112 protein-coding genes, 3 tRNA genes and 1 riboswitch (2 of these 116 cut by a window edge) are annotated in these 110,381 nt (G+C 67.1%); of the genes, 57 read left to right on the plus strand and 58 right to left on the minus strand.

Going from position 1 to position 110,381, the window contains the following annotated elements; genetic code table 11:
* Both PPZ50_RS15910 and PPZ50_RS15915 read left to right on the plus strand, forming a co-directional pair.
* On the plus strand, positions 1–625 hold the 3' end of the coding sequence (locus PPZ50_RS15910) for an L-serine ammonia-lyase (protein WP_272815486.1). The gene continues 728 nt to the left of window position 1, outside the view; the window shows 625 of its 1,353 coding nt (coding positions 729–1,353); the start codon falls outside the window, past its left edge; it ends in the stop codon at positions 623–625.
* An 11-nt stretch (positions 626–636) separates the two neighbouring features.
* Entirely contained in the window at positions 637–2,622 is a 1,986-nt protein-coding gene (locus PPZ50_RS15915; protein WP_272815487.1) for a M3 family metallopeptidase, read from the plus strand.
* 302 nt (positions 2,623–2,924) lie between these two features.
* On the opposite strand, the gene PPZ50_RS15920 is transcribed toward PPZ50_RS15915, so the two are convergent.
* Positions 2,925–3,695, minus strand: a complete 771-nt coding sequence (locus tag PPZ50_RS15920; protein ID WP_272815488.1) for a bifunctional transcriptional activator/DNA repair enzyme AdaA — start codon at positions 3,693–3,695, stop codon at positions 2,925–2,927.
* 62 nt (positions 3,696–3,757) lie between these two features.
* Here PPZ50_RS15920 and ogt point away from each other — a divergent pair, with 62 nt between their 5' ends.
* Entirely contained in the window at positions 3,758–4,324 is a 567-nt protein-coding gene (gene ogt, locus PPZ50_RS15925; RefSeq protein ID WP_272815489.1) for a methylated-DNA--[protein]-cysteine S-methyltransferase, read from the plus strand.
* A gap of 244 nt (positions 4,325–4,568) precedes the next feature.
* Here the strand turns inward: ogt and PPZ50_RS15930 are convergent, their stop codons facing one another.
* Positions 4,569–5,984, minus strand: coding sequence for a mannitol dehydrogenase family protein (locus PPZ50_RS15930; RefSeq protein WP_066690938.1), 1,416 nt, complete (start codon positions 5,982–5,984; stop codon positions 4,569–4,571).
* On the minus strand, positions 5,981–7,390 hold the full coding sequence (uxaC, locus tag PPZ50_RS15935) for a glucuronate isomerase (protein WP_066690940.1): 1,410 nt from the start codon (positions 7,388–7,390) through the stop codon (positions 5,981–5,983). The genes PPZ50_RS15930 and uxaC overlap by 4 nt, the downstream gene beginning before the upstream one ends.
* A gap of 64 nt (positions 7,391–7,454) precedes the next feature.
* On the opposite strand from uxaC, the gene PPZ50_RS15940 reads away from it, so the two are divergent.
* Positions 7,455–8,948, plus strand: coding sequence for a UxaA family hydrolase (locus PPZ50_RS15940; protein ID WP_066690942.1), 1,494 nt, complete (start codon positions 7,455–7,457; stop codon positions 8,946–8,948).
* Positions 8,949–8,988: 40 nt separating this feature from the next.
* Positions 8,989–9,537, plus strand: coding sequence for a hypothetical protein (locus PPZ50_RS15945; RefSeq protein WP_126014296.1), 549 nt, complete (start codon positions 8,989–8,991; stop codon positions 9,535–9,537).
* Here the strand turns inward: PPZ50_RS15945 and PPZ50_RS15950 are convergent.
* From PPZ50_RS15950 to PPZ50_RS15960, 3 genes are all read right to left on the minus strand, one after another.
* Positions 9,521–10,045 carry a gamma carbonic anhydrase family protein gene (locus PPZ50_RS15950; RefSeq protein WP_066690948.1) on the minus strand — a complete coding sequence of 175 codons (525 nt, stop codon included), beginning with the start codon at positions 10,043–10,045 and terminating at the stop codon, positions 9,521–9,523. The genes PPZ50_RS15945 and PPZ50_RS15950 overlap by 17 nt on opposite strands.
* 13 nt (positions 10,046–10,058) lie before the next feature.
* Positions 10,059–11,219 carry a histidine-type phosphatase gene (locus tag PPZ50_RS15955; RefSeq protein ID WP_126014298.1) on the minus strand — a complete coding sequence of 387 codons (1,161 nt, stop codon included), beginning with the start codon at positions 11,217–11,219 and terminating at the stop codon, positions 10,059–10,061.
* A 267-nt stretch (positions 11,220–11,486) separates the two neighbouring features.
* Positions 11,487–14,297 (minus strand): TonB-dependent receptor, encoded by a 2,811-nt coding sequence (locus tag PPZ50_RS15960; RefSeq protein ID WP_066690498.1) that lies wholly within the window; start codon positions 14,295–14,297, stop codon positions 11,487–11,489.
* Positions 14,298–14,511: 214 nt separating this feature from the next.
* On the opposite strand from PPZ50_RS15960, the gene PPZ50_RS15965 reads away from it, so the two are divergent.
* Together PPZ50_RS15965 and PPZ50_RS15970 are read left to right on the plus strand one after the other, a co-directional pair.
* Entirely contained in the window at positions 14,512–15,267 is a 756-nt protein-coding gene (locus tag PPZ50_RS15965; protein ID WP_272815490.1) for a DeoR/GlpR family DNA-binding transcription regulator, read from the plus strand.
* On the plus strand, positions 15,264–16,076 hold the full coding sequence (locus PPZ50_RS15970; protein WP_198158547.1) for an endonuclease/exonuclease/phosphatase family protein: 813 nt from the start codon (positions 15,264–15,266) through the stop codon (positions 16,074–16,076). Before PPZ50_RS15965 ends, PPZ50_RS15970 begins: the two co-directional genes overlap by 4 nt.
* 62 nt (positions 16,077–16,138) lie before the next feature.
* On the opposite strand, the gene PPZ50_RS15975 is transcribed toward PPZ50_RS15970, so the two are convergent.
* The 3 genes from PPZ50_RS15975 to glmU all read right to left on the minus strand — a co-directional run bounded on the left by PPZ50_RS15975 (position 16,139) and on the right by glmU (position 20,890).
* A complete protein-coding gene (locus PPZ50_RS15975) occupies positions 16,139–17,407 on the minus strand; it encodes a PQQ-dependent sugar dehydrogenase (RefSeq protein ID WP_066690489.1) in 1,269 nt (422 codons plus the stop codon).
* Positions 17,408–17,677: 270 nt separating this feature from the next.
* A complete protein-coding gene (glmS, locus tag PPZ50_RS15980; protein WP_066690486.1) occupies positions 17,678–19,501 on the minus strand; it encodes a glutamine--fructose-6-phosphate transaminase (isomerizing) in 1,824 nt (607 codons plus the stop codon).
* 30 nt (positions 19,502–19,531) lie between these two features.
* Positions 19,532–20,890: a bifunctional UDP-N-acetylglucosamine diphosphorylase/glucosamine-1-phosphate N-acetyltransferase GlmU gene (gene glmU / locus PPZ50_RS15985; RefSeq protein WP_066690484.1), complete on the minus strand. Its 1,359-nt coding sequence runs from the start codon at positions 20,888–20,890 to the stop codon at positions 19,532–19,534.
* Between the two features lie 63 nt (positions 20,891–20,953).
* On the opposite strand from glmU, the gene PPZ50_RS15990 reads away from it, so the two are divergent.
* The 4 genes from PPZ50_RS15990 to wecC all read left to right on the plus strand — a co-directional run bounded on the left by PPZ50_RS15990 (position 20,954) and on the right by wecC (position 25,028).
* Positions 20,954–21,628 carry an HAD-IA family hydrolase gene (locus tag PPZ50_RS15990; protein ID WP_066690502.1) on the plus strand — a complete coding sequence of 225 codons (675 nt, stop codon included), beginning with the start codon at positions 20,954–20,956 and terminating at the stop codon, positions 21,626–21,628.
* A 25-nt stretch (positions 21,629–21,653) separates the two neighbouring features.
* Positions 21,654–22,439 carry an SDR family NAD(P)-dependent oxidoreductase gene (locus PPZ50_RS15995; protein ID WP_066690480.1) on the plus strand — a complete coding sequence of 262 codons (786 nt, stop codon included), beginning with the start codon at positions 21,654–21,656 and terminating at the stop codon, positions 22,437–22,439.
* Between the two features lie 218 nt (positions 22,440–22,657).
* Positions 22,658–23,782, plus strand: a complete 1,125-nt coding sequence (wecB, locus tag PPZ50_RS16000) for a non-hydrolyzing UDP-N-acetylglucosamine 2-epimerase (protein WP_066690477.1) — start codon at positions 22,658–22,660, stop codon at positions 23,780–23,782.
* Positions 23,775–25,028: a UDP-N-acetyl-D-mannosamine dehydrogenase gene (gene wecC / locus PPZ50_RS16005; protein ID WP_066690467.1), complete on the plus strand. Its 1,254-nt coding sequence runs from the start codon at positions 23,775–23,777 to the stop codon at positions 25,026–25,028. Before wecB ends, wecC begins: the two co-directional genes overlap by 8 nt.
* A gap of 272 nt (positions 25,029–25,300) precedes the next feature.
* On the opposite strand, the gene PPZ50_RS16010 is transcribed toward wecC, so the two are convergent.
* From PPZ50_RS16010 to PPZ50_RS16025, 4 genes are read right to left on the minus strand one after another with little or no spacing between them, the layout of a single operon-like run.
* Positions 25,301–26,305: a nucleotidyltransferase domain-containing protein gene (locus tag PPZ50_RS16010; protein WP_066690464.1), complete on the minus strand. Its 1,005-nt coding sequence runs from the start codon at positions 26,303–26,305 to the stop codon at positions 25,301–25,303.
* Positions 26,302–27,165: an HprK-related kinase A gene (locus tag PPZ50_RS16015; protein WP_066690453.1), complete on the minus strand. Its 864-nt coding sequence runs from the start codon at positions 27,163–27,165 to the stop codon at positions 26,302–26,304. Before PPZ50_RS16015 ends, PPZ50_RS16010 begins: the two co-directional genes overlap by 4 nt.
* Positions 27,162–27,446, minus strand: coding sequence for an HPr-rel-A system PqqD family peptide chaperone (locus tag PPZ50_RS16020; RefSeq protein ID WP_066690451.1), 285 nt, complete (start codon positions 27,444–27,446; stop codon positions 27,162–27,164). The genes PPZ50_RS16015 and PPZ50_RS16020 overlap by 4 nt, the downstream gene beginning before the upstream one ends.
* 7 nt (positions 27,447–27,453) lie before the next feature.
* Positions 27,454–27,849, minus strand: coding sequence for a hypothetical protein (locus tag PPZ50_RS16025; RefSeq protein WP_066690450.1), 396 nt, complete (start codon positions 27,847–27,849; stop codon positions 27,454–27,456).
* 116 nt (positions 27,850–27,965) lie between these two features.
* Between PPZ50_RS16025 and PPZ50_RS16030 the strand changes: the two genes are divergently transcribed.
* From PPZ50_RS16030 to PPZ50_RS16075, 10 genes are all read left to right on the plus strand, one after another.
* Positions 27,966–29,168 carry an ATP-binding protein gene (locus PPZ50_RS16030; RefSeq protein ID WP_066690448.1) on the plus strand — a complete coding sequence of 401 codons (1,203 nt, stop codon included), beginning with the start codon at positions 27,966–27,968 and terminating at the stop codon, positions 29,166–29,168.
* 67 nt (positions 29,169–29,235) lie between these two features.
* Positions 29,236–30,267, plus strand: a complete 1,032-nt coding sequence (locus PPZ50_RS16035) for a substrate-binding domain-containing protein (RefSeq protein ID WP_126014318.1) — start codon at positions 29,236–29,238, stop codon at positions 30,265–30,267.
* Positions 30,267–31,649: a phosphate ABC transporter permease subunit PstC gene (gene pstC / locus PPZ50_RS16040; protein ID WP_272815491.1), complete on the plus strand. Its 1,383-nt coding sequence runs from the start codon at positions 30,267–30,269 to the stop codon at positions 31,647–31,649. Before PPZ50_RS16035 ends, pstC begins: the two co-directional genes overlap by 1 nt.
* The gene (pstA, locus tag PPZ50_RS16045) at positions 31,642–32,940 is read left to right on the plus strand and encodes a phosphate ABC transporter permease PstA (protein ID WP_066690439.1); all 1,299 of its coding nucleotides are present in this window, start codon (positions 31,642–31,644) and stop codon (positions 32,938–32,940) included. Before pstC ends, pstA begins: the two co-directional genes overlap by 8 nt.
* Entirely contained in the window at positions 32,940–33,722 is a 783-nt protein-coding gene (gene pstB, locus PPZ50_RS16050; RefSeq protein WP_066690437.1) for a phosphate ABC transporter ATP-binding protein PstB, read from the plus strand. Before pstA ends, pstB begins: the two co-directional genes overlap by 1 nt.
* Before the next feature lie 10 nt (positions 33,723–33,732).
* Positions 33,733–34,434: a phosphate signaling complex protein PhoU gene (gene phoU, locus PPZ50_RS16055; protein ID WP_066690435.1), complete on the plus strand. Its 702-nt coding sequence runs from the start codon at positions 33,733–33,735 to the stop codon at positions 34,432–34,434.
* A gap of 2 nt (positions 34,435–34,436) precedes the next feature.
* On the plus strand, positions 34,437–35,129 hold the full coding sequence (phoB, locus tag PPZ50_RS16060) for a phosphate regulon transcriptional regulator PhoB (RefSeq protein WP_055761798.1): 693 nt from the start codon (positions 34,437–34,439) through the stop codon (positions 35,127–35,129).
* Positions 35,130–35,208: 79 nt separating this feature from the next.
* Complete coding sequence (locus PPZ50_RS16065) at positions 35,209–35,586, plus strand: hypothetical protein (RefSeq protein WP_066690425.1); 378 nt, start codon at positions 35,209–35,211, stop codon at positions 35,584–35,586.
* A gap of 151 nt (positions 35,587–35,737) precedes the next feature.
* A complete protein-coding gene (locus PPZ50_RS16070) occupies positions 35,738–36,208 on the plus strand; it encodes a VOC family protein (RefSeq protein ID WP_272815492.1) in 471 nt (156 codons plus the stop codon).
* A 67-nt stretch (positions 36,209–36,275) separates the two neighbouring features.
* Positions 36,276–37,301: a hypothetical protein gene (locus PPZ50_RS16075; RefSeq protein WP_272815493.1), complete on the plus strand. Its 1,026-nt coding sequence runs from the start codon at positions 36,276–36,278 to the stop codon at positions 37,299–37,301.
* A gap of 52 nt (positions 37,302–37,353) precedes the next feature.
* Here the strand turns inward: PPZ50_RS16075 and PPZ50_RS16080 are convergent, their stop codons facing one another.
* Positions 37,354–37,695: a DUF2794 domain-containing protein gene (locus PPZ50_RS16080; RefSeq protein ID WP_272815494.1), complete on the minus strand. Its 342-nt coding sequence runs from the start codon at positions 37,693–37,695 to the stop codon at positions 37,354–37,356.
* Positions 37,695–38,378, minus strand: a complete 684-nt coding sequence (gene epsC / locus PPZ50_RS16085) for a serine O-acetyltransferase EpsC (RefSeq protein WP_272815495.1) — start codon at positions 38,376–38,378, stop codon at positions 37,695–37,697. Before epsC ends, PPZ50_RS16080 begins: the two co-directional genes overlap by 1 nt.
* Before the next feature lie 279 nt (positions 38,379–38,657).
* Here epsC and PPZ50_RS16090 point away from each other — a divergent pair, with 279 nt between their 5' ends.
* Positions 38,658–39,419, plus strand: a complete 762-nt coding sequence (locus PPZ50_RS16090) for a sulfite exporter TauE/SafE family protein (protein WP_066690401.1) — start codon at positions 38,658–38,660, stop codon at positions 39,417–39,419.
* Positions 39,420–39,604: 185 nt separating this feature from the next.
* On the opposite strand, the gene PPZ50_RS16095 is transcribed toward PPZ50_RS16090, so the two are convergent.
* Together PPZ50_RS16095 and PPZ50_RS16100 are read right to left on the minus strand one after the other, a co-directional pair.
* Positions 39,605–40,126: a carboxymuconolactone decarboxylase family protein gene (locus tag PPZ50_RS16095; RefSeq protein ID WP_066690399.1), complete on the minus strand. Its 522-nt coding sequence runs from the start codon at positions 40,124–40,126 to the stop codon at positions 39,605–39,607.
* Positions 40,127–40,256: 130 nt separating this feature from the next.
* Positions 40,257–40,799 carry a peroxiredoxin gene (locus PPZ50_RS16100; RefSeq protein WP_066690393.1) on the minus strand — a complete coding sequence of 181 codons (543 nt, stop codon included), beginning with the start codon at positions 40,797–40,799 and terminating at the stop codon, positions 40,257–40,259.
* A gap of 126 nt (positions 40,800–40,925) precedes the next feature.
* Between PPZ50_RS16100 and PPZ50_RS16105 the strand changes: the two genes are divergently transcribed.
* Positions 40,926–41,825, plus strand: coding sequence for a hydrogen peroxide-inducible genes activator (locus tag PPZ50_RS16105; RefSeq protein WP_066690390.1), 900 nt, complete (start codon positions 40,926–40,928; stop codon positions 41,823–41,825).
* A gap of 106 nt (positions 41,826–41,931) precedes the next feature.
* Positions 41,932–42,603 carry a fasciclin domain-containing protein gene (locus PPZ50_RS16110; protein ID WP_066690386.1) on the plus strand — a complete coding sequence of 224 codons (672 nt, stop codon included), beginning with the start codon at positions 41,932–41,934 and terminating at the stop codon, positions 42,601–42,603.
* A gap of 324 nt (positions 42,604–42,927) precedes the next feature.
* Here PPZ50_RS16110 and PPZ50_RS16115 read toward each other — a convergent pair whose 3' ends face one another.
* Genes PPZ50_RS16115 through pgsA form a run of 3 tightly spaced genes read right to left on the minus strand, consistent with a single transcriptional unit; the run spans position 42,928 to position 44,194 of the window.
* Positions 42,928–43,374: a molybdenum cofactor biosynthesis protein MoaE gene (locus PPZ50_RS16115; protein WP_272815496.1), complete on the minus strand. Its 447-nt coding sequence runs from the start codon at positions 43,372–43,374 to the stop codon at positions 42,928–42,930.
* Positions 43,371–43,628, minus strand: coding sequence for a molybdopterin converting factor subunit 1 (moaD, locus tag PPZ50_RS16120; RefSeq protein WP_066690375.1), 258 nt, complete (start codon positions 43,626–43,628; stop codon positions 43,371–43,373). Before moaD ends, PPZ50_RS16115 begins: the two co-directional genes overlap by 4 nt.
* Positions 43,628–44,194, minus strand: a complete 567-nt coding sequence (pgsA, locus tag PPZ50_RS16125; RefSeq protein WP_066690373.1) for a CDP-diacylglycerol--glycerol-3-phosphate 3-phosphatidyltransferase — start codon at positions 44,192–44,194, stop codon at positions 43,628–43,630. The genes moaD and pgsA overlap by 1 nt, the downstream gene beginning before the upstream one ends.
* A gap of 125 nt (positions 44,195–44,319) precedes the next feature.
* On the opposite strand from pgsA, the gene PPZ50_RS16130 reads away from it, so the two are divergent.
* Positions 44,320–45,624, plus strand: coding sequence for an MFS transporter (locus PPZ50_RS16130; RefSeq protein WP_066690370.1), 1,305 nt, complete (start codon positions 44,320–44,322; stop codon positions 45,622–45,624).
* A 109-nt stretch (positions 45,625–45,733) separates the two neighbouring features.
* Here PPZ50_RS16130 and PPZ50_RS16135 read toward each other — a convergent pair whose 3' ends face one another.
* The 4 genes from PPZ50_RS16135 to PPZ50_RS16150 form a co-directional block, all read right to left on the minus strand.
* The gene (locus PPZ50_RS16135) at positions 45,734–45,886 is read right to left on the minus strand and encodes a hypothetical protein (protein WP_272815497.1); all 153 of its coding nucleotides are present in this window, start codon (positions 45,884–45,886) and stop codon (positions 45,734–45,736) included.
* A gap of 81 nt (positions 45,887–45,967) precedes the next feature.
* Entirely contained in the window at positions 45,968–46,708 is a 741-nt protein-coding gene (locus PPZ50_RS16140; protein WP_084401557.1) for a Crp/Fnr family transcriptional regulator, read from the minus strand.
* 145 nt (positions 46,709–46,853) lie between these two features.
* Positions 46,854–46,929 (minus strand) — tRNA-Ala (locus PPZ50_RS16145).
* 117 nt (positions 46,930–47,046) lie between these two features.
* Complete coding sequence (locus PPZ50_RS16150; RefSeq protein ID WP_066690367.1) at positions 47,047–47,370, minus strand: TIGR02300 family protein; 324 nt, start codon at positions 47,368–47,370, stop codon at positions 47,047–47,049.
* 99 nt (positions 47,371–47,469) lie between these two features.
* Here PPZ50_RS16150 and aroA point away from each other — a divergent pair, with 99 nt between their 5' ends.
* The 5 genes from aroA to PPZ50_RS16175 all read left to right on the plus strand — a co-directional run bounded on the left by aroA (position 47,470) and on the right by PPZ50_RS16175 (position 51,815).
* The gene (gene aroA, locus PPZ50_RS16155; protein ID WP_272815498.1) at positions 47,470–48,801 is read left to right on the plus strand and encodes a 3-phosphoshikimate 1-carboxyvinyltransferase; all 1,332 of its coding nucleotides are present in this window, start codon (positions 47,470–47,472) and stop codon (positions 48,799–48,801) included.
* Entirely contained in the window at positions 48,798–49,421 is a 624-nt protein-coding gene (gene cmk, locus PPZ50_RS16160; RefSeq protein ID WP_066690362.1) for a (d)CMP kinase, read from the plus strand. The genes aroA and cmk overlap by 4 nt, the downstream gene beginning before the upstream one ends.
* Before the next feature lie 373 nt (positions 49,422–49,794).
* The gene (gene nadC, locus PPZ50_RS16165; protein WP_272815499.1) at positions 49,795–50,637 is read left to right on the plus strand and encodes a carboxylating nicotinate-nucleotide diphosphorylase; all 843 of its coding nucleotides are present in this window, start codon (positions 49,795–49,797) and stop codon (positions 50,635–50,637) included.
* Between the two features lie 30 nt (positions 50,638–50,667).
* Entirely contained in the window at positions 50,668–51,099 is a 432-nt protein-coding gene (locus tag PPZ50_RS16170) for a hypothetical protein (RefSeq protein WP_272815500.1), read from the plus strand.
* A complete protein-coding gene (locus PPZ50_RS16175) occupies positions 51,099–51,815 on the plus strand; it encodes a ribonuclease T2 (RefSeq protein WP_272815501.1) in 717 nt (238 codons plus the stop codon). The genes PPZ50_RS16170 and PPZ50_RS16175 overlap by 1 nt, the downstream gene beginning before the upstream one ends.
* Positions 51,816–51,861: 46 nt before the next feature.
* Here the strand turns inward: PPZ50_RS16175 and PPZ50_RS16180 are convergent, their stop codons facing one another.
* Entirely contained in the window at positions 51,862–52,287 is a 426-nt protein-coding gene (locus PPZ50_RS16180) for a DUF4112 domain-containing protein (protein WP_272815502.1), read from the minus strand.
* A gap of 5 nt (positions 52,288–52,292) precedes the next feature.
* Positions 52,293–53,684, minus strand: coding sequence for an ABC transporter substrate-binding protein (locus PPZ50_RS16185; protein ID WP_272815503.1), 1,392 nt, complete (start codon positions 53,682–53,684; stop codon positions 52,293–52,295).
* Between the two features lie 422 nt (positions 53,685–54,106).
* Here PPZ50_RS16185 and PPZ50_RS16190 point away from each other — a divergent pair.
* The 3 genes from PPZ50_RS16190 (at position 54,107) to PPZ50_RS16200 (ending at position 57,381) form a co-directional block, all read left to right on the plus strand.
* A protein-coding gene (locus PPZ50_RS16190; protein WP_272815504.1) for an IS5 family transposase occupies positions 54,107–54,864 on the plus strand; the annotation gives its coding sequence in 2 pieces (ribosomal slippage) (positions 54,107–54,440 and positions 54,440–54,864; 759 coding nt in all).
* A 369-nt stretch (positions 54,865–55,233) separates the two neighbouring features.
* Positions 55,234–56,355, plus strand: a complete 1,122-nt coding sequence (locus PPZ50_RS16195; protein ID WP_272815505.1) for a tyrosine-type recombinase/integrase — start codon at positions 55,234–55,236, stop codon at positions 56,353–56,355.
* 82 nt (positions 56,356–56,437) lie between these two features.
* Positions 56,438–57,381 (plus strand): IS630 family transposase gene (locus PPZ50_RS16200; protein WP_272815506.1). Its coding sequence is split into 2 segments (ribosomal slippage): positions 56,438–56,774 and positions 56,774–57,381, totalling 945 coding nucleotides; the frame shifts between segments, so codons are not numbered across the junction.
* 121 nt (positions 57,382–57,502) lie between these two features.
* On the opposite strand, the gene PPZ50_RS16205 is transcribed toward PPZ50_RS16200, so the two are convergent.
* From PPZ50_RS16205 to PPZ50_RS16240, 8 genes are all read right to left on the minus strand, one after another.
* Positions 57,503–57,588 (minus strand) — tRNA-Leu (locus tag PPZ50_RS16205).
* Between the two features lie 37 nt (positions 57,589–57,625).
* Complete coding sequence (gene mmsB / locus PPZ50_RS16210) at positions 57,626–58,513, minus strand: 3-hydroxyisobutyrate dehydrogenase (protein ID WP_272815507.1); 888 nt, start codon at positions 58,511–58,513, stop codon at positions 57,626–57,628.
* 11 nt (positions 58,514–58,524) lie between these two features.
* Positions 58,525–59,301 carry an enoyl-CoA hydratase gene (locus PPZ50_RS16215; protein WP_272815508.1) on the minus strand — a complete coding sequence of 259 codons (777 nt, stop codon included), beginning with the start codon at positions 59,299–59,301 and terminating at the stop codon, positions 58,525–58,527.
* 121 nt (positions 59,302–59,422) lie between these two features.
* Positions 59,423–60,463 carry an enoyl-CoA hydratase/isomerase family protein gene (locus PPZ50_RS16220; RefSeq protein WP_272815509.1) on the minus strand — a complete coding sequence of 347 codons (1,041 nt, stop codon included), beginning with the start codon at positions 60,461–60,463 and terminating at the stop codon, positions 59,423–59,425.
* A complete protein-coding gene (locus PPZ50_RS16225; protein WP_272815510.1) occupies positions 60,460–61,599 on the minus strand; it encodes an acyl-CoA dehydrogenase family protein in 1,140 nt (379 codons plus the stop codon). The genes PPZ50_RS16220 and PPZ50_RS16225 overlap by 4 nt, the downstream gene beginning before the upstream one ends.
* Positions 61,596–61,991 carry a RidA family protein gene (locus tag PPZ50_RS16230; protein WP_272815511.1) on the minus strand — a complete coding sequence of 132 codons (396 nt, stop codon included), beginning with the start codon at positions 61,989–61,991 and terminating at the stop codon, positions 61,596–61,598. The genes PPZ50_RS16225 and PPZ50_RS16230 overlap by 4 nt, the downstream gene beginning before the upstream one ends.
* Positions 61,988–62,920 (minus strand): polysaccharide deacetylase family protein, encoded by a 933-nt coding sequence (locus tag PPZ50_RS16235; protein ID WP_272815512.1) that lies wholly within the window; start codon positions 62,918–62,920, stop codon positions 61,988–61,990. Before PPZ50_RS16235 ends, PPZ50_RS16230 begins: the two co-directional genes overlap by 4 nt.
* Before the next feature lie 182 nt (positions 62,921–63,102).
* Entirely contained in the window at positions 63,103–64,632 is a 1,530-nt protein-coding gene (locus PPZ50_RS16240; protein WP_272815513.1) for a CoA-acylating methylmalonate-semialdehyde dehydrogenase, read from the minus strand.
* Between the two features lie 132 nt (positions 64,633–64,764).
* On the opposite strand from PPZ50_RS16240, the gene PPZ50_RS16245 reads away from it, so the two are divergent.
* Positions 64,765–65,043: a DUF2798 domain-containing protein gene (locus PPZ50_RS16245; RefSeq protein WP_066691389.1), complete on the plus strand. Its 279-nt coding sequence runs from the start codon at positions 64,765–64,767 to the stop codon at positions 65,041–65,043.
* Positions 65,044–65,065: 22 nt separating this feature from the next.
* Here the strand turns inward: PPZ50_RS16245 and PPZ50_RS16250 are convergent, their stop codons facing one another.
* Positions 65,066–67,024 carry a metallophosphoesterase gene (locus tag PPZ50_RS16250; protein ID WP_272815514.1) on the minus strand — a complete coding sequence of 653 codons (1,959 nt, stop codon included), beginning with the start codon at positions 67,022–67,024 and terminating at the stop codon, positions 65,066–65,068.
* Between the two features lie 213 nt (positions 67,025–67,237).
* Here PPZ50_RS16250 and PPZ50_RS16255 point away from each other — a divergent pair, with 213 nt between their 5' ends.
* Positions 67,238–68,470, plus strand: coding sequence for a glycoside hydrolase family 27 protein (locus PPZ50_RS16255; protein WP_272815515.1), 1,233 nt, complete (start codon positions 67,238–67,240; stop codon positions 68,468–68,470).
* Positions 68,471–68,646: 176 nt separating this feature from the next.
* On the opposite strand, the gene PPZ50_RS16260 is transcribed toward PPZ50_RS16255, so the two are convergent.
* Positions 68,647–69,813 carry an SGNH/GDSL hydrolase family protein gene (locus tag PPZ50_RS16260; protein WP_272815516.1) on the minus strand — a complete coding sequence of 389 codons (1,167 nt, stop codon included), beginning with the start codon at positions 69,811–69,813 and terminating at the stop codon, positions 68,647–68,649.
* Positions 69,814–69,890: 77 nt separating this feature from the next.
* Here PPZ50_RS16260 and PPZ50_RS16265 point away from each other — a divergent pair, with 77 nt between their 5' ends.
* Positions 69,891–70,910 carry a cupin-like domain-containing protein gene (locus tag PPZ50_RS16265; protein ID WP_272815517.1) on the plus strand — a complete coding sequence of 340 codons (1,020 nt, stop codon included), beginning with the start codon at positions 69,891–69,893 and terminating at the stop codon, positions 70,908–70,910.
* Positions 70,911–70,962: 52 nt separating this feature from the next.
* Here the strand turns inward: PPZ50_RS16265 and PPZ50_RS16270 are convergent, their stop codons facing one another.
* Genes PPZ50_RS16270 through PPZ50_RS16280 form a run of 3 tightly spaced genes read right to left on the minus strand, consistent with a single transcriptional unit; the run spans position 70,963 to position 75,253 of the window.
* Positions 70,963–72,453, minus strand: coding sequence for a tryptophan halogenase family protein (locus tag PPZ50_RS16270; protein ID WP_272815518.1), 1,491 nt, complete (start codon positions 72,451–72,453; stop codon positions 70,963–70,965).
* Positions 72,450–73,763, minus strand: coding sequence for a tryptophan 7-halogenase (locus PPZ50_RS16275; protein ID WP_272815519.1), 1,314 nt, complete (start codon positions 73,761–73,763; stop codon positions 72,450–72,452). The genes PPZ50_RS16270 and PPZ50_RS16275 overlap by 4 nt, the downstream gene beginning before the upstream one ends.
* Positions 73,760–75,253, minus strand: coding sequence for a tryptophan halogenase family protein (locus tag PPZ50_RS16280; protein ID WP_272815520.1), 1,494 nt, complete (start codon positions 75,251–75,253; stop codon positions 73,760–73,762). Before PPZ50_RS16280 ends, PPZ50_RS16275 begins: the two co-directional genes overlap by 4 nt.
* 214 nt (positions 75,254–75,467) lie before the next feature.
* Here PPZ50_RS16280 and PPZ50_RS16285 point away from each other — a divergent pair, with 214 nt between their 5' ends.
* Positions 75,468–78,737, plus strand: a complete 3,270-nt coding sequence (locus tag PPZ50_RS16285; RefSeq protein ID WP_272815521.1) for a TonB-dependent receptor — start codon at positions 75,468–75,470, stop codon at positions 78,735–78,737.
* Positions 78,738–78,858: 121 nt separating this feature from the next.
* Here PPZ50_RS16285 and PPZ50_RS16290 read toward each other — a convergent pair whose 3' ends face one another.
* A complete protein-coding gene (locus tag PPZ50_RS16290) occupies positions 78,859–79,356 on the minus strand; it encodes a hypothetical protein (RefSeq protein WP_018250504.1) in 498 nt (165 codons plus the stop codon).
* A gap of 322 nt (positions 79,357–79,678) precedes the next feature.
* Positions 79,679–80,836 (minus strand): IS110 family transposase, encoded by a 1,158-nt coding sequence (locus PPZ50_RS16295; RefSeq protein WP_174435570.1) that lies wholly within the window; start codon positions 80,834–80,836, stop codon positions 79,679–79,681.
* 221 nt (positions 80,837–81,057) lie between these two features.
* Here PPZ50_RS16295 and PPZ50_RS16300 point away from each other — a divergent pair, with 221 nt between their 5' ends.
* Positions 81,058–82,398, plus strand: coding sequence for a glycoside hydrolase 5 family protein (locus PPZ50_RS16300; protein WP_272815522.1), 1,341 nt, complete (start codon positions 81,058–81,060; stop codon positions 82,396–82,398).
* A 6-nt stretch (positions 82,399–82,404) separates the two neighbouring features.
* On the opposite strand, the gene PPZ50_RS16305 is transcribed toward PPZ50_RS16300, so the two are convergent.
* The 3 genes from PPZ50_RS16305 to cpdR all read right to left on the minus strand — a co-directional run bounded on the left by PPZ50_RS16305 (position 82,405) and on the right by cpdR (position 84,638).
* Entirely contained in the window at positions 82,405–83,994 is a 1,590-nt protein-coding gene (locus tag PPZ50_RS16305; RefSeq protein WP_272815523.1) for an amidase, read from the minus strand.
* Positions 83,995–84,110: 116 nt separating this feature from the next.
* Positions 84,111–84,185, minus strand: a tRNA-Val gene (locus PPZ50_RS16310).
* A gap of 75 nt (positions 84,186–84,260) precedes the next feature.
* Positions 84,261–84,638 carry a cell cycle two-component system response regulator CpdR gene (gene cpdR / locus PPZ50_RS16315; RefSeq protein WP_055761907.1) on the minus strand — a complete coding sequence of 126 codons (378 nt, stop codon included), beginning with the start codon at positions 84,636–84,638 and terminating at the stop codon, positions 84,261–84,263.
* 100 nt (positions 84,639–84,738) lie between these two features.
* Between cpdR and PPZ50_RS16320 the strand changes: the two genes are divergently transcribed.
* Positions 84,739–85,605, plus strand: coding sequence for an N-formylglutamate amidohydrolase (locus PPZ50_RS16320; RefSeq protein WP_272815524.1), 867 nt, complete (start codon positions 84,739–84,741; stop codon positions 85,603–85,605).
* Positions 85,606–85,791: 186 nt separating this feature from the next.
* Here the strand turns inward: PPZ50_RS16320 and PPZ50_RS16325 are convergent, their stop codons facing one another.
* From PPZ50_RS16325 to PPZ50_RS16335, 3 genes are all read right to left on the minus strand, one after another.
* A complete protein-coding gene (locus PPZ50_RS16325) occupies positions 85,792–86,322 on the minus strand; it encodes a cytochrome b (RefSeq protein WP_272815525.1) in 531 nt (176 codons plus the stop codon).
* Positions 86,322–87,107, minus strand: a complete 786-nt coding sequence (locus PPZ50_RS16330) for a SapC family protein (RefSeq protein WP_272815526.1) — start codon at positions 87,105–87,107, stop codon at positions 86,322–86,324. Before PPZ50_RS16330 ends, PPZ50_RS16325 begins: the two co-directional genes overlap by 1 nt.
* A gap of 84 nt (positions 87,108–87,191) precedes the next feature.
* Positions 87,192–88,634, minus strand: a complete 1,443-nt coding sequence (locus PPZ50_RS16335) for an FAD-binding oxidoreductase (protein WP_272815527.1) — start codon at positions 88,632–88,634, stop codon at positions 87,192–87,194.
* A gap of 76 nt (positions 88,635–88,710) precedes the next feature.
* Here PPZ50_RS16335 and PPZ50_RS16340 point away from each other — a divergent pair, with 76 nt between their 5' ends.
* The 4 genes from PPZ50_RS16340 (at position 88,711) to PPZ50_RS16355 (ending at position 92,176) form a co-directional block, all read left to right on the plus strand.
* Positions 88,711–89,187 (plus strand): hypothetical protein, encoded by a 477-nt coding sequence (locus PPZ50_RS16340; RefSeq protein ID WP_066688578.1) that lies wholly within the window; start codon positions 88,711–88,713, stop codon positions 89,185–89,187.
* 95 nt (positions 89,188–89,282) lie between these two features.
* The gene (locus tag PPZ50_RS16345; protein ID WP_272815528.1) at positions 89,283–90,683 is read left to right on the plus strand and encodes a DEAD/DEAH box helicase; all 1,401 of its coding nucleotides are present in this window, start codon (positions 89,283–89,285) and stop codon (positions 90,681–90,683) included.
* A gap of 5 nt (positions 90,684–90,688) precedes the next feature.
* Positions 90,689–90,895, plus strand: coding sequence for a DUF1289 domain-containing protein (locus PPZ50_RS16350; protein WP_272815529.1), 207 nt, complete (start codon positions 90,689–90,691; stop codon positions 90,893–90,895).
* Between the two features lie 66 nt (positions 90,896–90,961).
* The gene (locus PPZ50_RS16355) at positions 90,962–92,176 is read left to right on the plus strand and encodes an SDR family oxidoreductase (RefSeq protein ID WP_272815530.1); all 1,215 of its coding nucleotides are present in this window, start codon (positions 90,962–90,964) and stop codon (positions 92,174–92,176) included.
* A 131-nt stretch (positions 92,177–92,307) separates the two neighbouring features.
* On the opposite strand, the gene gmk is transcribed toward PPZ50_RS16355, so the two are convergent.
* The 6 genes from gmk to PPZ50_RS16385 all read right to left on the minus strand — a co-directional run bounded on the left by gmk (position 92,308) and on the right by PPZ50_RS16385 (position 96,102).
* Positions 92,308–92,970, minus strand: a complete 663-nt coding sequence (gene gmk / locus PPZ50_RS16360) for a guanylate kinase (RefSeq protein ID WP_066688570.1) — start codon at positions 92,968–92,970, stop codon at positions 92,308–92,310.
* A gap of 161 nt (positions 92,971–93,131) precedes the next feature.
* Positions 93,132–93,338 carry a hypothetical protein gene (locus PPZ50_RS16365; protein ID WP_110152741.1) on the minus strand — a complete coding sequence of 69 codons (207 nt, stop codon included), beginning with the start codon at positions 93,336–93,338 and terminating at the stop codon, positions 93,132–93,134.
* Positions 93,335–93,553: a hypothetical protein gene (locus PPZ50_RS16370; protein ID WP_066688568.1), complete on the minus strand. Its 219-nt coding sequence runs from the start codon at positions 93,551–93,553 to the stop codon at positions 93,335–93,337. The genes PPZ50_RS16365 and PPZ50_RS16370 overlap by 4 nt, the downstream gene beginning before the upstream one ends.
* Before the next feature lie 245 nt (positions 93,554–93,798).
* Entirely contained in the window at positions 93,799–95,184 is a 1,386-nt protein-coding gene (fumC, locus tag PPZ50_RS16375) for a class II fumarate hydratase (protein ID WP_272815531.1), read from the minus strand.
* 22 nt (positions 95,185–95,206) lie between these two features.
* Positions 95,207–95,623: a GNAT family N-acetyltransferase gene (locus PPZ50_RS16380; protein WP_066688564.1), complete on the minus strand. Its 417-nt coding sequence runs from the start codon at positions 95,621–95,623 to the stop codon at positions 95,207–95,209.
* The gene (locus PPZ50_RS16385) at positions 95,620–96,102 is read right to left on the minus strand and encodes an SspB family protein (RefSeq protein ID WP_066688560.1); all 483 of its coding nucleotides are present in this window, start codon (positions 96,100–96,102) and stop codon (positions 95,620–95,622) included. The genes PPZ50_RS16380 and PPZ50_RS16385 overlap by 4 nt, the downstream gene beginning before the upstream one ends.
* 81 nt (positions 96,103–96,183) lie before the next feature.
* On the opposite strand from PPZ50_RS16385, the gene hisB reads away from it, so the two are divergent.
* From hisB to PPZ50_RS16430, 9 genes are all read left to right on the plus strand, one after another.
* Positions 96,184–96,771 carry an imidazoleglycerol-phosphate dehydratase HisB gene (gene hisB, locus PPZ50_RS16390; RefSeq protein WP_066688609.1) on the plus strand — a complete coding sequence of 196 codons (588 nt, stop codon included), beginning with the start codon at positions 96,184–96,186 and terminating at the stop codon, positions 96,769–96,771.
* 1 nt (position 96,772) lies between these two features.
* On the plus strand, positions 96,773–97,078 hold the full coding sequence (locus PPZ50_RS16395; RefSeq protein ID WP_066688559.1) for a YciI family protein: 306 nt from the start codon (positions 96,773–96,775) through the stop codon (positions 97,076–97,078).
* Entirely contained in the window at positions 97,075–97,674 is a 600-nt protein-coding gene (gene hisH / locus PPZ50_RS16400; protein ID WP_272815532.1) for an imidazole glycerol phosphate synthase subunit HisH, read from the plus strand. Before PPZ50_RS16395 ends, hisH begins: the two co-directional genes overlap by 4 nt.
* Positions 97,662–98,390, plus strand: coding sequence for a 1-(5-phosphoribosyl)-5-[(5-phosphoribosylamino)methylideneamino]imidazole-4-carboxamide isomerase (gene hisA, locus PPZ50_RS16405; RefSeq protein WP_272815533.1), 729 nt, complete (start codon positions 97,662–97,664; stop codon positions 98,388–98,390). Before hisH ends, hisA begins: the two co-directional genes overlap by 13 nt.
* Positions 98,387–99,148 carry an imidazole glycerol phosphate synthase subunit HisF gene (gene hisF, locus PPZ50_RS16410; RefSeq protein ID WP_272815534.1) on the plus strand — a complete coding sequence of 254 codons (762 nt, stop codon included), beginning with the start codon at positions 98,387–98,389 and terminating at the stop codon, positions 99,146–99,148. The genes hisA and hisF overlap by 4 nt, the downstream gene beginning before the upstream one ends.
* Before the next feature lie 58 nt (positions 99,149–99,206).
* Positions 99,207–99,359 carry a hypothetical protein gene (locus PPZ50_RS16415; RefSeq protein WP_157092676.1) on the plus strand — a complete coding sequence of 51 codons (153 nt, stop codon included), beginning with the start codon at positions 99,207–99,209 and terminating at the stop codon, positions 99,357–99,359.
* A 1-nt stretch (position 99,360) separates the two neighbouring features.
* Positions 99,361–99,678 (plus strand): phosphoribosyl-ATP diphosphatase, encoded by a 318-nt coding sequence (locus tag PPZ50_RS16420; protein WP_066688555.1) that lies wholly within the window; start codon positions 99,361–99,363, stop codon positions 99,676–99,678.
* A gap of 4 nt (positions 99,679–99,682) precedes the next feature.
* A complete protein-coding gene (locus PPZ50_RS16425) occupies positions 99,683–100,060 on the plus strand; it encodes a histidine triad nucleotide-binding protein (RefSeq protein WP_066688553.1) in 378 nt (125 codons plus the stop codon).
* Between the two features lie 107 nt (positions 100,061–100,167).
* The gene (locus PPZ50_RS16430; RefSeq protein WP_272815535.1) at positions 100,168–101,706 is read left to right on the plus strand and encodes an amino acid permease; all 1,539 of its coding nucleotides are present in this window, start codon (positions 100,168–100,170) and stop codon (positions 101,704–101,706) included.
* An 81-nt stretch (positions 101,707–101,787) separates the two neighbouring features.
* Here PPZ50_RS16430 and PPZ50_RS16435 read toward each other — a convergent pair whose 3' ends face one another.
* Positions 101,788–102,789, minus strand: a complete 1,002-nt coding sequence (locus PPZ50_RS16435; protein ID WP_272815536.1) for an adenosine kinase — start codon at positions 102,787–102,789, stop codon at positions 101,788–101,790.
* Between the two features lie 136 nt (positions 102,790–102,925).
* Here PPZ50_RS16435 and PPZ50_RS16440 point away from each other — a divergent pair, with 136 nt between their 5' ends.
* The 5 genes from PPZ50_RS16440 to PPZ50_RS16460 all read left to right on the plus strand — a co-directional run bounded on the left by PPZ50_RS16440 (position 102,926) and on the right by PPZ50_RS16460 (position 106,661).
* Entirely contained in the window at positions 102,926–103,624 is a 699-nt protein-coding gene (locus tag PPZ50_RS16440; RefSeq protein ID WP_272815537.1) for an EI24 domain-containing protein, read from the plus strand.
* Positions 103,617–103,994, plus strand: coding sequence for a hypothetical protein (locus tag PPZ50_RS16445; protein WP_272815538.1), 378 nt, complete (start codon positions 103,617–103,619; stop codon positions 103,992–103,994). Before PPZ50_RS16440 ends, PPZ50_RS16445 begins: the two co-directional genes overlap by 8 nt.
* A gap of 131 nt (positions 103,995–104,125) precedes the next feature.
* Complete coding sequence (locus PPZ50_RS16450; RefSeq protein ID WP_272815838.1) at positions 104,126–105,166, plus strand: mannose-1-phosphate guanylyltransferase/mannose-6-phosphate isomerase; 1,041 nt, start codon at positions 104,126–104,128, stop codon at positions 105,164–105,166.
* Between the two features lie 55 nt (positions 105,167–105,221).
* Positions 105,222–105,968 (plus strand): HAD-IIB family hydrolase, encoded by a 747-nt coding sequence (locus tag PPZ50_RS16455; protein ID WP_272815539.1) that lies wholly within the window; start codon positions 105,222–105,224, stop codon positions 105,966–105,968.
* 303 nt (positions 105,969–106,271) lie between these two features.
* Entirely contained in the window at positions 106,272–106,661 is a 390-nt protein-coding gene (locus tag PPZ50_RS16460) for an ASCH domain-containing protein (protein ID WP_272815540.1), read from the plus strand.
* Between the two features lie 51 nt (positions 106,662–106,712).
* Here PPZ50_RS16460 and PPZ50_RS16465 read toward each other — a convergent pair whose 3' ends face one another.
* From PPZ50_RS16465 to acnA, 4 genes are all read right to left on the minus strand, one after another.
* Complete coding sequence (locus PPZ50_RS16465; RefSeq protein ID WP_272815541.1) at positions 106,713–107,204, minus strand: DUF523 domain-containing protein; 492 nt, start codon at positions 107,202–107,204, stop codon at positions 106,713–106,715.
* Positions 107,201–107,617, minus strand: a complete 417-nt coding sequence (locus PPZ50_RS16470) for an NUDIX hydrolase (RefSeq protein ID WP_272815542.1) — start codon at positions 107,615–107,617, stop codon at positions 107,201–107,203. Before PPZ50_RS16470 ends, PPZ50_RS16465 begins: the two co-directional genes overlap by 4 nt.
* A 127-nt stretch (positions 107,618–107,744) precedes the next feature.
* On the minus strand, positions 107,745–108,377 hold the full coding sequence (locus PPZ50_RS16475) for a LysE family translocator (protein WP_272815543.1): 633 nt from the start codon (positions 108,375–108,377) through the stop codon (positions 107,745–107,747).
* A 17-nt stretch (positions 108,378–108,394) separates the two neighbouring features.
* A riboswitch (ZMP/ZTP riboswitch) is annotated at positions 108,395–108,475 on the minus strand.
* 212 nt (positions 108,476–108,687) lie between these two features.
* Positions 108,688–110,381: the 3' portion of an aconitate hydratase AcnA gene (gene acnA, locus PPZ50_RS16480; RefSeq protein WP_272815544.1), read on the minus strand. It continues 982 nt past the right edge of the window; only the last 1,694 of its 2,676 coding nucleotides appear in the window; the start codon falls outside the window, past its right edge — the gene reads right to left on this strand; the stop codon is at positions 108,688–108,690.

A 110,381-nucleotide genomic window follows, 5' to 3' on the forward strand; every position in this document is an offset into this window, starting at 1 on the left:
GCTGCTGGAGCGTGGCCCGCGTACCGATCCCAGCGTCGTGTTCGAATGGGTCAGCCTGTGGGCGCTGGCGGTGAACGAGGAGAATGCAGCGGGCGGGCGCGTGGTCACCGCCCCGACCAACGGCGCGGCGGGGGTGATCCCGGCGGTGCTCAAATATTACGAGACCTTCGTCCATGGATCGACGCGGGCGGGGGCGCAGGCACTGCTGATGACCGCTGCTGCCATCGGCTTTCTCTACAAGCAGAACGCGTCGATCTCGGCGGCCGAGATGGGGTGCCAGGGCGAGGTCGGCGTCGCCTGTTCGATGGCGGCCGCAGGGCTTGCCGCAGCGCTGGGCGCGACGCCGGCGCAGGTGGAGAATGCCGCCGAGATCGGCATGGAACACAACCTCGGCCTCACCTGCGACCCGATCGGCGGGCTGGTGCAGATCCCCTGTATCGAGCGCAACACGATGGGCGCGATCAAGGCGATCAACGCCGCCTATCTGGCGCTGCACGGCGACGGCCGCCACATCGTCAGCCTCGACCAGGTCATCGAAACGATGCGCCAGACGGGCGAGGACATGAAAAGCCAGTATAAGGAAACCAGCCAGGGCGGCCTGGCGGTCAACGTCGTCGAATGCTGAAGGAACCCGGATTGTCTGCACTGCCCGATTTCGCCGCGATCACGCCCGACACGATCGCCCCGACGCTCGACGCCCTGCTGGCCGAGCGCGATGCAGCGGCCGACGCCGCCAAGGCCGCCAATCCGAGCTTTGCCGCCACCTGGTTGCCGGTTGAGCAGGCCGATGTGGCGCTCGACAATTTCTGGTCGAGCGTGTGGCACCTGCATGCGGTCGCCGACACGCCGGAGCTGCGCGCGGCGCATGCGGCGGGACAGGCGGTGCTGACCGAGCGGGGCATCGCCGCACAGCAGGACCGGGCGATGTTCGACACGCTGCGGTCGCTGGCGGTGACGCCGGACTTCGCCCAGCTGGACGACGCCGACCGGGTCGCGGTCGAACGGTCGATCCGCGACCGGACGCTGGCCGGGGTCGCGCTGGACGACACCGCGCGCGAGCGGTTCAAGGAAGTCGCGACCGAGCTGTCGGCATTGCAGACCGCATTCGCCAGCGCGGTGCTGGACGCGACCGATGCGTGGACGCTGCACGTGACCGACGAGGCGCGGCTGGCCGGGCTGTCGGAGGCGGACCGGGCGATGATGGCGGCGGCGGCCGAGGCGCGGGGGCTGACCGGATGGGTCGTGACGCTGCAACAGCCGAGCGTCGTCGCGGTGCTGACCTTTGCCGAGGATCGGAGCTTACGCGCCGAGGTCTATCGCGCCTATGGCACGCGGGCGTCGGATCAGGGACCCGATGCGGGCAAGTTCGACAATGGTCCGCGCATCCGCCGCATCCTCGAGTTGCGGCACGAAGCGGCGCGGCTGCTGGGCTTTCCCGATCCGGTCGCACGGTCGCTCAGCACCAAGATGGCGCCGGACGTGGGCGAGGTGCTGGCGTTCCTTCGCGACCTGGCGCAGCGGGCGCGGCCGCATGCCGAGGCGGAGATTGCCGAACTGCGTGCCTTTGCCGCCGAGCATCTGGGGATCGACGACCTGCAACCCTGGGATATCGGCTTTGTCGGCGACCGGTTGAAGCGCCATGCCCATGCGATCGACCAGTCGGTGGTGAACCAGTATTTCCCGGTCGACCGGGTGCTGGCCGGATGGCGCGCGTTGCTGGGGCAGCTGTTCGGGCTGACGCTGACCGAGCGGCCCGACGTCACGACCTACCACCCCGATGCGCGCTATTACGACGTGGCGGACGAGGACGGCGTGTTCGCCGGGCTGTACCTCGACCTGCATGCGCGACCGGGCAAGAAGGGCGGCGCTTGGATGGCCCCTGCCCGCCCCTATCTGACCGATGCCAGCCTGCCGGTCGCGTACATGGTCTGCAACTTCGCGCCGACCGGCGGGGCCACGCCGCTGCTGAGCCATGACGACGTGACGACGTTGCTGCACGAGACGGGGCATTGCCTGCACCACCTGTTCACCCGTGTGCCGCGCCCGGACATTGCCGGCACGACCGGGTTCGAATGGGATGCGGTGGAGCTGCCGAGCCAGTTGATGGAGGACTTCGCATGGGAGCCCTCCGTGCTGGCCGCCATGTCGGGCCATGTCGAGACGGGCGAGCCGTTGCCGCGCGACCTGTTCGAGCGGATGCTGGCGGCGCGGCGGTTCCAGTCGGGCATGTTCCTGGTCCGGCAGATCGAGTTCGCGATGTTCGACCTGTTGCTGCATCTGGGCACCCAGGGCGACGACCCGATGGCGGTGATCGAGGCGGTGCGCGACGAAGTGGCGGTGGTGCGGCCGCCAGCGTGGCACCGTTTCCCCAACAGCTTCGCCCATATCTTCGCCGGGGGCTATGCAGCGGGCTATTACAGCTACCTTTGGGCGGAGTTGCTGGCGGCGGACGGCTTTGCTGCGTTCGTCGAGGCCGGGACCGTGGACCGGGCGACCGGCGACCGGCTGCGCGAGACGGTGCTGAGCCAAGGGGCGGTGCGGCCGGCGATCGAGCTGTTCCGCGCGTTCCGGGGGCGCGATCCCGATCCGGCGGCGATGCTGGCGCGGCATGGGCTGGTGTGAGGCGGAAGTTGACGAAGGTTGCGGGATTCGAATGTTTGCGCGAGCCTGTCGGCATTGACCACCAAGTCATAGTGAATTGATTTAGCTTGTTTTTTCCGGTGACCGAAGGTGGCGCGGTGTCACCTTTGCCGGCGGAAGTTTGCACGATGTCGCGTTCGGCGTGGCTTTGCGACAGGCGGAGAAGCGGGACCCCGGATCAAGTCCGGGGTGACGCATTCTGCCGGGCTTTGCGGTAGCGAGCGATCACGATGGGAAAGAGCGGTCGCCATCCTGACCGCCCGTCACCGTGTAGGAAAGGCGTTTCACCCGCCCGCGAACACCGCGCGTTTTGCGGCGGCGATGGCGCGGCCCAGCGCGGGGAGCGGCACGTCGGTCAGGGTGATGCGCAGGGTGCGGTCACCGGCCGGCGTGACCTCTGCGTGGCCCTCGGGCAGGGCGATCTCCACGGGGCCGCCGGGGTTGAAATCCGGGCGATGGGCGATGGTGACCGTGATCGGTGCAGCGGGATCTGGCAGCGTCCCTTCGCGGCGGAGGGCGGAAGGCGCACGGCCGAAGGCCGCCTGGAACGCCTCGTTGAAGCGGCGGACGCTGCCATAGCCGGCGGCGAAGGCGATGTCGGTCAGCGGCAGGCGGGTATCGTGGACGAGATGCTTGGCGAGGTGCAGCCGCCGCGTCGCCTCGATCGCGAGCGGGGTGAGACCCAGATGTTCGACGAACAGCCGGCGCAGATGGCGGTCGGTCATCCCCAGCCGCTCGGCAAGCATCGCGACGCCGCCCTCCGCCAGTGCCCCGTCGTCGATCAGGCGCAGCGCGCGGTGGATCGAAGCGAGCGTGCCGGCCCAGGCCGGGCTGTCGGGTGCGGTTTCGGGGCGACAGCGCAGGCAGGGGCGATAGCCCGCCGCCTGCGCCGCCGCCGCGCTGGCGTGGAAGGTGACGTTGGCGCGGTCGGGCGTGCGCGCCGGACATACCGGGCGGCAATAGATGCGGGTGGTGTGCACCGCAGTGAAGAACAGCCCGTCCATCGCCGGGTCGCGCCGCCGGATCGCGGCATAGCATTGGTCGGGGTCGAGCATGGGTGTGACCTTATCGACGGCACGGCTTGCGACTAGCGAAAATCGGACATGGGCGTGGCGTCATGTCCGTTTTCCGCTGGCAGTCGATCCGGTGCGCAGCCAGACTGCCGGGCATGATGACGCTGTATCAAGAACTGCTCCCCAGCCCGGTGGGGACGATCACCATCCTGACCGATGGCGACGGGGTGCTGCGCGTGCTGGAATTCGAGGATTTCGGTGCGCGGATGGAGCGGCTGTTGCGGCTGCACTACGGGCCGGGCGGCTGGCAGGTCGTGCCGGCGACACGGACCAGCGACGCGATGCGGGCGATGACCGCCTATTTCGCGGGCGACGTAACGGCGATCGACGGGCTGCCGACCGCGACCGGGGGAACCGCGTTCCAGCGTTCGGTGTGGGCTGCGCTGCGCTCTGTCGAGGCGGGAAGGACGGTCGCCTATGCCGACATCGCCGCCGCGATCGATCGGCCGGGCGCGGTGCGGGCCGTGGGCCTCGCCAACGGATCGAACCCGATCGCGATCGTCGTGCCGTGCCACCGGATCATCGGTCGGTCGGGGGCGCTGACCGGCTATGGCGGCGGACTGGAGCGCAAGCGGTGGTTGCTGGCGCATGAGGGGGTCGGGTTGGTTTAATTTGGTTCACGCGAAGGCGCGAGGAAGGGAAGAGTGATGTTTCGCGCAGAGGCGCAGAGGACGCAGAGGGGTTGCGTCCCGCGCGGTCGGTGCGCGACCGGAAGACCGTAGCGCCCTTTACAACGGGAAATGAAGCCGCTGGCGCGGATGAGGCTGCATCAAGCACAACCTCTCCGCGCCCTCTGCGCCTCTGCGCGACAATCTACCTTCCCTTCTTCGCGCCCTTCGCGTGAACCAATCTTCTTTAGACCAACGCCGCGCTCACATCTCCACCCGGTGCCAACAAGGCATAGGCCCTCTCGACCGCCGCGACGAACTCCGCGTCCTCGCCCAGGTCGCCAATAACATCGCGCATTGTCAGCAACGCCGCTGGCTCCCCTGCCCGCGCCAGCAGCGCATCGGCGCGGGGGTCGACGAGTTTTTCGCCGCTGGCCTTGCGTCGTTCGAGGAAGCGGAACCATGCGGCGATCGGCACCGCCAGCCGCTCGACCGAACGCCCGGCCGCCCGCGCGTCGCGGATCGTGTCGCATAGCCGATAGGGCAGCTTTTGCGATCCGTCCCACGCGATCTGCGCCAGCTGGTGCGCGATCGCCGGGTTGGCGAAGCGCGCCAACACCGCATCGATATAGGCCGACAGGTCCATTTCGGCAGGCGGCGTGATCGACGGCGCGATATCCTGCCGCATCAGCCGTTCGGCGAACGCCGCGAGCGGGGCGCAGGCCATCGCGTCGCGCACCGTCGTCAGGCCCAACAGGATGCCGAGATAGGCGAGCGACGAATGCGCGCCGTTCAGCAGGCGGAGCTTGGCGTTTTCGAACCCGCGCACATCGCGGGTGAATTTTGCGCCGGCAAGATCGAAGGGCGGGCGGTCGCCGGCGAAATCGTCCTCGATCACCCATTGCGCAAAGCCTTCGCGCTGGATCGGCCATGCATCCTCCAGCCCGGTGGCGGCAAGGACCGATGCCCTGAGGGCGTCGTCGGTGGCAGGCGTGATCGAATCGACCATGGTCGAGGGGAAGCGGACGTTGTCGTCGATCCACCTCGCCAGATCGGGATCGCGCGCGGCGGCGAGATCGCGGACCGAGCGGCGGAAGCGATGGCCGTTGTCCGCGAGATTGTCGCACGACAGCAGCGTGATCGCGCCGCCGCCCGCCGCCCGGCGCGCCGCCAAGCCGGCGACCAGCCAGCCGGACAGGGTCGACGGCTCCGCGCCGGTTAGTTCGCGGACGATGGCGGGATGCTCCATGTCGAGGGCGCCGCTGCAGTCGAGGTGATAGCCCTTCTCCGTCACGGTGGTCGTCACCATCCGCGTGGACGCCGCGGCGATGCGCGACAGGATCGCGTCGCGGCGCTGCGCCGTCAACAATTCGGTGATCGAGCCGATGACGCGGTGCCGCGTCTCCGCGCCTAGCAACGCCAGCGTATAGAGGCCGTCCTGCGGCGCCAGCGCATCGGCGACCCCGGTCGAGTTGAGCGCGACCGCGCTGATCGCCCAGCGCGGGTCCCGCCGCAAGATGCTGTCCACATAGGCCGCCTGATGCGCGCGATGGAACGCGCCGGGGCCGATATGGACGATGCCCGGCGTCAGCGCGCTCCGGTCGTAATCGGGGCGGGCTATGGCGGCCGGCAGATGGCCAAGCGTCGCGTCGGACAGCCTCACAGCTTGTACGCCTGCTTGACGAGGCCATAGGCCAGGTCGTGGGCGACGGCGTGCGCATCCTCCTCGTCCAGCCGATGTTCGGCCACCAGTCGGGCGAGGAAGGCGCAATCGACGCGGCGGGCGACGTCGTGGCGCGCCGGGATCGACAGGAAGGCGCGGGTATCGTCGTTGAACCCGACGGTGTTGTAGAAGCCGGCCGTCTCGGTCGTCATCTCGCGGAAGCGGCGCATCCCCTCCGGCGAATCGTGGAACCACCATGCCGGGCCGAGCTTCAGGCAGGGATAATGGCCCGCCAGCGGCGCCAGTTCGCGGGCATAGGTCGATTCATCGAGCGTGAAGAGGATGACGGTCAGTTCGGTCGAGGTGCCGACGACGTCGAGCATCGGCTTCAACGCCGCGACATAATCGGTGCGGGTCGGGATGTCGGCGCCCTTGTCGCGACCATAGGCGTCGAACAGGCCGCGATTGTGGTTGCGGAACGATCCGGGGTGAAGCTGCATCACCAGCCCGTCATCGATCGACATGCGCGCCATTTCGGTCAGCATCTGCGCGCGGAACAGTTCGGCATCGGTCGCATCCGCCGCGCCTGCGACGACCTTGGCGAACAGGGCTTCGGCCTCGGCGGGCGAGAGGTTGGCGGTACGCGCGGTCGGATGGCCATGGTCGGTCGAGGTGGCGCCGGCGGCGATGAAGTCCTGCCGCCGTTTGCGGTGGGCGTTCAGATAGCCGGTCCAGTTATGGACGTCCTCCCCCGTCAGTTCGGCGAATGTGGCGAGCGCTCCGCGAAAGGCTTCGTGTTCGCAGTCGATCACCGCATCGGGGCGATAGGCGGTGACGACCCGCCCGCCCCAGCCGCTTTCCCGTATCGCGCGGTGATGGTCGAGCGGGTCGTCGGCGCCTTCCGTCGTCGCGATCAGTTCGATGCCGAACCGGTCGAACAGCGCGCGCGGGCGATAGGCGTCGGTCGCGAGCAGTTCGCCGATCCGGTCGTAATAGTCGTCGGCATTGGCGGCGGTCAGTGCTTCGGTGAACCCGAAGACCGCGCCGAACACATGGTCGAGCCACAGCCGCGACGGGGTGCCGCGGAACAGATGCTGGTGGGCGGCGAACACCCGCCATGCCTTGCGCGGATCGGCGACGATCGTCCCGTCGCGACGCGGGACGGCGAGGTCGTCGAGCGCGATCCCCTGGCTGTAGAGCATGCGGAACAGATAATGGTCGGGCGACAGCAGCAGCTCGGTCGCGTTGGTCCATGGGCGGTTCGTCGCGAACCAGGCCGGGTCGGTATGGCCGTGCGGGCTGACGATCGGCAGGTCGCGGACGGCGGCATAGAGGCTGCGGACGATGCCGCGCGTCGTCGGATCGGCCGGGAACAGGCGGTCGGGGTTCAGCAGCAGCGCGGGCATTTCAGTCTCCTTGCGCCTTCGATGCGACATTGTGCCAGCGCTGGCAACGGTCTATTTAGCCGCAATGGCTGACCCAAATCCTGCCCGCGCCGTCCGGGTCGATCGCGACGACGACGTCGCCCTGCTGCTCGATCCGGTGGCGGCGGGGGGCGCGGTGCGGTTCGACGATGCGACCGTGGTGGCGCGGGAGGACATTGCCCAGGGGCACAAGATCGCGGTGCGGGCGGTGGCTGCGGGCGCTCCGGTGCGGCGCTATCGCGCGGCGTTCGGGGTGGCGACGCGGGACATTGCGGCGGGCGAGCATGTCCATGTCCACAATGTCCGGACGGCGCTGTCGGGCGAGGATGCCTATCGCTACGTCCCTGCCCTGCCGCCCCAGGCCGAACGTCGCGCGGAGCCGGGCTTTGCCGGCTATGTCCGTGCCGATGGCAGCGTGGGTACGCGCAACGAAATCTGGGTGCTGCCGACGGTCGGCTGTGTCGGGCGGCTGGGCGAGCGGATCGCAGGCTTGGCGGGGCCGCGCCATACCGGGCGGGTCGACGGGGTGCATGCGTTCAACCATCCGTTCGGCTGTTCGCAGCTGGGCGACGACCTGAACCGGACGGGCGCGATCCTCGCGGCGCTGGCGTGCAATCCCAATGCCGGGGGCGTGGTGCTGCTCGGCCTCGGGTGTGAATCGAACCAGCTGGATGCGATGCTCGCGCGACTGCCCGCCGATGTACTGGCGCGGGTGCGGACGGTGCGGGCGCAGGCGAGCGCCGACGAGTTTGCCGAAGCGATGGCGGCGGTCGACGAACTGGCCGAAGCGGCGACGGCGAAGCGGGTGCCGGTGCCGCTGTCGGCGCTGCGGCTGGGCGTGAAGTGCGGCGGGTCCGATTCGATGTCGGGGCTGACCGCCAACCCGCTAATCGGGCGGATGACCGACCGGGTGGCGGCGGCGGGCGGCACGGTGCTGATGACCGAAATCCCCGAGATTTTCGGGGCGGAACGGCTGCTGATGGCGCGCTGTGCCGATGAAGCCGTGTTCGACCGGCTGGTCGAGGTGACCAACCGGTTCAAGCGCTATTTCCTCGACCATGGCGAGCCGGTGTCGGAGAATCCCAGCCCCGGCAATATCGCGGGCGGGATCACCACGCTGGAGGAAAAGTCGCTGGGCGCGGTACAGAAGGGCGGCGTGGCGACCGTCACCGACGTGCTCGACTATGGCGAGCCGGTGCGGAAGGCCGGGCTGTCGGTGGTCGATGGGCCGGGCAACGATGCGGTGTCGACGACCGCGCTGGCGGCGGCGGGGGCGACGATCACGCTGTTTTCGACCGGGCGGGGCACGCCGCTGGGGTCGCCGGTGCCGACGATGAAGATCGCGACCAATCGTGATCTGGCGACGCGCAAGGGGGGGTGGATCGATTTCGACGCCAGCATCGCGCTGGACGAAGGGCAGGATGCGGCGGCGGATGCGTTGCTGGCGCGGATCGTGGCGGTGGCGTCGGGCGAGCCGGCGCGGAACGAGGCAAACGAGGAACGCGCGATTGGGATTTGGAAGTCGGGGGTTACGCTGTAGGCGGCTTGCCCGCCCAGCATCGCTGGCCCACTATTGCGCCATGTCGCGCCGCTGCCTGCCCCTGATCGCGCTGCCGGTCCTGTTTCTGGCCGGCTGTGACCCACCAGCGAAGCGCTATTCCGACGCCGAAATGAATTTTTTCGATGCTGCACTACCGGGCATGACCCCAGAATGCCGCAATAAGATGCAATTTGGCGGCATTGGCGCGATGCCTCAGGATACCGACGAGTGTTACAAGACGTCCTTGCCCCGACGCTGGCAGGGACTGTGGCGCAATTCGTTTGAAAGCCACGTGTTCTGCGAGACGCCAGCGACGCGATGCCAGATCGAACCGGATGCCGATCCGCAGCCGGTCTATACTTGGATCGAGTTCAAGGACCCCATTGATCCGCGCGTGAAGCAAGCGGCAGAGGGATTGTACCGGATCGATTTCATCGGTCGCAGGACCGTCATTCCCGGCAATTACGGCCATTTCGGGCTGGCTCGACATGCCATCGTTGTGGACCGGGTGTTGTTCATCGACCGGCAGGACCGACCGGCAACGTCCGAACCGACGTCAGACCGGCGAACGATCAACCAAGTGCAGTAAGTCCGTCGCGATACCGCTTCGCCTTCCCAACATACACCGCCGCCGACATCCGCAACCCGGCGAGTTGCTCGTCGGTCAGCGTCTTGACCGCGCGTGCCGGGGCGCCGACGATCAAGCTCTTGGGCGGAAAACTCTTGCCCTCGGTCACCAGCGCCCCTGCCCCGACCACGCAATCCTCGCCGATCACCGCGTGGTTCAGCACCGTTGCTCCCATGCCGATCAGCACGCGGTCGCCGATGGTGCAGCCGTGGAGCACCGCGCGGTGGCCGATGGTGCAGTCTTCGCCCAGCGTCAGCGGCGCGCCGGGGTCGCTGTGGAGGACTGCGCCGTCCTGCACGTTGCTGCGCGCGCCGATGACGATCGCGCCATTGTCGGCGCGGACCACGGCGCCGAACCAGATGCTGGCCCCCGCCCCCAGCCGCACCGCGCCGATCAGGTCGGCGGACGGCGCGACCCAGCTGTCGGAGGCAAGGTCGGGAGTGGCGTCGGCGAGGGCGTAGATCGGCATGGCGCGGAGGCTATCATCCCGCGACGACGGGGGCGAGTTTCGCGCGCAACAATTTGTCGAACCGGTCGAGCGGGCAGCGCTTCGCACAGCCGGGGATGGAGATCGGGCGATCGATCACCTTCGCAGTCCCCTTACGGATCGCGTCGAGCGGCTGCACCCGGTAGGAGACGGTGACATACGGTCCCCGCGCGTCCCACCTGCGGGTCAGCACGAGTGCGCCGCCGGGGGCCGCATCGTTCCGCGCGAAACCGGGCGCGTCGAGATCGACGCCGAGTGCCGCCGCCAGCGCGGTGACGTTGGTGTCGTGGCCGACCAGCACTTCGAGGCGCGGACCATTCGCGGCGGTGAGCGTCCGCAGCATATGGTCGCCGACCGGCCCGGTCTGATGCGCGGTCATATAGGGTGAGCGGGTGAAGACGTCGAACAGCGCGGCGTGGAGCGCGCCCAGCCGGCGGATCGTCGCGGCATCGGCGCGGCCGAAGCCGACGTCGCGCATCGGCATCCCCTCGGCATATTGCAGCAGGATCACCTGCGCGGTGCCCGACGTCGCGCGGATCGGCCCGGTAAAGTCGACGCCGCGTCCATCGGCGGAGGGTTTCAGCGTCGCCAGGCCCGGCGTCGAACAGCCCGCGGGCAGGCCGCAGCCGAGCACGCGGTCGAGTTCGCGGATCGTGGCGGCATGGCGGGCGGTCAGCGCGTTCACCCCGCCGGTATAGGCGGTGATCGCCGCGACGGCCTTCGTCGCGTCGAACGCGGTCGCGCCGGCGCGCAGCGGTTCGAACAGCGGGTCGGTCTTGCCCTCCGGGTTATGCTCGACAGTCAGGTTGCAGCCGGGAGCGAGCGCGTCGGCATAGGCGCGGCCGGTGGCGATGGTGCGCTCGGGCGTGTTGGTGTGGATGCGGACGGTGCCGGGCGCGGGGCAGCCGGCGCCATTCAGCCAGCGGCGGTCGTGGCGGGCGAGTTGGGCGATTGCCCGAGCACCGTGGGGGGTGAGGAATTCGGGGGCGACCGGCCATGTCGGCCACTGTCCGGCGACCTTCGTGTCGAGCGGCGCCTCCCCGGTGATCGGCGCGCGCACGCCGTGGCGCATCAGCATCACGACGCGCTCCACCCGGTCCTGCGCTGCGGCGGGTAGCGGGGTCAGCAGGGTTGCGGCGAGGAGCAGGAGGCGCATGATTCGTCCTTGTCTTCGTAAAGGGCCGTACCCCGCGCAGGCGGGGGTCCAGAGCGACAAACGGGATCGCTCTTGGCTCTGGACCCCCGCCTGCGCGGGGGTACGGTCGTTTACTTCTTCGTCACCCCGGACTTGATCCGGGGTCTCGCTGTTGCGCAACGGCGGAAGAAGAAGCGGGACCCCGGGTCAAGCCCGGGGTGACGTCAGGGGTAGGCGTCACGACGCGGCATACGGACGCGGGCGGCGACGCTGACGCCGCCCACCCCCTCACATCTTCATCGTCAGGCTGAACTGGAACACCCGGCCGGTCTTCAGATAGCCGCCGTTGCGGTCGTTGGAGATATATTTCTCCGTCTTCCCCACGGTCGCCCAATAGGTGTGCTGGTCGAGCAGGTTGCGCGCCGACACGCCGATTTCGAGATTGTCGGTGACTTCGTACGCGGCACCGAAGTTCAGCTCGCCGACCGGCTGGACATAGATGTCCGGCTGGCTGTCCTGCACCGCCGCCAGGAACTTGCCGGTATAGTTGTACCACAGGTTCGTGCGGAACCCGCCGCCGGCATAGAAGACCTCCGCATTATAGATCAGGTCCGGTGCCTGCGGCAGCGTGCTGGTGCGGGTGGTGCGCACGCCGTTCAGCGGGATGACGTAGTTCGCCTCGGTCTTCTGGTAGGTGATGTTGCCGCCCACGCCGAAATTGCCGAGGAACGCGCTGTCGACCATGTCGCCGACGGTGAAGCGGCCCGATGCCTCGACGCCCTTCGCCGTGCCGCCGCCGCCGTTGATCGGGCGGGTATAGGTGATGCCGTCGATCGTCTCGCCCGCGGTCCGGGTCGCGGTGGTGACGACGAAGTTCGACAGGTCTTTGTAATAGGCGGCAAGCTGGACGTAGCGGCCGACGCCCATCTGGACATCGACGCCCGCGTCATAGCTCCATGCCTGCACCGGCTTCAGGTCCGGGTTGGGCTGGCTGATCGCGGTGATCGCGTTGCCCCGTGCCGCGTCGCGGGTGATCCGGGTCGGGCCGGCCAGCAGGTCGAACGCCGGGCGGGCATAGCTCGAACGGGCCGAGGCGCGGACGGTCAGGTTGCCGTTCGGCTTCCACGCCGCCAGCACGCTCGGGTCGACATGGTCGTAATCGCGACCGGCATTGACGAAGCGCGCGCCGTCGCTGTCGCTCAGATAATAGCGCGCGGTGAAGCTGTTATCCTCGTACCGGATGCCCGGCATCACTTCGAGATTGCCGAAGGTCAGCGTGGCGGTGCCGTACAGCGCCTTGCGCCGTTCGCTGCCGTCGAGCAGCCCCTGGTTGATCGTCGCCTGCGCGATGACCATCGGATCGACGAACCCGCGCACCTGCGCATCGAGCTGCGCCCGCGACAGCACCTTGAGCGGGCGTGCCGGATAATAATCGAGGAAGTCCTTCAGGACATAGCCCAGATACTGGTTGATCGACGGCCCCTGCACCGTGCCGTTCTGCAGCGGCGTGAGGAAGCGATAGCGGGTATTGTCGGGGGCAAGGCTGCGGCCGTCGCGGTCCGCGTCCTCATACAGTCCGCCGACCTCGACCGACAGGAAGTCGTCGTTGGTCCAGCCGATGCTGCCCTTCAGCGTCTTCTTGGTTTCGCTGAGATAGTCATAGCCGCGCTGGACATAGAGCTGGGTCGGACGGTCGAGCGAGGAGACGAAGGCGGTCGCCCCGGCCGACAGCACCGGGCGCGGCGATTTCGGGTTGGACAGGTCGACGACGACGCCTTCGGTCGCGGCACCGGTGTTGGTCGCAGTGCCGTTATAGGCGATGCCGCGGAACGCCGCCTCGATCCGGGTCGGCTGGTCGAAGCGGCCATCGGCATAGGCGCCTTCCAGCGCGGCGGTGAAGCCATTCCAATGCGCCTTCGCGCCCAGCTGGGCCGAGAACAGTTCCTGTTCGATATCCTCGGTACGGAAATAGCTGGCCGGGTTCACGCCCTGCGGGGTGTAGACGCCCGCCGCGTTATAGGCGCGGGTGGTGCTGCCGTCGCGGCGCGTGCGCAGCGGATTGCCGCTCGACTGGCCGCTGGTCGTCTCGTTGCGCAGACCCGTCTGGTTCATCGTGTTGGTGTTGAGATATGTGGCGTAGTTTACGCGGGCGAACAGGTCGATCGCGTCGCTGCGGAAATCGAACGCGCCGGTCGCGCCGTACCGCTTGATCTTGTTGTTGTAGAAATTCCACTGCACGCCGTTGCCCGACAGCGCGTTGGGATTGTCGCGCGCGGTGCCGACGTCGAACTGCGTCGTCTGGTAATCGCTCTGCACCGCGGTCGATTCGGCCGCGTTGCCGCGCTCTTCATAATAGCCCGCGAGGTACCCGCCGAACTGGTGGTCGCTGCCGAAGCGGCGCGCGGCGTCGAGGCCGATCGCCCCGCCGAACGCTTCCTGTTCGCGGTCGAGCGCGAGGCCGGCGACCTGCCCCAGCACGCGGGCGCGGGTGAAGCTCTGGTTGAAGTCGAACGCGGTCGGAGTGCGCAGGTCGACGATGCCGGCGATGCTGTCGGCATCCTTGGCGGCGCCCGGCGTCTTGTCGGTGACGATGCCGCCGATCGCGAAGGGTGAGAAGAGGTTGAGCGAGATCGCGCGGTTGTTGCCCGAGGTCTGCGGCAGGCGCAGGCCGTCGAGGGTATAGGCGTTGTAGCTGGTGTCGAAACCGCGGATCGTCACGAACTGCGCTTCGCCGGTCGCGCTCTGGTTGCGGCCCTGGTCGCGGCTGACCGAAACGCCGGGCAGCATCTTGGCGAGGTCGGCGATGCTGGTCTGCGAATGGATCGCCACGTCGCCGGTAGTAACGATGTCGATCGTGGCGATCGCCTGCTGTTCCTCGTTCAGCGCGGTGCGCTGCCGACGGCCGTTGACGACGATGTCGTCGGTCAGCGATTCGCTGGCGGTCTGCTGCGGTTCTTCCGTCGCGGGCAGCGCGGTCGCGTCCTGCGCAAGGGCGGCGGCGGGCAGCAGCGCGCCCAGCGTCAGCGCGGCGATGCCGCTGGACAGGACGAGCGCATGGGCGCGCCGCCGGCGTGCCGGCAGCGTCGGGATCGACGACATGGATATTCCCCCTGGGACGTGTTCTGGATGATGCGGGGTTGTTCCCCGTTGGCCCGCGCCCCTAGGCGGCTGCTGTGTATATTTTATGACACTTGCCGTTCATATCCATGAATCCGCCAATATGAGCGATCCAGTTCACAAAATTTGATGGAATCCTGTTGATATCCGCATGGATCGCTTGTCTCGCGACCTGTCGGCGATATGGTGTGCGCCCATGATGAAGCGCCGCGACCGCCGCCAGGAGATCCTCGACCTGCTCGCGCAGGGGGAGCCACTGGGCATTCACATGCTGGCCGATACGCTGACCGTGTCGGACGAGACGGTGCGCCGCGAGCTGCGGCTGCTGGAGGCGGACGGGCTGGTCGAGCGCATCCATGGCGGCGCGCGGCTGGCGAAATCGGTCGAGGAAGGGCCGTTCGAGGCGCGGCTGCATCGCGATGCCGGCGCGAAGCAGCGCATCGCCGCCGCCGTCGCACAGACGGTGGCCGATGGCGACTCGCTCTATCTCGATGCCAGTTCGACCGCCTTCCATGTCGCGCAGGCTTTGAAGGGGAAGCGCGACCTGACCATCGTCACCAACGCGCTGGGCGTCGCGGCGGAATTGGGCGGGCGCTATGGCAACCGGCTGTATCTCGCCGGGGGCGAGCTGGACGAACGCTATCGCGCATTTTTCGACGCTACTGCACGGGCCTATCTGGCACAGTTCCGGCCGGCCATGGCGATCGTGTCGACCGAATCGGTCGATGTCGCGGCCGGCTTCACCGATTATCACATCGGCGAGGGCGAAGTGTGCCGCCAGATGATTGCCCAGTCGCGGCGGGTGACGATGGCGGTCGACGCATCGAAATTCGACCGGGCGAGCGTGGTCGCGGTGGCGTCGTTCGCGGAGGTCGACCGAATCGTCTCCGATCGGGAGATGGACGACGCCTATGCCGGGGTGAGTGCCGGCGTCGAATGGATCGTCGCATGATCCGCTGGCTGGCGCTGGCGCTGGCGATCGTCGTCCTGCCTGCCGATGCGCGCGACCTGCGCGTGATGAGCTTCAACGTGCGCTATCCCAACCCGGACGACGGCGCGAACCGGTGGGAGGCGCGCGCACCGATCCTGATCGACACGATCCGTAGCGCAGATCCGGACGTGATCGGCACGCAGGAATTGTACCGGCGACAGGGCGACGCGATCGTCGCTGCCCTGCCGCACTGGCGCTGGTTCGGGCGCGACCGGCATGGGGGCCATGCCGACGAGCATATGGGCATCCTCTATCGCACCGACCGGCTGCGGCTGGTGCGGCACGGCGATTTCTGGCTGTCCGCGACCCCCGACCGGGTGGGGAGTGCGAGCTGGGGCATCGATCTGCCGCGCATGGTCAGTTGGGGCGAGTTCCGGCGGGCGGACGGCCAACGCTTTGTGCTGTTCGACACCCATTTCCCGCATCGCGACGTCGATGCGGTGGCGCGGACGAGGGCGGCAGAGGTGCTGCTCGGCCGGATGCGGGGCATCGCCGGGCGGTTGCCGGTGGTGGTGACCGGCGACCTGAACGCGCAGCCCGACAGCGCGGCCTATCGGGTGTTCACCGGCGCGCTGACCGATGCGTGGCAGCAGGCGCCGAAGCGGTCCGGGCCGGTGCTGACGTTCCACGACTTCACCGGCACGCCGGACCGGCGGATCGATTATGTGTTCGTGCGCGGGTTGCGGCCGGTATCGGCGCGGGTAGCGACCGACCATCGCGGCCCGCGCTACCCGTCCGACCATTTCCCGGTGGTGGTGGATCTGCACTGAGCGGCGGACATGTGCCCTGCCCAAATTGTCACCCCGGACTTGATCCGGGGTGACGGGCGGGGTCACCCCCGCCGCCGCACCAGCCACACCGTATCGCCGGCATCGTCGACCACGAAGATCGCGCCGTCGGCCCGCGTCTGGATGCTGACCGGGCGGCCATAGACGGTGCCCTTCTTCGCATCCGCCACGAATCCGGTCAGGAACGGCTGCGGATCGCCGGTCGGGCGACCCTCGGCAAAGGGCACGGCGAGCACGTCATAGCCGCTGAAGCTCGACCGGTTCCACGATCCGTGCCGCGCGACGAACGCGGTCGGCGCGCCCTGCTTGGCAAAGGCGATGCCGAGCGCCGCCGCATGCGCGCCGACCGCGACGTCGGGCAGCAGCGTGGTGGCGAGCAGTTCGCGCTTCTCGTTGGCGTGGCGCGGGTCCTGCTTGCCGAAATAGCTGTACGGCCAGCCGTAGAAACCGCCTTCGCGCACCCCGACCAGATAGTCGGGGGCGATGTCGTCGCCGATCTCGTCGCGCTCGTTGACCGCAGTCCACAGGGTGTTGGTGCCCGGCACGAAGTCCATGCCGACCGGATTGCGCAGCCCCGACGCATAGGTCCGCTCGCGTCCCGTAGTCAGGTCGATGGCGAGGATCGCGGCGCGGCGCTTTTCCTCGTCCATACCATATTCGCCGACATTCGACGCCGACCCGACCGACACGAACAGCGTACGCCCGTCGGGGCTGAGCAGCAGGTTGCGGGTCCAGTGGTTGTTATAGCCACCGGCGGGCACGGTCGCATGGGTACGCGGCGCTGCGGTGATGCTGGTCTGGCCCGGCTGATAGGGGAAGCTGACCACCGCATCGGTATTGGCGACATACAGCCGGCCATTGGCGTACTGCATCCCGAACGGCTGGTTCAGATTCTCGCGCAGCACGAAGCGCTGTTCGGCGATCCCGTCGCGGTTCGCGTCGCGCAGCAGCGTGATGCGGTTGGCGCTGTAGCCGGTGGTCTTCGACAGCGCCTGTCCGCGCGCGACCTCCGGATCGGCGTCGAGCTTGGGCAGGGTGCGCGCTTCGGACACCAGCATGTCGCCATTGGGCAGCAGCAGCGCCTGGCGCGGATAGTCGAGCCCGCCGGCGAACTTCACGACCTCCCAGCCCCGCGGCGCGGTGGGAGCGCGGCCTTCGGGCCAGCCGATGGTGACCGGATGGTTGACCACCGATTCGGTCGCATAGGGCGGCGCGGTTTCGGTGTAGCCGGGTATCGATTTCTGCGGCGCCTGCGCGAAGGCGGCGGTCGAGAACAGGGCGAGCGTCGTCGCGCCCAGCGTGCGAAGGTTCATTGCGAGTCCCCATGTTGCCATGGGGGCGTGAACCGGGCGCGCGCCGCGCGGGTCCGTCAGCAATGAAATGATACGGGTTGGGTACGCGGAGGGTCGTTCCCGGTACGGGGAGGATACAGCTCCTCCCCATCATCTATGGGGAGGGGGACCAGCCGTCAGGCTGGTGGAGGGGCAATGGCGCGCACGCTGACGTGGCGCCTGGGGCGGCACCCCTCCACCATCCGCTGCGCGGACGGTCCCCCTCCCCGCGGTGCGGGGAGGATCTTTTCGCTATTCCACCGTCACGCTCTTCGCCAGGTTACGCGGTTGGTCGACGTCCGTCCCCTTGGCCACCGCGACATGGTACGCCAGCAGCTGCACCGGCACCGCATAGACGATCGGCGCGATCAGCGGGTGGACCTTGGGCATGGTGATCGTCGCCACCGCGCCGTCGCCCGCCGCCTGGATACCGTCATAGTCGGAGATCAGCACGACCTTGCCGCCGCGCGCCTGCACTTCCTGCATGTTGCTGACGGTCTTGTCGAACAGCGGGCCCGACGGTGCGATGACGATGACCGGCACGGACTCGTCGATCAGCGCGATCGGACCATGCTTCATCTCGCCGGCGGCATAGCCCTCGGCATGGATATAGCTGATTTCCTTGAGCTTCAGCGCCCCTTCCAGCGCCAGCGGATAATCGGTGCCGCGCCCCAGATACAGCACGTCGCGCGCGGCGGCGATGACGCCGGCCATGCCCTCGATCGCCTCGTCATAGGCGAGCGCACCGTTGATCGACGCGGGCGCTTCGGCAAGGTGGCGGACGATGCTGCGTTCCTCGGCCTCGCTCAAGCGCCCCTTCGCCTTGGCGAGGTTCGCTGCGAGTGCTGCCAGGACCGCGAGCTGGCAGGTGAACGCCTTGGTCGAGGCGACGCCGATTTCCGGCCCGGCATGGGTCGGCAGCAGCAGGTCGGCCTCGCGCGCCATGGTGCTGGTCGGCACGTTGACGACGACGGCGATGGTCTGGCCCTCGCTCTTGGCGTGGCGAAGTGCTGCCAGCGTGTCGGCGGTCTCGCCCGACTGGCTGATGAACAGGGCCAGACCGCCCTCCTCCATCACCGGCGCGCGGTAGCGGAACTCGCTGGCGACATCCAAGTCGACCGGCACGCGCGCGAATTGTTCGAACCAGTATTTGGCGACCATGCCGGCATAGAAGCTGGTGCCGCACGCGACGATGGTGACGCGCTTGATGCCCGACAGGTCGAATTCGGGGATCGGCAGCGACACGCGCCCTTCGAAGCGCTGGAGATAGCCGCGCAGCGTCTGGGCGACGACGATCGGCTGTTCGTAGATCTCCTTCTGCATGAAGTGGCGGTGATTGCCCTTGTCGATCAGCGCGCCGGTGACGCCCGACAGCGTGACCGGGCGATCGACCGGGTTGTTGTCGCGGTCGAAGATGTCGGTGCCGTCGCGGCGGCAGACGACCCAGTCGCCCTCCTCCAGATAGGCGATGCGCTGCGTCAGCGGGGCGAGCGCCAGCGCGTCGGAGCCGAGATAGACTTCGCCCTCGCCATAGCCGACGACCAATGGCGAGCCGAGCCGCGCGCCGATCAGCAGGTCGTCATGCTGGCGGAACAGGATCGCGAGCGCGAAGGCACCGTGCAGGCGCGGCAGGATCGCCTTCACCGCGTCCTGTGGCGACAGGCCGGCCTCGACCTGTTCGCTGACCAGATGGGCGACGACCTCGGTATCGGTCTCGCTGGTGAACACCCGGCCGCGCGCGGTCAGTTCCTCGCGCAGCGGCTTGAAATTCTCGATGATGCCGTTGTGGACGACCGCAACTTCGTCTGTCGCGTGCGGATGGGCGTTGTCGGTGGTCGGGCCACCATGCGTCGCCCAGCGGGTGTGGGCGATGCCGATATTGCCGGGCAGCGGATGCTCGGCCAGTTCGGCGGCAAGGTTCTTGAGCTTGCCCGACGCACGGCGACGCTCGATCGACTGCCCCTCGACCGTGGCGATGCCCGCCGAGTCATAGCCGCGATATTCGAGGCGCTTGAGCCCATCGAGCAAGCGGTCGGCGACGCTTTCGGTGCCGATGATGCCAACAATTCCACACATAGTCTTGTCTCCGGCGGGATGCCCGCTTGGTTATTTCTTGGCGGCTTTCAGGGCGGCCTGCTTGTGGCGGAACCGCTTGGCCCAGCCGGGATGGTCGGCGCGTTCGGCGCGGACCAGCGCCAGCGCGTCGGCCTCGACATCGCGAGTCACGACCGATCCGGCGGCGACCAGTGCGCCGTCGCCGATCCTGACCGGCGCGACCAGTGCGCTGTTCGATCCGATGAACGCGCCCTCGCCGATCTCGGTGCGGTATTTGAAGAAGCCGTCGTAATTGCAGGTGATCGTGCCTGCGCCGATATTGACGTTCGCGCCGACGCTGGCGTCGCCGAGATAGGTCAGGTGGTTGGCCTTGGCCCCTACCCCCAGCGTCGTGTTCTTCACCTCGACGAAATTGCCGACGCGGCTGCCCTCGCCCAGCACCGCGCCGGGGCGCAGACGCGCATAGGGGCCGACATCGGCCTTCGACGCGACGGTCGCGCCCTCCAGATGGCTGAAGGCGTGGATCGTGACGTTATCGGCAATGGTCACGCCGGGGCCGAACACGACATTGGGTTCGACCGTCACGTCGCGGCCGAGCTGCGTATCGTGCGCGAAGAACACGGTTTCGGGCGCGATCAGCGTCACGCCATCAGCCATGGCACGGGCGCGGCGCTTGGCCTGCCACGCACCTTCGACCGCCGCCAGTTCGGCGCGGCTGTTGATGCCGGCCACTTCGTCCGCTGCCGTCTCGATCACCACCGCGCCGCGTCCGTCGGCGATGGCGAGCATGACGATGTCGGGGAGGTAATATTCGCCCGCCGCATTGTCGTTGCCGACCCGTTCGAGCAGCGCCCACAGGTCGGCCGAGCGCACCGCGGTCACGCCGCTGTTGCACAGATTGACCGCGCGCTCTTCTGCCGAGGCGTCCTTATATTCGACCATCTTGGCGATGTTGCCGGCATCATCGGCGATGATCCGGCCATAAGCGGCGGCATCGGCTGGGCGGAAGCCGAGCACCGCCACCGCCGGCCGGTCGGCTTCGTCCAGCCGTGCGGTCAGCCGCGCGACGGTATCCGCCGACAGCAACGGGGTATCGCCGAAACAGACCAGCACGATGCCGTCGTGGTCGGCGAGCGTTTCCTTCGCCTGCAATGCGGCATGCGCGGTGCCCAGCTGTTCGCGCTGCCACGCGATCTCGACACCTCGGCCGGTGACCGCCTTCTCGACCTGTTCGCCGACCGCACCGACGATCACCACCCGGCGGGTGACGTTCGCGGCGGACAGGCTGTCCAGCAGATGGAACAGCATCGGCTGCCCGGCGAGCGGGTGCAGCACCTTGTGCTTCGTCGACTTCATGCGGGTGCCCTGCCCGGCGGCGAGGATCACGGCAGCGATGGGTTGTGCGCTCATGGGGGCCGTCTGTGGCACACGACCCTTGCCAATTCCATATCGCGCGCGCCAATGCCGATGATGATGACAACAATTTCATTCGATATCGTCGGCTTCGACCTCGACGGGACCTTTATCGATACCAGCGGCGACCTGACCGATGCGGTGAATCATGCTTTGGCCGATGCCGGGCGGCCGCTACTGACGCGCGAACAGGTCATTCCGATGATCGGCGGCGGGGCCAGGCACATGCTGCGGCAGGGGATGGAAGCGACCGGCGGCTGCGACGAGGCGGAACTGAACCGGCTCCACCGGCTACTGCTCGATTATTACGAAGCGAACATCGCCGTCCATTCGCGACCCTTTCCGGGCGCGATGGCGGCGCTCGACCAGTTGGATACTGATGGGGTCAAGGTCGCGATCGTCACCAACAAGCTGGAGGGGCTGGCGCTGCGGTTGCTGGACGAGCTCGACCTCACCCGCCGCTTCGGCTGCGTCATCGGTGGCGATACGCTGGGGCCGGGCAAGTCCAAGCCCAACCGCGCGCCGATCGACGCGATGATCGAACGCTGCGGCGGCGGGCGCGCCGCGTTCGTCGGCGATTCGCATTTCGATATCGATGCGGCCAGGAATGCCGAGATTCCCAGCATCGCCTGCTCGTTCGGTTTCATGATGCAGCCGGTCGCCGAGCTGGGGGCGGATGCGGTGATCGATCATTTCGACGAACTGATCCCGACGCTCGCGCGTTTGGCCCCCTGACCCCTTCCCCTTTCGAGGAACTGCCATGACCCGCCCCGTCGCTCTCATCACCGGCGCATCGTCCGGTATCGGCCTCAGCTTCGCGCATCACCTCGCGCGCACCGGCCACGACCTCGTCATCGTCGCACGGCGCGAGGACCGGCTGCGCGACCTCGCCGAACAGCTGTCGACCGAACACGGCATCGATATCGAGGTGATCGCCGCCGACCTCGCCGACCCCGACGACCTCGACGTGGTCGAGGAACGGCTGGAGGCGGGCGAGCCGATCGCGCTGTTCGTCAACAATGCCGGCTTCGCCGCGATGGGCAAGGTCGGCGAGGGCGACCGCGACGACATGACCGACATGCTGCTGCTCAACGTCGTCGCGTTCAGCCGGCTGGCCGATGCGGCGATGGCCGGCATGAAGCGCTCGGGCCGGGGCACGATCATCAATGTCGGGTCGGGCACGCTGTTCACCAAGATGCCGGCCTATGCCGGCTATGGCGCCACCAAGGCCTATGTCGCCTATTACACCCGCACGATGCAGGCGGAGGCGAAGGACGGCAACATTCGCATCCAGCTGCTGATCCCCGGCGTCACCGCGACCGATTTCCACCATGTCGCGGGCAAGAGCATCGACGATTTCCCGCCCGAGCGGGTGATGGAGCCGGACGATCTGGTCGTCGCCTCGCTGCGCGGGCTGGAGCTGGGCGAGGCGGTGTGCATCCCGTCGCTGCCGGATGTGGCGGATTGGGAAGCGCTGGAAGCGGCCGAAGCGAAGATCGCGCCCAATGCGTCGCGGAACAAGGTGGCGGACAGGTATCACGCCTGAAGCTCCTCCCCGCTCAGCGGGGAGGGGAACCATGCGCAGCATGGTAGAGGGGGGTCTCGACGCAACGCAACCGTGCCGAATGCGGACACTCCCCTCCACCATTCGCTGCGCGGACGGTCCCCCCCGGTGCCGGGGAGGAGCTTGAGCGCCACCAATTATTAAGCTCCCGCCGCTAGTTCGGCCATGGTAGCGGCCAATTCCGGTCGCGGGGGTTGCGGATGTTCAAGCGGGTGCAGCGAATCCTGGTCGTGTTCGGTACGCGGCCCGAGGCGATCAAGCTGTTCCCGCTGATCCATGCCCTTCGTGCCCATCCCGGCTTCGACACCCGCGTCGTCGTCACCGCGCAGCATCGCGAGATGCTGGACCAGGTGATGGAGTTCGCCGGGATCACCCCGGACATCGACCTGAACATCATGACCGCCGGCCAGTCATTGGACGGCCTGACCGCGCGGCTGCTCGATGCGCTGGGCCCGGTGTTCGATGCCGAACAGCCCGACCGGGTCATCGTGCAGGGTGACACCGCGACGGCGATGGTCGCCGCGCTCGCCGCTTATTACCGCAAGGTGCCCGTAGCCCATGTCGAGGCGGGTCTGCGCAGCCACGACGTCTATCATCCCTGGCCCGAAGAGGTGAACCGCAAGATCGTCGGCAGCATCGCCGACCTGCATTTCGCCCCGACGCAGACCGCCGCCGACGCGCTGCTGGCCGAGAATGTGCCGGCCGAGCGCGTCCTCGTGACCGGCAACACCGTGATCGACGCGCTGCACATGGCGCGGACACGCCTCGCCGCCGAACCGGCGCGGACGCAGGCGCTCGACGAACTGGCCGAGCGGTTCGCCGGCACGCGCGTCGTGCTGGTGACGACGCATCGCCGCGAGAATTTCGGCGGCGGCATGGAGAATATCGCCCGCGCCATCGCCCGCATCGCCGCGCGCGAAGATGTCGGCGTGATCTTCCCGGTCCATCCCAATCCGCAGGTTCGTAGCGTGATGGACGCGATCCTCGGGCACAATCCGCGCGTCGCGATGATCGCGCCGCAGGATTATCCGCATTTCGTCCGGCTGCTCGACCTGTGCCATCTGGTCCTGACCGATTCGGGCGGGGTGCAGGAGGAAGCGCCGGGCCTCGGCAAACCGGTGCTGGTGATGCGCGAGACGACCGAGCGCCCCGAGGGCGTGATGGCCGGCACCGCGAAGCTGATCGGATCGGACGAGGACCGCATCGTCGCCGAAGTGGCGACCCTGCTCGACGACCCCGCCGCCTATGCCGCGATGGCCAAGGCGCACAACCCCTTCGGAGACGGCCATGCGTCCGCCCGCATCGTGGAGACCCTCTATGCTTGAACAGCGGATCGCCGCCGCCGACACCTATGACGTGTGCGTCGTTGGCCTCGGCTATATCGGCCTGCCGACCGCCGCCGTCGTCGCCCGGTCGGGCGCGCGGGTCATCGGCATCGATGTCAGCCAGCATGTCGTCGACACCGTGGCGCGCGGTGACATCCATATCGAGGAGGCCGATCTCGACACGCTGGTGCGCGACGTCGTGCTGCTCGGCCGCCTGACCACCGCGACGACCCCGGCGCCGTCCGACATCTTCGTCATCGCCGTGCCGACGCCGTTCGGGCCGGGCCATGTGCCCGACCTCAGCTATGTCCTGAACGCCACCCGCGCGATCGCGCCGGTATTGCGCAAGGGCAATACGGTTATCCTCGAATCGACGTCGCCGGTCGGGACCACCGAACAGATCCGCGACCTGCTGGCCGAACTGCGGCCCGACCTGGCGATGCCTGGGCTGTCGGATACGCCCGACATTGCGGTCGCCTATTGCCCCGAACGGGTGCTGCCGGGGCGGATCATCCTCGAACTCGTGTCGAACGAACGCTCGATCGGCGGGATCACCCCGGCCTGTGCGGAAGCGGCGTGCGGCTTCTATCGCCGGTTCGTGGAGGGTGCCTGCACCGTCACCACCGCGCGGACGGCGGAAATGGTCAAGCTGGTGGAGAATACCAGCCGCGACGTCGCCATCGCCTTCGCCAACGAACTGTCGATCGTGTGCGACAAGATGGACCTCAACGTCTGGGACGTGATCGAGCTGGCCAACCGCCATCCGCGCGTCAACATCCTGAAGCCGGGTCCGGGCGTCGGCGGGCACTGCATCGCGGTCGACCCCTGGTTCATCGTCGATGCCGCCCCCGAACAGACCCCGCTGATCCGCACCGCGCGCGAGGTGAATGACGGCAAGGTCGACCATGTCGTCGCCCGCGCCGCCGCGATGCTCGACGCCGCTCCGCACGCCCGCGCCTCGCTGCTGGGCCTGGCGTTCAAGGCGGATATCGACGACCTGCGCGAAAGCCCGGCGGTGAAGGTCGCGGCCGAACTTATCGCGCGTTATGGCGACCGGATCGATCTGGTCGAACCGTTCGTGACCACCCTGCCCCGATCGCTCGTCGGCGGGCGGCTGGTGTCGCTGGAGGCGGGGCTGGCGAACGACATTCTGGTCGTGCTGGTCGACCATAGCGTGTTCAAGGCGGTGCCGGTCGAGGCGCGCGAGGGCAAGCAGGTGTACGATACGCGGGGGATGTGGCGGTAGGCGGAAGAGGATTCGGTTTCACGCGGAGGCGCGGAGGCGCGGAGGCGCGGAGGCGCGGAGAAGGAGATGAAGAGAGTTTTCGCGCAGAGGCGCCGAGGACGCTGAGATGTTGGGGAGCAGGCCATCTCGGCCTGTCTGGCGCAGCCTGGTTCCTGCCGGCGGCCGATGATGGAGAGCCGCTGTCGCGGCGAGCGTTACCCCTCAGCGTCCTCTGCGCCTCTGCGCGCAATCAAAACTTCTTCTTCGCGTCTCCGCCCCTTCGCGTGAAAACCCTATCTCTTCCGAAACTTGGTCCACAAATGCCGCGCCAGCATGACCGGCGGCATCCGCAGCCAGTGCGAGCGGACATAGAAGCCGAACTCGGTCCCCTTATGGCTGAGCCGTCCCCAGCCGTCGCGCGCCAGCAGGCGGCGGGCGAACAGCGCGTCGGACGCGACCGGATCGCCGCCCCCCGGCGTCCCGTAGATGCGCCGCGCCAATCGTAGCGCCCGCGCGACCGCATCCGACAGATCGTGCAGCGCCGCCCGCTCGGTCAACGACGCGACGAACCCGGCATCCCGATCGACAAACTCGCGGACCAGCCGGTCGATATCCCACAGGTTGCGTAAGCCACCCTGCAGGTCGCCATCGGCGAACAGGTGCGCAGCGGCGTGGACCACCATATCCTCCGGGCACAGCACCGACAGGCCGTTACCAAGCGGCACCGCCCCGGCGATCAGCGCTGCCGCGTCAGGCTTAGGTCGTGCGGTGGGCGGCAGGATCGTGTGGTGGACGTCGATCATCCGGTCGCGTGTCCGGTGGATCAGCGGCGGCAGCTCGTGCATCCAGCGGCGGTAATAGGCGTCGTCATAGGGGTCGGGCTTCACCCATTCCCACCCGGCGGCCAGCAGCGCCGCCTCCACCGCATTGAGGGCGTCGCGCGGCACGAGGATGTCGAGATCACCGATCGCCCGCCCCCGCCCCGCATCCAGTCCGGCGGCGACGAAGGCGGTGCCCTTCAGCAGAACGATCGGCAAACCCAGCGGGGCGAGCGCGCGCCGTGCCATCTCCGCCTCCCACAATGCTGCCACGCGCCCCTGTTCGGCGGACGCGCGCGCGTCGGCCATGATGCGTGCGGCGGCAGGGGGCATCTCGATCCCGTCGAGCCGGGTGGCAAGGCTGCCGATCAGCTGCTCCGCCCGCGCCGCCGCGATCAGCGCGTTCCAGCTGTCGGCGGAATCCAGACCGTCCCACAACTCGGGATCGGCGAGCGCGCCGGCCGTCCTGGCATCCGTCATGCCAGTTTCCCCCACAGCCCCTCCACCAGCGCCAGCGCGGTGTCGGTATCGGGATAGTCGATCGCCCGCACCGGCATTCGCCCGACCAGGCCGGTCAGCGCATCGAACCCGCGCTCGCCCATCGCGACATAGTTGGTCGATGCCTGGGTCAGCCGCACGAAGGTTTCGGCCGCCTCGACCGGCCGCACCGCCTCCGCCTGTCCGAAGGTCGGGAACAGCAGCAAAGCAGGGACGGCGGGGCGATCCATCGCGGCGATAGCGGCGGCATCGGGAACGAGGTGGCGAATGTCCCCCTTCGGCGTGCCCGCCAGCAGCGGGCCGAACCGGCCGGCGGGTGCCGCGCGTTCCATCACCCCGATCGCCTGATTCTTCAGGCTGATGAGCCTGGGAAAGGCATGGACCAGTCCGGTCGCCGGATCGAGCAGCGCGAACTCGTCGCCCATCAACCGCCAGCCGCGCGTCATCAGCAGCGCCGCCAGCGTCGACTTGCCCGCACCCGATTCGCCGGTCATCAGCAGCGCCCGCCCGTCGCGCTCGACCGCCGAGGCGTGGAGCAGCAGATAGCGGCGCTGCGCCAGCGCCATCTGCAAATTCATCCCCATCTCGGCCGCCAGCAGCCCTTGGCGCAGCGGCAGCGGCGCGGCATCGGGGATGGTGAAATCGCCGCCGATCATCACCGATGGGCGCACGAACCGCCGCCACGGTCGCGCGGCGAACAGGCGGACGTTGAAATCGGCGATGCCGTCCTCGGGCCGGGGATAGTCGCGATACAGGTCACGCAACTGGTCGACCGGGCCGCGCCAGTCGCTGCCGATGCGAAAGCCTATGGGGCCGATGCGCAGCGTCGCAACGTGCCTCACGCCGGTTGGTCCAAGCGTTCGGCCAGTCCGGTATCGACCAGTTCGTCCAGCCGCGCGGTCAGTGCCGCCGCATCGCCATCGGGCAGGTCGAACCGCTCGGCCAGCGCCGCCAGCAGTTCGTCGGCAGTCATTGCCCGGTCGGCCAGCAGATCGAGCAGTTCGGGCACCGGCGGCGCGACGACATGGGTCTGGCCCGATGCGCGGTGATAGACGGCGCTGAGCGTATCGAGCGCGACGACCCGGAGAGCAGCCGGCGGCGGCGCGCGATAGCGTGCCGGCATGGAAGCGTCAGCCGCGCGGCATCTGGAGCGAGGCGAAGCAGGTGAAGCCGCTGGTCCCGTTCTGCAACCGCTGGACATATTTCAGATAGGCGCGGGTCGTATCGCCATCGGTGCCGGGCAAATTCTGCCCCTTCATCGCCAGCTTCACCTGTTCGCCGGTGAAGGGGCGGTTGGCGCCGGGAAAGGCGCCGGGCGTGCCGGGGGCGACGACCTGTCCGTCGGCGGCGATCATCTGCCCGGCGCGCGCGCGGTCGGGGATCGGGATTTCGCAGGTCATGATCGACGCCTGGGTCTGTGCCAGCGCCGGACGGATCGACACTACCGCCGACGCGCTCGCCGCGCCGATCAGCAGCGTGCGCCGCGCGAGCCTGCCATCGGGCGAAGGGGTGGGAGCGTCGGTCATCGCGCCATCTTCCCCAACCCGGCATAATTCGCAATCGCAAAGAGGGTTAACCTGTCCGATCGCGGGGCACGCCGCTCCCTCTGGCCTTGATCGTCACTTCCGCCTAATCGGGGGCGATGGACGAATTCGGCCCCCGCCTGCCCCTCGCCCTCGCCATCGCGATCGGCGTCGCCCTGCTGGCGCTGCTGCTGGGTGCCGGGATCAATGCCAGCGCGGTCGTGGCGGTCGGCGCGGTCGCCGCCGTGCTCGTCGCCGGGCTGCACCCGCCCGAACGCGGCACCAGCGAATCGCCCGATACCGCGCGCCAGCATGTCGTCGCCGCGACCCAGGCGGCGATCGATGCGGTCGACGAACCGATCCTGGTGATCGCGCGCGGCCATGTCGAGGCGGCGAACCCCGCCGCGCTCTCGCTGCTCGGCCAGCATGTCGTCGGCGGCGACGTCCGCCTCGCCATCCGCCACCCCGCGGCGGCCGAGCGGCTGTTAGGCACGCGCGACGATCGGGAACCGGTCGGGCTGGTGGGGCTTGGCGCGCGCGACCAGAGCTGGGAGATGCGGGTCCGCCCGCTCGCCGACGACCGCCGGCTCGTCCATCTGGTCGACCGTACCGGCAACCGCGCGACCGAAAAGATGCGAGTCGATTTCGTCGCCAATGCCAGCCACGAACTGCGCACCCCGCTCGCCTCGCTGCTGGGCTTCATCGAAACCTTGCGCGACGAGGCGGGGGAAGACCCGGCCGTGCGCGAACGCTTCCTGAAGGTCATGAACGACGAAGCGCGGCGGATGCAGCGGCTGATCGACGACCTGATCTCCTTGAGCCGGATCGAGGCGGAGAAATACCGCCCGCCCGACCAGGCGGTCGACCTGTCGGCGATGGTGCCGGCGGTGCAGGGCGAACTGGCCGCGACCAACCCGACGCGCGGTGCCGACATCGTGCTGTCGGTCGCCCCCGATGTGACCGTGATCGGCGACCGGGCGCAATTGTCGCAGCTGCTGCACAACGTCATGGGCAATGCGATGAAATATGGCCGCGCCGGCACGCCGGTCGAAATAAGCCTGACCGCGCGCGATACCATGGCGGCGCTGGTGGTGCGCGATCATGGCGAGGGGGTCGCAATCGAGCATCTGCCGCGGCTGACCGAGCGATTTTACCGTGTCGATTCAGGGCGCAGCCGGGCGCTGGGCGGCACCGGCCTCGGCCTTGCCATCGTCAAGCATATCGTCGAACGGCATCGCGGCCGGCTCGATATCGGCAGCGTGGTGGGCGACGGCACGACGGTTTCCGTGCTGCTGCCCCTCCACGGTGTCATAAAGGCGTAACGCCATGGTAACATGGCACCGCCGAGCGTCGCGAATGACCGTCAACGCCCATGGAAACTGGAACCGCATGACCCGCCGGATCGCGTCCGTCCTGGCCCTCGGCCTCGCGCTCACCGCGTGCGAGCCGCAGACGTCGCGCGACCATATCCGCGTCGTCGGATCGTCGACCGTCTATCCCTTCACCACCGCGGTCGCCGAAATGCTGGTGAACGCGAACCCCGACCTGCGCGCGCCGCTGGTCGAATCGACCGGCACCGGTGCGGGCGCGGCGCTGTTCTGCGCCGGGGTCGGCCCGCAGCATCCCGACATTCTCGACGCGTCGCGCCGGTTGAAGAAGTCGGAATATGCCAGCTGCGTCGCGCATGGCGTGAAGGACATCATGGAGGTGCAGGTCGGCGTCGACGGCGTGGCGCTGGCCGAATCGAACAATGGGCCGAAGCTGAAGCTTAGCAAGCGCGACGTCTATATGGCGTTGTCGGCCAATCCGCTGGGCAAGCCGAACAAGGCGCGGATGTGGAACGAGATCAACCCGGCGCTGCCCGCCATCCCGATCCAGTTCTTCGGCCCGCCGGCCACCAGCGGCACGCGCGACGCGCTGGTCGAACTCATCATGGTCCCGGCCTGCGAAGCGGCGATGCCCGAGGTGAAGAAGCTCAAGGACAGCGACAAGGATCGCTACGAGGATATCTGCACCCGCATCCGCGAGGACGCGGCCTATGTCGACAAGGGCGAGAACGACAATCTGATCGTGCAGAACCTGTCGACCAACCCCAATGCGGTCGGCATCTTCGGCTATTCCTATCTGGAGGAAAACAAGTCGCGGCTGCATGGCGTGCCGATCGACGGGATCGTGCCGACCTATGACAGCATCGCCGACGGCAGCTATCCCGGTGCGCGACCGCTGTTCATCTATGTCAAGAAGGCGCACATCAAACCGGTGCCGGGCATGAACGACTTCCTCGCCGCCTATGCGAAGTCGTGGGACCCGGGCGGGCCGCTGACCCGGCGCGGCATGATCGCCGCCCCTGCCACCGTCCGCGCCGAATCGGCGGCCGAGATCAAGGACCAGACGCCGATGAACCCGGCGGGGTTGCACTGATGCACGGCTTTACCCTGATCCTGCTGATGCTGGGGTTCGGCGGCATCGGCTGGATGGTCGCGCGCGCCCGCGCCGCCCGTTTCGCCAAGCCCGCGACCGCTGCGGACCGGCCCAATTCGCTGCCCAGCCAGCATGGCTGGCACATGGCGATCTGGATCGCGGCCCCTGCCCTGCTGTTCCTCAGCATCTGGAGCGCGGTGTCGCCTGCGCTGGTGCGCGATGCGGTGCTGCAGGCGCCCGCCGCCGCCGGGCTGCCCGGCCCCGGCTTCGAACGCTCGGCGATCCTGGCGGAGGCGCGCTCGCTGGCGCTCGGTAATGCCTATGGCGCGTTCAACAGCCAAGCCGAAGCGCTGGCGCCTGCCTATGCCGCCGCGCAAAGCCGCTACGACTGGATCGGCACCGCGCTCGCCATCCTGCTCGCCTTTGCCGGCGGCGCCTTCGCCTTTACCCGCATCCGACCCGATTATCGCGCGCGGACGCAGGTCGAACGCGCGGTGATGCTGGCGCTACTGGTCGCGTCGCTGATCGCGATCCTGACCACGCTCGGCATCTTCCTGTCGCTGGTGATCGAAAGCTGGCGCTTCTTCCGCATCGTGCCGGTCACCGACTTCCTGTTCGGCACCAACTGGAGCCCGCAGGTCATCCGCTCGTCCGATCCGGGGGCGACATTGGGCGCGGTGCCGCTATTCTGGGGCACCTTCTTCATCGGCGCGGTGATCGCGATGATCGTCGCCATCCCGTTCGGGCTGATGAGCGCGATCTACCTGACGCAATATGCCAGGCCGGCGGTGCGCAAGTGGATGAAGCCGATCCTCGAAATTCTCGCCGGCGTGCCGACCGTGGTCTATGGCTATTTCGCCGCGCTGACCGTCGGTCCGGCGATCAGCGACCTCGCCGTCATGCTCGGCATGCCGTTCGCCAGTTCGGAAAGCGCGCTCGCCGCCGGCCTTGTCATGGGGGTGATGATCATCCCGTTCGTGTCGTCCATGGCCGACGATTCGATCGCCGCCGTGCCGCAATCGATGCGCGACGGCAGCCTGGCGATGGGCGCCACCACCAGCGAGACGATCGGCAAGGTCCTGCTCCCCGCCGCGCTCCCCGGCGTCGTCGCGGGCGTGCTGCTCGCCGTCTCCAGAGCGATCGGTGAGACGATGATCGTCGTCATGGCCGCGTCGGGCGCGGCGTCGATTACGCTCAACCCGTTCGAAAGCGCGACCACCGTCACCAAGCAGATCGTCGACCTGCTGACCGGCGAGGCCGAGTTCGACAGCCCGAAGACGCTCGCCGCCTTCGCGCTCGGCCTGACCTTGTTCGCGATCACCTTCCTTCTCAACGTCGTCGCGCTGCGCGTCGTGAAACGCTACCGGGAAGCCTATGAATAGTCCTGCCAACGTCGCCGGATCGCCTGCGATCGAGCGGGACGTGCCCGAACGCGTGCCGACCGACTGGAAAACGGGCGCGATGCAGAAGCGCATCCGTCGCCGCTATGCCGCCGAACGCCGCTTCCGCTTCTTCGGCCTTGCCGCCGTCGTGCTGTCGGGCGGGTTCCTCGCCTTCCTGCTCGTCACCATGTTGATGAGCGGGATCGGCGGGTTTCAGCGGACCTTGGTCACGCTGCCGATCGATTTTCCGTCGGCGGGACTAGAAGTCGACCGCGCGCAGCTGAAGACGCGCGGTGCCGATCTGGCGCTGGCCGGCGCGGGCCTCGAAAACACCGTCAACGGTGCGGCGGCTGCCGCGTTCGGCGAGGAGAACCGCGTCATCTCCGACAGCGCGTGGCTGACGGTGCGCGACGCGATCAAGGCCGATCCGTCGATCCTGTCGCAAAAGGTCAGGATCCCCGTTCCCGCCGCGCCGGGGATCGAGGAAGCGGCCAAGGCCGATGGCGAGCCGGCGGACGAGGCGCTGGTCGCCCGGCTGGAGCGAGCCGGCACCATCTCGACCGGGTTCAACACCGACTTCTTCAGATCGGCCGATTCGACCGATCCGACCGCCGTCGGCATCTGGGGCGCGCTCAAGGGCTCGCTGATGACGATGCTCGTCACGCTGCTGATCGCCTTTCCGGTCGGCACGCTGTCGGCGCTCTATCTGGAGGAATACGCCCCCCGCAACCGGTGGACCGACCTGATCGAGGTGTCGATCAACAACCTCGCCGCCGTGCCCTCGATCATCTTCGGCCTGCTCGGCCTTGCCGTGTTCCTCGGCACGCTCAACCTGCCGCGCTCCGCGCCGATCGTCGGCGGGCTCACGCTCGCGCTGATGATCATGCCGGTCATCGTCATCGCCGGGCGCAACGCGATCAAGGCGGTGCCGCCGTCGATCCGCGACGCCGCGCTCGGCATCGGCGCGTCGAAGGTGCAGGTGGTGTTCCACCATGTCCTGCCGCTCGCCCTGCCCGGCATCCTGACCGGCACCATCATCGGCATGGCCCGCGCGCTGGGCGAAACCGCACCGCTGCTGATGATCGGCATGCGCGCCTTTATCAGCCAGCCGCCGCAGGGGTTCGCCGATCCCGCAACCGTGCTGCCGGTGCAGATCTTCCTGTGGTCCGATCAGGTCAGCCGCGGCTTCATCGAAAAGACCAGCGCCGCGATCCTCGTGCTGCTGGCGTTCCTCCTCGCGATGAACGCGCTCGCCATCTATCTCCGCAATCGCTTCGAGACCCGCTGGTAATGACCGACACCCAACTCAACAACGCGACCCCGAAACTGTCGGCGCGCGGCGTCGACGTGTTCTATGGCCAGAAACAGGCGATCAAGGACGTGTCGATCGACATCGACATGGAGCATGTGACGGCCTTTATCGGTCCGTCGGGCTGCGGCAAGTCGACCTTCCTGCGCACGATGAACCGGATGAACGACACCGTGTCGTCGGCGCGCGTCACCGGCGACATCCGGCTGGATGGCGAGGATATCTATTCCCCCGCGATGGACGTGGTTCAGCTGCGTGCGCGGGTCGGCATGGTGTTCCAGAAGCCGAACCCCTTCCCCAAGTCGATCTATGAAAACGTGGCCTATGGCCCGCGCATCCACGGCCTCGCCGCGTCGAAGGGCGATATGGACGGGATCGTCGAACGCTCGCTAACCCGCGCGGGGCTCTGGAACGAGGTGAAGGACCGCCTGACCGACAGCGGCACCGCACTGTCGGGCGGTCAGCAACAGCGATTGTGCATCGCAAGGGCCATCGCGGTCGATCCGGAAGTGATCCTGATGGACGAGCCGTGCAGCGCGCTCGACCCGATCGCGACGGCGAAAATCGAGGAGCTGATCCACGAACTGCGCGGGCGCTATGCCATCGCGATCGTCACCCACAACATGCAGCAGGCCGCGCGCGTGTCGCAGCGGACCGCCTTCTTCCACCTCGGCACGTTGGTCGAATATGGCCGGACCTCGGACATCTTTACCAACCCCCGCCAGGAGCGCACAAAAGACTATATCACCGGGCGTTATGGTTGAGGGAGGCGAGATGACGACGGGCCACGAACATACGGTCAAGGCGTTCGATCGCGACATCGGCCATCTGCGCGCGCTGATTTCGCAGATGGGCGGCCTGGCGGAACAGGCGATCAGCGACGCGATGCTGGCGCTGACCCGCAACGATCCGGCGCTCGCCAAGGAAGTGCGTGCCAAGGACAAGGCGATCGACGCGATCGAGGCGGAGGTCGAGAAGCTGACCGTCCGTGTCATCGCGCTCCGCGCGCCGATGGCTGACGACCTGCGCGAAGTGGTCGCGGCGCTCAAGATCGCCGCCGTCATCGAACGCATCGGCGACTATGCCAAGAACATCGCCAAGCGGGTCGCATCGATCCATGGCGAAACCCACGAACCGCGCATCGAACCCTTAAGCATCCTGCCGGCCATGGCCCAGCTGGCATCGGACATGGTGCATGACGTGCTCGACGCCTTTTCGGCGCGCGACCCGCAGGCGGCGGTCGAGATCTGCAAGCGCGACAGCGCGCTAGACGATTATTACAACAGCATCTTCCGCGTGCTGGTGACCTATATGGTCGAAAATCCCAAGACGATCAGCCAGGTCGCGCACCTGCTGTTCGTTGCCAAGAATCTCGAACGCATCGGCGACCATGCGACCAACGTCGCCGAAATGGTCTATTTCGCCGCCACCGGGCAGACGATGGCGGAACGTGAAACCTCGGACTTCGCAGGATAATCATGAGCAAGGCACGGATGTTGCTGCTGGAAGACGATGCGGCGCTGGCCGAATTGATCGCCTTCCACTTCCAGCGTGAGGATTTCGAGGTCGTCCGCACCCATGAGGGCGAGGAGGCACTGCTGCTCGCGCGCGAGGCGACACCCGACATCGTCCTGCTCGACTGGATGGTCGAAGGGCTGTCGGGGATCGAAGTCTGCCGCCAGCTGCGCCGCCAGGCCGAGACGCAGAATGTGCCGATCATCATGCTGACCGCGCGCGGCGAGGAAGAGGATCGCGTGCGCGGCCTCGAAACCGGTGCCGACGATTATGTCACCAAGCCCTTCTCCCCGCGCGAACTGGTCGCCCGCGTCAATGCGGTCCTGCGCCGCGTCCGCCCGGCGCTGGCCGGCGAGGCGCTGAGCTATGCCGATATCGAGATGGACACGGTCGGCCACCGCGTGCGGCGCGGCGGCGAAGTCGTGCCGTTGGGGCCGACGGAATTCCGCCTTCTCAAACACTTCCTCGAACATCCCGGCTGGGTTTTCTCGCGCGAACGGCTGCTCGATGCGGTGTGGGGCCATGATTCGGACATCGAATCGCGCACGGTCGACGTACATATCCGCCGCCTGCGCAAGGCGATCAATGTCGGCGACCGGCCCGATATTATCCGTACCGTCCGCTCGGCGGGCTATGCTCTGGACGCGACAGGCTGAAAACTTGCGCGGAAACCTTTTCGTGCCTGGTCGTTCTGGTTCGCAGCCTCAACGATAAAAGTCGAAAAGGAGCTATCCGATGAAGACTGTCGCTTTCATGGCCGCCCTGCTGATGGGCAGCGCCGCCGTCGCGCAGACCACGCCGCCGACGACGCCCGCCCCCGACGCCACCATGCAGCCGGGCACGACGACCGCGCCGACCCCGCCGGCCGACAACATGACCCCGCCGCCGGCGCCCGACGCCCCGGCAGCACCGGCTGATCCGATGGCGACCACCGCCGCCCCGGCCCCGATGGCGCCGCCGGCACCGCCCGCCCCGATGGCAGGTTCGCCGATGGCCGGCCAGCAGATTCAGTTCGCGCCGCCGCAGGTGACCCCGCCGCCGCCGGCGAAGGACAGCTACCCGGTGTGCACGCGCACGCTGAAGGATGGCTGCCGCAATCCGGGCGGCAAGTAACCCGCCCCGGCCTGGCGGCAAGCAACGGCGCCCCGCCCACCCGGCGGGGCGCCTTTTTCATGTCCGGCGGACAGGCGGAGAACCGATCTCGAAACGCAGGCCCTCCGACCTATATATCCGTCATGTTCGACCAGTTCCGCGAGGTAACGACATGACTGGCTCAACCGATCCGCGCGGCGCTGTGGGGGTGGCTGAACGCCCCTCCGCTCCCCCCACGATCGATGGCGTGCTCGAAACCGCGCTCTATGTCACCGATCTCGATCGGTCGGTCGCTTTCTTCGCCGACGATCTCGGCCGGCCGGTGCTGCTGCGCAACGAGCGGATGGCCGCGTTCGATGCGGGGCGGCGCAGCGTTCTGCTGCTGTTCGCGCAGGGGCAGTCGGCGGAATCGATGGCGGTGCCCGGCGGCGTCATCCCCGGCCATGACGGCGCGGGCCGGCTGCACATGGCCTTTGCGATCGCCGATGCCGATTATGGCGCGTGGCGCGACCATCTCGAGCAGTGCGGGATCGCGCTCACCAGCGAAATCCGGTGGCCCGGCGGCGGTCGCAGCCTGTATTTTGACGATCCTGACGGCCATATCATCGAACTGGCCACGCCCGGCCTGTGGCCGAACTACTGACCGATCGCCCTGTATTGCATGAGCAATACACATGTGTCATACTCCCCTAATACAGGGAGGTAATAGCATGTATAGCGAGAGCGATCTGAACGGCGCGGTGGAGGCTGGCGTGCTGTCGCGCGACTCCGCCGACGCGCTGCGCGCCCACATTGCGCAGCAACGCGCGACCCCGGTGGTGGATGAGGAGCATTTCCGCCTGCTGACGGGGTTCAACGACATCTTCGTCTCGGTCGCGCTCGCGCTGCTGCTGGTATCGCTCGCCTGGATCGGCGGCACGATACTGACGCCACTGGGCGGTCTGGGCGTCGCGGGCGCCGCATGGTTTCTCGCCGAATATTTCACCGCGCGCCGCCGCATGGCGTTGCCCAGCATCCTGCTGCTGCTCGCGTTCGTCGGCGGGGTCGCTGCAACGCTGTTCGGGATCGTGGTCGAACTCGACCCGCAGAATGTGCCCGACCGGACGACCGCGATGATCTTCGCCGGCATCGGCGTGGTCGCGGCCGGCGCAGCATGGCTGCACTGGCGGCGGTTCATGGTGCCGATCACGGTTGCAGCGGGGGCAGCGGCTTTGGTCGCGACCGTGGCGTCGCTGATCGTCGCGGCGTTCCCGGCGCTCAAGGATAATTTCTATCCGGTGACCCTGCTCGGCGGCATCGCGGTGTTCGTCGCCGCGATGCGCTGGGACATGTCCGATCGCGACCGCCGCACGCGCCGCAGCGACGTCGCCTTCTGGCTGCACCTCGTCGCTGCCCCGCTGATCGCGCATTCGCTGTTCCAGCTGCTGGGCGTGTTCGGGCCGAGCGTCACCGCACCGATGGCGGCGGTGGTGATCGCGCTCTACGTCGTGTTCGGCCTCGTGGCGCTGGCGGTCGACCGCCGCGCGCTGCTCGTCTCCAGCCTCGCTTATGTCCTCTATGCGCTCTACGCGCTGTTCGAAAAGGCGGGGGCGGTCGAACTGTCGGCGGCGTTCACCGCCTTCGTGATCGGATCGGCGCTGCTGACCCTGTCGGTTTTCTGGCAACCGATGCGGCGTCAGGTGGTTGGACTGCTCGGCGGCATCGGCCAACGCCTGCCGCCCGTGGCGATGGCCTGAAAACTCATTCCTTGGAGCGTACCTTGCGGCCCCGGGCGACCGGGGCCGTTTTTTATTCCTCGACCAGCTTCATCAGCCGGCGCTCGACCGGGGCCAGTACCGGTCCCAGCTCGTGCCCGCGCTTCACGATCGCGCCGGCCTCCCCCACCAGCGCCCACATGCCCTGCTTGTTGCGCAAGCTCGGCCGCTTCTCGATGCGGAACTCGGGCCGTTCGGTCGCGCGGCGGAAGGCGCTGAAGACCGCCGCCTCGCGCCCCAGATCGATCGCATAGTCGCGCCAATGCCCGGCGGCGACCATCCGGCCATAGAGGTCGAGGATGCGGGTCAGCTCGGCGCGTTCGAACCCGACCTGCCCCGGCTGGCGTGACGCGGGAAAGGGGGTGACGATTCCCATCAGGCGCGGTCGCGATGGTCCTGCTGCTCGGCCAGCAGCGCGTCGAGCTGCCGCTTGAGCGTTTCCACCTCGCAGCGCAGCAGCTCCATCCGCTGCGTCTGCGGATCGAACGTGTCGCGGCATGGCGTGCCATAGGGGACGAAGCGCGGATCGGGTGCCTGCCCGCCCTCGACCACGGTCGGTCGCGCCGGGATGCCGACGACGGTCGTCCCCTCCGGCACGTCCTTCGTCACCACCGCATTGGCGCCGACCCGCGCACGTGTCCCGATAGTGATCGGTCCCAGCACCTGCGCGCCCGACCCGATGATCGCGCCGTCGCTGATCGTCGGATGCCGCTTGCCGGCGATGCCGTTGTCGGGGCTGGTCCCGCCCAGCGTCACATTTTGATAGATGGTGACGCCATCGCCGATCTCCGCCGTCTCGCCGATCACGACGAAGCCGTGGTCGATGAAGAAATGCCGGCCGATCGTGGCACCCGGATGGATGTCGATCGCGGTCAGGAAGCGCGAGAAATGGTTGATCGATCGCGCAGCGAAATACCAGCGCGCGCGGAACAGCCGGTGCGAAACCTTGTGGAACGCGACCGCCCATACGCCGGGATAGGTCAGGATTTCGGCGCGCGACCGCGGCGCGGGGTCCCGCGCCTTGATCGAATCCAGATAGCGCAACAGCCGCGCAACCATGTGCAGTCCCCTTGGTCGTCGGAGTCCTGCGGTGCCGGCCCGCTCCCCCACCCGGCCACCCAATCAGGATACGCTGTGGGTGGCCGGGTGGGGGAGCGGGCCGGCGCCGCCACGAAACGCGCCTTCGCGCGTTTCAAAACGGACTCTCAACTCGGAATGTAGGCGGCCCGTCCCCACTCGCCAAGTCGTACTGTAGGCGCAACAAACCCTATGTATCTTGTAGGCATTGTCGTTTGCCGCCATCACTGAGCCACGCTGCGCCAACTCGAAGGGAATGGGATGCTCGAGAATATCGACTGGGCGCGTCTGGCCGAGTTCATTGCCGCCGGATTTGCCGCCCAGATCGTCGATGGTGCGCTGGGCATGGCGTTCGGGGTGATTTCGTCGACCCTGCTGGTGAGCGTGCTGGGCGTGCCGCCCGCGACCGCCTCCGCCAGCGTGCATGTCGTCGAATGTTTCACGACCGGCGTGTCGGGGATCAGCCACGCGCTGCACAAGAATGTGAACTGGAAGCTGTTCTGGCGGCTGGTGCTGCCCGGCATCGCCGGCGGCGTCACCGGCGCCTATCTGCTGTCGTCGCTCGACGCTTCGGTCACGCGGCCGTTCGTGATGACCTATCTGGCCGGGATCGGCCTGTACCTGCTGTGGCGGGGCTTACGGAAGCCACCCGAGCCGAAGGAGCCGAAGGTCATCGCCCCGCTGGGGCTGGTCGGTGGGTTCCTCGACGCGGCGGGCGGCGGCGGCTGGGGTCCGGTCGTGACCTCCAACCTGCTGGTACAGGGCGCCACCCCGCGCACGACGATCGGCACGGTCAACACGGTCGAATTCTTCCTGACCGTCAGCATTTCGGCGACGTTCCTGTTCCATCTGGGGCTGGAGGCCTTCACCACCGCGGTTGCCGGCCTGCTGATCGGCGGCATCGTCGCCGCGCCGTTCGGGGCGATGTTCGCCAAACACATCCCGGCGCGCACGCTGCTGATCCTCGTCGGCGTCGTGCTGACGATCACCAGCCTGTACAGCGTGTATCGGGCGCTTTCATAGCGCAGGCAGAAAAAGAAACTGGTTCGCGCAGAGGCGCAGAGAGGCTCGTTTGGGGAAGCCGATCGCGTAGCGATCAGCCTCTTCGTAGGCTGCGGCTAGGATGAGGGTCCCGCTGACGCCGGACGATCGTGCGCCGCAACTCCTCCGCGCCGCCGCGCCTCCGCGCGAACCAGATTTCTTCTTACTTACGCCACCGCCGCGTGCACCGTCGCCACCGCCGCCAGCACCGCACCGATCCGCACCGCGCCCTGGATGACCTCGGCCTTCACGCCGTGCTTCTTCAGCACGTCCTCATGCGCGTCGATGCACATGCCGCAGCCGTTCATCGCCGACACCGCCAGGCTGAACAGTTCGAAATCGACCTTCTCGATCCCCGGCGCAGCGATCACGTTCATCCGGAGCTTCGCGGGCAGGTTGCCATATTCCTTGTTCTTGGCGAGGTGGACGAAGCGGTAATAGACGTTGTTCATCGCCATCACCGCCGCTGCGGCACGCGCCGCGTTCGCCGCCTCGGGCGACAGCTTGTCGGCGACTTCGGCCTCGGCCGCTTCGACCAGCGGCTTGTGACCGGTGGCATGGGCGCAGGCGAGCATCGTCCCGAACTTCTTCTGCGGGTCGAGCACCGTCTCGTTCAGCAGCGAGCCGACGTTCAGGCGGATATCCTTGGCGAAATCGGGCAGCTGGCCCGCAAATTCCTTGAGCGACATGGGATGTTACCTTCGATGAAAACACGTCACCCCAGCGCAGGCTGGGGTCTCCCAGTTACGGAGAGACCCCAGCCTGCGCTGGGGTGACGTTTGGGAATGGTCGGGCGGGACCGCAGCCCCGCCCGATAAATTATGCCGCGACCTGGAGGACGTCGTCGCCCTTGTTCCAGTTGCACGGGCACAGTTCGTCGGTCTGCAGCGCGTCGAGCACGCGCAGCGTCTCGGCCGGATTGCGGCCGACGTTCAGGCCGTTGACCTGCACCGCCTGGATCACATTGTCCGGATCGATGATGAAGGTCGCGCGGAACGCAACATGCTCGTTCTTGTCGAGGATGCCGAGCTTGCTTGCCAGCACCGCGCCATTGTCCGCGATCCACGGGAAATCGGCCGCGGCCAGATCCGGGTCCGACTTGCGCCACGCCAAGTGGACGTGCGCGGTATCGGTCGATGCGCCGATCAGCACGGCGTCGCGATCGGCGAAGTCTTCCTTCAGCTCGCTGTAACCGACGATTTCGGTCGGGCAGACGAAGGTGAAGTCCTTCGGCCAGTAGAACAGCACCTTCCACTTGCCCGGGAACGCGTCGTGGCTCAGCGTTTCGCCGGCCGGGAGCGCGTCGGTGCCCTGCTGAACGGGAACGGTGAATTCAGGGAGCTTGTCGCCAACGGTCAGCATGGAATGCCCTTTCTTATGGTGCAGTGCGCACCGTGAATTGCTGCGTTGCGATATAGGGTACGCGTTGGACCGATCCAATCGAAATTACCCTTGGGATTGATCGTCGCACTCGATAAGTAACCGGGCATGTCGGTGTACCTGCCTACCCTGAAACAGCTGCAATATCTGGTCGCGCTGCGCGACGCTGGTCATTTCGGCCGCGCCGCCGAGGCGTCGTTCGTCACCCAGTCGACGCTGTCGGCGGGCATTCGCGAACTGGAGACGCTGATCGGCGTAGTGCTGGTCGAACGTACCCGCCGCGTGGTGCGCTTCACGCCGCTGGGCGAAAGCATCGTCGCCAAGGCGCGCACCGTGCTGCGCGAGGCGGAGGAACTGACCGACATGGCGCGCGCCGCCGGACGACCGCTGTCGGGCGAGATGCGGATGAGCGTCATCCCGACCATCGCCCCGTTCCTCCTGCCCCAACTCCTCCCCCGCCTGCGCCGCGACTATCCCGACCTGAAACTGTATCTGCGCGAGGAGCCGAGCGCGGCGGCGTGCGAGGGGCTGCACCATGGCCGCACCGACTGCGTGCTGCTGGCGCTGCCCTATGGCTGTGGCGAGGTAGAAGTCGCGCCGCTGTTCGACGACCGGCTGTTCCTGGCGGTGCCGGGCAACGATGCCGCCGACACGACGCCGCTGGTCGCCGACGATATCGACGCCGAACGCCTGCTGCTGTTGGAAGACGGTCATTGCCTGAAGGACCATGCCCTGCGCGCGTGCGAACAGCCCGAAGCGCGCGGACAGGCGATGATGATGGGCACGTCGCTCCACACCATCGTCCAGATGGTCGACAATGGCTTGGGCACCACCATGCTGCCGCAGATGGCGATCGATGCCGGCATCCTCGACAATACCGGGGTCACCGCCCGCCCGATCGAGGCGAAGAACGCGTCGCGGCGCATCGCGCTGGTGTGGCGACGCGCCTCTCCGCGCGAGCGGGATTTTCGGCTGCTGGCAGAGGTACTTGGCGCGCAACGGCCCTGATCCTTCGGGCAGCGCGGGAACCGTTGGCGTGGGAAAACCGTATTTCTCCGGTCGCTGCTCGATCGGACAGCGAACATGTTTCGACCGCAACCACCGGAGAAAACCGATGATTCGCGCAACGATTTCGGCCGCCGCGCTCACCCTGTCGCTGACCGCCGCCGCCTATGCCCAGACCACGACTGCCCCGACTGCGCAGACGGGGGTGAAGACCGGCACGACCGCCACCGTGCAGACTCCGGTCGGCACCGTCCAGACCGGCGTGAACACCAACATCAACGCAGCTGCCAAGGCACCGGTGACCGTCGGCGGCGCGCCGATGCTGCCGACCGCGACCATCGTCGCCAACGCGTCGAAGGCCAGCAACCTCACCACCCTGGTCAAGGCGGTGCAGGCCGCCGACCTGACCGCCACGCTGTCGGGCCCCGGTCCCTTCACCGTCTTCGCGCCGACGGATGAAGCGTTCGGCCGCCTCGCCCCCGGCACGCTCGACCAGCTGATGAAGCCCGAGCAGAAGGCCTCGCTCGCCAAGCTGCTGAAGTATCACGTCGTCGCGGGCAAGCTCGACGCCGCGGCGCTCAAGCAGCAGATCCAGGCCGGCGGCGGCACCGCCACGCTGACCACCGTCGAGGGCCAGCCGCTCAAGGCGACGCTGGAAAACGACGCACTGGTGCTGACCGATGTCGGCGGCGGCAAGAGCTATGTCACGCAGTATGACGTCGAACAGTCGAACGGCATCGTTCACGTGGTGAACGGCGTGCTGGCACCGAAGCTCGGCTGATCCGGGGTTCAGGCGAGAATGGAGCCGGGCGGGAGCGATCCCGCCCGGTTTTGTTTTGGGGCGCTGCCCTGCCCCGCCATTCCGTCCGGTTCGAGCAGCTTCGAGCGAAGTCGAGAAGCGTCCGTCGAGAACTCCTGCCGCAAACGGACCCTTCATGGGTCACCCCAGCGGAACCCCGTTCTCGATACGCGCTCTCGACGAGCTCGATCGCTACTCGAACCAAACGGGATTGGACGGGTTTGGGTTGGGACTTCTCCAGCCGTTCGTCCTGAGTAGCCATTGAGCTTGTCGAAGGGGCGTATCGAAGGACCCGCCCCAAGCACCTCAGCCCAGATCCCCCCACCGCGCGGCGGCCGCGTCGTCACTCTCCCGCGCCTCGACCCAGCGCGTCTCTGCCCCCCGCCGCTCGCGCTTCCAAAACGGCGCCCCGGTCTTCAACCGGTCGATCAGGAACGCACAGGCTTCCAGCGCCGCGCCGCGATGCCGTGCGGTCGTCGCGACGAACACCACCCGGTCGCCGGGCACCATCGGCCCGACGCGGTGCACGACCGTCGCCTTCACCAGCGACCAGCGCGCCACCGCCTGCTCGCACAAAGCCTCCAGCGCGCGCTCGGTCGCTCCCGGATAATGTTCGAGCGCCAGTTCGGTGACGCCATCGTCACCACGCACCAGCCCGGTAAAGGTCGCCACCGCCCCCGCATCCGCCCCCTCGGCCGCCGCAAATTCGGCGGCGAGGTCGATCGGTGCCGCCTGCACGACCACGCGGATCATCCGCCGGTCACCGGGGGAAAGATCGCGACCTCGCGCGCGCCGGCGATCGGCGTATCGAGCGCCACGAACGCCTGGTCGACCGCCGCGCGCAGCCTTTGCCCATCGGCAAAGGCCGTCGCATAGCCCCCGCCCCTTGCCGCCAGCCAGTCGACCAGATCGGCGACGGTCGCCACCTCGGCCGGCGGGTCGACCCGCTCGCCCGCCACGCCGATCGCCTCGCGCACCCAAGCGAAATACAGCAGCTCGATCGCCATTATGTGTCCATGTGCCGGAGACCGAGCCGCAGATAATCCCAGCCGGTGATCGCGGTCAGCACCGCCGCGCCCCACAGGCAGACGAGCCCGGTCACATGCACGAAGCTATAGGCCGGCACCGCCCCGGCGAGGATCAGCGCCCCGAACGCGACCAGCTGCAGTGTCGTCTTCCACTTGGCCAGCTGCGACACCGGCAGAGATACCTGAATGCCGGCGAGGAACTCGCGCAGCCCCGACACCGCGATCTCGCGCAGCAGGATGATGAGCGCGGCGATCAGGTGGATGCCGGTGATGATCGCCACGTCATGCCGCGTGCCGACCAGCATCAGGATGACGGCGGCGACCATGATCTTGTCGGCGATCGGGTCGAGGAACACGCCCAGCTTCGACACCGTGCCCTGCGCGCGCGCCAGATAGCCGTCGAAATAGTCGGTGATCCCCATCAGGCAATAGAGTGCGAAGGCAATGGCATAGCCCGCCTCCCACATCGGCCACCACAGGAACGCGACCAGCAGCGGCACCGCCAGGATACGCGACAACGTCAATATGTTGGGAAGCGTCAGCACAGTTCGGCGCTTAGCATCCCCGGCCCCTCACGCGAAAGCGGCAAAACGGCGTTGAAGCAGGCGGAGGGGCTGGCTACACCCGATCCAACCAAGCCGACAGGCACGTAGATCAGGTCGTACCCGGAATGAATAATGCGCTGGGGTTGCTCAAGCAGCGCCGTTTCCTGCCGCTGTTCGTCACCCAGTTTCTGGGCGCGTTCAACGACAACCTCTTCAAGCATGCGATGGTGCTGTTCGCGACATACCAGTTGTTCAAGGACCCGGCGAGCGAACAGAATTTCAACGCACTGGCCACCGGTCTGGCCATCCTGCCGTTCGTTTTGCTGTCCGCTCTGTCGGGACAGCTGGCCGACACGCATGACAAGGCGCGGATCATCCGCATCGTGAAGACGGCGGAAATCGGCATCATGCTCTATGGCGCGGCCGGCATGCTGATCGCGCGCACCGGCTATGTCACCACCGGCGTGGTGATGATGCTGAGCGCGGTCGTGATGCTCGGCGTCCATTCGACCTTTTTCGGGCCGATCAAATACGCGATCCTGCCCCAGCATCTGGAGGATCATCAGGTGCTGGGCGGCACCGGGCTGATCGAGGCGGCAACCTATCTGTCGGTGCTGACCGGCACGATCGTCGCCGGCTGGATCAGCGTCGAATGGGCGGCCGGGCTGGTGGTCGTCGTGGCGATCATCGGCTGGTTTACCGGGCGGCTCGTGCCCCCGGCGCCGCGCAGCGGGCCGGAACTGGTCATCAACTTCAATCCCTTCACCTCGTCCTGGCACCTGATCGCGGCGACGATGCATATCCGCCGGCTGTTCCTCGCCATCGTCGCGATCAGCTTCTTCTGGACGATCGGGTCGGTGCTGATCGTGATCTTCCCGGTGCTGGTGAAGAATGTGCTGACCGCCGACCAGCAGGTCGCCTCGCTCACCATCGCGATCTTCTCGATCGGGGTCGCGATCGGGTCGGTCATCATCAATGCGTTGCTGAAAGGACAGATTTCGGCGCGCTATTCGCCCGCATCGGTCATCGCGATGGCGCTGTGCGTACTGGCCTTCGCGTTCGAGGCGAAGGCCTGGGTCCCGGCGCCCGACGGCACGCTTTATGGCGTGATCGACTTCGCCACCCATCCGCAATCGCTGCTGCTGCTCGCCACGCTGGCGCTGATCGCGATCTTCGGCGGCATGTTCGTGGTCCCGCTCTACGCGTTCCTGACGACGACGGTGACCAAGGACCAGACCGCGCGGACGGTGGCGGCGAACAACGTCGTCAACTGCGCCTCGATGACGATCGGCGCGGTCAGCGTGATCCTGCTGACCAAGGCCGGCCTCGGCCCGACCGACATGCTGCTGATCGTCGCCGCCATGTGCCTCGGCTCGGCATGGCTCGCATGGCGGCTGCACAAGGCGTGCGACGACGGCTGCCCGGCCTGAAGGCACCGTCACCCCAGCGAAAGCTGGGGTCGCAAGTGGCTCCTGCTGCGCGCTACCATGGCGAGATCCCGGCCTTCGCTGGGATGACGTCGAGTTCGGTCGACCCGCCCTACAGAAAGAACGTGTAGAAGCAGATGAAGAAGGCAGTGAAGCTGACCGTGAACAGCTTCAGGTCGCTGTCCTCGCTGCGCACCGGAACGCTGGCCATACGCGGCAGCGTGGCGCGGAACGGGTGGCGGCGGCGGGGTGCGTGCGGCGTCATCATGGCCGCGTTAACGCATTATTTACCTTTTTGTCGCCTGCCGCATTTTCGGGCAGCCGTCCGATTACGGGACGGACGCCCTCAACCCGCCGATACCGCGCGGTCGAGGTGCAGATAGGCCGGGGTGAAGGACGCGACCCCGCATAGTGCGTCGAGGTCGAGGATCGTCAGCGTCCGCCCGCCCCAGGCGATCAACCCGTCGCGGCGCAATTCCTGCACCATGCGATTGACGTGCACCGGGGTCAGGCCCGTCGCCTCCGCCAGATCGGCCTGGGTCAGCGGAAATTCGCAGGCGCGGCCCATGCACCGCCCGCTCGTCCGCAACCGGAAATAGACTTCGCAGAACAGCAGCGCGATGCGTTCGCGCGCGCTGCGCAGGCCGAGGCTGGCGATCCATTCGCGCTGCGTGCCCATCGCCACATGGTTGTTCCACCACAGCGCGCGGGCGATCGTGGCGCTTTCCCGCCCTAGCGCGGCGAGCGCATCGGGCGCGACCTCCGCCACGGTCATCGTCGTGATCGTGCCGACCGCATGATCGGACCGCGCCACCGCCTGCGGATAGGGATCGATCAGGTCGCCCGGCAGCAGCAGCGACAGCAGCTGGCGCCGCCCGTCGGACAGCTGGCGATAGCGGCACGCCCAGCCGTCGAGCACGACATGCACGAATCGCGGCACTTCCCCTTCCGCCACCACGTCGCGACGCGGGGCGATGACCCGCTGCCGCTGGTCGAGCAGGGCATCGATCGCCGTCCGGTCGGCATCGGTCAGTTCGGAAAATGCGTGCAGTCGCGATCGGTACCGCAGATCATGGCCCCCAGTCATAGGGCCGTTCAGCTAGCCGCTATCGCGACCGCGCACGATATACTGGTATAATCGCGAACGGTTCGCGTGTTTTTTGTAATATGGCCGAAACGATTATACGACGGCCAACAAAAAACCCCGCATCGCTGCGGGGTTCTTGGAAAAATGGTGGAGCCGAGGGGGATCGAACCCCTGACCTCTGCAATGCCATTGCAGCGCTCTCCCAGCTGAGCTACGGCCCCGTCCATTTTGTCGGGGCCACTGCTGGTGGGCAGCCCCGCTTCCCCGTTGGGGAGGAGCGCCCTCTATGCGGAGGGCGCCGGTTTGGCAAGCGGCTTTTGTTGCCGCCCGCCAAAAAATCAACGCTCGGCGTCGTTGTCCTCGTCGGACGTGTCGACGCCCAGGTCGTCGTCGCCGCCCAGATCGACATCGTCGTCCGCCGACGGCTCGTCGTCGCCCTCGATGTCCAGATCGGCGTCCAGATCCGTATCCTTCTCGCCATCCTTGTCGCCGCCGACCTTGACCTGCTCGAACGGCAGCGGCTGCTTCGACTTCAGGATCGGTTCGGGCGTCCAGTGCACGCCGCAATTGATGCAGGTGACGGGATCGTCATTGCCCAGGTCGTAGAAGCGCGTCGCGCATTTCGGACAGGTACGCTTCGTACCCCATTCCGGCTTCACCATGTGTAGCCAAACCTTTCGGTATCGTGGAAGAACGGGGCACATACCCCGGATGGGGCCGCGCCTTGCCATAGCGGGCACGCGCTGTCAAAGCCGCCGGTCATGCACGACGCCACCCCCACCCCGCTTTCCGTCGCCGCCAGCGGCCCGCTGACCGGCACCGCCCCCGTTCCCGGCGACAAGTCGATCAGCCACCGGTCGCTGATGCTTTCCGCGCTCGCCGTCGGCACCAGCCGCGTGACCGGTTTGCTGGAGGGCGAGGACGTGCTCGCCACCGCCGCCGCGATGCGCGCGATGGGTGCCGTGATCGAACGCGGCGACGACGGGGTGTGGACCATCGATGGCGTCGGCGTCGGCGGGCTGCTGCAACCCGCGACCGCCTTGGAAATGGGCAATTCGGGCACCTCGACCCGGCTGCTGATGGGTCTGGTATCGAGCCACGCCATCACCGCGACCTTCACCGGCGACGCCTCGCTCAGCAAGCGCCCGATGAGCCGCGTGATCGAACCACTCAGCCAGATGGGCGCCGAGTTCACCGCCAGCCCCGGGGGCCGCCTGCCGCTGATGCTGCGCGGGATCGTGCCCGCCGTGCCGATCGACTATACGCTGCCGGTCGCCTCGGCGCAGGTGAAGTCGGCGATCCTGCTCGCCGGCCTCAACACGCCGGGCATCACCCGCGTCGTCGAACCGGTCCCGACCCGCGACCATAGCGAGCGGATGCTGACCGGCTTCGGCGCGAAGCTGACCGTCGAGGAAACCCCCGCAGGCCGCGTCATGGAACTGCACGGCGAAGCGGAATTGCAGCCGCAGACGATCACCGTCCCTGGCGACCCGTCCTCCGCCGCCTTCCCGGTCGTCGCCGCGCTGCTGGTGCCGGGCAGCCATGTCACGATCACCAATGTCGGCCTGAACCCGACCCGCGCCGCGCTGTTCGACGTGCTGCGCGCGATGGGCGGCGACATCACCTTCGAGAATCGCCGCGAGGTCGGTGGCGAGCCGGTCGCCGACCTGGTCGTCCGCGCCTCGACGCTGACCGGCATCGATGTCGACCCGGCGGTCGCCCCGGCGATGATCGACGAATTCCCGGTCCTGTTCGTCGCCGCCGCGCTCGCCAAGGGACGCACCGTCACGCGTGGCCTCGAAGAGCTGCGCGTCAAGGAAAGCGACCGCATCACGACCATGGCCGAAGGACTGCGCGCGATCGGCGCGCGGGTCGAGGAGACCGAGGACGGCCTGATCATCGACGGCACCGGCGGCGACCTGTTGCCCGGCGGCGGAACGGTCGAGGCAAAGCTCGACCACCGCATCGCGATGAGCTTCGTCGTCGCCGGCCTCGTCTCGCGCGCGCCGGTCACCATCGACGACATGGCACCCGTGGCGACCAGCTTCCCGACCTTCACCACGCTGCTGCGTGGCCTCGGCGCATCGCTGTGATCATCGCGGTCGATGGCCCGGCGGCATCGGGCAAGGGCACCATCGCGCGGGCGCTGGCACGGCATTACGGCCTGCCGCATCTCGACACCGGCCTGCTCTATCGCGCAGTCGCGACCCGCGTGCTGCGCGACGGCATGGACCCGACGCGTGAGGCGGATTGCGTCGCCGCCTGCGACTTTTCCGACACGCTGCTCGACGACCCGTGGCTGCGCACCGACGAGGCCGGACAGACCGCCTCGATCGTGTCCGCCCATCCGCTGGTGCGCTCGGCGCTGCTGCGCCGCCAGCGCAAGTTCGCGCAGCAACCGGGCGGCGCGGTGCTCGACGGACGCGACATCGGCACGGTCATCGCCCCCGACGCCGATGCGAAGCTGTTCGTAAAGGCGACCCCGGCGATCCGCGCCCGCCGCCGCCACACCGAACTGGCGAAGGCGGGGTCGAGCGTCACCTACGACCGCGTCCTCGCCGACATCCGCGCCCGCGACGAACGCGATTCGAGCCGATCGACCGCGCCGCTGGTCATGGCCGCCGACGCCGCGCCGCTCGACACCAGCACCCTGTCGATCGAAGTCGCGGTCGAACGCGCCATCGCGCTCGTCGAGGCACAGCGGGGCAAGTAAGCTGCAACCTTCACCCCCGGACCGTACCCCCGCGCAGGAGGGGGTCCAGGGTAACGGAAGGGCAGCGCGTGTGGCCCTGGACCCCCGCCTGCGCGGGGGTACGAGGAATTGGCTAGAGGTAGACCCAACTGCCCGCAGACGGGGTTAGGAACGTCACCCCTTTCCTACATGGCAGCCACCTGCCATCGTCGGCGGGTCACCCCTTAACACCCGCCGCCTGCACGTCTCTACCGACCACCGCCACACCCACCGCGCAAACGCGCCACTAGTGTGAACTTAGTGAACTTTGACCCGCGAACCGCTCGCAAAAGGCCCTGTCACCGCCCGCCGCCCGCCTCTATACCGCCCCCTCCCCCAGCCCGGACCCCGCCCCATGATCCCCGGTTTCGACCTCCCCGCCTTCGTCGCCGCGACCCTTGCCGAGGATATGGGCGAGGCGGGCGACATCACCGCCGCCGCGGTCATCCCGGCGGATGCCGTGTTCACCGGCGTCATGGACAGCCGCGACGCGATCACCGTCGCGGGGCTGGACATCGCCGCCGCCTTCTTCCGCCATCTCGATCCCGGCGCGACCATCGAACCGCTGGTCGCCGATGGCGATGCCGTGCCGGCCGGGACCGCGCTGATGCGGCTGCGCGGCAATGCGCGGGCGCTGCTGACCGCCGAACGCTCGGCGCTCAACACCGTCCAGCATCTCTCGGGCATCGCCACGCTGACCGCGACCTATGTCGCCGCGATCGCCGGCACCGGCGTGACCCTGCTCGACACGCGCAAGACCATTCCCGGCCTGCGCAGTCTCGAGAAATATGCGACCCGCATGGGCGGCGCGACCAACCACCGCATGGGGCTATGGGATGCGGCGATGATCAAGGACAATCACGTCGCGGTCGCCGGGTCCGTCGGCGAAGCGACCGCCCGTGCCAAGGCGGCCGGCATCGACCGGATCATCGTCGAGGTCGATTCGATCAGCCAGATCGAACCCGCCCTTGCGGCAGGCGCGACGCATCTGCTGCTCGACAACATGGCCCCGCCGATCCTGCGCACCGCCGTCGCGCTGATCGCCGGGCGCGTGCCCGCGGAGGCATCGGGCGGCGTCCGGCTCGACACCATCCGCGCCATCGCCAAAACCGGCGTCACCTACATCAGCGTCGGCCGCCTGACCCAGTCGGCCCCGGCGGCCGATATCGGGCTGGATTTCACCCTCGACGCCGCATAACCAGCTTCGGCTGTTTCAGGGGGAGCCTTCATGCGTCCGTCTTCGATCGTCCGGTTCGACCGGCTCTATCTCGCCTCGATCGCCGTCGGGCTGATCGGCAACATCCTCGAATGGCCGCTGACCATGGCGCGGCTGGCGGAAAATCCCGACACGGCGGCGCTCGGGTCGACCGCGGCGGTCGCGGCCGGCGGCATGATCGCCATCGGTGTCGTCATCGCGCTGCTGCTGTGGTTCTTCATCGCCCGGCGCGGCAGCAATGTCGCCAAATGGATCCTCGTCGTCTTCACCGTCTTCGCGATCGGCAGCCTGGTGCTGGGCTTCACGACCGGCGCGGTGATCCTCGACGCCGGCGGCATCGTCCGCCTCGTCGCGGTCGCGTTGCAGACGGCGGCGGTCGCCTTCCTGTTCCGCCCCGACGCCGCCGCGTGGTTCGCACCCGCCATCGTCGACGAGGATATCTGATGCGTCTGGCCCTCACCCTCCTTGCCCTGCTCGCCCCCGTCACGGCACAGGCGCAGACGCTGCAATGTTCGGTGCCGGCGCAGATCGAACGCCCGCGCCCCGACCTGCCGACGCCGCAACAGCCGCGCCGCGTCCTCCCGATCGGCAGCTATACGCTCGCCATCACCTGGAGCCCCGAATATTGCCGCACCCGCCGCGACGATGCGCGGAACAGCTTCCAGTGCGGCGGCGCCAACCGCTTCGGGTTCACACTGCATGGCCTGTGGCCCGATGGCGAGGGCAAGGACTGGCCGCAATATTGCACTACCACCCCGATCCTGCCCGAATCGGTCATCGCCAGGAATCTGTGCGTCACCCCCTCGGCCCAGCTGCTCCAGCATGAATATGCCAAGCACGGCACGTGCATGGGCGTATCGCCCGCCGCCTATTTCGACGAATCGCGCACCCTGTTCCAGCGGCTGCGCTTCCCCGACATGATGGCCCTGTCGCGCCGGCCGAACCTGACCGCCGGACAGATCGCCAGCGCAATCGCCCGGCGCAATCCCGGCATGACCGCGCAGTCGATGCGGATCACCACCAACAAGCGCGGCTGGCTGGACGAAGTGTGGCTCTGCCTCGACAAGCGCCGCCGCTATACCGCCTGCCCCGCGCATCAGGGCGGCGTGACCCCCAACACCCGCGTCAAGATCTGGCGCGGCGGGCGTCAGGCGGGATAGTTTTGCCGGACGTGCCGACGGCACGTCCGGCGCCGCCTTGAACTACCTACCCCTCGACCGTCACCGTGGCGGGATGGTGGCGGTCGAGATGCTTGCGGATGATCCGCAGGTTCCGGGTGTTCGACCGGAAGAAGAAGTCCGGCACCGCCCCGACGATCGGGATCAGCCCCAGCGCCCAGTCGGTCCCGACATTGCCCGCCATCCGCGCCATCTGCCACTTCGACATGCCCAGGTTGCGGGCCTCCCACAGCATGTAGCTGCCCATCGCCGCACCGATGAAGCTGCCGACCACGGGGATGAAGTTCAGCAGGAAGTCGAGCCCGACCGGATGGTTCGTGCCGGGAATGGTCATCGACCGTTCCATCAGCCGCTCGATCGCCACCACGCGGCGGCGCACGGCGTCGGGGTTCTTGTCGAGATGCCCGGCAATCTGTTCGAACAGTTCGGGCGAGATACGGGTCGGCTTTGCCATGGACCCTAATTGGTGTCGCCGCGCAGATGGTTCAACGGATGCACCGCGCGCGCATTGGTCTGGAACGCGCGCAGCCGCGGCGCGACCAGCGCCCAGCGCCACGGCCGCGCAACCGGCACGAACGCTACGTCCGCTGCCATCGCCGCATCCGCCGCCGCCAGCCGCTGCGCGCGTTCGGGCAGGTTGTCGGCGTCGCGCGCCGCCGCGATCAGCGTCATCGCGTCCATCGAACAGGTGCGGCACGCCGTCGCCAGATACCATCGCGCGCTGTCATAGGGTGCGACCCGGTCGACCAGCCGCAGATCGGCCGGCGCGGTCATCGCCACCCGCTCGCCCGAGATCCCGATGCGCGACAGCGCGACCGCGACCCGCCCCCACAGCAAAGTGGCGCCCGGCCCCCTGGGCAGGGCGACGCGCAGCCGCACCGGCTGGCCATAGGCGGTCACCTGCGCCCGCGCCGTCGCCCAGCGTTGCTCCTCGGTCAGGTTGCGCCATGCCGGCAGCGCCGGGTCCGCCGCCGAATCGAGCCGTTCGGGCAGCAGCGTATCCGCCTGCCCCCAGCCTGCATCGATCGCGCCGGGCAGGTTCGCACTCTGCACCGCCATCGCCACCGCCGCCCGGCCGAGCGCGCTCGACAGGAACCCGTCGCGCGCGACAAAGGCAAAGCCGAACAGCCCGCGTGCCGGATCGACCCGCACGTCCGCCGGCCGGGGACTGGCGGCGGCGACCAGCGGCCAGTCGGCAAAGTCTCCGCCCAGCACCAGGTCGCTGCGCTTGCTCGCAAAGCGCGCCACCGCCAGCGCCGCCCGCGCACCGCGCAGCCGGACTTCGTCGGCGGCGACCGTCGCCGGCCCTTCCGGATCGGCCGGCGCGCGCAGCCGGATGCCCTCGCCCCGCAACCGGCGCAGCGGGCCGGTGCCTTGCGGCCCGCGAATTACCGCCAGTTCGGGCTGGGCCAGCAGCGTCAGCAATTCGGTATTAGGGCGCTTCAACCGCACCTCGATCACCTGCGGCGTCATCGCCACGATCTCGTCGATCGACCGCAGGAACGGGGTCAGCCGATGTCCCGCCTCGACCCCCACCGCGCGGCGCAGCGCCACCACGACCTGTTCGGCGGTGACCGGACGCCCGTCGCTCCAGGTCGCATCGCCCAGCCGAAAGATGTAGCTGCGCCCGTCATCGACCATGTTCCAGCGCTCGGCCAGCCCCGGCTCGACCTGCCCCGCGGCATCGAAACGCACCAGCCCCTGCGCCAGCGCGCTGCGCAACAGCACGCGCTCGGCATCGCCCTTCACGCCGTCCTCGATCGCATCGACCACCACCGGCCGCTCGTCGTTCCCGCCATCGCAAGCGCCGAGCGCGAACAGCAGGGGAGCGAGGATCAGGATGCGCGCCATGCCACCTCCATGCTGGTACGGACGGCGGGACTTGAACCCGCACTCCCGATGGGAAGCGGATTTTAAGTCGCGCATTGGAGGATTGCAAACCGCTACGTTTCGTTACGAAAAGGACGTGTTATCTATAGTTTAAGCACCGAACGGGGATCAAAACGCTTCGAGGTTTTTGCGGTCGTTTGCGGCGAATTGCGAACATAGTTACACCGGAATTACCACCACGGACGCCCTACGGTTGCCTGCACGCGAGACGATGGCGTGTCTCACCTATTTCGCATTTGCCGGGTACCGCCCTGCGAATTGACGATCTAACGGTTGCACTGATCCGCTGTCTTTTGCAGACGGAACGCCCCGTCTCCTCGTTAGGGTCAGGACCCATTGATATGAGGATCGCGATCTGATTCAGGCTCTGCGAGGAGACCCGAATGAGCGACCTTTTTTGGCTGACGGACGAGCAGATCGAGCGGCTGCGGCCGTTCTTTCCCAAGAGCCACGGCAAGCCGCGTGTCGATGACCGGCGGGTGCTCAGCGGCATCGTCTTCGTCAACCGCAACGGGCTGCGCTGGCGAGACGCGCCAAGCGCGTATGGTCCTCACAAGACGCTGTATAACCGGTGGAAGCGCTGGGGCGAGCGAGGCGTATTCACGCGCATGATGGAGGGGCTGGCGGCGGTCGATGCGGAGCCCAAGACCGTGATGATCGACGCGACCTACCTGAAGGCGCACCGCATGGCATCAAGCCTGCGGGTTAAAAAGGGGATCTCGGCCGCCTTATCGGCCGCACCAAAGGCGGCATGAACACAAAGCTCCATGCCATCGCCGACGCGAACGGGAGGCCCTTGAGCTTCTTCATGACCGCGGGCCAGGTCAGCGACTACACCGGGGCGGCCGCGCTGCTTGATGACATGCCTGCGGCACAGTGGCTGCTCGGTGATCGCGGCTACGACGCCGACTGGTTCCGCGACGCTCTCCAGGCCAAGGGCATTGAGCCCTGCATACCGGGTCGCAAATCCCGCAACGAGCCGGTCCGATACGATAAGCGCCGATACCGGCGCCGCAGCCGCATTGAGATCATGTTTGGCCGCCTCAAGGACTGGCGCCGCGTCGCAACCCGCTACGATCGCTGCCCGACCGCCTTCTTCTCCGCCATCGCCCTCGCTGCCACCATCATCTTCTGGCTGTAATCAACGAGTCCTGACCCTAGATATTGGGCTGCTTCGGCGCGCGTCAGCCGCCCCTCGGTGCCCTGCACAGCATCCGACAAACCAATCTTCGGCATAGCCACAACCTCTCAATCGCCAATTTTGGCCCAGATAGCGCTACGATTTCCGATGTCAACCCGCACATACCGCGGACACGCCCAATTTAAACAGACAAACTGAAAGATACTCGATATTACTTTTACAACATAACGAAAATTAGTACTTCTATCCTATAATTCTAATTCAGCTATTTTGTTTCTGTTGTCTAAAGTTTCTGCCTTTTGTCCGCGATCAAGCGAATCGTTGACTTATACGGAATTTGCGCCATCTTCGTCCACGAACGGAGTTGCTATGGCTATAAAATTCAGAAAGCTGACGCGGGCGAAGATCAAGGAACTGACGGTTGGCGCGTCCATCACCGAACACGGCATCACGGCGACCGGGTTGAAGGGCGGTGATGTCCGATACGCCGTGAACATCATGGTGGACGGGCTTCGGATTCACCGCGCCATAGGGAAGGCAAGCGAGGGCGTCACCCGTCAGCAGGCGGAGGACGCTATCGAACTGCTTCGCACCCGCGCTCGCGAAGATCGCCTTGGCTTGCCGACAGGTCGAAAGACGCACCGCATGTTCGAGGAAGCTGCCACGGGCTACCTTGAAGGGTTGGAACAGGGCACAGGAAAGAACCTGACTGCGAAACGCCGACAGCTTGTCACGCATTTGATTCCGGCATTCCGTAAAAACCGGGCGGACAAAATCACCACGCAGATGGTGCAAAGCTATGTGCGGGATCGCCTCTCCACGGGCGCTGCACAGGCCACGGTGAACCGCGAACTTGCCACCCTTTCCCATCTCTTCAAACGCATGATTGAATGGAAGTGGATCAAGGCGGAGGATACTCCATTGGTGTCCAAGGGTGCCGAACCACCCAAAGCGATTACGGTCCTAAGCGACGCTGACGCAACGGCGCTGCGGCATGCGGCGATTGGGGATCAAGACGGATTGCTGCACCTATTTGTGGAATTGGGCTTGGGTACAGCTATGCGTCATAGCGAAATCCTCGGCATCCGTTACGATCAGATCGATTTCAATGCGCGGCGTATCTACCTCGCGAGGGCGAAAGCCGGACCGCGTCAGCAGCCCATTACGCGAAGCCTCGCCGCTATCATTGCCGCTGCCCGCGAGCGAGCGCAGGACAAATCAGGATGGGTCTTTCCGTCGCAGCGCAATGCTAAGGACGCAACGCATCGCCTTAGCATGGCAAAGCAGTTCAAGCGGGCTGTCGAACGGGCTGGCCTATGTCCCCAGCGGGTAACGCCGCACGTCATGCGACATACCGTCATTTCCCAACTGGCCCAAGCGGGCATCGATCTACCGACAATTCAACAAATCAGTGGGCACAAAACCTTGGGTATGGTCATGCGATACGTCCACATTCACGGCACCCATATCGACAATGCGATTAGAGTCTGAATCGTCTGGGTTGAATCGAAGGGGGATTCACACGGCGCAAGAAGTCTGATTCAAGCTGCTGGCCGTGCGGAGGTCGGCAGCTGTGGGTCGAGCCTATTCGGATGATCTGCGTGAGCGGGTAGCGGTGTCGGTACTGAATGGCCGGTCGTGTCGGGCGACAGCCGAGCTGTTCGGCGTCAGCGTATCGAGTGCGGTGAAGTGGTCTCAGCGCCGCCGGGCAACGGGCAGCGCCGCGGCCCGGCCGCCGGGACGCAAGCAGCCACGTTCGCTGGCGGCCGAGCGCGCGTGGCTGCTGGAGCGGCTGGCGACCAAGCCGGACGTCACGCTGCGCGCGCTGGTGGCGGAACTGGGTGAACGCGGTGTGGTGACGAGCTACGGTTCGGTGTGGCGGATCGTGCGCGAGGCCGGGATCACGTTCAAAAAAAGACGCTGATCGCCCGCGAGCAGGACCGGCCCGCGGTTGCCAGGCGCCGCGCACAATGGCGCAAGTATCAAGGCCGGATCGATCCCCGCCGCCTCGTCTTCATCGACGAAACCTGGGCCAAGACCAACATGACGCGCCTGCGCGGCTGGTGCGCTCGCGGCCTGCCGCTGGTCGACAAGGTGCCGCACGGCCACTGGCGCACGCTGACCTTCCTGGCGGCGCTCCGCTGCGACCGGATCGACGCGCCGCTCGTGCTCGACGGCCCCATCAACGGCGAGAGTTTCACCGGCTATGTCGAGCAGTTCCTGCTGCCGACCCTCTCGCCCGGCGATATCGTCGTCATGGACAATCTGGGCAGCCACAAGGGCAAGGCCGTGCGGCAGCTCATCCGCTCCGTCGGCGCCAGGCTCCTGTTCCTGCCGCCCTACTCGCCCGACCTCAACCCCATCGAGCAGGTCTTCGCCAAGCTCAAGACGCTGCTCCGCAAGGCCAACACCCGATCGGTCGAGGCGACATGGAAGCAGATCGGCTCCCTCCTCGATGCCTTCCCACCTCACGAATGCGCCAACTATCTCAGCAACAGCGGGTACGCGTCAGCTTAGATGGATCAAACTCTAGCGTACTCGATTCGACCCCCACCGCCGTTACACCAGAATTACCACCGGTTCCCGAAACCGATGCCTTTAATAAAGCTGCCTAACCGCAAAAACAGCGGAAAACCGCTGGTACGGACGGCGGGGGTCGAACCCGCACTCCCGATGGGAAGCGGATTTTAAGTCCGCTGCGTCTACCGATTTCGCCACGTCCGCAGGCAAGGGGCGTTCCAAGCGGATCGCCGCGCTGCCGTCAAGCCGCGCCCTGTCGCAGCGCCTGGATGATCCCGGAGAAATCGGTCGCGGCGTTGCCGTCCTCCACGAAGCGGGCATAGAGTTCGGCGGCACGCGCGCCCATCGGCGTGTCGGCGCCTGCCCCCGCCGCCGCCTGCATGGCGAGCCGCAGGTCCTTGAGCATCAGCGCGGCGGCGAACCCGCCCTGAAACCCGCGATCGGCGGGCGTTTCCGGCCCCACGCCCGCGACCGGGCAATAGCTGGTCATCGACCAGCACTGGCCCGAACTGACCGACGAAATGTCGTAGAAGGTCTGCGGGTCCAGCCCCAGTTTCTCCGCCAGCGCGAACGCCTCGCAGGTCGCGATCATCGACGCGCCGAGCAGCATGTTGTTGCACATCTTGGCGGCCTGGCCCGCGCCGCTTGTCCCCGCAAGGATTACCGCCTTGCCCATGTCGGACAGGAACGGTTCGGCCTTGGCAAAGGCCGTATCGCTCCCGCCGACCATGAAGGTCAGCGCGCCGGCATTGGCGGCAGCGATCCCACCCGATACCGGCGCGTCGACCGCGTGCAGCCCCTTCGTCCGGGCGGCTTCGGCGACCTTCCGGGCGGTATCGACATCGATCGTCGAACAATCGATCAGCACCGCGCCGGTATCGACCGCATCGAACAGCGCATCGTCATAGATTTGCGCGACATGGGCACCGGCGGGCAGCATCGTCACCACCGCCTGCGCACCGCTGGCGGCCTCCACCGCATCGGCTACGACCAAGCATCCCGCCGCCTTCGCGCGCGCCAGCGCCTCGGCGGACAGGTCGAACGCGCGGACGTCATGCCCCGCCTTCGCCAGATTGGCCGCCATGCCCCAGCCCATATTGCCGAGGCCGATAAAGCCGATGCGTGCCATTGCGTGCTCTCCTACCGCCCGGTCCAGTTGCCGGGGCGCTTCTCGACAAAGGCGGTCATGCCTTCCTTCTGGTCCGCCGTGCCGAACAGCCCATGGAACAGGCGGCGTTCGAACTGGACGCCCTGCGAGAGCGTCGTGTCGAACGCGGCGTTGACCATTTCCTTGTTCGCCTTGACCGCCAGCGGGGCCATGGCGGCGATCGTCTGGGCAGTCTTCACCGCTTCCTCGACCAGATCGTCGGCGGGCAGGATGCGCGCGACGAGGCCGCAGCGTTCCGCTTCCTCCGCGCCGATCATCCGCCCGGTCAGGCACATTTCCATCGCCTTCGCCTTGCCAACCGCCCGCGCCAGGCGCTGCGATCCCCCCATGCCCGGCGTCACGCCCAGCTTGATCTCGGGCTGGCCGAACTTCGCGGTGTCGGCGGCCAGGATGAAGTCGCACATCATCGCCAACTCGCACCCGCCGCCCAGCGCAAAGCCGGCGACGGCCGCGATGATCGGCTTGCGGGTACGGGTGAAGGCGTCCCAGCCGCTGAAATGGTCGCCGCCATACATGGCCGCGAAGTCCATTTCCTGCATCTCCTTGATATCCGCGCCGGCCGCAAACGCCTTCGCTGAGCCGGTAATGACCGCGCAGCCCTGCGTCGGATCGGCATCGAAGGCGCGCATGGCGTCGAGCAGTTCGGACAGGATCTGCGCATTCAGGGCGTTCAGCGCCTGCGGCCGGTTCAGCGTCACCAGCGTCACCGCATCGCGGCGCTCGACGAGGATGGTTTCATAGTCGGACATGGAAGCTCCTAACGGATCGTCATTCCGGCGCAGGCCGGAATCCATGGACAGGCAACGTCGTCGATAGAATCGCTGCCTTCCGACACAATGGATTCCGGCCTTCGCCGGAATGACGGACAAGTCATTGCGGTTGCCATTCGTCATCCGCACTTAGCGGCGCGAAGATGCGGTCGATCATATGGACGCTGACCGCGTCCGGCGTGGCCGGGTCCCATTTGGGTGCGTGATCCTTGTCGATGATCACCGCGCGGACGCCCTCGACAATGTCGGGACGCTGTACGATGCGGGTAACGACGGCATATTCCTGCCGCATCTCGTCCTCGAAGGTCGGCATGGTCGCACCGTCAAGCAGCAGCTTCAGCGACACCTTGCACGACAACGGCGACCGCCCGCGGAGCGTCTCCAGCTGCTTGGCCGCCCAGTCCGATCCATCGGCTTCCAGCGCCGCCAGCACTTCCTCGAAATCGTCGCTGGCGAACAGCCTGTCGATCGCCTCGCGCTGCGCGAGAATCGGCGCATCCCCCGGCGACATCGCATGGCCGGACAGGATCGCCTCCGCCGCCATCGGATCAGCGGCAATCGCCTGCTTGACCGCATCCAGCGTCTCGGCCGGCAGCAGATGCGTCGCCAGCCCCAGCGCCAGCATCTCCGCCCCGTCCAGCCGCGCACCGGTCAGCGCGAGATACTGCCCGATGCGCCCGGGCAGGCGCGACAGATACCAGCCGCCCCCGACATCGGCGAACAGGCCGATCGCGGTTTCCGGCATGGCGAAACGGCTGTTCTCGGTCGCGACCCGCAACTTGCACGGTTGCGAAATGCCGACCCCGCCGCCCATCGTCACCCCGTCCATGAACGCCACGGTCGGCTTGGCATAGGTGAACAGCCGGTGGTTCAGCCGATATTCGGTCGCGAAGAAGGCGCGCGCGGAGACGCCATCCCCCGCGCTGCTTTCCGCGATCATGCGGATATCGCCGCCGGCACAAAAGCCGCGTCCCTCGGCATGATCGATCAGGATCGCATGGACGTCGGCATCGTCGCGCCACTGCTCCAGCGCGGCGAGCATGGCGTCGCACATCGCGTGGTTCAGCGCATGCAGCGCCTTGGGCCGGTTCAGCCGAATCCGGCCGGCATGGCCGTCGACCATGGTCAGCACGTCGCTCATTTCAGCAGGTCCCGCCCGACGATCATCCGCATCACCTGGTTCGTGCCCTCGAGGATCGAATGGACGCGCAGGTCGCGCCAGAAGCGTTCGATCGGATAGTCCATCAGATAGCCATAGCCGCCATGCAACTGCAGCGCCTGATCGACCACCTTCGATCCCGTGTCGGTGGCGAAGCGTTTCGCCATCGCGGCGAAGCGCGTCTTGTCGGGTGCGTTGGCGGTCACCTTGGCCGCGGCGGTATAGAGCAGCGCGCGGGCGGCCTCCAATTCGGTCGCCATGTCGGCCAGCGTGAACTGCGTGTTCTGGAAGTCCGCAATCGGCTTGCCGAACTGCTGGCGCGCCTTGGTATAGGCGAGCGCCTCGTCGAGGCAGCGTTGCGCCCCGCCCAGCGAGCAGGCACCGATATTCAGGCGCCCGCCGTCCAGCCCCTGCATCGCAATCGAGAAACCCTGCCCCTCGGCACCGACCATATTGGTTGCCGGCACGCGGACCTGATCGAGGATCACCGCGCGCGTCGGCTGCGAATGCCAACCGAGCTTGCGTTCGTTCGCGCCGAACGAGACGCCCAGCATGTCCTTTTCGATCAGCAGGCACGAAATACCCTTCGGCCCCTCACCGCCGGTGCGGACCATCACGAGATAGACGTCGTTGTCGCCCGCGCCGGAGATGAACTGCTTGGTACCGGTGACGATATAGTCGTCGCCATCGCGCAGCGCCTTGGTCTTCAGCGCCGCGGCGTCCGATCCCGACGACGGCTCGGTCAGGCAATAGCTGGCGAGCTTGTCCATGGTCACGAGGTCGGGAAGGAAGCGCGCCTTGAGCTCGGCCGACCCGAACGCATCGAGCATCCACGCCGCCATGTTGTGGATCGAAATGAACGCGGAGGTCGACGGACAGCCATAGGCCATCGCCTCCATGATCAGCGCCGATTCCATCCGGCCAAGCCCGATGCCGCCCGATTCCTCTGACACATAGATCGCCGCGAAGCCCAGCTCCGCCGCCGCCTTGATCGTGTCGCGCGGGAAGATGTGCTTTTCGTCCCATTCGGCGGCATGGGGCGTGATCGCATCCGCCGTGAACCGGCGGGCCAGCTCCTGAATTTCGCGCTGGTCGTCGGTCAAATCGAACTGGGTCACGCTTCACTCTCCATTATCGCTTCGGCCTCGATCTCCACGCGCCATTCGGGGCGGAGGAGCGCTGCCACAACCAGCATCGTCGCGGCAGGCCGCACGCTGCCGAAAATCCTGCCATGCACCCGCCCCACCGCATCGGCATCGGCCGGGTCGGTCAGATACATGCGCGTGCGGACCACATCGTCGATCCGCCCGCCCAGTTGCTCGATCGCCTGCGCGATGATCGCGAAGCAGCGTTCCGCCTGTCGCGTTGCGTCACCCGGCGTGCTGCTGCCATCGGCCTCGACCGGAGCCGTACCTGATACGAGGATGCGGTCGCCGACACGCACCGCCCGGGCAAAGCCGATCGCGGCCTCATAGGGCGAAGTGGAGGCAGTGTGTCGCCGCGCCGTCACTTCGCCTCGTGCAGCACGCGCTGCCGATAGAGGGGGTCGGCGATCGACAGCGTGTTGCGCTCGTACCAGCGCGGCGCCGGCACGCCCTTTTCCCACGCCATCGCCTCCAGCCGGTTGCCCTGTGCCGACGGAGTATCGGGCTGCGCCTTCGCGATCGGGTCGCGATAGGCCGCGTCGGCGGTCACGATCTCCCATCCCTTCGCCCGCAGCCCGGCGACCAGGTCGGCGATCCAATAGGCGGCAAGGTCGGTTTCGTGCAGCAGCATCACCTGCACCGGCTGCCGCCCCAGTGCCTTGCGGGCGAGGGCGTCGGCAAACTCGGCGGATTGGACATGAGTCTCCACATAGAGGTCGCGCAGGGCGGCCATGTCGATCGGCTTGCCCACCTTGCGCGCGTCGGCGGTCAGGTTTTCGATGTTCCAGTCCGACCCGTCGACCGTGACATAGCCGTTCGACAGCTTGCGCGCGGCAAGTCCGGCGCGAACCGCATCGCGCTTCGCCTTGTCGGTGCCGCCTTCATCGAGGAAGGGAAAGCGGAACCATGGACGCAGCCCCCGGCGGCCCATCAGCCAGCCGCTCGCCCGATCAATATCGGCGAGATAGGCCTCGGCCGTCATCGACTTGAGCGCGGGGTGGCTGAAGCTGTGGTTGGCGATGACGTGCCCCGCCCGGACATAGGCCGCGATCCGCCGCTCGCCCCCCACCCCGTCCGGCGTCGCCAGATTGCCCGGCACGACAAAGAAGGCGGCCTGCCGCACCTTCGCCTCGCGCAGCCCGGCGATGATCCGCTCGGTCCGTTCGTCGGGCGTCAGAAACGGTCCGCGTGAGCGCGGCGCATCGTCGAAGGTCAGCGCGATACGTTTCTGGGCGATGGCGGGGACGGCCGTCGCCAGCACCATCAGCATGGCCATGATCAGACGTCGCAGCATCTTAGCAATCCCCTCGGGCACAGCGTGACCAGTCGACATGGTGCGATTAGCCCCCCTTCTCGTCACCCCGGACTTGATCCGGGGTCCCGCTTTTTCTCGTCCGCCGCAGAAGGAGCGGGACCCCGGGTCAAGCCCGGGGTGACGGGGAGAGGCGATGTCGGGACGCACGTGACCGACCATCTTCACCCCATCGTGGGAATGACGAACGCATCCTGCGTCCGCGCCGCCGCGCCGTCCTCGGCCTGGGTGCCCATCGCCGATCCGTCGGGCCAGCGCTGGGTGATCGTCTTCACCTTCGTCCAGAAACGCACGCCTTCTTCGCCATGCTGGTTCACGTCGCCGAACGCGCTGCGCTTCCACCCGCCGAAGCTGTGATAGGCGACCGGCACCGGGATCGGCACGTTGATGCCGACCATCCCGACATTCACGCGGGCCGCAAATTCGCGCGCGGCGTGGCCGTTGCGGGTGAAGATCGCGACGCCGTTGCCGTACTGATGCTCGCTCGGCAGGCGTACGGCGCTTTCAAAATCGTTCGCGCGGACGATCTGAAGGACGGGGCCGAAGATTTCCTCGCGATACGATTCCATCTGCGGCGTGACATGGTCGAACAGCGTCGGGCCGATAAAGAAGCCGCGCTCATGGCCCTGCAGGCTGAACCCGCGTCCGTCGACCACCAGTTCGGCGCCTTCCTCGACACCCTTGGCGATCCAGCCTTCGACCCGCGCCTTGTGCTGGGCGTTGACCACCGGGCCGTAATGCGCCTCGGCATCGGTCGACACCCCGACGCGCAGCGCGGCGATGGCGGGAATCAGCTTCTCCCGTAGTGCCTCGGCGGTCTTGTCGCCGACCGGCACCACGACCGGCAACGCCATGCAGCGCTCGCCCGCCGATCCGAACGCCGCACCGGCCAGATCGGCAACCACCTGGTCGAGATCGGCGTCGGGCATGACGATGCCGTGGTTCTTGGCCCCGCCCATCGCCTGCACGCGCTTACCCGCCGCGACGCCGCGCTTGTAGACATAATGGGCGATGTCGGACGACCCGACGAAGCTGACCGCGCCGATCGCCGGATGGTCGAGGATTGCGTCGACCACCGTCTTGTCGCCATGCACGACCTGCAGGATGCCCTCCGGGGCGCCCGCCTCCAGCATCAGTTCAGCGAGGCGCACCGGCACCGATGGGTCACGCTCGCTGGGTTTCAGGATGAAGGCATTGCCGCACGCGATGGCGACGCCGAACATCCACATCGGGATCATCGCCGGGAAGTTGAACGGGGTTATGCCCGCACCGATACCCACGGGCAGCCGCATCGAATAGACATCGATCCCCGGCCCGGCGCCCTGGGTGTAATCGCCCTTCAGCAAATGCGGCACGCCGCAGGCGAATTCGATGACGTCGAGGCCGCGCTGGATATCGCCTTTGGCGTCGGCGATCACCTTGCCATGCTCACTCGACAGCAGTTCGGCCAGCTCCTGCATGTTCGCTTCGACCAGCTGCTTGAACGCGAACAGCACGCGGGCGCGCTTTTGCGGGTTGGTCGCGGCCCAGCCGGGCTGCGCGGCCTGCGCCGCCGCCACCGCGCGGTCGAGATCGGCGGCGGTGCCGAGGCGGACATGCGCCTGCACCTCGCCGCGATTGGGATCGAACACCGCGCCCGTCGCGCCGTCCGTTGCCGTCTTTTCGCCCGCGATCACATGATCGATGACCCGCATAGTCTCTCCTGTCGGCTCGCGGTGGCTGGTCTGTCGCCGACTCATCCGCGTGTAATTTTATTGCTTCTGGCATAGCCGTACCCAGCGGGCAATCGCCGGAACCAGATTCCGGCGCGGTCGCTTGGGGCTGCGATGAACGACACCTCTCCCCCGGCCCGCGCGCAAGAGACGGTGAAGGTCCGGTCGCGCTTTCGCTACCGCCTGACCTCTTCGGTCATCAACGCACTGATCTTTTCCTCACTGATCGGCGCGGTCAGCGCGCTGGTTCGGGTGGGGCCTGCGGGCTTTTGGGACGCGTTCGTTCAGGGCGCACCGATCGGCTTCATGACCGCGCTTCCCGCCTCGCTGCTGGTCGTGCCGCTGGTGCAGCGGCTCGTCGACCGGCTGTTCGGCATCGACCCGCCCGAATGACGGGAAGCGCGGGCAATCACCCCTACCCCAGCTTGAACTCATCGAACTTGATCGGATCGCGCGCCGGATAACGCGTGTCGAACGCATAGGAGGTGACCAGTCCGGTCGCAGTATCGAACACGGTATAGGCGGTGATGTCGTTGCTGGTCAGGAACGGCACGTTCTGCGTCGCGCCGGCCAGCTCGACCTGCGGGTTGCGCAAGGTCGGCAGCGCCATCGGCCGGTCGTGGGGATCGTCCTCGCGCGGGTAATCGTCGGGGTTCCAGCGCAGCGAGGTAAGGCTGGCAACCTGCGCCTCGGTCGGCGGACCCGAACGGCGCGGCGACAGGTTGCTGACATAGGCGCCATAGCTGTTCCCGACGTTCGACGTCTCGATATAGTGCATGTTGCCGACCTTGCTGCGGCACCACAGATGCGAATGGCCGACCTGCACCAGCTGCACCCCCGCCGCGGTCAGCAGCGGTTCGATATCGCTTCGCCACAGGTCATTCGACAGCGGATAGTCATATTTGACGTAGCGCATCCGCCCGGCGTCCAGCACCGGCTGAATCTGCCCGTTCCATGTCGCGCGGTCGATCGGGAAGGCGAACGGCCCCATGGTGCGGATCGCACCGGTCGCGTCAGTGTACTCGAACGTCGCCTCGGTCTGCGCCATGACCGGCGTGGCATTGTCGCCGAGGCCGAACACCGACTGGTGGACGAGCACGATCTTGTACTTGGCCGAACGGAAGGCGTCGCTGGCCAGCACTTCCTGCAACCACTGATATTGCCGTGATCCTCGCGCAAAGGGATGGAACTGGAAATCGCCGAAGCCCCAGGCGGACGGATCGTTGATCGCCGCCGTCGCCTCGGTCAGCTTGCCGCGGCTGTTGGCGGTCCAGCTGCGCCAGATGCGGTTGCCGTCCATCGCGATCAGGAAGGTGTCGCCGATCCGCTGCGCATAATAGCGCCCGCCCTCCGGCCCCTGCGGCAGGGTGAAGATCTCCTCGTAGGAAATCGTCTCGTAGCTATTGTCCTGGATCCAGCGTTCGCGGATCGCGGCGTCGCCCGACGGGTTCACCGTCGCCGCGACGCGGTCATAGCGCAGCTCGGCATACCAGCGCGGCTGCGGATCGTTGAACATGGCGTTCAGGTTGTTCGCCGGGTTCCACCGCCCCGAATATTCGTGGTTGCCGAGGATCGGATAGATCACTCCGCTCTGGAGCAGCGGCCCGCCGGTATAGGTCGATGCCGGCTGCCATTTGCGCATCGTCCCCTGCAACGCGCCGAAGAACGGCGGCAGGTTGAGCGTGCCATTGTCGAACCATTCCAACGCCCGGTTGGGCACGTTGACCAGATCGCCTGCGAACAGCACGACGTCGATCGGCGCCAGCGTCTCCGCCACGCGTTCGTAATTGGCCGACGCCATCTTCTTGAGCTGCAGGTCCGACGTCAGCAGGAACCGCGTCGCCTGTCCCGCCGCCGGCAGCGGTTGCAGCGTGCCTTCGCTGCTGCGCATCGTCTTGTTGCCGTCGCTGCTGATCGCGACATAGCGCTGCCGCCCGGCCGATGCCGACAGGCCGGTGACGACCGCTTCGTGCCGCCAGATGTCGCGCTGGGTCAGCCCCGCATAGCTGCGGCCGGTAACGGTCGAGCTGGCATCCTCATACATCCGCGACAATTTGGTCGAGGTCGCCAGCACCTGCTGCCCGAACCCGCTGCCGTAGCGGACGGCATGGTCCCTGCCCCGGAATTCGGTGAACCACACCACCCGCACCGAATCGGTGGTCGGCAGTTGCAGGAACGGTTCGGTCAGCACCAGCGGCTCGGCGACGAACGTCTCGGTCGGCAGCGCCGCGCTGGTCGGGGTCGGCGTGGGAGTGGGCATCGGTGCCGGCCCGGCGATCAGCCCGCTGCCGCCATCGTCGCACCCGACCAGCAACCCGCTGGTCGCCGCCGCGATCAACCACCCCGTCCGCTTCGTGAAACTGCGCCGATCCATGTTCGCCCCCATGCCGTTCGCTCGAACGTCGCTACGCAGCGGCGATGACGGGGGCGTAACGAGCCCGTGACAGTTCGAGGACGCCCATAACGCGCGGCTATGCACTCATGCCCGAGCGCCGTTCGTCGCGCGCCATTGACAACGCAGTCAGATTAATAAGATAAATTGATTGCATAAATCCGGACGACTGCGTCATGGGTCAAGGAGAGGCAGATGCCGGCACGTTTTTCGACCATCCTCGCCATGCTCTGCGCGGGAGTGTGCGCCGTTCAGCCGGCCGCAGCGCAGGAGGTGCTGGACACCGATCCCAACACGCTGGCCCCGTCGAAGGACCACAAGCGCATTCCCAACGGCCTGGCGCAGACGCCGCCGATGGGGTGGAACAGCTGGAACAAGTTCGCCTGCAACGTGAACGAAAAGGTCATCCGCGCCACCGTCGACGCCATCGCATCGAACGGCATGCGGGAAGCGGGCTATGAATATGTCGTGATCGACGATTGCTGGCATGGGATGCGCGACGCCAACGGCTTCATCACCGAGGATCGCGAGCGCTTCCCGAGCGGACTGAAGGCGCTGGGCGACTATATCCATAGCAAGGGGCTGAAGTTCGGCATCTATTCGGATGCCGGCACCAAGACGTGCGGCGGTCGGCCCGGCAGCCAGGGGCATGAGTATCAGGACGCGATCCAATATGCCCGCTGGGGGGTCGATTACCTGAAATACGACTGGTGCTCGACCGGGGTCCGCAATGCCGAGGAAGCCTATGCCACCATGGCCGACGCGCTGAAGGCGAGCGGCCGGCCGATCCTGTTCTCGATCTGCGAATGGGGCAACAACCGGCCGTGGCTGTGGGGCCAGAAGATCGGCAATATGTGGCGCACGACCGGCGACATCACCGACAAATGGACCGGTAAACATAATTACAGCTGGGGCGTGGCGTCGATCGTCGACATGAACGAGCCGCTCTGGCCCTATGCCGGACCAGGCCACTGGAACGACCCCGACATGCTCGAAGTCGGCAATGGCGGCCTGACCGACACCGAATATCGTGCGCATTTCTCGCTCTGGGCGATGATGGCCGCACCGCTGATCGCGGGCAACGACGTGGCGACCATGAACCAGGCGACGCGCGACATCCTGCTCAACCGCGAGGTGATCGCAGTGGATCAGGACAGGCTGGGCCAGCAGGGTCGCCGCGTGGCGCGCGACGGCACCAGCGAGGTGTGGGTCAAGCAGATGGCCGATGGCGGGCGTACTTTGCTGTTGTGGAACCGGGGCGAGACGCCGGCGCGGATCACCGCCGAGTGGACGACGCTGGGCCTGCCCGCCGACGTCCGGTTGAAGGCGCGTGACCTGTGGACGCACAAGGATCTGGGCCGGATGGCGCGGCGGTACAGCGCGGAAGTCGCGCCGCATGGCGTGGCGATGGTGCGGTTGAATCCTTAGGGTTGGCCATCGACCTTTCGTCACCCCGGACTTGATCCGGGGTCCCGCTTCTACCGACGCTGGCGTCCAATCAATATTGACCGGACGGCATCCCAGCGAAGGCTGGGATCTCCCGGTGGCAGCACGGCGCAGGAGCCGCTGGAGACTCCAGCCTTCGCTGGGGTGACGCCCAGTATTTACCGCGCCCACACGCCCTTGCGGCCGTCGATCGCCTTGCCGATGGCGTCGGCGATCTTCGTGTCGTCGGCGACGTTCGGGTGGAAGTGGCAACCACCGAAGCTCAGCCCCGTCACCGGCACCACCGCGAGGCGGGTTTCGCCGGCCGCGCGCAGCTTGTCGCCGACCTTGCCGACTTCGCGTGCGATCTCGCCCCCGGCCAGATCGGTCGCCCACAGCACGAAGAACGCCTGCGGGCTGCGGCGGCGCAGGTCCTGCACGAAGCGGACATAGCGGTTTTCGTAATCGGCATGGAGCGCGTCGCGGCTCTTCCAGCGCTCCTCCGGTTTCAGCGGGGTGGAAAAGTCGTTGGTGCCGAGCGCAATGACGATCACCTGCGGCTGCCAGTCGGCATCGTCGGCGGGCGTCTTTCCGTCGAACAGCGCGTATGGATAAGCCTCGGGCACGGTCGGCGCGGCGAACCCGCCATAGTTGCGCACGATCCCGCGCCCGGAAATGGCGTTGACCTGGTAGGCCGCACCGTAGCGGCGCGACAATTGCCCGGCGATGCCTTGCGACGTATCGGTCGTCTCCCACACCTGCCCCTCGGTACAGTCGCGGGTGGGTGAGGCGTTGCCATAGCCGACGGTGTGCGAATCGCCGATGAATTCGATCGCGCGCGCCCGGACGGCCGGGGCGGCGAGCGGGGTCGATCCGGCGGGCGCGAACAGGCCGCCGAACGCAGTGGCGCCGGCCTGCGATTCGCTGACCACATCGACGCGGACGCGGTGGCGCCCCGGCCCGTTCGCCTTCACCCGGTAGCGGCCGGGCGCGGGCCGGACCAGCGCGACGGGGGCGGCGTCGTCGATGCGGACGCGCAGCGATACCTCGCCCGGCCCCACCGCGACATCGACCGCCGGCCCCTGAAAGCTGCCTTCGAAATAGGTGCCGGGCCATTGCCGGCGATAGCGCGCCAGATTGCCCTCCCCTGCGACCACCCGGCCACCGATGCGTAACGGTAGCGCGCGGCCGGCGGGGGCATCGGCGGGCAGCGGGCGCAGCGCGAGATCGGCGGGGGTCTGCGCCGGCGCAGCGGCAGCACCCAGCACCAGCATCAGCGGCAGGCCCGCGCGGAACAGGAACAGGGGCATCGACGTCTCCTCCAGCCGGCGCGCAGGCTGCGCCACAAAAACGGTGTCTTTTGCCGCGCATAGCTGGCACGCACCGCCCGTCCAGCGGAAAAGACGGGTGACGGAAGAAGAAGATGAGCGACTGGATCGACAAGGCCGACCGCGTGACCGAAGCGGCGATTCCGACGGATGCCGCCGGGTTCGATGCATTGCTCGATGCGGCGCGCCCGGTGGTGCTGCGCGGCCTGGTCGCCGACTGGCGGCGGTGGTGGCGGGGGGGCGCAGGGGCGGCGGCGATGGCGGCCTATCTGCGGCGCTTCGACGGGGGCAAGCCGCTGGGGCTGTTCGCCGGTCCGCCTGCCATCGACGGGCGTTTCTTCTACCGCGACGACATGCGCGGGTTCAATTTCGAACGCGGCAACATTCCGCTGCCGGTGCTGCTCGACGCGCTGCAACAGGCGGCGAGCGAAACCACTCCGCCCGCCTTCTATGCCGGGGCAAGCGCGGCGAAGGATCATTTCCCCGGCTGGACCCGCGACAATGTCCTCCCGTTGCCGACCGGCGACGCCACCGCGCGGCTGTGGATCGGCAATGGCAGCCGGGTGTCGGCGCATTTCGACATGGCAAGCAATGTCGCGGTGGTGGTCGCCGGGCGGCGGCGCGTCGTGCTGTTCCCGCCCGAACAGATCGCCAATCTGTATATCGGCCCGCTCGACGTCACCATGGCGGGCCAGCCGGCGACGATGGTCGATATCGAGCGGCCCGACCCGGCGCGCTTTCCGCGCTTTGCCGAGGCGCAGGGTCAGGCGATCGTCGCCGATCTGGGACCGGGGGATGCGATCCTGATCCCGACCTTGTGGTGGCATGAGATTCGCGCGACCGGCGCGCTGAACGTGCTGGTCAATTACTGGTGGACGCGCGGCACCCCCGATGCGCCGTTCCTCGCGCTGGTCCATGCGATCCTCGCGGTACGCGACCGGCCGGCAGCGGAGCGTGCGGCGCTCAGGACATGGTTCGACCATTATGTCTTCGGCGACGACGCGCCGGCGGTGGCGGATCACCTGCCGGTCGAGGCGCGCGGGGTGCTGGGGGCGCCGGGGCCGGAGCGCGATGCGCGGATACGGGGGTATCTGCGGCAGATGCTGGGGGGTTGAGGGGCCCCGCTCGTCATTGCTGCACAGGCGGGAATGACGAAGAAGCGGGTCATCACCCCAACCGCGTCAGCACCGCGCCATGCGACGGCAGGGCGGCGACCGCCGCCGCCGTGGCGCTGCGCATCTGGCGAAGGGCACCGGCCAGCCGCTCCTCGTCCAGCGCATCGGCGACCGGGTCGTGGCCGACCGGATCGACCCCCTGCCCCAGCAGCACCGCGACCCAGCTGGGCATCGCGAACAGCTCGTCCTCATAGCGGAACACGCGGCCCTTGTGCCGGAACAGGTCGAGCTTTCGCGTCAGGCTGTCGGGCACGTCCATCGTGCGAACATGGTCCCAAAAGGGGGAATCGTCGCGTGCCGTCGCGTGGTAATGCAGGATGATGAAGTCGCGGATCGAACGGTAATTGTCCGCCATCTGCCGGTTATATTCGTTGCGCTCGACAGTTGAGAAGCTGCGGTCGGGGAACAGCGCGAACAGCTTGGATATGCCCTGCTGGATCAAATGGATGCTGGTCGATTCGAGCGGTTCTAGGAACCCGCCCGACAGGCCGATGGCGACGACATTGCCCTCCCACATCCGATGGCGCTGTCCGGCGGTGAACGACAGGCGGCGGGGTGCCGCGGTCGGGGCGGAATCGAGGCGGGAGAGCAGCAGTCGTTCTGCTGCGTCGTCGCTTAGGAAGCGGCTGCAATAGACCACGCCGTTGCCGGTGCGATGCTGCAGCGGGATGCGCCATTGCCACCCGGCGACATGCGCGGTGGCGCGGGTATAGGGCAGCAATGGCTCGGTCCGTTCGGTCGGCACCGCGATGGCGCGGTCGCAGGGTAGCCAGTGCGACCAGTCCTCGAATCCCACGCCCAGCGTGTCGCCGAGCAACAGCGAGCGAAAGCCCGAGCAGTCGATGAACAGGTCGCCCGCGATCCGGCGGCCATCGTCCAGCACCACCGCCGCGACATCGCCGTTGTCGGCGCGCTCGACTGAGACGATGCGCCCTTCGACCCGTGCGACGCCGTCGGCCTCGGCCCGACGGCGCAGGAACGCGGCATAGAGCGTGGCGTCGATATGATAGGCATAGGCCATGCCCGACAGCGGCGAGCGCGGATCGCCGACCGGCGGGCCGAAGGCGGCGGCGCGGGCGGCGACGGTGCTCGGTGAATAATCGGCGATCGGGCCGATGCCGGCTTGGCCGCGGAGCTTGAGCCACAGCTGGTGGAAATTGATCCCCTCGATATCGCGGCCGAAGCTGCCGAAGGGGTGGAAATAGCCACTGTCGGGGCGGTGCCAGCCGGCGAACTCGATGCCGAGCTTGAAGCTGCCCTTCGTCTCGCGCAGGAACTCCGCCTCGTCGATGCCGAGCAGCTTGTTGAAATTGAGGATCGACGGGATCGTCGCCTCGCCCACTCCGACCGTGCCGATCGCGTCGGATTCGACCAGCGTGATGCGGCGCTGCCCGTCGTCGAGGAAGCGGCCGGCGGCGGCGGCGGTCATCCAGCCGGCGGTGCCGCCGCCGACGATGACGACATGGGCGATGGGGTCGGTCATGCGATGTCTTTCAGTGCGGCAAGGCGCGCGGCGAGGGTTTCGAGCAGGCGGGCGGCGTCGGCCGGTGCGACCGACAGCGTGATCGGATCGGGCCGCTCGGGCCGGATCCCCTGCCCCAGCAGCACCGCGGTCCACGCGTCGCGCTGGACCAGTTCCTCGTCCGCCGCCACCACCTGCCCCCGCCGCGCGAACTGGGCGAGCAGGCGGTCGAGCGATGCAGGGCGGCTGTTGTCGCGCAGGCGGTGCCAAAAGGATCCCCGGGTACGTCCGCCGCCATGATAGTGCAGCCCGAGAAAGTCGCGCATCCGACCAGCCTGCAGCCCCGCGCGGCGGTTATATTCGGCCTGCAACAACGGCTCGGGATCGCGTGCGGGGAGCAGTTCGAGCAGCAGCGCGAGCTGGCCGAGCGCGAGGGTGAAGCCAGCGCGGCCGAGCGGGCCGGGCTGCACCGCCGCATCGCCCAGCGCGACGATCCGGCCGGCGAAGGGGGCGGTCAGGCGGCCGGGCGCGATGGCGATGCCTTCGCCGCCGGTTTCGACACGGACGCCGGGCCAGATCGCGTGCCAGCCCTTGGCGGTCGCGCGGTAGCGGTCGGTCGTGCCGGGGTCGTCGTCGCTCGGGGCGAAGGAGACGTGGTCGGCAGGCAAAGCGTCACGCCAATCCTCGAACGCGCGGTCGCTGCACAGCAGGCGCGCGGGGCCGCTGGCGTCGATCAGCAGGTCGGCGGCGACGCGCGTGCCGTCCTGCAGCCGGATGGCGTCGTCTGCCTCTACACCGGCAAGGGGTGCCGCAAAGCGCACCCCGGCCTGTCCGCCGATCGACGCCAGCGCCTGTGCCATGCGGGCAGGATCGAGATGCAGCGCCGGCTCGACGCGCGGGTCGGCGATTCCTGCCGCCGCCACGACGCAGGCGGGGTTGAGCGCGTGGAACGGCGGCACCCGCTCGCGCGCGTCGCGCGCGCGCAGCCACAGCGCGGACAGGCGCCCCTCGGCCAGCGTCGCGGCGGCATCGTCGCCGACCATCCAGTCCGCACCGTCGCGGCTCCAGTCGGCAAAAACGCTGGCATAGCGCGGCCGGGCGACACCGCGCGCCAGCAGCAGGTCGGGCGGCATGCCGATCCGCGCCAGCACGTCATGGACCGACGGCAGCGCCAGCGGGAAGCGGTCGGCCAGCGCATCGGCCGGGACCGGGGCCGGCACCAACGTCACCTCCGCCGCCGGCAATGCCTGTTTCACCGCCACCGCGCTCACCAGCGCGACCGGCCCGCCGCCGACCACCGCGACCGATCGCAAGCCCGCGCGCACGTTCATGCCAGTCGCTCCAGCGCCGCGTCATGGGTCGGCATCGCCGCCACCCGATCGGCGATCGCCCGGGCCAGCGACCCCAAAGCCCGGTCCAGCCCGGCAGCATCAGGCAAATCGGCGCGCGGGTCCCAGCCGTCCGGGACCACCCCCTGCCCCAGATAGACCGCGACCCAACTCGGTTCGAGGAACAGGCCGTGGCTGTACTTCGACACCTGCGCGCTCCCCCGCCACAGCGCCAGCTTATCCGCCAGCGTTTCGGGGATCGCCATGGTGCGGACGTGGTTCCAGAAGGGCGAATCGGCGCGGGTCGTCGCGTGATAATGCAGGATCAGGAAGTCGCGGATGCGGTCATATTCGGCATCGATCGCCGCGTTGAACCCGTCGCGATCGACATCGGTCACCCGGCGATCGGGAAAATGCTCGATCAGCGACGTGATTGCCGCCTGCACCAAATAGATGCTGGTCGATTCGAGCGGTTCGAGAAAGCCCGACGCCAGCCCGACCGCAACGACATTCCCTACCCAGCTCCGCCGCCGCCGCCCGGCACGAAACCGCAGGAACCGCGGCTCGGCCAGCGCTGGCCCGTCCAGTCCGGCGAGCAGCGCGGCGGCGGCTTCGTCCTCGGACACATGGCCGCTGGCATAGACATAGCCATTGCCAACCCGGTGCCGGAGCGGAATGCGCCAGCGCCACCCCGCCGGCATCGCCGTGGCGCGCGTGTAAGGTTCGATCACCTCGTCCGGGCTGGCACACGGCACCGCCACCGCCCGGTCGCACGGCAGCCAGTGCGACCAGTCCTCCCAGGGTTCCCCCAGCGCATCGCCCAGCAACAGCGAGCGGAACCCCGAGCAGTCAACGAACAGGTCGCCCTTGACCCGGCGGCCATCGTCCAGCGTCACGGCGCGCACGGTGTCGCCGTCACGCTCGACCGCGACGATCCGTCCCTCGACCCGCGTCGCGCCGCGTGCCTCCGACCAGTCGCGCATAAACGGTGCGAAGCGGGTCGCGTCGAATTGATAGGCATAGCCGAACGAGGTCGTCGGATCGTTCGGATCGCTGCCCGGCCGTTCGAACCGGCGCTGTTCGGCCGCCGTTACCCCGGCGGAAAAGACACCGATCGGCGGCATCGCCCCCGCCTGCGCCCGGCGCAGCCAGTAATGATGGAACGCAACGCCCCCCAGCGGCCGGCCATAGGTGCCGAAGGGATGGATATAGCGGTCGCCGATTGCGCCGAAGTCGCGAAACTCGATGCCGAGCTTATAGGTCGCCTCGGTCGCCGCCATGAACGCCGCCTCGTCGATGCCGAGTCGTTCGAGATAAAGGCGCAGATGCGGTAGCGTCGCCTCGCCCACGCCGACGATGCCGATCGCTTCCGATTCGATCAGCGTGACGGTGCAGGCCGCCGGCAGCAAGCCGACCAGCCCCGCTGCCGTCATCCATCCCGCCGTACCGCCGCCCACGACGACGACCCGGACCGGATTGCACCTATCCTCCATCCCTTCGACCATCCGCTCCCGTCGCCCATCTGTCACCGTGAGGACACACTGACAACGTTATCGGCAATTGGGAAATTGATTTATACTATTTCTGTTGTGTTGCTGAAATCGCGGTCCTACCGGGACGATAACCCGCGATTGCGAGGTTGTTGACCGCGTCCATAAGGGACAAAGGGGAGGAAGCGTGATGGTGGTTCGCCATAAGCAAGTTGCTATGGACGGTTTGAAGGCGCGCAAGCGGCTGGGTGCGACGGCATCGATGCTGGCGCTGACGGTGGCGGTGCAGCTGGCTGCGACCGGCGCCATGGCCCAGACGACGGTTGCGCCGGCATCGCGCGACGACACGTCGAAGCCGCAGACCGAAGTTCCGCCGCAGACCGACGGCATTCCCGCCGGCAGCAACGCGGGCAATCGCCCCGTATCAGGCAGCACCTCGATCGAAAACCAGGGCACCGTCGACCAGTCGAACGTGACGGCATCCGACGTCCAGACCCCGGGCGCCGCTACGACGGACGGAGATGACATCGTTGTCACCGGCCTGCGTCAGTCGCTGGCGAACGCACAGTCGATCAAGCGCAATGCTGACACCGTTGTCGACGCGATCACCGCCGAAGATATCGGCGCCCTTCCCGACCGTTCGGTCAACGAAGCGCTGCAGCGCGTCGCCGGCGTCGCGATCACCCGCTTCGCCGCCGCGACCGATACCGCGCACTTCTCGGTCGAAGGATCGGGCGTCACCATCCGCGGCCTCTCCTATGTCCGCGGCGAATTCAACGGCCGCGACAGCTTCGGCGTCGGCGGCGGTCGCGAAATCGGCTTCAACGACGTGCCGACCGAACTGGTCGGCTCGGTCGAGGTGTACAAGAACCTGACCGCCGACATGATCGAAGGCGGCATTTCGGGTTCGGTGAACATCAACACCCGCAAGCCGTTCGATACCAAGGATACGCTGATCTATCTGTCGGGCAGCGTGAACTATGGCGACTATAACGGTCGCAGCGAACCGGCCGTGGTCGGCCTGTTCTCGAAGCAGTGGAACCTGAACAACGGCGGCCGTTTCGGCATCATGGCCAGCGGCAGCTACAACCGCCAGCGCAGCCGGTCGGACTCCGTGTTCTATTCGGCGTTCCTGCCTCGCTACAACGACGACAAGAACGGCAATGGCGTGCAGGATGCGGGCGAAGGCCGCGTGCTGAACGCCGGCACCCCGTATCAGTCGACGCTGTTCGACCGCTATCCGGTGCCGTCGGGCCGCAACCTCGTCTATGTGCCGCTGGGTGCCGGCATGCGCATGCAGGAATTCGACCGCAAGCGTGTCGGTTATTCGGCGGCGGCGCAGTATGAGAACGCGTCGCGCAACCTGTTGGTCACCGCGCAGTTCCTGCGCGCCGAATCGTCGCAGACCTGGCTCGACCGGACCGTCGAACCCAATGTCTATTACGCCGACGCCAACGCCATCTTCCCGGCGGCCGGCACCACGCCGACCTATGATGATGACGGCATCTTCACCAACGGGACGCTGATCCGCGAGGGCGGCGGCCAGTACACCACGCTCGGCAACCGCTACTTCTCGACCAACGGTCATACCCAGGACCAGTCGCTGAACGTGAAGTGGGATCCGACCGATCGCCTGCACCTGAATTTCGACGGGCAGTATGTCTATTCGAAGGCGCGCGATTCGGACGACGTCGTCGAACTCGCGAACTTCAACGGCGTGCGGATCGATGGTCGCGGCGACGTGCCGCAGATCAACCTGATCCCGGCGAACGGCCAATCGGTGCGCGATTACTTCGCCAGCCAGACCAACACCTATATCCGCGACGCGATGAACAATCGCACCCATGCGGATGGCGACGAATGGGCGTTCCGCGCCGATGCGCAGTACGACGTGTCGGACGATTCGTTCCTGCGCAAGGTGCGCGTGGGTGGCCGCTATGCGACCCGCGACCAGACGGTGAAGGCCAACGACTACAACAACTGGGGCGCGGTGTCGGACACCTGGACCTCGGCGCTGGCGACCGTCGACAAGTATCGCGACAGCATGTCGCCGGTGAACTTCGCCGACTTCTATCGTGGGCAGGCGGTCCAGCCGCCGACGGCATGGGGCATCCGCGACAACATCCTGACCGACCATGACGCGCTGACCGCGCTGCTGCGCACGGCGACCCGTCAGGGCGGCGGCGGCTACACCCCGCTGGAGGATCGCGGCGCGAACCTCGTGGACGGCTATTTCCGGCCGAACGAAGTCTATCGCATCACCGAAAAGACCTATTCGGGCTATGCGCGTCTCGACTTCGGCGTCGACGAGATCGGTGGCGGCGAAGCCAACCTGTCGGGTAACATCGGCGTGCGCTTCGTCCATACCGAGGACCAGTCCTTCGGTGCGACGGCGTTCCCGAACATCGCCAACACGCTGGGCGGGTTCCCGACCGTGGCGGCATTCTGCGCCAGCCCGAACACCACCGGCACCGTCCGCCCGATCTGTACGCTGACCGCGGCGCAGCAGCAGGCGATCGTCGCCTTCTCGAACAACGGCTCGCTCAACGACGTCGCTGCGCAGAAGTTCGACAAGTGGCTGCCGAGCCTGAACATCAAGTTCCAGCCGAACTCGCAGCTGCTGTTCCGTATCGCGGCGTCGAAGGCGATTTCGCGTCCGGGCTTCACCGACCTGCGCAACTTCGTTGGCCTCGCACCCTCGGCGTCAAACACGACCGGCGTCTATGGCTTCTCGGCCAATGCCCGGAACCCGTTCCTGCGTCCGATCGATGCGAAGCAGGTCGACCTGACCGCCGAATGGTATTTCGCCAAGGTCGGCTCGCTGACCGCGGCCGTATTCTACAAGGAACTGTCGAACATCATCCTCGACAATTTCGGGTATAGCCGCAGCTTCACCAACAACGGTCAGACCTTCGCCGCCGCGATCAACGGTCCGGTCAACGTTCCCGGCACCGCCAACATCAAGGGCGCCGAAATCTCGTACCAGCAAACCTACGACTTCCTGCCGGGCGCGCTGCGCGGGCTGGGGACGCAGGCGACGTTCACCTACATCTCGCCGGGTCAGTTGCCTAACGCACGGCCGGACAACCGTCCGGAAGACGGCAACCGTCCGCCGCTCGACGTCGCCGGCCTCTATGACGGCCTGCCGCTCGCGCAGCTGTCGAAGTACAACTTCAACGTCTCGGCCTTCTACGATCTGGCCGGTGTCTATGCCCGTATCGCGTATAGCTGGCGCTCGAAGTATCTGCTGACCAACCGCGACTGCTGCTTCCCGTTCCTGCCGGTCTATTCGGACGCGACGGGCCAGGCGGACGCATCGCTGTTCTACACGGTCAACCCACAGTTCAAGATCGGCATCCAGGTCCAGAACCTGCTCGACGCGACGACCAAGACGTCGTTCGTGCTGAACAGCGACGGCCTCGAGGCGCCCCGCTCCTACTTCAAGAGCGACCGCCAGTTCCAGCTGAGCGTCCGCCTGACCCTCTGATTTCCTTCCCGGAAAACACCTGACCCAGGGGTCGCGACCAACCGGTCGCGGCCCCTCACATGGGAGTTCTCAGGTCAAGAGGCTGTGCGGTAGAGCGTGCAGCCTCTTTCCTTCCGCACAATCATATCTGTTCTACCTTGCCGGTTCGGCTGCCAGCCGCAGCAATGAACCAAAACAGCGCGCCTGCAATAGCGCCTAATAGGGCAATTTGGCCGACGTAGTAGAAGTTCATCAGCCATCCGTAAGCAGTCAAAGATCCGTCGATGACGGTTGATCGTCCATCAATGCTCGCATTATCCGGTCGACTTATTAACGCGAGCACGAGCCAGGGAAGAGCGGCGACCACTGCACCAGTCGCAGCGCAGTTGATGATTGTCGCATTGACGTGTCGGCGTAACATGAAGAACGCCGGGAGCCCGATGATAAAGGCTGGAGGGTAAGCGCCAAACACGGCAAATGCCACAGCGCTCCGCCAGATCCGTTCGAGCGGATCGGTGATGCCCTCATATGCTGGCATAGCAATAGCCATCAACAAGGCGGCTGCGCCCGGGACCACTACAAAGGCGAGGATCACCCGCCAAATTGAAGGATAGGTGCGCTTGGCTCGTGCGGCGTACATGACGCCAGCTTATCGCTTTGTCGTCGCCATTCCAGATCAATCGTCAGGAATGGTCAGAGCGTCAGGCCATGGTCGTCCTCCTCAATTTTTGGATCACTGGCCTGAGCCTGTTGCAACAAGCGTCCCGGTGACCGGTCCGCTCTAACCTCACATCCGGTCGCCGCTCGTGCGCGGCTGCACCACAATCCCGCTTGCGTCGGGTCTGGCTCAGGAGACGGGACCAACCTTTTTTTCGGCATCTGAAGCCAACAGGGACCTCCGGTCCGTCCACCTGGATCCGGCAGGGACGATGCCCTGCGGGAACTCGTATCGGGTTACGTGCTCATGCGGCCTTCAGCAGCGCGCCTGCGGGCACCACGCCGGCCGAGACGAACTGCCACAGCGCGATCAGCAGCTTGCGTGCGACTGCCACGATCATGACCCGCCGCGCGCGACCACCGTTCGCGCCCACCCGCTCCGCGTACCACTTCGTCAGCTCCGAGTCCGGCTGATGACGCAGCCACAGCCAGGCGACCTGGATCATGGTCGTTCGCAACCGCTTGTTGCCCGCCTTGGACACGCCCTGCTCCCGGTCCATGCTGCCGCTTTGCCACGGTGATGGGGCCAGCCCGGCATAGGCGGCGACCTGTCGTCGATTGCTGAAGCTGCGGAAGAACGCTTCTGCGTGCAGCACGCCGGCGAACTCAGGACCGATGCCGCGCAACTGGATGAGCCGGGGACCAGTGTCCGCCTCACCGGCGGCATCCGACCGCGGCTCGAGCAGCGCGTCGCGCTCGGCTTCGACCTGCTTGATCTGGCCGACGACCATCTCCAGCCGGTCCAGCTCGCGCTCGATCTCGCGGCGAACATGCCGGGGCAGCGGTCGTCCATCGCCGGTCACCAGTTCGTCCAGCCGCGCCCGCCGGTCGGCGCGCAGTGGCTCGTAGTCGCCGACCCCTTGCGCGAACAGCAGGCCCTTGATGCGGTTGACGTGCCGCACCCGCTCCACGACCAAAGCCCGCCGCTCGCGCGAGATGCGTCGCCGGTCCTCGTCCTCGACGCTCGGCACCGCCACCATCGCACACACCCGCGGCTCCCCGCGCTTGTAGGCCAGCAGCGTGCGGACCAGCGCCTCGCCGTCGAGCTTGTCCGTCTTGGCGCGCCGGCTGCGTCGTGAAGCGGCAATCGAGGCGGCGTCGACGACGTAGCTCTCGATACCCTCGCGCACCAGGCAGCGGTGTATCCAGAAGCCGTCGAGGCCCGCCTCCTGGATGACGACCAACGGGTACTGCTCGCCTGTCCGCTCCCGCGCCTTCGCCTGTAACTGCGCGAACCGCTCCAGGAGTGCCGGCACGTCGCTGCCCTTCACCTGATGCCGCGAGATCCGCTCGCCGCGACCCGGCGACAGCGACGTCACCAGCCAGGTGGAGCGGCTCAGCTCCAGCGACACGAAGATTGCGTTCAGCTGCGTGCTGACGGCGGCATGGCATGAGACGGACACGGGCACGGGCAACCTCCTTCACGACAAAGCGGGAAGGTCAGTCTGCCTCAACCGGCGCCAGCCCGCGCCCATGGGATCTTTTTTCATGCGCGACCCGGATGCGCCGAATAGCAAAAACAAATATCAATATTGTCGTTGACAGCGGTGACGCGCGCCGACCACTCTGCCCGCCAGATCGAACGACGCGCCGGCACGGGATCGGCACGCTGGAAGGGGACCTGATGACGACATTCGCCCGCCGCACATTCCTTGGCACGTCCGCGCTGCTGGCCGGCTGCACCATGGCGCCGCCGGTCGCGACAACGCCTGCCTCGACGAACCGGGCGTTCGTCCGGCGGGACGGTATGCGGTTGATGGTCGGCGACGAACCCTATCGTTTTGTCGGCGCGAACATCTGGTATGCCGCCTATCTGGGGGCCGATGCGCCTTATGGTGACCGCGCGCGGCTGGGACGGGAGCTGGATGCGCTGGCGGCGATGGGCGTCACCAATTTGCGCGTGCTGGCATCGGCCGAGGAAGGGCCGCTCAGGAATTCGATCAAGCCGGGCTTTCGCGGTCCCGGCAAGGATTACAACCAGACGTTGCTCGCGGGCCTCGACTATGCGCTCGCCGAAATGGCGAAGCGCGGCATGCGCGCGGTGCTGTATCTGACCAATTTCTGGGAATGGTCGGGCGGCATGATGACGTACCTCTCCTACGTCAATGGCGGCCAGTATCTGAACATGAACGATCCGGCGCATCCATGGCCGGAATTCGCCAATTACAACGCGCAATTCTATGGCAATGCCCGCGCGATGGAGCTGTATCGCGACTGGATCCGCACCGTCGTCGGCCGGACGAACAGCGTGACCGGCATGCGCTATGCCGACGATCCCGCGATCATGGCGTGGCAGCTGTCGAACGAACCGCGCCCCTCGGGCGACCTGGCGCATGCCAATCTGCCGCAATTCTACGCCTGGGTCCGCTCCAGCGCGCAGCTGATCAAGTCGATCGATCGCAATCACCTGGTCTCGACCGGCAGCGAGGGGCTGAAGGGCGGGCTGGAACGCGCCGACATCGTGCTGGCCGAACATGCCATCCCCGAAATCGACTATCTGACGGTACATATATGGCCCAACAACTGGGACTGGGTGAAGCAGACCGACCTCCCCAACACCGCCGCCCGGGGTGAAATGTTGACGGACAAATATATTGCCGATCACGTTACACTCGCCCGCCAACTCGACAAGCCGATGGTGATCGAGGAGTTCGGCTATCCCCGCGACGGCGGCAGCAACGATCCCGCCGCGCCTACGACCTGGAAAGACCGCTTCTACGGCCGCATCTATGCCGCGGCGCTCAAGAGCATGACCGAGGGCGGGCCGATCGTCGGCACCAATTTCTGGGCGTGGAATGGCGAGGCGCGGGCGCAGCACCCAGACTATCGCTTTGCCGAGGGCGACCGGCAATATATGGGCGACCCGCCCCACGAACCGCAGGGCTGGTACGGGATCTTCACCGGCGACACGACGATCCGGCTGGTCGCGGATCACGCGGCGGCGATCGCGCGGCTACCGCGGTAGGACGGGTCAGCGCCGGGTGCCCTCCAGCCCCGGCGCGACCACCGCCTGTGCAAGATAGCGCGGCGCGACCCGCGCCTTGGCGCGCTGCTCATAGGCGTAGCCTGCCGACAGGATCGCCGCGTCGGTGCCGGCGGTGCCGATGAACGACAGCCCTACCGGCAGCCCCTGCATCAGCCCCATCGGCACGGTCAGGTGCGGATAGCCGGCGACCGCTGGCAGCTCGGACGCGGACGGACCGCCATATTGGTCGCCATAGACCGGATCGCTGAGCCACGCGGCGGCATAGGTCGGTTCGACCAGCAGGTCGGCGCGCGCGGTCTTGAGCATCGCATCGATCCCTTCGCGCCCCGCCAGCCGGAGCGACGTCGCGCGGGCGGTGCGATAGGCAGGATCGGCCAGCCCCTTGGTCTTCGCCGCCTCCTCGAACAGTTCCTGCCCGAAGAATGGCATTTCGGCCGTGGCATGGGCGCGGTTGAAGGCGATGACCTGTTCAAGGGTCCGGGCCGTCACCGTCGCGGGCGTGGTGGCGAGATAGGTGTCGAGATCGGCCTTCAACTCGGTCTTGAGCACCAGCAACTCCGCCTCGCCCAGTCCGTCGAGCTTCGGCGGGGTGACATCGACCAGCGTCGCCCCGGCGGCGCGCAGGACCTTCAGCGCCGCATCGAAGCGTTCGGCGAGCGCCGCCGCCATTCCGGTCGGCCGGATCACACCCACCCGCTTGCCGTTAAACGTCCCCGCCGACAACCCGGCGGCATAATCGCGCGCGACCGTCCGCGCCGTCGCCGGGTCGGTCGGATCGGGCCCGATCATCGCCGACAGCAGCAGCGCGACGTCGCGGACCGACCGGCCCATCGGCCCCGGCGTGTCCTGGCTATGACTGATAGGCACGATTCGGCTGCGGCTGACCAGGCCCAGCGTCGGTTTGAACCCGACCAGCCCGTTGATCGACGACGGACACACTACTGAACCATCGGTTTCGGTCCCGACCGCGACCGCAGCCAAACTGGCGGCAACGGCCGCGCCTGATCCGGAGGACGATCCGCACGCCGTCCGGTCGAGCGCATAGGGATTGCGTACCAGCCCGCCGACCGCGCTCCACCCGCTCATCGACCGGGTCGAGCGGATATTGGCCCATTCCGACAGGTTCGTCTTGCCAAGGATCACCGCCCCCGCCCGCCGCAGATAGGCGACGACCGGCGCATCGCGACGGGTGACATTGTCTTTCAGCACTAGGCTGCCGGCGGTCGTCGCCATCGGATCGGCGGTTTCGATATTGTCCTTGATGAGGACCGGCACACCGTGCAGCGGCCCGCGTACCCGCCCGGCGCGACGTTCGTCGTCCAGCGCCTTGGCCTGTGCCAGCGCATCGGGATTAATCGCGATCACGCTGCGCAGCGTCGGCCCCTGCCGGTCCATCGCCGCAATCCGCGCGAGATAGGCCTGGGTGATGGCGACGCTGCTGGTCGCCCCCGACTGCATCCGCTGTTGCAACTGATCGACCGAGACTTCCTCGACCGGCTCGGTCTGTGCAGCGACGGGCGCAGCAACCATCGCCAGCGCCGCCACCCCGAAAACTCCGTGCCAGCGCATATCCATCCCCCGTTCGATCCGACCGGGCCAAGCTATCGCAGCGCACGCCCGGCGCAATGGTCGAAACGGACGCCAGACAGCAAAAACCCCGCCAATCCAACGGACTGACGGGGTTTCCGAAATGGTGGGCGCGGCAAGGATTGAACTTGCGACCCCTGCGATGTCAACACAGTGCTCTACCACTGAGCTACGCGCCCGGCGCTCTCTCTGTTTCCGGAGAGAGCGAAACCGGAGTGGCGCTGTTAGCGGCGCCGATTCCCGCTGACAAGCCCTTAATTGCTCGTTGGGATTCTTTCTCCCTCGAACAGCCGATCGACCTCCGCCACCAGCTCGCGCAGGTGGAACGGCTTGGACAGGATGCGTGCGTGCGGCACCTGTCGCCCGGCCTTGAGTGTCACCGCCGCAAAGCCGGTGATGAACATGACGCGCAGGTCCGGCACCATTTCCCCGGCGCGCTGCGCCAGTTCGATGCCGTCCATCTCGGGCATGACGATGTCGGTCAGCAGCAGGTCGAACGATTCGGTCTGCAACAACGGGATCGCCGCCGTGCCCCGGTCCACCGCGCTGACGAAATAGCCGGCACGTTCCAGCGCGCGCGTCAGATATTCGCGCATCACCTGATCGTCCTCGGCCAGCAAGATTCTGAACATCCGACTCCCTTCGATGCCAGCCCCTTAACTAGGCGAAGGTGGTTAAGATTTTCCAGCCGGACGCTCGACAATCGCGACGGAGCGTGATCCTTTGCGACCGATGGAAGCATCCCCCACCCGCCCCACATTCGACCGGTACGGACCGGACGAACCGGTATCGCCGGTGGTGGTGTCGGTGCCCCATGCCGGGCGGGAATATCCAGCGGCAATGCAGGCGCTGCTGACCGTGCCGGTCGCGCGACTGACTGCGTTGGAGGACCGGCATGTCGATGCCGTGGCGATGCAGGCGGTTGAACGGGAGGTGCTGTTCGTCGCCCGGCGCGCGCGTGGCTGGATCGACCTTAACCGCTCTCCGCTGCGCGACCGCGATCCGCAGGTCGATGCCGGTGCCGATCCGCGCGGCTTTGCGGCGCAGGCATCGGACAAGGTGCGCAGCGGCATCGGGCTCATCCCCCGCCGGGCGGGCGGGGCCGACAATATGTGGCGGCGCAAGCTGAGCGATGCGGAGGTTACGGCGCGGATCGCCCAGGACCACGCCCCTTATCATGCCGCGCTCGACGGCGCGCTGGCCTCCGCCCGGGCCCGGTTCGGCGTCGCACTGCTGCTCGATCTCCATTCGATGCCACCGCTGCCCGGCGTCGTGCCGGCGCAGGTGGTGCTGGGCAATCGCCACGGGCACAGCTGCGCTTCGCTGTTCACCGACACGGCAGCAGCGATCGTGCACGAAACCGGGCTGCGGGTGGCGATCAACCACCCCTATGCCGGCGGCCATATCCTATCCAGCCATGCCCGCCCGCGTGCCGGTATCCATGCACTCCAACTGGAAATCGACCGCAGCCTGTATCTCGACGAGGAGTTCGACCAGCCCGGCGACGGTGTCGCGACCACGGCGGCATGGGTCCGCGCCATGATCGATGCGCTGGCCGAGGCGGCGCTGTCCACCACCCACCGCATCGCGGCAGAGTAGCACAGAAAAAAGCCACCCCGTGCGGTTGCACGGAGTGGCCAAGGTTCAGGGAGGAGGCGCGTGAAACGCGCCGCACGGCCCAACGAAAGGGGGGAACATCGGACCGTGTATCTGCAACTTAGGAAGGCGGTCGCAGGGGTTCAAGACCCATTTTGCGATTGACCGTGACTTTATCGCCACGGCACGTCAGCGCACCGCGCGTGGCCCCGGCAGCATCCGCGACAGCACGCCGTCGCGCAGCAGGAAATGATGCCGCAGCGCGGCGGCGACGTGCAGCGCGACCAGTCCGAGCATCGCGAATCCGAGCAGCTCGTGCGCTTCATGCCCCAGATGGGCGAACGACGGCGGGATCGGCAGATAGGGGATCGGGAACAGCGCGAACCAGTCGAGCGGATAACGCTTCTCGCCCGACACCATCGCCCAGCCGCTCAGCGGCAGGACGATCAGCAGAAGATAGAGAAGCAGGTGCGTCGCATGGGCGGCCATCCGCTCCCATCCCGGCGTTCCGGACGGCAGCGGCGGTGGCCGATGGCCCAGACGCCAGCCGATCCGGCCGAGCGTCAGGACCAGCACGGTGATGCCGATCGCCTTGTGCGCCGGCATCGATCCGCCGATCAGGCCGATCCAGAGGTTGACCAGCACCAGCGCCGCGATCGTCCAGTGGAACAGGATCGCGATGCCGGAATAGCGGCCTCCCTGGATCGGCCGGACCGTCATCAGAAGGTCGGGACCGCGACCGGCTGCGGCTGCACCTTGCCCTGCTGCATCTGGCGCGCGAAAATGTCGCGCATCAGCGACAGCGAGAACAGATGGGCGAAGATCAGCGGCAACATGCCCGACTGCTGCATCTTGCGCAGCTGATCGCCGCGCAGTTCGTTCAGCTTTTCCTCGGACACCATCTGGAAGCCGCGGTACACGAAGGGCTGGTCGTTGCCTTCCTGCTGGATAGCAACTTCGCCGTCCATCAGCAGGCCCAGTTCCTTGATCTCCTTCATGAACATGCCGGTGCGCTGCCCGGCCTGTTCGAACTGTTCGTTGAAGGCGAGGATCTGCTTGGTCACTTCGCTCGGCTGGTCGCCATCGAACAGCGGTTCGCCATCCTCGAACGGGCCGATGACGTCCGACGTCGGGTCGAAGCACAGCGACAGGTCCTCCGAGTCGGGACGCAGCCGGGCGAGCAGATACGGATAACGGCGGATATAGGCCGGGATATAGGTGTCGAGGTCGCGCAGGCGGCCGTTATCGTCGAGGAAGGTGTTGACGCCTTCGTTCAGGCCCATCAGCGCCAGCGGCACGGGATCGTCACCAACCGAGAACACGATCGGCATCCGGCGCTGTACCAGCGGGAATTCCTCGACGGTCACCGGGATGGCGTGCTGCCCGACCAGGAACGGCGCGGTCTCGCTCGCGCGGACCTTCCAATTGGCATGCGTCTGGCTCGAAAGCGGTTCGAGCTGGTTGTAGAACAGCGGAAGCGATTGATTCTGCGGCGCGCTGGCCATTTCAGGGTCTCCAGATACTCTATAGTCGCCCCGGCGATACCATGCCGGGCGGCCGCCCCCCCGGGCGAGCCTCGACCCCCACGTCTATGGATTGGCGCTGCGGGGTGCAAGCGATACGAGCTTGCCGGGATTGAACAGGTTCTGCGGGTCCAGCCCGCTCTTGATGCCCCGCAAAGCCGCCAGCCGCGCGGGCGGGACGAGCCGTTCCAGTTCGCCGAGCTTCATCTGGCCGATGCCGTGTTCGGCCGAGATCGATCCGCCCGCCGCCGTCACCGCATCATGGACGAAGCGGGTGATGATCGGCGCGTCCTCTGCATACCAGCGCGCCGGGTCCGCCCCGCCCGGCGCACGGACATGGAAATGGACATTGCCGTCGCCGAGATGGCCGAAGGCGGTGGCGTGGGTGCCGGGAAAACGCGCCTCGGCCGCTCGCCCGGCCTCGACCATGAAGCGCGGCATGGTGTCGACCGGTACCGAGATGTCGTGCTGGACCGCCGGGCCGGTCGATTTCTCTGCTGCGGAAAGCGAGTCGCGCAACCGCCAAAAGGCTTCGGCCTGCGCCTCGCTGCTGGCCAGCACCGCGTCGGCGACCAGCCCCGCCTCGACCCCGCTCGCCAGCAACTCCTCCAGCAACGGTCCCGGTGGCGATTCGCCGGGGGCGGCCACCGCCTCGATCAGCAGCTGCCACGGATGGTCGCCGGACAGCGGTGGGCGGGCGCCCGGCAGATGCGCGACCGCCAGCGCCAGCGTGTCGGCCGGAATGATCTCGAAACTCTCGATCCGGTCGGTCGCCGCCTGCATCCGCCGCAACAGGTCCAGCCCCGCCTGCGGATCGGCGATGCCGACCCACGCCACCGCCCGCTCGGCGATCGCGGGGGCGAGCCGCAGCGTCGCGGCGGTGACGATGCCCAGCGTCCCCTCCGCCCCGACCAGCAGTTGCGTCAGGTCATAGCCGCGATTGTCCTTGGGCAACACCGCCAGCCCGTCATGGACCGTCCCGTCGGGCAACACCGCCTCGATCCCCAGCACCAGCCGGCGCATATTGCCCCAGCGCAGCACCTGCGTCCCGCCGGCATTGGTCGACACCAGCCCGCCGATGGTGGCGCTACCCCGCGCGCCCAGCGTCAGCGGGAAACGCTGCCCCGCCGCCGCCGCCGCCTCATGCAGATGTTGCAGGATGACGCCGGCCTCGGCCACGGCCTGCCCTTCGCCCAGCTGCCGGAGGCGATTTAGGCGACGCAGCGACAGCAACACCGCCGATCCATCGGCCGGCGGGGTCGCGCCACCGACCATCGACGTATTGCCCCCCTGCGGCACCAGCGCGACACCGTGCCGCCCGGCCATCGCGACCACGCTCGCGACCTCGGCAGTATTCGCTGGCTCGAACAGCGCCGCGCTGATCCCGTGATAACGCCCGCGCCAGTCGGTCAGCCACGGCGCGATCCGATCGGCATCGGTGGTCACGATCCGGTCGCCGAACGCAGCCCGCGCATCGGCGACCATGGCGGCTATGGCGTCGGTCGTCATCCGAAGGGGTTAGCATTTCGATCCCCCTTGCCGCCAGTTCATCTGCGGTTAAATTCCGGCATAGGATGATATCCGCGTGACCGCACTGCCGCTTTCCGCAGCGACCATGATGTTGCTCCTGCTCGCCCTGCCCGGCGCGGCACAGCGTCGTCCTGCCGAGGCGCCGCCGACGACGACCGTCCGGACCGAGGTGCGGGTACAGCGCGTGATCCTGCGCGTGCCGCGTGCGCCCTTCGCCCCCGTGTCCTACAGCGCGCCCCGCGCGCTTCCGCCGATCCAATGGGTCGAGAAGCGCACCGACCGCTGCGTACCGCTGCAAAATCTGGCGGCGGTGACGATCAGCCGCACCGACAGCGTCGACCTGCTGCTCAGCAGCGGCGGTCGCCTGCGCGCCCGGTTGGCCGACGATTGCCCGTCGCTCGATTTCGTGTCGGGCCTGTATATCAAGCCGAGCGGCGACGGGCGGATGTGCGCGTCGCGCGACGTCATCCGGTCGCGTTCGGGTGGCCAGTGCCGCATCGCCGCGTTCCGGGCGCTGGTCCCGGCGCGCTGACCCACGGAAAACTTGACTTTTCCGGTGTTTTTCGCAAGGGCCGGTCGGATTTATCGGAGCGCGGTCGTGTTGCGTTCCCCAGCCATGGAATCGCAATGACCTTTGCCGATCTCGGCCTGTCCGACGAACTGCTGCGTTCCGTCAACGATTCGGGCTATACCGAACCGACCCCGATCCAGGCGGCGGCGATCCCGTCGGTCCTGATGATGCGCGATCTGGTCGCCATTGCCCAGACCGGCACCGGCAAGACCGCGTCGTTCGTGCTGCCGATGATCGACATCCTGGCGCAGGGGCGCAGCCGGGCGCGGATGCCGCGTTCGCTGATCCTCGAACCGACGCGCGAACTGGCCGCGCAGGTCGCCGAGAATTTCGAGAAGTATGGCGCCAACCACAAGCTCTCCATGGCGCTGCTGATCGGCGGCGTGTCGATGGGCGACCAGCTGGCCGCGCTGGAAAAGGGTGTCGACGTGCTGATCGCGACGCCGGGCCGGCTGATGGACCTGTTTACGCGCGGCAAGATCCTGCTGACCGGCTGTTCGATGCTGGTCATCGACGAAGCCGACCGGATGCTCGACATGGGGTTCATCCCCGATATCGAGGAAATCTGCACCAAGCTTCCCAAGCAGCGCCAGACGCTGCTGTTTTCGGCCACCATGCCGCCGCCGATCAAGAAGCTGGCCGACAAGTTCCTCGACAATCCCAAGACGATCGAGGTCGCCCGACCCGCCACGACGAACACCAACATCACCCAGCATGTCGTGCCGGTCGCGCCCGCGAAGAAGCGCGACGTGCTGCGCAAGCTGCTGGCGCAGGAAGACGTTCGCACGGCGATCATCTTCTGCAACCGCAAGACGACGGTGCGCGAGCTGAACAAGAGCCTGCAGCGCGCCCGGTTCCGCTCGGCCGAAATCCATGGCGACATGGACCAGTCGGCGCGCATCGCCGAACTGGAACGCTTCAAGCAGGGCGACGTGTCGATCCTCGTGGCGTCGGACGTCGCCGCGCGCGGTCTGGACGTGAAGGGCGTCAGCCACGTCTTCAACTTCGACGCGCCGTGGCACCCGGACGATTATGTCCACCGCATCGGCCGCACCGGCCGCGGCGGCGCGACCGGGGTCGCCTATACGCTGGTGACGCCGGACGATGCCGAGAATATCGCCAATATCGAAAAGCTGACCGGTCAGAAGATTCCGGTCCTCGACATGGGCAGCGCGCCCACCGAAGACGCGCCCGAGCCGGAGGTGGTCGAGGAAGCACCGCGCCGTGGCCGTCGTCGCCCCGCCGCCGAGGCCGAAGCAGCGCCTGCCCGCGCGCGCCACCCGGAGCGCGACGAACGGCTGGCCCGCGAGGAGCGCCGCCCCCATCGCGAGCGCGAAGAGCGCTACGACCAGCGCCGCGACGAGCGCCCCGCCCGCTATGTCCAGCAGGACGCGGTCGAGGACGGCGCATGGAACGGCCCCTTCCCCGCCTTCCTGAACGTCCGCATCCCCGGCTGATCGCCGTGGACGACGATCCGTTCGAAACGGTCGCGGTACAGGCGATCGAAAGCCCGTGCGTGCTGGTCTGTTCGATCGATACCGCCACTGGCTGGTGCCTCGGCTGCGGGCGCACCCGTGACGAGATCGCGCGCTGGACCGCGATCGATTCCGACGCGCGCCGCGCGGTGATGGCGGTGCTGCCGCAGCGGATGGCCGTTCTGGAGCAATAGCTTAGGCGGACCCTAGGCGCAGCCCGTGCGTTCAGCGCGCGATCTGTAAGCCCTGGGAGTATCGTCATGGCCGTCACGCTCAAGCCGCTATCCGAACAGACCATCGTCATTACCGGCGCCTCGTCCGGCATCGGTCTCGCCACCGCCCGCCGCGCCGCGCGCGAGGGCGCCCGCGTCCTGCTGGTCGCCCGCAACGAGGACGCGCTGCGCGAGGCGGTCGAGGGGATTCGCCTGCGTGGCGGCAAAGCCGACCACCTCGCCATCGACGTTACCGCCGCCGATGCGCCCGAACGGATCGGGGCGAAGGCGCGCGAAGCGTTCGGCGGGTTCGACACCTGGGTCAACGATGCCGCCGTCGCGCTCTATGCCCGGCTGGAGGAAACCGGCATCGACGAACAGCGCCGGGTGTTCGATGTCGGCTATTTCGCGATGGTCGCCGCGTCGCTCTATGCCGCGCGCGAACTGACCGCGCGCGGGGGTGGTGCGATCGTCAATATCGGATCGATCCTGTCGGACCGTTCGGTTCCGGTGCAGGGCGCATACAGCGCGATGAAGCATGCGGTGCAGGGCTTTACCGAAGCCTTCCGCATGGAGGTGGAAGCCGATGGCAAGCCGGTATCGGTGACCTTGGTCAAGCCGGCCGCGATCGACACCCCCTATCCCGAACATGCCCGCAACCGCATGGATCAGCCCGCGCGCGTACCGCCCGTCGTCTACGATCCCGAACTGGTGGCCAAGGCGATCTGCTTTGCCGCCGCGCATCAGAAGCGCGACCTGACGGTCGGCGGGACCGGCTTGGCGATGACCAAGATGAGCAACCTGCTGCCGCGCAGCGCCGACCGGTTCATGGAGAAATTTTTCAAGGAAGAGGCGCAGACCACCGACACCCCCGCCACGCCGGGTGCCAAGGACAATCTGTACGAGCCGCGCGCCGATGGCCGCGCCCGGTCGAATCAGGACCATTATGTCCGCAAGCAGAGCCTGGCGCTCGAAGCGCAGATGCGGCCGTGGACGACCGCAGCGCTGCTCGGCGGGATCGGCGTAGCGGCGGGTATGCTGCTGTCGCTGCGCGGATCGACGCCGCGTCGGCGGAATGACGAACCGAAGCTGCTCCCCCCGCCCCGCGCGCATCAGGCGGACGGTACCGACGCCAGCGCGTCCTATGCCGCCGGGATTGCCGATGAAGGGACGGTTCCCGGCAGCGAGCCGGTATTCTCGGAACGCCCGGCAGGTGCTCCGGTCGCCCCGAACGCGGCGGAGATAAAGGTGGCGCAGCCGTAAGGGCGCACCCGCTCTCTGATCGTCACCCCGGGCCTGAGCCGGGGTCCCGCTTCTTGTGCTGCCGTTGGAAGGAAGCGGGACCCCGGATCAAGTCCGGGGTGACGTCCTTCTATCGAACGGTCAGCACGCCATCACTCGCCCGGGCCGCGCATCAGCTTGCGAATGAAGCCGATCACGCCGGTCTGGCGCGACCGGCGCAGGCGTTCGGCGGCGAGGATCGTCTGCACCTTGCGGAAGCAATCCTCGACATCGTCGTTGACCAGCACATAGTCATAGCCGTCCCAATGGCTGACCTCGGCCGCGGCGCGGGCCATGCGGCCCTCGATCACGTCCGCGCTGTCGGTGTTGCGCGACACCAGCCGCTGGCGCAGCTCGGCCATCGACGGCGGCAGGATGAAGACGCGCACCACATCGCCGCCGGCGATCTGGAACAATTGCTGCGCACCCTGCCAGTCGATATCGAACAGCACGTCCTTGCCGGCGCTCAGCATCGCTTCGACCGGCGCGCGCGGCGTGCCGTAGCGGTTGTCGAACACATGCGCCCATTCGAGGAATTCATGGTCGGCGACCATGCGGCGGAATTCCTCGAGATCGACGAAATGATATTCCTTGCCATCGGTTTCGCCCGGCCGGGGGGCGCGGGTGGTCGCCGATACCGACATGACCAGATCGTCCTCGGCGGCCAGCAGCTTGCGCGCAATGGTCGACTTGCCCGCGCCGGAGGGCGAGGACAGGACGAACAACACGCCGCGGCGCTTGAAACCGTGGAGGTCGGGGTCGGGCAGATGGCTCATGGACCGGCCTATTCGCGCGTACAGGCGGACGGCGTCAAGGGGCGACGGTACAAAGCCATCGCCCCTCGATCGGGTTCACACAGATGTGAAGGTCTGTCCGGCCGGTCGCGGGCGGCCCCGTCCGGCACCGGTCCGCCCGAGCCAGGCGGACCGGGTACGCGTCAGTAGCCGCGTCGCATCTTGTCCAGCTTGCGCCGGTCATAGGCCTTCTTGGCCACATAGCCGCCGCCCAGGATCATGCCCAGCGGCCCCATGCGGCGCATCGCGCTGCCCGCCAGCCAGCCCATCGCAGCACCCTTCGCACCACCACGTCCATCGCGGCGATCCATCTCACGCCCGACGAGCGCGCCGATAATCCGTCCGATCATGCTGCATCCTCCGTTTCGAAGAGTTGTTCCTTCAGTTCGGCGGCACCGCGCAGTACGGCCCAGCCGACCGCATAGGTTATCGCCATGGGCACGACGACTTTCAGTACATTGGCGACAATGGCACCCTTGATCGCACCATCGACGCTCGAATCGTCATCGCCGCTCATCTTGTCGATGGCCGCTCCGACCAATGCGCCTATCGTCGTCGCACCCATATTTTCCTCACCGAAGTTATACGGTTACAGCGCAGGAAGCGCCCGGATGTTCCCTGTCGGCGCACCATCGGCGCCACGCCCTCACCCCATCGCCGACGCCAAAGTTCACTAAGTTCACACTCACCGCGTTTTCGCAGCCTCGCGCGCCACGGCCGTCAAACAATGGCAAACCAACTCGGCACGACACTCCCCAGCAGGCAGCATGGCATTCGTCCGCCGTGTAGGAAAGCGGCCGGCGATAGCGGCTATCCGACCATCGTCTCCGGCCGGACCAGCCGGTCGAACGTCGCCTCGTCGACCAGTCCCAGCGCCAGTCCCGCCTCGCGCAGCGTCAGCCCTTCGCCATGGGCGTGTTTGGCGATCTTGGCGGCATTGTCATAGCCGATCTCGGGCGCCAGCGCGGTGACCAGCATCAGCGAGCGTTCGACCAGTTCGCCGATCCGCGCGCGGTTCGGTTCGATCCCGTCGACGCAGCGTGTCGCAAAGCTCGTCATGCCGATCGCCAGCAGGTCGATGGACCGCAGGACCGCCGCGCCGATCAGCGGCTTGAACACGTTCAGCTCCAGATGCCCCTGCATCCCCCCGACCGTCACCGACAGGTGATTGCCCATCACCTGCGCGGCGACCATCGTCAGCATCTCGCACTGGGTCGGGTTGACCTTGCCCGGCATGATCGAGCTGCCCGGTTCGTTGGCGGGCAGATCGATCTCGCCCAGCCCGGAGCGCGGGCCGGACCCCAGCAGGCGGATGTCGTTGGCGATCTTGGTCAGCGCAACGGCCAGCGTATTGAGCGTGCCCGACAGTTGCACGAGCGGGTCGTTCGACGCGAGAGCCTCGAACTTGTTGGGTGCGGTGACGAAGGCATGGCCGGTAATCGCCGCGATTTCCGCCGCAACCGCCTCGGCGAACCCCGCCGCGGCGTTAAGGCCGGTGCCGACCGCCGTGCCGCCCTGCGCCAGGCGCAACAGATCGCCTTCCGCCGATCGCAACCGGCGATAGGCGTCGCGCAACTGCGCGACATAGCCCGAAAACTCCTGACCCAGCGTCAGCGGCGTTGCGTCCTGCAAATGGGTGCGGCCGATCTTGACGATATCTGCCCAGTCCCGTGCCTTGGCCTCCAGCGATCCTGCGAGACGATCGAGCGCCGGGAGCAGGTCGCGGTTGAGCGCCACCACCGCCGCGACATGCAGCGCGGTGGGGAAGCTGTCGTTCGACGACTGGCCCTTGTTGACGTGATCGTTCGGATGGACCGGCGATTTGCCGCCGCGCTTGCCCGTCAGCGCTTCGTTGGCGCGGCCGGCGATGACTTCGTTGGCGTTCATGTTCGACTGGGTGCCGCTGCCGGTCTGCCAGATGACCAGCGGGAACTGGTCGTCGAGCCTGCCGGCGATCACCTCGCCCGCCGCCGCCTCGATCGCGTCGGCGAGTGTGGCGTCGAGGCCATGGGCACGGTTCACCCGCGCTGCCGCCTGCTTCACGATGGCGAGGGCATGGACGATGCCGATCGGCATTCGTTCGGACGGGGGGAACGGGAAATTCTCGATCGATCGTTCGGTCTGCGCGCCCCAGTAAGCGGCGGAGGGAACCTCGATCGCGCCGATCGAGTCGGTTTCGGTACGGGTATCGGTCATGCCGACAAAACCCGTGGCCGCGTCAGTCGATCCGTTTCGACAGGAAGAAGCGGCTATGCCCCGGCGGAAAATCGTCGATCGTGCCGAAATGACCGAACCCCAGCTTTTCGTAGAAGCCGCGCGCCTGGAAACTGAACGTGTCGAGCCACATGCCGATGCATCCTGCATCCCGCGCCAGCGTCTCGGCCCGCTGCATCAGCGCGCGGCCGATGCCCTGCCGCTTATGGTCGGGCGATACCGCCAGAAATTCGACGAACAGCCAGCGATAGCCGATCTTGCCCCACAGTCCGCCGGTGATCGTGCCGGCGTCGTCCCGGACGACGATCGCCACCTGCTGCCGTTCGGTCGGGCCGACCGAGGCTTCGTTATGCGCGACCAGGATGCGCAGGATCGCGTCGCGCTCGGCCTCGCCGGGCGAAGCGACGACCTCGATCGTCACTTCTTGCGCTTGAAATCCACCGCGACGACGTTCGACCCGTCCTCGCTGGTCGCGATCGGCGCGTCGTTTTCGGGCGGGTCGTGCGGTTCGGGTTCGTCGCCCGGCTCGTCATTCGCCTGAAAGCGCAGTTCGAAATTGACCGCGGGATCGTGGAAGCCGGTGATCGCGGCATAGGGAATGACGAGGGTCGACGGGATGCCGCCGAAGCTCAGGCCGACCGAAAAGCGTTCACCATCGACGGTCAGGTCCCAGAAACGGTGCTGGATGACGATCGTCATCTCGTCCGGAAACCGCTCGATCAGCCGCTTGGGGATGTCGACGCCGGGGGCCTGGGTCTTGAAGGTGATATAGAAGTGATGCTCGCCCGGCAGCGCGCCGGTGGCGGACACCTGCCCGAGGACGCGGCCGACGACGGCGCGCAGGGCTTCCTGGACGATCTCGTCATAGGGGATCAGGCTGTCGGCGACGGGCTGGCTCATAGCGCCTTGGGTAGCGGCGTTTGCCGGTCCGTCAAGATTCGTTGCGTTGCATGGGATGCGCCACACGCTATGGAGACGCCCATGCGCACCGCCACCATCGCCCGCACGACCAGCGAGACGTCGATTGACGTCACGGTCAATCTCGACGGTACCGGCATCTATGACGTGTCGACCGGGGTCGGATTCTTCGACCATATGCTCGAACAGCTGTCGCGGCATTCGCTGATCGACCTGACCGTGCGGACCAAGGGCGACCTGCATATCGATGCGCACCACACGGTCGAGGATACCGGCATCGCGATCGGCGAGGCGTTCGCCAAGGCGCTGGGCGACAAGCGCGGCATCCGCCGCTATGGCGACGCGCTGTCGCCGATGGACGAGACGCTGACCCGCGTGGCATTGGACATTTCCGGCCGTCCGTGGCTGGTGTGGAAGGTGCAGTTCACCCAGGCGCAGCTCGGCACGATGGATACCGAGATGTTCGGCCATTTCTGCCACAGCTTCGCGCAGGCAGCGGGCATCACGCTGCATGTCGAGACGCTCTACGGCACCAACAACCATCATATCGCCGAGAGCATCTTCAAGGGGCTGGCCCGCGCCCTGCGCACCGCGACCGAAATCGACCCGCGCAAGGCCGATGCCATCCCGTCGACCAAGGGAGTATTGTGACATGGTAGCCCGTCCGATGCAGCCGATGTGCCTGGCAATGCTGAGCTATGTGAAGCCGCTGGACGAGGTCGACGTCCACCGCGACGCGCATGTCGCGTGGATCAAGGCGGCGATGGACGAGGGCACGATGCTGCTGGCCGGGCGTCGCAACCCGCCGACCGGCGGCGTGCTGCTGTTCCGGGGGGAAGAAGACGCGGTGCGCGCGGTTGCCGAGACCGATCCGTTCGTGGTCAACGGCGTCGCCACGGTCGAGGTCGTCGCCTTCACCATGACGCTGGCGATGGACCAGATCGGCCAGCTGTTTTGATCGCACTGATCGATTACGGCGCGGGCAATCTCCAGTCGGTCGCCAATGCGCTGAAGGTAGCGGGTGCGGCCGATCTGGCGATCACCGCCGACCCGGATGCGGTCGCGAAGGCCGACCGGATCGTGCTGCCCGGCGTCGGCGCCTTTGCCGCGTGCATGAACGGGCTGACCGCGATCCCCGGCATGGTCGAGGCGATGCGGTCGCGGGTGCTGAACGGCGGCGTGCCGTTTCTGGGCGTGTGCGTCGGCATGCAGTTGTTGGCGACTACCGGCGAGGAGTTCGGCAGCCATGCCGGCCTCGGCTGGATCGAAGGCACCGTCCGGCGCCTGACCCCCGCCCCCGGCGTCACCGTGCCGCACATGGGCTGGAACGACGTGGTGCCGGTCCGCGAGCACCCGCTGCTGGTGCCCGGCGAAGCCTATTTCCTGCACAGCTATGCGTTCGAGGGCGAGGATGTACTGGCCACGACCGACCATGGCGGCCCGGTGACCGCGGCGATCGGCCGCGACAATATCCTCGGCGCGCAGTTCCACCCCGAAAAGAGCCAGCGCTACGGATTGGCGCTGCTGGAGAGGTTTCTCAAATGGCGTCCTTGACGGTTTTTCCGGCAATCGACCTCAAAGGCGGACAGGTCGTCCGTCTGGCCGAGGGCGATATGGACCGTGCCACGGTCTATGGCGACGATCCCGCGCATCAGGCGACGTTGTTTGCCGATGCCGGGGCGGATCATCTGCACGTCGTCGATCTGGACGGCGCCTTTGCGGGCCAGTCGGTCAATGGCGATGCGGTGGCGGGTATCCTCAAGGCGTTTCCAGGCCGGGTGCAGCTGGGCGGCGGCATCCGCAACCGCGCCAATGTCGACCGCTGGCTCGACCTCGGCGTCGCGCGGGTCGTGATCGGCACCGCCGCGCTGGAAGACCCCGATTTCGTGCGCGAAGCCGCCGCCGCCTGTCCGGGACGGATCGTGGTGGCGGTCGATGCGTGGGACGGCATGGTCGCGACGCGCGGCTGGGCGGATGTGTCGACGGTGTCGGTCACCGACCTCGCCCGCCGGTTCGAGGATGCCGGGGTGGCCGCCGTCCTGTTCACCGATGTCGGTCGCGACGGGATGTTGAAAGGTTGCAATGTCGAGGCGACGGCCGCGCTGGCCGCCGCCGTATCGATCCCGGTCATCGCCAGCGGCGGCGTGGCGGGGATCGAGGACATCCATGCGCTGAAGGGCAAGCCCGGCATCGAGGGCGTCATCACCGGCCGGGCGCTGTATGACGGTCGCCTCGACCTCGCCGAAGCGATCCGGGTCGCTGCCGCATGACGGTGCGGGCGCGGGTCATCCCCTGCCTCGACGTGCATGCCGGGCGGGTGGTGAAGGGCGTGAACTTCGTCGAACTGCGCGATGCGGGCGATCCGGTCGAGCAGGCGCGCGCCTATGATGCGGCGGGCGCGGACGAACTGACGTTCCTCGATATCGGCGCCAGCCATGAAGGGCGCGACACGATCATCGACGTGGTGCGGCGGACGGCGGAGGTGTGCTTCATGCCGCTGACCGTGGGGGGCGGCGTGCGATCGCCCGACGATGCCCGCGCGCTGCTGCTGGCCGGAGCGGACAAGGTTGCCGTCAATTCCGCCGCCGTGGCGCGGCCCGAACTGGTCGCCGACATCGCCGACCGCTTCGGCAGCCAGTGCGTCACCGCGTCGGTCGATGCCCGCCGGATCGACGGGCGCTGGGAAGTGTTCACCCATGGCGGTCGCCGCGCGACGGGGATCGATGCGGTCGAACATGCGCTGAAACTGGCCGAACTGGGTGCGGGCGAATTGCTGGTGACGTCGATGGACCGCGACGGGACGCGCGACGGCTATGACCTCGACCTGATCCGGACGATCGCCGACGCCGTGTCGGTGCCGGTGGTGGCGTCGGGCGGGGTCGGTACGCTCGACCATCTGGTCGCGGGCGTGACGCAGGGACATGCGAGCGCGGTGCTGGCGGCGTCGATCTTTCATTTCGGGGAAGCGTCGGTGGCGGACGCGCACGCCGCGCTGGCGGCGGCTGGGGTGCCGGTTCGCAGCCACTAAATCCTCCCCGCTCGCGGGGAGGATTTTCAGGCCTCGCAAAACCCCCTACAGCCGCCCCATGGCCACTACCGCCCTCGCCGCCCATTCGGGCATTGCGCCGCCCCGCGAAGGCTTTGCCTTTTCCGACGTCGCGACGTTCGTCGCCTTCGTCTTCATGGTGGTGCTGGCGCGGCGGGCGATCCGCAATCGGCAACGCAGGAACAGGGACTGACATGGACGCCTTCGACCGGCTCGAATCGGTGATCGCCAGCCGGATCGGCGGCGATCCCACCCAATCCTATGTCGCGAAGCTGCACGCGCGCGGCACGGCGAAGATCGCGCAGAAGGTCGGCGAGGAAGCGGTCGAATGCGTCATCGCGGCGTGCGGCAACGACCGCGCCGGGCTGATCGGCGAGGCCGCAGACCTGATATTCCACCTGACGCTGCTGCTGCAGACCCAGGGCATCGCGCTGGACGATGTCCGCGCTGAACTGACCCGCCGCGACGGGCTGTCGGGCATCGCTGAAAAAGCGTCCCGTCCCAAGGAGTAAGTCCATGCCGATCGACGCGACCCAGCCCTATGACGCCGACAATATCTTCGCCCGCATCCTGCGCGGGGAGATACCGGCCAAGCGGGTATATGAGGACGAACATGCCCTCGCCTTTCACGATATCGCCCCGCAGGCGCCGGTGCATGTGCTGGTGATCCCCAAGGGCGCTTATGTGTCGTGGGACGATTTTTCCGCCCGCGCACCCGATGCCGAAATCGCAGGATTCGTCCGCGCCGTGGGCCATGTCGCGCGCGAGCATGGGCTGGTCGAACCGGGCTATCGCCTGCTCGCCAATATCGGCGGACATGGCGGACAAGAGGTGCCGCACCTGCACGTCCATCTCTTCGGCGGCGCGCCGCTGGGACCGATGCTGGCGAGATAGGACAGCTTTATTGCACGAAAGGAATTGCGCGGGGCGGATTTGCGGGTAGGTTTACGCCTTTGTAATCTCGCGGCCCCGCAAGAAGGCGCCGCGTTTGGGGGGCCTGCATGATTTTTGGCCGTATCAAGCCACTCGATGCGATCCTTGCGACCGCAGAGAAGAAATCGCTTACCCGCACCCTGGGTGCGTTCCAGCTGACCATGCTGGGCGTCGGCGCCATCATCGGCACCGGCATCTTCGTTCTGACCGCCGAAGCCGCGCAGAAGGCGGGACCAGGCATGATGATTTCGTTCATCATCGCCGGCCTCGTCTGCGCGGTCGCCGCCCTGTGCTACGCCGAAATGTCGTCGATGGTCCCGGTATCGGGATCGGCCTATACCTACAGCTATGCCGTCATGGGCGAGATGCTGGCCTGGATGGTCGGCTGGGCGCTGGTGCTCGAATATGCCGTTGCCGCCGGCGCCGTTTCGGTCGGCTGGTCGGGCTATTTCGTCGGGTTGCTCAGGGAATTTGCCGGCATCGACCTGCCCACTGCGCTGACGCTCGGCCCGATCGATGGCGGCATCATCAACGTGCCGGCCTTCATCATCGCGCTGCTCGTCACCTGGCTGCTGGTGATCGGAACCAAGGAATCGGCGTTCATCAACGCGATCCTCGTCGCGGTCAAGATCGGTGCGCTGATCCTGTTCTGCGCGCTGGCGCTGCCGGTGATGCAGTCGAAGAATTTCGAGCCGTTCGCGCCGTTGGGCTTCGGCGGCATTTCCGCCGCCGCCGCGTCGATCTTCTTCGCCTATGTCGGGTTCGACGCGGTGTCGACCGCGGCCGAGGAGACGAAAAACCCGCAACGCAACATGCCGATCGGCCTGATCGGCAGCCTTGCCATCTGCACCATCTTCTACATTCTCGTCGCTGCCGGCGTCATCGGCACCGTCGGCGCACAGCCGCTGGTCGATGCGGCGGGCAAGGGCATCGCGCCGGGCAGCACCGAATTGGCGGCTGCCTGCGCCAATATCGGCAGCCAGGCCGTCGTCTGCTCGAAGGAAGCGCTGGCATGGACGCTGCGCGAGATCGGCTGGCAGCAGGTCGGCAACCTGATCGGCCTCGCCGCCGGGCTGGCGCTGCCCAGCGTCGTGCTGATGATGATGTTCGGCCAGACACGCATCTTCTTCGTGATGAGCCGTGACGGTCTGCTCCCGGCCAAGCTGTCGAAGGTGCACCCGAAATACGGCACGCCGCACGTGGTGACGATCATCACCGGCGTGTTCGTCGCCTTCTTCGCCGCGCTGTTCCCGGTCGGGGCGCTGGCCGATATCTCGAACTCGGGCACGTTGTTCGCCTTCGCCATGGTCGCGATCGCGGTGCTGGTGCTGCGCAAGACCGATCCGAACCGTCGTCGCCCGTTCCGCACGCCGGCGGTCATGGTCGTCGCTCCGCTGGCGGTCGCCGGCTGCATCTACCTGTTCTTCAGCCTGTCCTTCTACACGCTCGCGCTGTTCTTCGGCTGGGCGTTCTTCGGGCTGCTGGTGTATTTCGGCTATAGCCGCTCGCGCAGCCATGTCGGGCGCGGCATCGTCGACACCCATGAGGACGATGCGGGCGTTCCGCCCCTGCCGGTGCCGCCGCTGCCGGGCAGTCCCAAGGACTGATCGGCAACGACGCTTCGATACAGGAAGGGCCGGGGAATCGCTTCCCCGGCCCTTTCTTTTTGTCGGTGATGGATAGGCGGATCAGCCGTCCAGCTTGTCGGCCATCAGCTTCGTCAGGTCGACCTCGGGACGCGCGCCATAGTGCGAGATGATCTCGGCGGCGCACAGCGCACCCAGCTTCAGCGAGCGTTCGATGTCATACCCATGCGACTGGCCGTGCAGGAAACCGGCGGCGAACAGGTCGCCCGCGCCGGTCGTGTCGACCACGCGCTCGATCGGCTGCGCGGGCACGCTGGTCCGCTTGCCCTCCGTCACCGCGATCGCGCCATGTTCGCCGCGCGTGACGACCAGCACCGGCACCTGGCTCGCGATCTTGTCCACTGCCGCGTCGAAATCCTCGACCTGCGCCAGCGCGAGCAGTTCGTTCTCGTTGGCGAACAGGATGTCGACCTGCCCCTCGGCGATCAGCGCGCGGAAGTCGTCGCCGTGGCGCGAGATGCAGAAGGTGTCCGACAGGGTGAAGGCGACCTTGCGCCCGGCATCGCGTGCGATGCGGATGCCGGCGCGCATCGCGGCGCGCGGCTCTTCCGGGTCCCACAGATAGCCTTCGAGATACAGGATCGCGCCGCTGGCGATCAGGTCGGCATCGAGCGCCGCTTCGGGCAGGAACTGCGACGCGCCGAGAAAGGTGTTCATCGTGCGCTGCCCGTCAGGCGTGACGAAGATCATGCAGCGCGCGGTCGCCGGCTCGCCCGCACGCACAGCGGTGTCGAAGCGGACGCCGGCGGCGCGGATGTCATGGGCGAACACCGCCCCCAGCTGATCGTCGGCGACCTGGCCGATGAAGCCGGTCTTGCCGCCCAGCGCGGCGATGCCGGCAACGGTGTTGGCGGCCGACCCGCCCGACACTTCGCGGCCCGGGCCCATCTTGGCATAGAGCGCGTCGGCATCGGCCGGCGAGAAGACGAGCTGCATCGACCCCTTGGTCATGCCCTCCGCTGCGAGGAACGCGTCGTCGGACTGGGCAAGGATATCGACGATGGCGTTGCCGATCGCAACGACGTCGAGCGTGGGCTGGGTCAATCAAGGTCTCCGAAGAATATCGCCCGGCGACGTCGCGCGGACATTGGTTCGGGCGTTAGCCAGCGGCGCGCGCGCTAGCAAGCGGCAGCCCGGTCGGGCGTTGACGCGCCCTCCTTGCGCCACCATCGTCGGGTGCATGATCGAGAGCTTTTTCCTGTCCGTCGCGCAGCTTGGCGACCGTGCGTTCCTGCGGGTGCTGGCCAAGTCGCTGGCGCTCACCCTGGTCCTGCTGGCGCTGGTCGGTGCCGGGCTCGCGTGGGGGGCGCATTGGGCGGTGGCGGACTGGTTCGTGATGGGCGACGATGCCGGCACGCTGGCCGTGATCGCCGCCGTCATCGTCGCGATCGGCCTCGCCTGGCTGCTGTTCCGCATCGTCGCCATCGCCGTGATCGGCCTGTTCGCCGACGAGGTGGTCGAGGCGGTCGAGGCGAAACATTATCCCGCCGCGCTGGCGACCGCGCGCCCGGTGCCGCTCGGCCGGTCGATGGCGATGGGGGGCAAGTCGGTCCTGCGCACCGTGGCGGTGAACCTGTTCTTCGTACCGCTCTACCTGCTGCTGCTCGCCACCGGCATCGGCACGGCGGCCGTGTTCTTCGTCGTCAATGGTTGGCTGCTGGGGCGCGACCTGTCCGACATGGTCGCGGCACGCCACCTTCCCGCAGCGGCGATGCCCGCCGAACGTTCGGCCAGCGGCGGTCGGCGGTTTCTTCTGGGACTGGTGGGAACCGGATTGCTGTTGATACCGTTTGTGAATTTCGTTGCGCCGCTGATCGGCGCCGCGATGGCGACGCATGGCTTTCATCGACGCCGGGGCAAGGGGGTTGGGAATGCGTAGCGTTGGGATCAGCGTGGGCCTGGCGCTGGCCGTGTCCGCCTGTGCCACGCCCGGTCCCGTCGTGCGTCAGAACGCCCTGCCGACCCCGCCTCGCCCGAGCTATGGCACGGTCGGGCTGGAACGGGTGATGGGGCAGAACGCCAATGCGCTGACCCAATTGTTCGGCCAGCCGTTGCTCGACCTGACCGAAGGGGCCGGTCGCAAGCTGCAGTTCGGCTCCAACATCTGCGTCCTCGACGCCTATCTCTATGCCCCGCAGCAAGGCGGAGTCCCCGTCGTCCGCCATGTCGACGCACGCCAGCGCAGCGGTGCGCCGATCGACCGCGCCAGTTGCGTCGCGGCATTGACCCGGCGCGACGGCGGACGTTGACTTCCAATAATGCTGCGCTTGCGAAACAAAATGCCGTTTGTTAAGGCGGGCTCAGTAATAATGGATTGCTGCGTCGCGGTAATTCTTGACGGCCTTGCTTTCCAACTTCTTGTACAGGAACCTGCTTGACCATGCCGACGATCGTACCCGTGATCCTTTCCGGCGGTTCGGGCACCCGCCTGTGGCCGATGTCGACCCCGGAAACGCCCAAGCAGATGCTGGCGCTGACCGCCGAGGCGACGATGCTGCAGCTGACCGCCCAGCGCGCGGTCGGCGACGAATTCGGTGCGCCGATCATCGTGGCCAATGCCCGCCATGCCGACATGATCGACGAACAGCTGCGCGCGGTCGATGCCACGCCCAGCGCGCTGATCCTCGAACCGGCCGGCCGCAACACCGCGCCCGCCATCGCGCTGGCCGCACTGGCCGCCGGGACGCCCGATGCCGTGCTGCTGGTCATGCCGTCGGACCATGTGATCACCGACGTGCCGGCATTCCATGCCGCCGTACAGCGCGCGCTGCCCAAGGTGCAGGACGGCTGGCTCGCGACCTTCGGCATCTCGCCCGACGCGCCGGAAACCGGCTATGGCTGGATCCAGGCCGGCGAGGAGATTGCCGAGGGCGTCCACCGCGTCGCGCGCTTCGTCGAAAAGCCGCCGCTCGACGCGGCGCAGGCGATGCTGGCGGCCGGCGACCATGTGTGGAACGGCGGCATCTTCCTGTTCCGCGCCGACCGCTATCTGGCGGAACTGGGCCAGCATGAGCCGGAGATGCTGGCGGCGTGCGAGCGGGCGATGGACAAGGCCGAGCGTAGCGGCAACCGCGTCGCCCCCGACGCCGCCGCCTTTGCCGAGGCACCGTCGCAGTCGATCGACTATGCCGTGATGGAAAAGGCCGATCGTGTCGCCGTCGTGCCGGTCGCGATGGGCTGGAACGATCTCGGCAGCTGGGACGCGCTGCACGCGATCAGCGAGCGCGACGAGACCGGCAATGCGCATCGCGGCGAAGTGCTGGCGATCGACACCCGCGACTGCCTGGTGCGGACCGACGGCGTCCGCATCCGCATGGTCGGCGTGTCGGACCTGATCGTCGTCGCCAGCGGCAACGACATCCTGATCCTGCCGCGCGGCCAGAGCCAGAGCGTCAAGAAGCTGGTCGAAGCGCTCAAATAATCCCGGACGGGCGGCGCGGACGTCGCCCGTTCCCTCTATTCCCGCGGAGTACGACATGAAGCAACTGGTAGCCTTCGACCTCGACGGCACGCTGGCCGAAAGCAAGCAGCAGCTGACCGAGCCGATGGGCGAGGCGCTGGCCGACCTGTTGGGCGTCGCGCATGTCGCGATCATTTCCGGCGGCGACTGGCCGCAGTTCGAAAAGCAGGTGGCGACCCGCCTGCCCGCGCGTGCCGACCTGTCGCGGCTGTGGATGATGCCGACCAGCGGCACCAAGCTGTACACTTATGGCGACGGCCGCTGGAACACGGTCTATGCCGACCTGTTCGACGACGCGACCAAGACCAAGATTCTCGAGGCGTTCGACGCCGCGCTGGAGGCGACCGGCTTCGTCCCCGAACAGACCTGGGGCGAGCGGATCGAGGATCGCGGCAGCCAGATCACCTTCTCGGCACTCGGTCAGCAGGCCCCGATCGATGCCAAGGAACATTGGGACCCCAAGTTCGAGAAGCGCAAGATCATCCAGGCCGACCTGAAGCAGCGCCTGCCCGGCCTGTCGATCAACATGGGCGGTGCCACGTCGATCGACATCACCAAGGAAGGCGTCGACAAGGCCACCGGCCTCGCCAAGCTGGCCGATATCAGCGGCATCGCCACCGACGACATGCTGTTCATCGGCGACGCGATCTTCCCCGGCGGCAATGACTACGCGCCCAAGGCGGCGGGGATGGACACGGTCAAGATTCGCGACCCGCAGGAAACGCTGGCCGTGATCGAGGCGATCGTCGCCTGCCAGAAGTGACGCCGATCCCCCTGCCCCGCTGCGTGCGGGGCGGGGGTTTGCGGTCCAAAGTTCACTAAGTTCACACTCGCGCGGTGTTTGCGCGTCACCATGGTGTCCCCGGTAAGCGGTTGCATGGTTTCACGGTTTCAAAAAGCCGGCCGGATCATGGCATGGGCGTGCGGCTGTAGGAAAGCCGGCTGCTTTCCCCTGACGTTCATGCACATCGACGCGACGGCCTTCGCGGCACATTTTCGTTTTCGGGAAGGGCAATGCGCCCTACCCTGATTGACGCGGGCAGAGTGCGTCTTTCTATCTGAACGCATGAAAGCATTGTCGATTGTCGCGCCGGGTGGGGGTCACATTGCCACTGGTAGGAAGACGTTGGAAATTCGGCGCTGGATGCCGGATTTGATGCCGAACGATGATCTTGTGATCGTCGAGAACGGAATTTTCCTGAATGTCGACGGGGAGGAGGATCGCGATGGTCGTATCGTCGCGGTCGTTCGTGTGGCCGGTGTTCGCCCCTTTCTACAGACTGATGTGAAGCCGGCCTGTGCCAACTATTTCGAGGAGGGCTGGCTTGCATGGGAGTTGGCTGATGTGCGCCCGGCCTCGTCATCCCGCATGGTGCGGGCTGCTCGGGGCATCTACGAACTGGAGCTTCCGGACGACATGTCCATCGGGGGCGTAGTTGCGTCCAACAGCCGATAGGCATTGGCTTCCGCGTTCCCCCCCCCGTTCGACAATGCGCGATCGCCTACCTCACCCATCGAGCGCTGCTGCGAGAGCCGAAATTTCCGCCGGTGAAAATACGGCAATCCCTTGCTGTCGGAGCAGGGCCGCCGTCACGCCCTCACCCGCAATCCGGCGACCCTCGAAGCTGCCGTCATAGATGAAGCTGCCGCCACAGGACGGACTTCCATCCGTCAGGAGGGCGTGTCTGCAATCGTGCCGGACAGCATGTTCAAGCGCGATCCGCGCGCCGGCGAGATAGGCTTCGGTCACGTCATTGCCACCCGCCTCGACGATGCGACCGGCCCGTTCGATGACCGCTGCTCCGCTCGCCCCACCCGCTATCTCCGCTGGCGGTCGGGGTGTCGGTAATCCCGCCATGACCTCCGGGCACACCGACACGACGCGGCCTTCGCTGATCCAGCGGTCCAGCAGCGTGTCATGGAGGGTCTTCGCCGCACCATCATATCGCACCGGCCTGCCAAGGAGGCACGCGCTGACCAGTATCTTGGGGAGCGTCATGCGTCCGCCGCGAGCGCAGAGAACAGGGGCAGCACATGGTCCCTGGTCAGCGGCGCCAGCGGCATCGCCTCCGCCGTCGCCAGGTCCGCCCAAACGGCCTCCTCGATCTCAAGGCTCGGTGCCGGATCCTGTGCGAAACGGACATGGAATAGGTCTGTCCGAACCGATCGCCCCGGCTCGTTCGCGGCCGGCGCGGTGAAACAGCCCAGATGCCGCGGCATCGCCCGATCGACGGAAAAGCCGATTTCCTCGCGCAGTTCGCGGCAGAGGGCGTCGACCGGCGCTTCCCCCGCCTCGATCTTTCCGCCGGCCTGCATGAACCACGTCGTACCGGCCTTGCGGACCAGCAGCGTTCGCCCGTCTCCGTCATCGATCAGGGCGGCAGCGATCCGGATGGTGTCGGCGTCGGGCATGGACCGTTCATTGCGCTGGCGGACCAAAACGGCAAGCGCGAAGGCGTGACGCGGCATTCCCGTTCCCCGTTCCCGAAAGGAGCGCTTCCCGCGCCGGGCGAAGCCGGTGGAGCGGCGCCATTTCGACCTAGCGCCGCGCCTCCGTTGCCATCCTGACGGCCAGCCCGGCCAGGACGGTCCCCATCACCCAGCGCTGGACCAGCGCGAATGTCGGGCGCTGCGTCAGGAACATGGCGATCGACGCGGCCGAAACCGCGATCAGGGCGTTGACGAAGACGCTGATGACGATCTGGACGCTTCCCAGAACCAATGCCTGGCCCAGGATACTGCCCTTCGCAGGGTCGATGAACTGCGGCAGGAGGGAGAGGTACATCACCGCGATCTTGGGGTTCAGCAGGTTGGTCAGGAAGCCCATCAGGAACAGCTTGCGCGGACTATCGGCCGGCAAGTCCTTGACCTGGAACGGCGAGCGTCCGCCGGGGCGCACCGCCTGCCACGCCAGCCACAGCAGGTAGAGGGCGCCCGCGACGCGGATGGTGTCATAGGCATAGGGCACCGCCAGCACGAGCGCGGTGATCCCGAAGGCGGCGCACAGCATGTAGAAGACGAAGCCGAGCGCGACACCGCCGAGCGAAATCAGGCCGGCGGTCCTGCCCTGACAGATCGACCGGGAGATCAGATAGACCATGTTCGGCCCCGGCGTCAGGACCATGCCGAGGGCGATGGCGGCGAAGGTCAGCACGCTGGCAAGCTCGGGCATCTGCTTTCCCCATATCGGAAGGATGCCCAGACGCGCGGCCGATGCCCCCGCGCTCCCCGATGGTGGCCCATCTTTCAGCGTCAGTTGCGCGAGACGTGGAATGTTAGAGCCGTCATCGGCGATCTGTAAAGCCAAGTTGGTTGCGACCGCACGCGCGTTGCTTCTCGCCATCGGCAAGTTCCGGGAACGCGACCGCCTTCTCTATCCGGCATCGTCTTCGCTAGCCGCGCTCCGCTGCGCACCCCAACGAAAAAGGCCGCGCCTCCCATGTCGGAAGACGCGGCCCTTGTCGGCCGTCGCGGGCTACCGCTTACGCGGCCAGCTTGCGCAGCACATATTGCAGGATGCCGCCGTTCAGGAAATATTCCAGCTCGTTGACGGTATCGATGCGGCACTTGGTCAGGAAGGTTTCGGTCGTGCCGTCGGCGCGGACCATGATGACTTCGACGTCCTGACGCGGGCGCAGGTTGGCGACGCCCTGGATCGTGAAGGTTTCGTCGCCAGTCAGGCCGAGGGTCTGACGGGTCACGCCCTCGGCGAACTGCAGCGGCAGCACGCCCATGCCGACGAGGTTCGAACGGTGGATACGCTCGAAGCTTTCGGTGATGACCGCGCGGACGCCGAGCAGGTTGGTGCCCTTCGCCGCCCAGTCGCGCGACGAGCCGGTGCCATATTCCTTGCCCGCGATCACGACCAGCGGGGTGCCGTCGGCCTTGTGGCGCATCGCCGCGTCATAGATCGGCATGACCTCGCCGTCATAGCGGCTCATGCCGCCTTCGACGCCGGGTACCATTTCGTTCTTGATGCGGATGTTGGCGAAGGTGCCGCGGACCATGACATTGTCGTTGCCGCGGCGCGCGCCGTAGGAGTTGAAGTCGGCGCGCGACACCTGCCGCTCCATCAGCCACTTGCCCGCCGGGCTGTCCGCCTTGATCGAACCCGCCGGCGAGATGTGGTCGGTGGTGATCGAATCGCCGAGGATCGCCAGCGGCTTCGCCTCGATGATGTCGGCGATCGGGTTCGGCGTCATCGCCAGCCCGTCGAAATAGGGCGGGTTGGCGATATAGGTGCTGCTGGTCGGCCACTTATAGGTGTCCGAACCCTCGACCGAGATGCCGGCCCAATGCTTGTCGCCGGCATAGACATTGCCATAGCGCGCACGGAACATGCCGTCGTCGATATTGGCGGCCATCAGGTCGGCGACCTCTTCGTTCGACGGCCAGATGTCCTTGAGATAGACGTCCTGCCCGTCCGAACCCTGCCCGATCGGGGTGGTGACCATGTCCTCGGTCACGGTGCCCTTCAGCGCGTACGCCACGACGAGCGGCGGCGAGGCGAGGAAGTTGGCGCGGACATCGGCCGACACGCGGCCTTCGAAGTTGCGGTTGCCCGACAGGACCGACGCGGCGACGATGTCGTTGCCGTTGATCGCCGCCGAGATCGGTGCGGCGAGCGGACCCGAATTGCCGATGCAGGTGGTGCAGCCATAGCCGACGAGGTTGAAGCCGACCGCGTCGAGATCCTGGGTCAGCCCCGCCTTGTCGAGATAGTCGGTGACGACCTGCGAACCCGGCGCCAGCGAGGTCTTGACCCACGGCTTGGGCTTCAGGCCCAGCTTGTTCGCCTTGCGCGCGACGAGGCCGGCGGCGACCAGCACCGACGGGTTCGACGTGTTGGTGCAGCTGGTGATCGCGGCGATCACGACGTCGCCGTCGCCGATGTCATGGCCTTCGCCATCGACCGCGACGCGCTTGGCCGAATCCTTCTTGTAGACCTTGGCGAGGTCGGCGTTGAACACGTCGTCGACGCTGGGCAGTTCGACGCGGTCCTGCGGACGCTTGGGACCGGCGAGCGACGGCACGACGGTCGACATGTCGAGTTCGAGCGTGTCGGTGAAGATCGGGTCGACCGCATTCTCGTCGCGCCAGAAGCCGTTGGCCTTGGCATAGGCTTCGGTCAGCGCGATCACTTCCTCGGGACGCGCGGTCAGGCGCATATAGTCGA

The sequence above is a fragment of the Sphingomonas hankookensis genome (assembly GCF_028551275.1).
Lineage (GTDB): Bacteria > Pseudomonadota > Alphaproteobacteria > Sphingomonadales > Sphingomonadaceae > Sphingomonas > Sphingomonas hankookensis_A.

Excerpts from the sequence above, each read along its gene's own strand:
- PPZ50_RS16280 (WP_272815520.1), bottom strand. The coding sequence starts at position 75,253 with ATGGAGGATAGGTGCAATCCGGTCCGGGTCGTCGTCGTGGGCGGCGGT.
- phoB (WP_055761798.1), top strand. The coding sequence starts at position 34,437 with ATGAGCAAGGCACGGATGTTGCTGCTGGAAGACGATGCGGCGCTGGCC.
- PPZ50_RS16270 (WP_272815518.1), bottom strand. The coding sequence starts at position 72,453 with ATGACCGACCCCATCGCCCATGTCGTCATCGTCGGCGGCGGCACCGCC.
- PPZ50_RS16075 (WP_272815493.1), top strand. The coding sequence starts at position 36,276 with ATGTATAGCGAGAGCGATCTGAACGGCGCGGTGGAGGCTGGCGTGCTG.
- PPZ50_RS16465 (WP_272815541.1), bottom strand. The coding sequence starts at position 107,204 with ATGACGCTCCCCAAGATACTGGTCAGCGCGTGCCTCCTTGGCAGGCCG.
- PPZ50_RS16355 (WP_272815530.1), top strand. The coding sequence starts at position 90,962 with ATGGCCGTCACGCTCAAGCCGCTATCCGAACAGACCATCGTCATTACC.
- PPZ50_RS16440 (WP_272815537.1), top strand. The coding sequence starts at position 102,926 with ATGATCGAGAGCTTTTTCCTGTCCGTCGCGCAGCTTGGCGACCGTGCG.
- PPZ50_RS15965 (WP_272815490.1), top strand. The coding sequence starts at position 14,512 with ATGATGAAGCGCCGCGACCGCCGCCAGGAGATCCTCGACCTGCTCGCG.
- PPZ50_RS15970 (WP_198158547.1), top strand. The coding sequence starts at position 15,264 with ATGATCCGCTGGCTGGCGCTGGCGCTGGCGATCGTCGTCCTGCCTGCC.
- PPZ50_RS16305 (WP_272815523.1), bottom strand. The coding sequence starts at position 83,994 with ATGGATATGCGCTGGCACGGAGTTTTCGGGGTGGCGGCGCTGGCGATG.
- aroA (WP_272815498.1), top strand. The coding sequence starts at position 47,470 with ATGCACGACGCCACCCCCACCCCGCTTTCCGTCGCCGCCAGCGGCCCG.
- fumC (WP_272815531.1), bottom strand. The coding sequence starts at position 95,184 with ATGACCGATACCCGTACCGAAACCGACTCGATCGGCGCGATCGAGGTT.
- cpdR (WP_055761907.1), bottom strand. The coding sequence starts at position 84,638 with ATGTTCAGAATCTTGCTGGCCGAGGACGATCAGGTGATGCGCGAATAT.
- PPZ50_RS16365 (WP_110152741.1), bottom strand. The coding sequence starts at position 93,338 with ATGATCGGACGGATTATCGGCGCGCTCGTCGGGCGTGAGATGGATCGC.
- PPZ50_RS16445 (WP_272815538.1), top strand. The coding sequence starts at position 103,617 with ATGCGTAGCGTTGGGATCAGCGTGGGCCTGGCGCTGGCCGTGTCCGCC.
- PPZ50_RS16115 (WP_272815496.1), bottom strand. The coding sequence starts at position 43,374 with ATGATCCGCGTGGTCGTGCAGGCGGCACCGATCGACCTCGCCGCCGAA.
- PPZ50_RS16335 (WP_272815527.1), bottom strand. The coding sequence starts at position 88,634 with ATGACGACCGACGCCATAGCCGCCATGGTCGCCGATGCGCGGGCTGCG.
- PPZ50_RS16370 (WP_066688568.1), bottom strand. The coding sequence starts at position 93,553 with ATGGGTGCGACGACGATAGGCGCATTGGTCGGAGCGGCCATCGACAAG.
- PPZ50_RS16275 (WP_272815519.1), bottom strand. The coding sequence starts at position 73,763 with ATGAACGTGCGCGCGGGCTTGCGATCGGTCGCGGTGGTCGGCGGCGGG.
- PPZ50_RS16470 (WP_272815542.1), bottom strand. The coding sequence starts at position 107,617 with ATGCCCGACGCCGACACCATCCGGATCGCTGCCGCCCTGATCGATGAC.
- PPZ50_RS16130 (WP_066690370.1), top strand. The coding sequence starts at position 44,320 with ATGAATAATGCGCTGGGGTTGCTCAAGCAGCGCCGTTTCCTGCCGCTG.
- pstB (WP_066690437.1), top strand. The coding sequence starts at position 32,940 with ATGACCGACACCCAACTCAACAACGCGACCCCGAAACTGTCGGCGCGC.
- PPZ50_RS16420 (WP_066688555.1), top strand. The coding sequence starts at position 99,361 with ATGGACGCCTTCGACCGGCTCGAATCGGTGATCGCCAGCCGGATCGGC.
- PPZ50_RS16020 (WP_066690451.1), bottom strand. The coding sequence starts at position 27,446 with ATGCCGGCACGCTATCGCGCGCCGCCGCCGGCTGCTCTCCGGGTCGTC.
- hisA (WP_272815533.1), top strand. The coding sequence starts at position 97,662 with ATGGCGTCCTTGACGGTTTTTCCGGCAATCGACCTCAAAGGCGGACAG.
- PPZ50_RS16450 (WP_272815838.1), top strand. The coding sequence starts at position 104,126 with ATGCCGACGATCGTACCCGTGATCCTTTCCGGCGGTTCGGGCACCCGC.
- PPZ50_RS16105 (WP_066690390.1), top strand. The coding sequence starts at position 40,926 with ATGTCGGTGTACCTGCCTACCCTGAAACAGCTGCAATATCTGGTCGCG.
- PPZ50_RS15995 (WP_066690480.1), top strand. The coding sequence starts at position 21,654 with ATGACCCGCCCCGTCGCTCTCATCACCGGCGCATCGTCCGGTATCGGC.
- wecB (WP_066690477.1), top strand. The coding sequence starts at position 22,658 with ATGTTCAAGCGGGTGCAGCGAATCCTGGTCGTGTTCGGTACGCGGCCC.
- PPZ50_RS16385 (WP_066688560.1), bottom strand. The coding sequence starts at position 96,102 with ATGAGCCAGCCCGTCGCCGACAGCCTGATCCCCTATGACGAGATCGTC.
- glmU (WP_066690484.1), bottom strand. The coding sequence starts at position 20,890 with ATGAGCGCACAACCCATCGCTGCCGTGATCCTCGCCGCCGGGCAGGGC.
- PPZ50_RS16290 (WP_018250504.1), bottom strand. The coding sequence starts at position 79,356 with ATGTACGCCGCACGAGCCAAGCGCACCTATCCTTCAATTTGGCGGGTG.
- PPZ50_RS16245 (WP_066691389.1), top strand. The coding sequence starts at position 64,765 with ATGAACGACACCTCTCCCCCGGCCCGCGCGCAAGAGACGGTGAAGGTC.
- PPZ50_RS16300 (WP_272815522.1), top strand. The coding sequence starts at position 81,058 with ATGACGACATTCGCCCGCCGCACATTCCTTGGCACGTCCGCGCTGCTG.
- PPZ50_RS15950 (WP_066690948.1), bottom strand. The coding sequence starts at position 10,045 with ATGCCGATCTACGCCCTCGCCGACGCCACTCCCGACCTTGCCTCCGAC.
- hisB (WP_066688609.1), top strand. The coding sequence starts at position 96,184 with ATGCGCACCGCCACCATCGCCCGCACGACCAGCGAGACGTCGATTGAC.
- PPZ50_RS16430 (WP_272815535.1), top strand. The coding sequence starts at position 100,168 with ATGATTTTTGGCCGTATCAAGCCACTCGATGCGATCCTTGCGACCGCA.
- PPZ50_RS16460 (WP_272815540.1), top strand. The coding sequence starts at position 106,272 with ATGAAAGCATTGTCGATTGTCGCGCCGGGTGGGGGTCACATTGCCACT.
- PPZ50_RS16415 (WP_157092676.1), top strand. The coding sequence starts at position 99,207 with ATGGCCACTACCGCCCTCGCCGCCCATTCGGGCATTGCGCCGCCCCGC.
- PPZ50_RS16240 (WP_272815513.1), bottom strand. The coding sequence starts at position 64,632 with ATGCGGGTCATCGATCATGTGATCGCGGGCGAAAAGACGGCAACGGAC.
- PPZ50_RS16320 (WP_272815524.1), top strand. The coding sequence starts at position 84,739 with ATGGAAGCATCCCCCACCCGCCCCACATTCGACCGGTACGGACCGGAC.
- PPZ50_RS16285 (WP_272815521.1), top strand. The coding sequence starts at position 75,468 with ATGGACGGTTTGAAGGCGCGCAAGCGGCTGGGTGCGACGGCATCGATG.
- PPZ50_RS16475 (WP_272815543.1), bottom strand. The coding sequence starts at position 108,377 with ATGCCCGAGCTTGCCAGCGTGCTGACCTTCGCCGCCATCGCCCTCGGC.
- PPZ50_RS16140 (WP_084401557.1), bottom strand. The coding sequence starts at position 46,708 with ATGACTGGGGGCCATGATCTGCGGTACCGATCGCGACTGCACGCATTT.
- PPZ50_RS16070 (WP_272815492.1), top strand. The coding sequence starts at position 35,738 with ATGACTGGCTCAACCGATCCGCGCGGCGCTGTGGGGGTGGCTGAACGC.
- PPZ50_RS16345 (WP_272815528.1), top strand. The coding sequence starts at position 89,283 with ATGACCTTTGCCGATCTCGGCCTGTCCGACGAACTGCTGCGTTCCGTC.
- PPZ50_RS16065 (WP_066690425.1), top strand. The coding sequence starts at position 35,209 with ATGAAGACTGTCGCTTTCATGGCCGCCCTGCTGATGGGCAGCGCCGCC.
- PPZ50_RS15940 (WP_066690942.1), top strand. The coding sequence starts at position 7,455 with ATGGCTGACCCAAATCCTGCCCGCGCCGTCCGGGTCGATCGCGACGAC.
- PPZ50_RS16220 (WP_272815509.1), bottom strand. The coding sequence starts at position 60,463 with ATGAGCGACGTGCTGACCATGGTCGACGGCCATGCCGGCCGGATTCGG.
- PPZ50_RS16150 (WP_066690367.1), bottom strand. The coding sequence starts at position 47,370 with ATGGTGAAGCCGGAATGGGGTACGAAGCGTACCTGTCCGAAATGCGCG.
- PPZ50_RS16030 (WP_066690448.1), top strand. The coding sequence starts at position 27,966 with ATGGACGAATTCGGCCCCCGCCTGCCCCTCGCCCTCGCCATCGCGATC.
- PPZ50_RS16455 (WP_272815539.1), top strand. The coding sequence starts at position 105,222 with ATGAAGCAACTGGTAGCCTTCGACCTCGACGGCACGCTGGCCGAAAGC.
- PPZ50_RS16090 (WP_066690401.1), top strand. The coding sequence starts at position 38,658 with ATGCTCGAGAATATCGACTGGGCGCGTCTGGCCGAGTTCATTGCCGCC.
- mmsB (WP_272815507.1), bottom strand. The coding sequence starts at position 58,513 with ATGGCACGCATCGGCTTTATCGGCCTCGGCAATATGGGCTGGGGCATG.
- PPZ50_RS16100 (WP_066690393.1), bottom strand. The coding sequence starts at position 40,799 with ATGCTGACCGTTGGCGACAAGCTCCCTGAATTCACCGTTCCCGTTCAG.
- PPZ50_RS15955 (WP_126014298.1), bottom strand. The coding sequence starts at position 11,219 with ATGCGCCTCCTGCTCCTCGCCGCAACCCTGCTGACCCCGCTACCCGCC.
- PPZ50_RS16330 (WP_272815526.1), bottom strand. The coding sequence starts at position 87,107 with ATGGCCAGCGCGCCGCAGAATCAATCGCTTCCGCTGTTCTACAACCAG.
- PPZ50_RS16170 (WP_272815500.1), top strand. The coding sequence starts at position 50,668 with ATGCGTCCGTCTTCGATCGTCCGGTTCGACCGGCTCTATCTCGCCTCG.
- pstA (WP_066690439.1), top strand. The coding sequence starts at position 31,642 with ATGAATAGTCCTGCCAACGTCGCCGGATCGCCTGCGATCGAGCGGGAC.
- PPZ50_RS15975 (WP_066690489.1), bottom strand. The coding sequence starts at position 17,407 with ATGAACCTTCGCACGCTGGGCGCGACGACGCTCGCCCTGTTCTCGACC.
- PPZ50_RS16180 (WP_272815502.1), bottom strand. The coding sequence starts at position 52,287 with ATGGCAAAGCCGACCCGTATCTCGCCCGAACTGTTCGAACAGATTGCC.
- ogt (WP_272815489.1), top strand. The coding sequence starts at position 3,758 with ATGTCCGTTTTCCGCTGGCAGTCGATCCGGTGCGCAGCCAGACTGCCG.
- PPZ50_RS16325 (WP_272815525.1), bottom strand. The coding sequence starts at position 86,322 with ATGACGGTCCGGCCGATCCAGGGAGGCCGCTATTCCGGCATCGCGATC.
- moaD (WP_066690375.1), bottom strand. The coding sequence starts at position 43,628 with ATGGCGATCGAGCTGCTGTATTTCGCTTGGGTGCGCGAGGCGATCGGC.
- PPZ50_RS15945 (WP_126014296.1), top strand. The coding sequence starts at position 8,989 with ATGTCGCGCCGCTGCCTGCCCCTGATCGCGCTGCCGGTCCTGTTTCTG.
- PPZ50_RS16025 (WP_066690450.1), bottom strand. The coding sequence starts at position 27,849 with ATGACCGACGCTCCCACCCCTTCGCCCGATGGCAGGCTCGCGCGGCGC.
- nadC (WP_272815499.1), top strand. The coding sequence starts at position 49,795 with ATGATCCCCGGTTTCGACCTCCCCGCCTTCGTCGCCGCGACCCTTGCC.
- PPZ50_RS15920 (WP_272815488.1), bottom strand. The coding sequence starts at position 3,695 with ATGCTCGACCCCGACCAATGCTATGCCGCGATCCGGCGGCGCGACCCG.
- PPZ50_RS16010 (WP_066690464.1), bottom strand. The coding sequence starts at position 26,305 with ATGACGGATGCCAGGACGGCCGGCGCGCTCGCCGATCCCGAGTTGTGG.
- uxaC (WP_066690940.1), bottom strand. The coding sequence starts at position 7,390 with ATGCCCGCGCTGCTGCTGAACCCCGACCGCCTGTTCCCGGCCGATCCG.
- gmk (WP_066688570.1), bottom strand. The coding sequence starts at position 92,970 with ATGAGCCATCTGCCCGACCCCGACCTCCACGGTTTCAAGCGCCGCGGC.
- PPZ50_RS16250 (WP_272815514.1), bottom strand. The coding sequence starts at position 67,024 with ATGGATCGGCGCAGTTTCACGAAGCGGACGGGGTGGTTGATCGCGGCG.
- PPZ50_RS15990 (WP_066690502.1), top strand. The coding sequence starts at position 20,954 with ATGACAACAATTTCATTCGATATCGTCGGCTTCGACCTCGACGGGACC.
- PPZ50_RS16235 (WP_272815512.1), bottom strand. The coding sequence starts at position 62,920 with ATGCTGCGACGTCTGATCATGGCCATGCTGATGGTGCTGGCGACGGCC.
- PPZ50_RS16215 (WP_272815508.1), bottom strand. The coding sequence starts at position 59,301 with ATGTCCGACTATGAAACCATCCTCGTCGAGCGCCGCGATGCGGTGACG.
- PPZ50_RS15960 (WP_066690498.1), bottom strand. The coding sequence starts at position 14,297 with ATGTCGTCGATCCCGACGCTGCCGGCACGCCGGCGGCGCGCCCATGCG.
- PPZ50_RS16175 (WP_272815501.1), top strand. The coding sequence starts at position 51,099 with ATGCGTCTGGCCCTCACCCTCCTTGCCCTGCTCGCCCCCGTCACGGCA.
- epsC (WP_272815495.1), bottom strand. The coding sequence starts at position 38,378 with ATGGTTGCGCGGCTGTTGCGCTATCTGGATTCGATCAAGGCGCGGGAC.
- PPZ50_RS16265 (WP_272815517.1), top strand. The coding sequence starts at position 69,891 with ATGAGCGACTGGATCGACAAGGCCGACCGCGTGACCGAAGCGGCGATT.
- phoU (WP_066690435.1), top strand. The coding sequence starts at position 33,733 with ATGACGACGGGCCACGAACATACGGTCAAGGCGTTCGATCGCGACATC.
- PPZ50_RS16035 (WP_126014318.1), top strand. The coding sequence starts at position 29,236 with ATGACCCGCCGGATCGCGTCCGTCCTGGCCCTCGGCCTCGCGCTCACC.
- PPZ50_RS16185 (WP_272815503.1), bottom strand. The coding sequence starts at position 53,684 with ATGGCGCGCATCCTGATCCTCGCTCCCCTGCTGTTCGCGCTCGGCGCT.
- pstC (WP_272815491.1), top strand. The coding sequence starts at position 30,267 with ATGCACGGCTTTACCCTGATCCTGCTGATGCTGGGGTTCGGCGGCATC.
- hisF (WP_272815534.1), top strand. The coding sequence starts at position 98,387 with ATGACGGTGCGGGCGCGGGTCATCCCCTGCCTCGACGTGCATGCCGGG.
- PPZ50_RS16110 (WP_066690386.1), top strand. The coding sequence starts at position 41,932 with ATGATTCGCGCAACGATTTCGGCCGCCGCGCTCACCCTGTCGCTGACC.
- PPZ50_RS16255 (WP_272815515.1), top strand. The coding sequence starts at position 67,238 with ATGCCGGCACGTTTTTCGACCATCCTCGCCATGCTCTGCGCGGGAGTG.
- PPZ50_RS16395 (WP_066688559.1), top strand. The coding sequence starts at position 96,773 with ATGGTAGCCCGTCCGATGCAGCCGATGTGCCTGGCAATGCTGAGCTAT.
- PPZ50_RS16095 (WP_066690399.1), bottom strand. The coding sequence starts at position 40,126 with ATGTCGCTCAAGGAATTTGCGGGCCAGCTGCCCGATTTCGCCAAGGAT.
- PPZ50_RS16135 (WP_272815497.1), bottom strand. The coding sequence starts at position 45,886 with ATGACGCCGCACGCACCCCGCCGCCGCCACCCGTTCCGCGCCACGCTG.
- wecC (WP_066690467.1), top strand. The coding sequence starts at position 23,775 with ATGCTTGAACAGCGGATCGCCGCCGCCGACACCTATGACGTGTGCGTC.
- glmS (WP_066690486.1), bottom strand. The coding sequence starts at position 19,501 with ATGTGTGGAATTGTTGGCATCATCGGCACCGAAAGCGTCGCCGACCGC.
- PPZ50_RS16195 (WP_272815505.1), top strand. The coding sequence starts at position 55,234 with ATGGCTATAAAATTCAGAAAGCTGACGCGGGCGAAGATCAAGGAACTG.
- PPZ50_RS16080 (WP_272815494.1), bottom strand. The coding sequence starts at position 37,695 with ATGGGAATCGTCACCCCCTTTCCCGCGTCACGCCAGCCGGGGCAGGTC.
- PPZ50_RS16425 (WP_066688553.1), top strand. The coding sequence starts at position 99,683 with ATGCCGATCGACGCGACCCAGCCCTATGACGCCGACAATATCTTCGCC.